This is a genomic window from Streptococcus sp. Marseille-Q4154 (assembly GCF_916700545.1).
Taxonomy (GTDB): domain Bacteria; phylum Bacillota; class Bacilli; order Lactobacillales; family Streptococcaceae; genus Streptococcus; species Streptococcus infantis_I.
Map to the genome: position 1 here is coordinate 922743 of NZ_CAKAKN010000001.1, position 112543 is coordinate 1035285.

The 112543-nt window shown below is 37.5% G+C and carries 108 protein-coding genes, 1 pseudogene and 1 other annotated feature (1 of these 110 running past the window's edge); of the genes and pseudogenes, 18 read left to right on the forward strand and 91 right to left on the reverse strand.

Going from position 1 to position 112543, the window contains the following annotated elements; translation table 11 throughout:
- The 14 genes from LG369_RS04650 to ybeY form a co-directional block, all read right to left on the reverse strand.
- Positions 1-412 carry the 5' portion of an O-methyltransferase gene (locus tag LG369_RS04650; RefSeq protein ID WP_004252662.1) on the reverse strand. It extends 302 nt beyond the left edge of the window, so the window shows 412 of its 714 coding nt (coding positions 1-412); the start codon lies at positions 410-412; the stop codon falls past the left edge of the window.
- Positions 413-417: 5 nt separating this feature from the next.
- Positions 418-2220 (reverse strand): oligoendopeptidase F, encoded by a 1803-nt coding sequence (gene pepF / locus LG369_RS04655; RefSeq protein ID WP_225750406.1) that lies wholly within the window; start codon positions 2218-2220, stop codon positions 418-420.
- Positions 2221-2238: 18 nt separating this feature from the next.
- Entirely contained in the window at positions 2239-3195 is a 957-nt protein-coding gene (locus LG369_RS04660; protein WP_225750407.1) for a competence protein CoiA, read from the reverse strand.
- Between the two features lie 81 nt (positions 3196-3276).
- On the reverse strand, positions 3277-4425 hold the full coding sequence (locus tag LG369_RS04665) for a hypothetical protein (RefSeq protein WP_225750408.1): 1149 nt from the start codon (positions 4423-4425) through the stop codon (positions 3277-3279).
- A 189-nt stretch (positions 4426-4614) separates the two neighbouring features.
- Positions 4615-5475 (reverse strand): SAM-dependent methyltransferase TehB, encoded by an 861-nt coding sequence (tehB, locus tag LG369_RS04670; protein WP_225750409.1) that lies wholly within the window; start codon positions 5473-5475, stop codon positions 4615-4617.
- A gap of 14 nt (positions 5476-5489) precedes the next feature.
- Positions 5490-5957, reverse strand: coding sequence for an SsrA-binding protein SmpB (smpB, locus tag LG369_RS04675; protein WP_001051741.1), 468 nt, complete (start codon positions 5955-5957; stop codon positions 5490-5492).
- Positions 5920-8262 carry a ribonuclease R gene (gene rnr / locus LG369_RS04680; RefSeq protein WP_225750410.1) on the reverse strand — a complete coding sequence of 781 codons (2343 nt, stop codon included), beginning with the start codon at positions 8260-8262 and terminating at the stop codon, positions 5920-5922. The genes smpB and rnr overlap by 38 nt, the downstream gene beginning before the upstream one ends.
- Before the next feature lie 214 nt (positions 8263-8476).
- The gene (gene secG / locus LG369_RS04685) at positions 8477-8710 is read right to left on the reverse strand and encodes a preprotein translocase subunit SecG (RefSeq protein WP_000282517.1); all 234 of its coding nucleotides are present in this window, start codon (positions 8708-8710) and stop codon (positions 8477-8479) included.
- A 39-nt stretch (positions 8711-8749) separates the two neighbouring features.
- Positions 8750-8899 (reverse strand): 50S ribosomal protein L33, encoded by a 150-nt coding sequence (rpmG, locus tag LG369_RS04690; protein WP_007519517.1) that lies wholly within the window; start codon positions 8897-8899, stop codon positions 8750-8752.
- A gap of 83 nt (positions 8900-8982) precedes the next feature.
- Complete coding sequence (gene coaE / locus LG369_RS04695) at positions 8983-9576, reverse strand: dephospho-CoA kinase (protein ID WP_225750411.1); 594 nt, start codon at positions 9574-9576, stop codon at positions 8983-8985.
- Complete coding sequence (gene mutM / locus LG369_RS04700) at positions 9576-10400, reverse strand: DNA-formamidopyrimidine glycosylase (protein WP_225750412.1); 825 nt, start codon at positions 10398-10400, stop codon at positions 9576-9578. Before mutM ends, coaE begins: the two co-directional genes overlap by 1 nt.
- Positions 10401-10448: 48 nt before the next feature.
- Positions 10449-11348, reverse strand: a complete 900-nt coding sequence (era, locus tag LG369_RS04705) for a GTPase Era (protein WP_225750413.1) — start codon at positions 11346-11348, stop codon at positions 10449-10451.
- A 17-nt stretch (positions 11349-11365) separates the two neighbouring features.
- Positions 11366-11761 (reverse strand): diacylglycerol kinase family protein, encoded by a 396-nt coding sequence (locus tag LG369_RS04710; protein WP_004252647.1) that lies wholly within the window; start codon positions 11759-11761, stop codon positions 11366-11368.
- Positions 11742-12239, reverse strand: coding sequence for an rRNA maturation RNase YbeY (gene ybeY, locus LG369_RS04715; protein WP_225750414.1), 498 nt, complete (start codon positions 12237-12239; stop codon positions 11742-11744). Before ybeY ends, LG369_RS04710 begins: the two co-directional genes overlap by 20 nt.
- 104 nt (positions 12240-12343) lie before the next feature.
- On the opposite strand from ybeY, the gene LG369_RS04720 reads away from it, so the two are divergent.
- A complete protein-coding gene (locus tag LG369_RS04720; protein WP_225750415.1) occupies positions 12344-13996 on the forward strand; it encodes an NFACT family protein in 1653 nt (550 codons plus the stop codon).
- Positions 13997-14058: 62 nt separating this feature from the next.
- On the forward strand, positions 14059-14919 hold the full coding sequence (locus tag LG369_RS04725) for a YitT family protein (protein ID WP_004252643.1): 861 nt from the start codon (positions 14059-14061) through the stop codon (positions 14917-14919).
- A gap of 58 nt (positions 14920-14977) precedes the next feature.
- Here the strand turns inward: LG369_RS04725 and nox are convergent, their stop codons facing one another.
- Positions 14978-16357 carry a H2O-forming NADH oxidase gene (gene nox, locus LG369_RS04730; RefSeq protein WP_225750416.1) on the reverse strand — a complete coding sequence of 460 codons (1380 nt, stop codon included), beginning with the start codon at positions 16355-16357 and terminating at the stop codon, positions 14978-14980.
- A gap of 318 nt (positions 16358-16675) precedes the next feature.
- Here nox and LG369_RS04735 point away from each other — a divergent pair, with 318 nt between their 5' ends.
- From LG369_RS04735 to LG369_RS04745, 3 genes are read left to right on the forward strand one after another with little or no spacing between them, the layout of a single operon-like run.
- Positions 16676-17596, forward strand: a complete 921-nt coding sequence (locus LG369_RS04735; protein ID WP_225750417.1) for an FAD:protein FMN transferase — start codon at positions 16676-16678, stop codon at positions 17594-17596.
- A 34-nt stretch (positions 17597-17630) separates the two neighbouring features.
- A complete protein-coding gene (locus LG369_RS04740) occupies positions 17631-18236 on the forward strand; it encodes an NADPH-dependent FMN reductase (protein WP_004252640.1) in 606 nt (201 codons plus the stop codon).
- Positions 18237-18253: 17 nt separating this feature from the next.
- Positions 18254-19501: an NAD(P)H-dependent oxidoreductase gene (locus LG369_RS04745; RefSeq protein ID WP_004252639.1), complete on the forward strand. Its 1248-nt coding sequence runs from the start codon at positions 18254-18256 to the stop codon at positions 19499-19501.
- Between the two features lie 80 nt (positions 19502-19581).
- Here the strand turns inward: LG369_RS04745 and LG369_RS04750 are convergent, their stop codons facing one another.
- The 14 genes from LG369_RS04750 to rplJ form a co-directional block, all read right to left on the reverse strand.
- Positions 19582-19839: a DUF896 family protein gene (locus LG369_RS04750; protein ID WP_225750418.1), complete on the reverse strand. Its 258-nt coding sequence runs from the start codon at positions 19837-19839 to the stop codon at positions 19582-19584.
- A 27-nt stretch (positions 19840-19866) separates the two neighbouring features.
- Positions 19867-21903 carry a glycine--tRNA ligase subunit beta gene (glyS, locus tag LG369_RS04755; protein WP_225750419.1) on the reverse strand — a complete coding sequence of 679 codons (2037 nt, stop codon included), beginning with the start codon at positions 21901-21903 and terminating at the stop codon, positions 19867-19869.
- A 212-nt stretch (positions 21904-22115) separates the two neighbouring features.
- Positions 22116-23033, reverse strand: a complete 918-nt coding sequence (gene glyQ, locus LG369_RS04760) for a glycine--tRNA ligase subunit alpha (RefSeq protein ID WP_000038760.1) — start codon at positions 23031-23033, stop codon at positions 22116-22118.
- A gap of 480 nt (positions 23034-23513) precedes the next feature.
- The gene (locus tag LG369_RS04765; protein ID WP_225750420.1) at positions 23514-24692 is read right to left on the reverse strand and encodes a tyrosine-type recombinase/integrase; all 1179 of its coding nucleotides are present in this window, start codon (positions 24690-24692) and stop codon (positions 23514-23516) included.
- An 18-nt stretch (positions 24693-24710) separates the two neighbouring features.
- On the reverse strand, positions 24711-24935 hold the full coding sequence (locus LG369_RS04770; RefSeq protein WP_225750421.1) for a DUF3173 family protein: 225 nt from the start codon (positions 24933-24935) through the stop codon (positions 24711-24713).
- Positions 24922-25605 carry a replicative protein gene (locus LG369_RS04775; RefSeq protein WP_225750422.1) on the reverse strand — a complete coding sequence of 228 codons (684 nt, stop codon included), beginning with the start codon at positions 25603-25605 and terminating at the stop codon, positions 24922-24924. The genes LG369_RS04770 and LG369_RS04775 overlap by 14 nt, the downstream gene beginning before the upstream one ends.
- Positions 25606-25931: 326 nt before the next feature.
- Positions 25932-27203: an FtsK/SpoIIIE domain-containing protein gene (locus LG369_RS04780; RefSeq protein ID WP_225750423.1), complete on the reverse strand. Its 1272-nt coding sequence runs from the start codon at positions 27201-27203 to the stop codon at positions 25932-25934.
- Positions 27190-27546, reverse strand: coding sequence for a hypothetical protein (locus tag LG369_RS04785; protein WP_225750424.1), 357 nt, complete (start codon positions 27544-27546; stop codon positions 27190-27192). The genes LG369_RS04780 and LG369_RS04785 overlap by 14 nt, the downstream gene beginning before the upstream one ends.
- A gap of 99 nt (positions 27547-27645) precedes the next feature.
- Positions 27646-28137, reverse strand: coding sequence for a hypothetical protein (locus tag LG369_RS04790; RefSeq protein WP_225750425.1), 492 nt, complete (start codon positions 28135-28137; stop codon positions 27646-27648).
- A gap of 259 nt (positions 28138-28396) precedes the next feature.
- Positions 28397-29698 carry a hypothetical protein gene (locus LG369_RS04795; RefSeq protein ID WP_225750426.1) on the reverse strand — a complete coding sequence of 434 codons (1302 nt, stop codon included), beginning with the start codon at positions 29696-29698 and terminating at the stop codon, positions 28397-28399.
- An 8-nt stretch (positions 29699-29706) separates the two neighbouring features.
- Positions 29707-30591 (reverse strand): exonuclease domain-containing protein, encoded by an 885-nt coding sequence (locus tag LG369_RS04800; protein ID WP_225750427.1) that lies wholly within the window; start codon positions 30589-30591, stop codon positions 29707-29709.
- 135 nt (positions 30592-30726) lie between these two features.
- A complete protein-coding gene (locus tag LG369_RS04805; protein WP_225750428.1) occupies positions 30727-32130 on the reverse strand; it encodes a HEPN domain-containing protein in 1404 nt (467 codons plus the stop codon).
- A gap of 234 nt (positions 32131-32364) precedes the next feature.
- Positions 32365-32733: a 50S ribosomal protein L7/L12 gene (gene rplL, locus LG369_RS04810; RefSeq protein WP_048716072.1), complete on the reverse strand. Its 369-nt coding sequence runs from the start codon at positions 32731-32733 to the stop codon at positions 32365-32367.
- Positions 32734-32808: 75 nt separating this feature from the next.
- Positions 32809-33309 carry a 50S ribosomal protein L10 gene (rplJ, locus tag LG369_RS04815; RefSeq protein ID WP_001287271.1) on the reverse strand — a complete coding sequence of 167 codons (501 nt, stop codon included), beginning with the start codon at positions 33307-33309 and terminating at the stop codon, positions 32809-32811.
- 38 nt (positions 33310-33347) lie between these two features.
- Positions 33348-33483 (reverse strand) — a sequence feature (ribosomal protein L10 leader region).
- A gap of 641 nt (positions 33484-34124) precedes the next feature.
- Between rplJ and LG369_RS04820 the strand changes: the two genes are divergently transcribed.
- Both LG369_RS04820 and LG369_RS04825 read left to right on the forward strand, forming a co-directional pair.
- Positions 34125-34652, forward strand: coding sequence for an ECF transporter S component (locus LG369_RS04820; protein WP_225750429.1), 528 nt, complete (start codon positions 34125-34127; stop codon positions 34650-34652).
- Positions 34653-34663: 11 nt separating this feature from the next.
- Positions 34664-35179: a transcription repressor NadR gene (locus tag LG369_RS04825; RefSeq protein ID WP_225750430.1), complete on the forward strand. Its 516-nt coding sequence runs from the start codon at positions 34664-34666 to the stop codon at positions 35177-35179.
- Here LG369_RS04825 and LG369_RS04830 read toward each other — a convergent pair.
- The 9 genes from LG369_RS04830 to LG369_RS04870 form a co-directional block, all read right to left on the reverse strand.
- Positions 35176-35643, reverse strand: coding sequence for an 8-oxo-dGTP diphosphatase (locus tag LG369_RS04830; RefSeq protein ID WP_225750431.1), 468 nt, complete (start codon positions 35641-35643; stop codon positions 35176-35178). The genes LG369_RS04825 and LG369_RS04830 overlap by 4 nt on opposite strands.
- Positions 35644-35662: 19 nt before the next feature.
- Complete coding sequence (locus tag LG369_RS04835; RefSeq protein WP_225750432.1) at positions 35663-36097, reverse strand: hypothetical protein; 435 nt, start codon at positions 36095-36097, stop codon at positions 35663-35665.
- A gap of 2 nt (positions 36098-36099) precedes the next feature.
- Entirely contained in the window at positions 36100-36600 is a 501-nt protein-coding gene (locus tag LG369_RS04840; protein ID WP_225750433.1) for a hypothetical protein, read from the reverse strand.
- A complete protein-coding gene (locus LG369_RS04845) occupies positions 36597-37139 on the reverse strand; it encodes a hypothetical protein (protein WP_225750434.1) in 543 nt (180 codons plus the stop codon). The genes LG369_RS04840 and LG369_RS04845 overlap by 4 nt, the downstream gene beginning before the upstream one ends.
- Positions 37136-37762, reverse strand: a complete 627-nt coding sequence (locus LG369_RS04850) for an NAD(P)H-dependent oxidoreductase (RefSeq protein ID WP_225750435.1) — start codon at positions 37760-37762, stop codon at positions 37136-37138. The genes LG369_RS04845 and LG369_RS04850 overlap by 4 nt, the downstream gene beginning before the upstream one ends.
- A 14-nt stretch (positions 37763-37776) precedes the next feature.
- Positions 37777-39765 (reverse strand): excinuclease ABC subunit UvrB, encoded by a 1989-nt coding sequence (uvrB, locus tag LG369_RS04855; RefSeq protein ID WP_225750436.1) that lies wholly within the window; start codon positions 39763-39765, stop codon positions 37777-37779.
- 298 nt (positions 39766-40063) lie between these two features.
- The gene (locus LG369_RS04860; RefSeq protein WP_225750437.1) at positions 40064-40753 is read right to left on the reverse strand and encodes a hypothetical protein; all 690 of its coding nucleotides are present in this window, start codon (positions 40751-40753) and stop codon (positions 40064-40066) included.
- A complete protein-coding gene (locus LG369_RS04865) occupies positions 40713-41546 on the reverse strand; it encodes a hypothetical protein (protein WP_225750438.1) in 834 nt (277 codons plus the stop codon). The genes LG369_RS04860 and LG369_RS04865 overlap by 41 nt, the downstream gene beginning before the upstream one ends.
- 1 nt (position 41547) lies before the next feature.
- The gene (locus LG369_RS04870; protein WP_070459527.1) at positions 41548-42258 is read right to left on the reverse strand and encodes an ABC transporter ATP-binding protein; all 711 of its coding nucleotides are present in this window, start codon (positions 42256-42258) and stop codon (positions 41548-41550) included.
- A gap of 168 nt (positions 42259-42426) precedes the next feature.
- On the opposite strand from LG369_RS04870, the gene LG369_RS04875 reads away from it, so the two are divergent.
- The 5 genes from LG369_RS04875 to zwf all read left to right on the forward strand — a co-directional run bounded on the left by LG369_RS04875 (position 42427) and on the right by zwf (position 48145).
- On the forward strand, positions 42427-43098 hold the full coding sequence (locus LG369_RS04875; protein WP_225750439.1) for a response regulator transcription factor: 672 nt from the start codon (positions 42427-42429) through the stop codon (positions 43096-43098).
- Entirely contained in the window at positions 43083-44156 is a 1074-nt protein-coding gene (locus LG369_RS04880; RefSeq protein WP_225750440.1) for a sensor histidine kinase, read from the forward strand. The genes LG369_RS04875 and LG369_RS04880 overlap by 16 nt, the downstream gene beginning before the upstream one ends.
- Before the next feature lie 167 nt (positions 44157-44323).
- The gene (locus LG369_RS04885) at positions 44324-45769 is read left to right on the forward strand and encodes an amino acid ABC transporter substrate-binding protein/permease (RefSeq protein ID WP_225750441.1); all 1446 of its coding nucleotides are present in this window, start codon (positions 44324-44326) and stop codon (positions 45767-45769) included.
- Positions 45769-46509, forward strand: coding sequence for an amino acid ABC transporter ATP-binding protein (locus tag LG369_RS04890; protein ID WP_225750442.1), 741 nt, complete (start codon positions 45769-45771; stop codon positions 46507-46509). Before LG369_RS04885 ends, LG369_RS04890 begins: the two co-directional genes overlap by 1 nt.
- A gap of 148 nt (positions 46510-46657) precedes the next feature.
- Positions 46658-48145, forward strand: a complete 1488-nt coding sequence (gene zwf / locus LG369_RS04895; RefSeq protein ID WP_225750443.1) for a glucose-6-phosphate dehydrogenase — start codon at positions 46658-46660, stop codon at positions 48143-48145.
- 39 nt (positions 48146-48184) lie between these two features.
- Here the strand turns inward: zwf and ftsY are convergent, their stop codons facing one another.
- From ftsY to rnc, 7 genes are all read right to left on the reverse strand, one after another.
- Entirely contained in the window at positions 48185-49543 is a 1359-nt protein-coding gene (gene ftsY, locus LG369_RS04900) for a signal recognition particle-docking protein FtsY (RefSeq protein ID WP_225750444.1), read from the reverse strand.
- 3 nt (positions 49544-49546) lie between these two features.
- Complete coding sequence (locus LG369_RS04905; RefSeq protein WP_225750445.1) at positions 49547-50365, reverse strand: Cof-type HAD-IIB family hydrolase; 819 nt, start codon at positions 50363-50365, stop codon at positions 49547-49549.
- Complete coding sequence (locus LG369_RS04910) at positions 50365-51156, reverse strand: Cof-type HAD-IIB family hydrolase (RefSeq protein WP_225750446.1); 792 nt, start codon at positions 51154-51156, stop codon at positions 50365-50367. Before LG369_RS04910 ends, LG369_RS04905 begins: the two co-directional genes overlap by 1 nt.
- Before the next feature lie 121 nt (positions 51157-51277).
- Positions 51278-51856, reverse strand: coding sequence for an HD domain-containing protein (locus tag LG369_RS04915; protein ID WP_225750499.1), 579 nt, complete (start codon positions 51854-51856; stop codon positions 51278-51280).
- A 179-nt stretch (positions 51857-52035) separates the two neighbouring features.
- Positions 52036-52695, reverse strand: a complete 660-nt coding sequence (locus LG369_RS04920) for a trimeric intracellular cation channel family protein (protein ID WP_225750447.1) — start codon at positions 52693-52695, stop codon at positions 52036-52038.
- A gap of 89 nt (positions 52696-52784) precedes the next feature.
- Complete coding sequence (gene smc / locus LG369_RS04925) at positions 52785-56324, reverse strand: chromosome segregation protein SMC (protein WP_225750448.1); 3540 nt, start codon at positions 56322-56324, stop codon at positions 52785-52787.
- On the reverse strand, positions 56315-57013 hold the full coding sequence (rnc, locus tag LG369_RS04930; RefSeq protein ID WP_225750449.1) for a ribonuclease III: 699 nt from the start codon (positions 57011-57013) through the stop codon (positions 56315-56317). The genes smc and rnc overlap by 10 nt, the downstream gene beginning before the upstream one ends.
- Before the next feature lie 153 nt (positions 57014-57166).
- Here rnc and LG369_RS04935 point away from each other — a divergent pair, with 153 nt between their 5' ends.
- Together LG369_RS04935 and ffh are read left to right on the forward strand one after the other, a co-directional pair.
- On the forward strand, positions 57167-57499 hold the full coding sequence (locus LG369_RS04935) for a putative DNA-binding protein (RefSeq protein ID WP_225750450.1): 333 nt from the start codon (positions 57167-57169) through the stop codon (positions 57497-57499).
- Between the two features lie 11 nt (positions 57500-57510).
- A complete protein-coding gene (gene ffh / locus LG369_RS04940) occupies positions 57511-59076 on the forward strand; it encodes a signal recognition particle protein (protein WP_225750451.1) in 1566 nt (521 codons plus the stop codon).
- 24 nt (positions 59077-59100) lie between these two features.
- On the opposite strand, the gene LG369_RS04945 is transcribed toward ffh, so the two are convergent.
- From LG369_RS04945 to LG369_RS04970, 6 genes are all read right to left on the reverse strand, one after another.
- Positions 59101-59994 (reverse strand): RluA family pseudouridine synthase, encoded by an 894-nt coding sequence (locus LG369_RS04945; protein ID WP_225750452.1) that lies wholly within the window; start codon positions 59992-59994, stop codon positions 59101-59103.
- The gene (lspA, locus tag LG369_RS04950; RefSeq protein WP_070459565.1) at positions 59984-60445 is read right to left on the reverse strand and encodes a signal peptidase II; all 462 of its coding nucleotides are present in this window, start codon (positions 60443-60445) and stop codon (positions 59984-59986) included. Before lspA ends, LG369_RS04945 begins: the two co-directional genes overlap by 11 nt.
- Complete coding sequence (locus LG369_RS04955) at positions 60442-61350, reverse strand: LysR family transcriptional regulator (protein ID WP_225750453.1); 909 nt, start codon at positions 61348-61350, stop codon at positions 60442-60444. The genes lspA and LG369_RS04955 overlap by 4 nt, the downstream gene beginning before the upstream one ends.
- A 156-nt stretch (positions 61351-61506) precedes the next feature.
- Positions 61507-62112 carry a superoxide dismutase gene (gene sodA / locus LG369_RS04960; RefSeq protein ID WP_225750454.1) on the reverse strand — a complete coding sequence of 202 codons (606 nt, stop codon included), beginning with the start codon at positions 62110-62112 and terminating at the stop codon, positions 61507-61509.
- A gap of 69 nt (positions 62113-62181) precedes the next feature.
- Positions 62182-63219, reverse strand: a complete 1038-nt coding sequence (holA, locus tag LG369_RS04965) for a DNA polymerase III subunit delta (RefSeq protein ID WP_225750455.1) — start codon at positions 63217-63219, stop codon at positions 62182-62184.
- A 32-nt stretch (positions 63220-63251) separates the two neighbouring features.
- Positions 63252-64187 carry a dihydroorotate oxidase gene (locus LG369_RS04970; protein WP_004252587.1) on the reverse strand — a complete coding sequence of 312 codons (936 nt, stop codon included), beginning with the start codon at positions 64185-64187 and terminating at the stop codon, positions 63252-63254.
- 228 nt (positions 64188-64415) lie between these two features.
- On the opposite strand from LG369_RS04970, the gene gdhA reads away from it, so the two are divergent.
- A complete protein-coding gene (gene gdhA, locus LG369_RS04975) occupies positions 64416-65762 on the forward strand; it encodes an NADP-specific glutamate dehydrogenase (protein WP_225750456.1) in 1347 nt (448 codons plus the stop codon).
- Positions 65763-65845: 83 nt separating this feature from the next.
- Here the strand turns inward: gdhA and LG369_RS04980 are convergent, their stop codons facing one another.
- The 14 genes from LG369_RS04980 to budA form a co-directional block, all read right to left on the reverse strand.
- Complete coding sequence (locus LG369_RS04980) at positions 65846-66301, reverse strand: hypothetical protein (protein WP_025170560.1); 456 nt, start codon at positions 66299-66301, stop codon at positions 65846-65848.
- On the reverse strand, positions 66302-66943 hold the full coding sequence (locus tag LG369_RS04985; RefSeq protein WP_225750457.1) for a hypothetical protein: 642 nt from the start codon (positions 66941-66943) through the stop codon (positions 66302-66304).
- Entirely contained in the window at positions 66940-67227 is a 288-nt protein-coding gene (locus LG369_RS04990; protein WP_004252581.1) for a hypothetical protein, read from the reverse strand. The genes LG369_RS04985 and LG369_RS04990 overlap by 4 nt, the downstream gene beginning before the upstream one ends.
- Before the next feature lie 265 nt (positions 67228-67492).
- Entirely contained in the window at positions 67493-68536 is a 1044-nt protein-coding gene (locus LG369_RS04995) for an SPFH domain-containing protein (protein WP_225750458.1), read from the reverse strand.
- Between the two features lie 192 nt (positions 68537-68728).
- The gene (gene alaS, locus LG369_RS05000; protein ID WP_225750459.1) at positions 68729-71347 is read right to left on the reverse strand and encodes an alanine--tRNA ligase; all 2619 of its coding nucleotides are present in this window, start codon (positions 71345-71347) and stop codon (positions 68729-68731) included.
- A gap of 14 nt (positions 71348-71361) precedes the next feature.
- Positions 71362-71847: an LURP-one-related/scramblase family protein gene (locus tag LG369_RS05005; RefSeq protein WP_004252577.1), complete on the reverse strand. Its 486-nt coding sequence runs from the start codon at positions 71845-71847 to the stop codon at positions 71362-71364.
- 261 nt (positions 71848-72108) lie between these two features.
- Positions 72109-72372 carry a hypothetical protein gene (locus LG369_RS05010; protein ID WP_025170558.1) on the reverse strand — a complete coding sequence of 88 codons (264 nt, stop codon included), beginning with the start codon at positions 72370-72372 and terminating at the stop codon, positions 72109-72111.
- A 150-nt stretch (positions 72373-72522) separates the two neighbouring features.
- On the reverse strand, positions 72523-73593 hold the full coding sequence (locus LG369_RS05015) for an ABC transporter substrate-binding protein (RefSeq protein ID WP_225750460.1): 1071 nt from the start codon (positions 73591-73593) through the stop codon (positions 72523-72525).
- Positions 73590-74363, reverse strand: coding sequence for an ABC transporter permease (locus tag LG369_RS05020; protein WP_045763347.1), 774 nt, complete (start codon positions 74361-74363; stop codon positions 73590-73592). The genes LG369_RS05015 and LG369_RS05020 overlap by 4 nt, the downstream gene beginning before the upstream one ends.
- Positions 74360-75166, reverse strand: coding sequence for an ABC transporter permease (locus tag LG369_RS05025; protein WP_225750461.1), 807 nt, complete (start codon positions 75164-75166; stop codon positions 74360-74362). Before LG369_RS05025 ends, LG369_RS05020 begins: the two co-directional genes overlap by 4 nt.
- Positions 75147-76304 carry an ABC transporter ATP-binding protein gene (locus LG369_RS05030; protein ID WP_225750462.1) on the reverse strand — a complete coding sequence of 386 codons (1158 nt, stop codon included), beginning with the start codon at positions 76302-76304 and terminating at the stop codon, positions 75147-75149. The genes LG369_RS05025 and LG369_RS05030 overlap by 20 nt, the downstream gene beginning before the upstream one ends.
- 134 nt (positions 76305-76438) lie before the next feature.
- Positions 76439-77344, reverse strand: a complete 906-nt coding sequence (gene murB, locus LG369_RS05035; protein WP_225750463.1) for a UDP-N-acetylmuramate dehydrogenase — start codon at positions 77342-77344, stop codon at positions 76439-76441.
- 114 nt (positions 77345-77458) lie between these two features.
- Positions 77459-78211: a YhfC family intramembrane metalloprotease gene (locus tag LG369_RS05040; protein WP_225750464.1), complete on the reverse strand. Its 753-nt coding sequence runs from the start codon at positions 78209-78211 to the stop codon at positions 77459-77461.
- 12 nt (positions 78212-78223) lie between these two features.
- The gene (budA, locus tag LG369_RS05045) at positions 78224-78952 is read right to left on the reverse strand and encodes an acetolactate decarboxylase (protein WP_070678061.1); all 729 of its coding nucleotides are present in this window, start codon (positions 78950-78952) and stop codon (positions 78224-78226) included.
- Between the two features lie 132 nt (positions 78953-79084).
- Between budA and LG369_RS05050 the strand changes: the two genes are divergently transcribed.
- On the forward strand, positions 79085-80413 hold the full coding sequence (locus tag LG369_RS05050) for a PLP-dependent aminotransferase family protein (protein WP_225750465.1): 1329 nt from the start codon (positions 79085-79087) through the stop codon (positions 80411-80413).
- Between the two features lie 118 nt (positions 80414-80531).
- On the opposite strand, the gene LG369_RS05055 is transcribed toward LG369_RS05050, so the two are convergent.
- The 25 genes from LG369_RS05055 to LG369_RS05185 form a co-directional block, all read right to left on the reverse strand.
- Positions 80532-81347 carry an ABC transporter substrate-binding protein gene (locus LG369_RS05055; protein ID WP_225750466.1) on the reverse strand — a complete coding sequence of 272 codons (816 nt, stop codon included), beginning with the start codon at positions 81345-81347 and terminating at the stop codon, positions 80532-80534.
- 157 nt (positions 81348-81504) lie between these two features.
- Positions 81505-82158 (reverse strand): phosphate signaling complex protein PhoU, encoded by a 654-nt coding sequence (phoU, locus tag LG369_RS05060; RefSeq protein ID WP_004252561.1) that lies wholly within the window; start codon positions 82156-82158, stop codon positions 81505-81507.
- Between the two features lie 10 nt (positions 82159-82168).
- The gene (pstB, locus tag LG369_RS05065) at positions 82169-82927 is read right to left on the reverse strand and encodes a phosphate ABC transporter ATP-binding protein PstB (RefSeq protein ID WP_004252559.1); all 759 of its coding nucleotides are present in this window, start codon (positions 82925-82927) and stop codon (positions 82169-82171) included.
- Between the two features lie 12 nt (positions 82928-82939).
- Positions 82940-83743: a phosphate ABC transporter ATP-binding protein PstB gene (pstB, locus tag LG369_RS05070; RefSeq protein ID WP_004252558.1), complete on the reverse strand. Its 804-nt coding sequence runs from the start codon at positions 83741-83743 to the stop codon at positions 82940-82942.
- A 10-nt stretch (positions 83744-83753) separates the two neighbouring features.
- Positions 83754-84638: a phosphate ABC transporter permease PstA gene (pstA, locus tag LG369_RS05075; protein WP_225750467.1), complete on the reverse strand. Its 885-nt coding sequence runs from the start codon at positions 84636-84638 to the stop codon at positions 83754-83756.
- Positions 84628-85545 (reverse strand): phosphate ABC transporter permease subunit PstC, encoded by a 918-nt coding sequence (gene pstC / locus LG369_RS05080; protein ID WP_006148223.1) that lies wholly within the window; start codon positions 85543-85545, stop codon positions 84628-84630. Before pstC ends, pstA begins: the two co-directional genes overlap by 11 nt.
- A complete protein-coding gene (locus LG369_RS05085) occupies positions 85545-86423 on the reverse strand; it encodes a phosphate ABC transporter substrate-binding protein PstS (protein WP_225750468.1) in 879 nt (292 codons plus the stop codon). The genes pstC and LG369_RS05085 overlap by 1 nt, the downstream gene beginning before the upstream one ends.
- Positions 86424-86532: 109 nt before the next feature.
- A complete protein-coding gene (locus LG369_RS05090) occupies positions 86533-87846 on the reverse strand; it encodes an RsmF rRNA methyltransferase first C-terminal domain-containing protein (RefSeq protein ID WP_225750469.1) in 1314 nt (437 codons plus the stop codon).
- Between the two features lie 6 nt (positions 87847-87852).
- On the reverse strand, positions 87853-88620 hold the full coding sequence (locus LG369_RS05095) for an inositol monophosphatase family protein (protein WP_004252551.1): 768 nt from the start codon (positions 88618-88620) through the stop codon (positions 87853-87855).
- Positions 88610-88888: a UPF0223 family protein gene (locus tag LG369_RS05100; RefSeq protein ID WP_004252549.1), complete on the reverse strand. Its 279-nt coding sequence runs from the start codon at positions 88886-88888 to the stop codon at positions 88610-88612. Before LG369_RS05100 ends, LG369_RS05095 begins: the two co-directional genes overlap by 11 nt.
- On the reverse strand, positions 88889-89290 hold the full coding sequence (locus tag LG369_RS05105; protein WP_006148218.1) for a Spx/MgsR family RNA polymerase-binding regulatory protein: 402 nt from the start codon (positions 89288-89290) through the stop codon (positions 88889-88891).
- A 137-nt stretch (positions 89291-89427) separates the two neighbouring features.
- Positions 89428-90060 carry a TIGR01906 family membrane protein gene (locus tag LG369_RS05110; RefSeq protein WP_004252546.1) on the reverse strand — a complete coding sequence of 211 codons (633 nt, stop codon included), beginning with the start codon at positions 90058-90060 and terminating at the stop codon, positions 89428-89430.
- A complete protein-coding gene (locus LG369_RS05115) occupies positions 90050-90823 on the reverse strand; it encodes a TIGR01457 family HAD-type hydrolase (protein ID WP_070678045.1) in 774 nt (257 codons plus the stop codon). The genes LG369_RS05110 and LG369_RS05115 overlap by 11 nt, the downstream gene beginning before the upstream one ends.
- Positions 90824-90833: 10 nt before the next feature.
- Entirely contained in the window at positions 90834-91571 is a 738-nt protein-coding gene (locus LG369_RS05120) for an acyl-[acyl-carrier-protein] thioesterase (protein ID WP_004252538.1), read from the reverse strand.
- A gap of 4 nt (positions 91572-91575) precedes the next feature.
- On the reverse strand, positions 91576-92706 hold the full coding sequence (hemW, locus tag LG369_RS05125) for a radical SAM family heme chaperone HemW (RefSeq protein ID WP_225750470.1): 1131 nt from the start codon (positions 92704-92706) through the stop codon (positions 91576-91578).
- 85 nt (positions 92707-92791) lie between these two features.
- Positions 92792-93187: a YtxH domain-containing protein gene (locus LG369_RS05130; RefSeq protein WP_225750471.1), complete on the reverse strand. Its 396-nt coding sequence runs from the start codon at positions 93185-93187 to the stop codon at positions 92792-92794.
- Positions 93188-93201: 14 nt separating this feature from the next.
- Positions 93202-93585: a DUF948 domain-containing protein gene (locus tag LG369_RS05135; protein WP_225750472.1), complete on the reverse strand. Its 384-nt coding sequence runs from the start codon at positions 93583-93585 to the stop codon at positions 93202-93204.
- A 1-nt stretch (position 93586) separates the two neighbouring features.
- A complete protein-coding gene (lgt, locus tag LG369_RS05140; protein WP_074324898.1) occupies positions 93587-94375 on the reverse strand; it encodes a prolipoprotein diacylglyceryl transferase in 789 nt (262 codons plus the stop codon).
- Positions 94368-95303, reverse strand: coding sequence for an HPr(Ser) kinase/phosphatase (hprK, locus tag LG369_RS05145; protein WP_004252528.1), 936 nt, complete (start codon positions 95301-95303; stop codon positions 94368-94370). The genes lgt and hprK overlap by 8 nt, the downstream gene beginning before the upstream one ends.
- A 179-nt stretch (positions 95304-95482) precedes the next feature.
- Entirely contained in the window at positions 95483-97312 is a 1830-nt protein-coding gene (locus tag LG369_RS05150; RefSeq protein ID WP_225750473.1) for an LPXTG cell wall anchor domain-containing protein, read from the reverse strand.
- A gap of 225 nt (positions 97313-97537) precedes the next feature.
- Complete coding sequence (gene rpsU, locus LG369_RS05155; RefSeq protein ID WP_000048054.1) at positions 97538-97714, reverse strand: 30S ribosomal protein S21; 177 nt, start codon at positions 97712-97714, stop codon at positions 97538-97540.
- A 229-nt stretch (positions 97715-97943) separates the two neighbouring features.
- The gene (locus tag LG369_RS08490; RefSeq protein ID WP_263973919.1) at positions 97944-99944 is read right to left on the reverse strand and encodes an Ig-like domain-containing protein; all 2001 of its coding nucleotides are present in this window, start codon (positions 99942-99944) and stop codon (positions 97944-97946) included.
- Positions 99945-100214: 270 nt separating this feature from the next.
- On the reverse strand, positions 100215-103922 hold the full coding sequence (locus LG369_RS08495; protein ID WP_263973920.1) for a Spy0128 family protein: 3708 nt from the start codon (positions 103920-103922) through the stop codon (positions 100215-100217).
- Positions 103923-104211: 289 nt separating this feature from the next.
- Positions 104212-104919: a glucosamine-6-phosphate deaminase gene (locus LG369_RS05180; RefSeq protein WP_225750474.1), complete on the reverse strand. Its 708-nt coding sequence runs from the start codon at positions 104917-104919 to the stop codon at positions 104212-104214.
- Between the two features lie 151 nt (positions 104920-105070).
- Entirely contained in the window at positions 105071-107812 is a 2742-nt protein-coding gene (locus LG369_RS05185) for a GbpC/Spa domain-containing protein (protein WP_225750475.1), read from the reverse strand.
- 250 nt (positions 107813-108062) lie between these two features.
- Here LG369_RS05185 and LG369_RS05190 point away from each other — a divergent pair, with 250 nt between their 5' ends.
- Positions 108063-112031, forward strand: a complete 3969-nt coding sequence (locus LG369_RS05190; RefSeq protein ID WP_225750476.1) for a glycoside hydrolase family 66 protein — start codon at positions 108063-108065, stop codon at positions 112029-112031.
- Positions 112032-112179: 148 nt separating this feature from the next.
- Here LG369_RS05190 and LG369_RS05195 read toward each other — a convergent pair.
- Positions 112180-112299 (reverse strand): annotated as a pseudogene (locus LG369_RS05195) (LPXTG cell wall anchor domain-containing protein); the annotation flags it as partial.
- A 20-nt stretch (positions 112300-112319) separates the two neighbouring features.
- Here LG369_RS05195 and LG369_RS05200 point away from each other — a divergent pair.
- On the forward strand, positions 112320-112543 hold a 224-nt coding region (locus LG369_RS05200), incomplete at its 3' end, for a hypothetical protein (RefSeq protein WP_225750478.1).

Genomic DNA, 112543 nt, shown 5'->3' on the forward strand with positions numbered 1-112543 from the left:
TCTCTGTCAATGTTGACAAAACGTCTACCGCATCGCCTTCCAAAAGAGTGATTTGATGGCGATTATCAAACTTGGCGAAATTTTCCTTGGCAAAACCAATCATTTCAGGATTCCTATCAATGGTTGTTATTTTTGCGTTTGGAGCATGATTCGCCATTAAAAGAGCTGAAAATCCGATTGCCGTTCCAATTTCTAAAATATTTTTTGGTTGAATTGTTTCCATTAGGAAACGGAAATAAGCGACTGTTTCATGAGGAATGATAGGAATATTCTCCTTGCGAGCAAAGTTTTCTAATTCTTTTAAAGAACCAGTCACCTGCTCTTGTCTGTGGCGCATAAATTCCACAATCTCATCCTTAACAACAGGTCTACGCATGTTGTGATTGGCATTTTTACTGTAAGATTCTACCATGGATCTTATGCCAATCCTAATTTTTCTACAAGTGCTTCAAACTCATTTAAGCGACGTTCAAAGACTGCAAAAGCATCATTGAGGTAGTCTTCTTTCTCCATATCAACGCCAGCTTTTCTCATAACATTGAGTGGATAATCAGACTTACCAGCCTTGAGGTAATCAATATAGCGGTCACGATCTTCTTGACTACCATGAACAATCTTTTCAGCTAGGGCTGAAGCAGCAGCAAAACCTGTTGAATATTGATAAACATAATAGTTATAGTAGAAATGAGGAATACGAGCCCATTCATATTGAATTTCAGGGTTGTCTTCTTTTTTCAAACCATAATATGTTTCATTCAAGTCAGCATAAAGTTCATTTAGGAACTCGCTTGTCAAGACTTCACCATTTTGATCGGCTTGGTGAATAGCATGTTCAAATTCAGCAAATTGAGTTTGGCGGAAGACTGTTCCACGGAAACCATCCAAGAAGTTGTTTAGAATAGCGAAGCGTGTTGCGTCATCTTGAACTTCTTGCAATAATTTTTCAGTTAAGATATTTTCATTGGTTGTTGAAGCAATTTCGGCCAAGAAGATTGAATAATCTCCGTATACATAAGGTTGTGTTTCACGCGTGTAGCTAGAATGCATACTATGACCTGTCTCATGTACGAGAGTAAAGAGATTATCGAGATTATCCTGCCAGTTAAGAAGCATGAAGGCGTTAGTATCGTAGGAACCACCAGAGTATGCACCTGAACGCTTGCCTTGGTTTTCATACACATCAATCCAACGTTCGCTAAAGGCGCGTTTAACACGACTCAAGTAATCCTCACCAAGAACAGCTAAAGCTTCCTCTGCCTTCTTCAAGGCTTCCTCATAAGTAAAGCTGTATTCTACTGAAGACAATGGTGTATAGACATCGTACATTTTAAGGTCTGGAATACCCAAGATTTTTGAACGAAGTGAGAGATAACGATGCAATAATGGCAAATGCTTACGAACAGCAGATACTAAGTTGTCATAGACACTTTCTGGAACAAAGTTGGCCGCAAGAGCAGCTTCACGCGCACTCTTGTAGTTCCGAACTTTTGCACGGTAGTTTTGTACTTTTACATTTGTCTGCAAGGTTTTAGCGTAAGTGTGCTGGTATTGCTCATAGGTAGAGTATAGTGCTTCATATGCACCACGACGAACGTCACGGTTCTTAGATTCTACTAAGCGCATATAGACACCATGTGACAACTGCACTTCATTTCCATCTTCATCTTTAACAAATGGAAAGACGATATCTGCATTATCTAAGATAGCAAAGGTTTCACTAGCAGCACCAAAGATTTCACCAGCACCTGCTAACAACTCTTCTTCACGTTGTGAAAGAACATGTTCCTTATTTTGTAAGAGTTTATCAAAGAAGTGTTTATAAGGTTGAAGTTTTGGTTCTTCTGCTAAAAAGTTTTGATACTGCTCTTCTGTTATAGCCATAAATTCTGGCTCATAGAAAGAGAACACCTGGTCGAGTTGACTGTATAGAGTCATTGCCTTTGCATAGTATTCTTGATATTTAGCAACACGTGTATCCTGGTCGTTTTTCATATGAGCGTAGACATAGAGTTTTTCAAGACGACGACTCAAATCCAAATAACGCTCTGTAATATTAAGAAGGCTTTTTGCGCTATCCAAAAGATGTCCCTCAAGACTAGCTGCTTCTTTTGTATCCTCAGTTAATAGGGCTAATTCTTCTTCCCATTTTTGGTCTGTTTCAAAGATCGTTGATAGATCCCATGTATCTTTTTCATTGATTTCATTTCGTTGTAATACCATAAATTTCCTCCATCCTTTCTATTTTACCATATTTTTCGAGAAATAATGCTGATAAAAAGCAGGTGGATAGAGCTTTTGTTGCTGATTTTGTGGATTCAGTTCATAATAAGCCTGAAAGTTGCGGTAATAATCATATAGATTTTGACTTATCTGACAAAAATGACCACGTTCTATCGGCCTTACTTGGGGATACCAGTCCTGTTTTTTTAGATTTAAAAGATTTTCTCCTCTTAAGTAAGCTTGGGCTTGTTGTTTCATCCAATAGGGGTTTTGATAGTAGAGCTGTTTTTGAATGTAATGACAAATATCTCTATCTTGCTCAACTGAAAAAGTACTAAGAGTTTGTTGCTGATAAGGACTACGTAAAATTTCTAGAAGATTTCCTTTGCCATAAGAAAATTCCTTGACCTGATAATGGAGTTTTCCTTTCAAATCTTGGTGAAGAAGGTACTTGAGTCTCAAAACTTGTCTTTTATGGTCTAACTCCCAAAGATGAAATCCCATATTATGACTAAAATAAAGAAAATCTCTTTGAAGTTTAGTTAGTCTCTCTTTTAGCCAGAGCTTTTCTCCCAGTAGCCAAAGAACTTGAATTCCCAAACTTCGATAACCATTGCTTCTCTCCCGTAAAAGTTCGCAAGAAATAGGACTACACTGAACTTCCAGTGCTAATTGCTTGTTGATGAGGATATCTGCGATTTGCTTCAGTTCAGGTATGGAATATTCCATCTCTACTTCAGCATCTTTCTTAGCCCAATTTAAAAGTGCCACCTTATTCTCCAAATGTTCTGGTCCTTCATTCTCATGATAAAAATCACAACTTTTTAAACTTTCATGCGCAAAATGAGTTCTTACATTTTTTCCTTTTTTCAAGCGAACACTCGTTCCGCAAGCTGGACAATAATAAGCTTGTTTCTTTACCTCATTCTCTAACGCGTTGATTAAATGACCTTTTTTATCTCTAGCTAAAAACATATATCCCCCTTTTCTACATTATTCGAAAAGGATAAGAAAAAGGCCAATAAAATCAGCCTTTCTTCACTATAACATCTAGTATCATTTACGTTTGTTCTTCATATATTTCCGCAACATGGGAATAAGATTCTGTATTTGATCCTGCTTTATCACCATTACACCATATTCCTGACAACGATGACTATAAACAGGATTGATTTTTCCAGAGCAAACAATCATTTTCAAACAATTATCACCTGCAAAATGATTGGCATAAACTTCAAGTTCGTTAATAGCTTCAACTGCTAGATCCGTCATTTTACAAGAAATGAAAACTACAGAGTGACCTTTACGAAGAATAACATCAATCTCATTTTGAACATTGTCAGCCTCAGGGAAAATCCCATTCCAGTCAATCTCAATACCAATCATACATTCATCAAAATACTCCGATTCGAGGGCTAGTAAATAGATATACAATTCTAAAATATGCCCTTTTGTCCGACATAACAGATGTGCTTCTGGTGTTGGGAATATATAAGTAACAGTATCTGTTGTTTCCTCTTCTACTTTCAATAAATTAGCTTTTGTGAACAAAGGGATCAAGCTACTGGGGTAAGAATAAATTTTTCCATTACTCTCCAAAACTTTTGCTGTTTCAGCGTGAAAATCATTTGTTTTTGCCAGTGCAAAGAATTGGGTAATCTGATACCATTTTTCAGGATTTTCGATTGCATATTTGGCCAATTTTTTTATAGCTAGCACTTGCTTATTAGAATGCTGAGGTCTTCTTGATTTAAGGACTTTTCCACCACGTAAAGCTATCAATTGTTCAATGGATAAACTTGGGATAGCTAAATCTTTATCCTTTATGTTACCCCTATCCCAGGAATACTGCCTTCCTTGTTCAACATCCATAGCAATAATGGGAATACCTTTCTCCAAACCATACTGATATAGAACTATTGCTAATAGATTATCTCCACCAAAAACATCGATGGTCACTGACTCAAAATCATTGATAAATACGTCTAATTCCTGGCAGATATTTTCTAGGTGGAATTGTCGAAAATGTACTTGTTTTAAGTGTGGAACTTGTTCCATTAGAAAATGCTTCAAGGATAGCTTATCTTCCTCAGTAATTTTTCTAGTAGAAAGGTATAAAATCTCATCACAATCACTGACAAAAGCTTGGTAGACATTTTTTTCAATGGTATGACGGTCGTATAGTTCAATTAAAAGACTAGTCATCTTAAGACCTCCTAGACAAAAAAGTCTGAAAGAATAGTGGGCGATCAGAATCGTTTTAAAACTATCACAATTCTGATTAATTTCATCGACTTCTCCTACTTCTAGTATAGCATAAATTGAGATTTCCCTTTCTTATTAGGGTAACAAATAAGGAATAGAAAACGACTGCTCTCTATCCCTTTTATTCATTTATTTTACTTTTTTAGCCAACATGGTCGCAAAACGTAGTTGGATACGATTGCCATTCTCATCACGACGGTGCAAATGACCTGGATTTTCATTGTACTTGATCAATTCCCAGTCCTTGTAGTAATTTGCCAACTCACCCTCTTTGAAGGTAAATGGGAAGTTGACTGAGCAAGGATAATCCTCTGTATCCATAGCACACACAATCAAATTGTAACCTCCAATTGAGGTTTGTTCTTGCATGTTTTGAATAATAGCTGGAATGCGATCTGCTTGTAAAAACATGAGAACAACAGTCGATACGATAAAATCGTAAGTTTGTCCAATGCTAGCTGAATTGATATCGTAGAGACCTACAGGCATTTCTAAGTCTTCTTGTTCCACAATGCTTTGCAAGATTTCAAGAGATAGCTCATTTTGATCTACAGCTGTGACATCAAAGCCATGTTGAGCTAGAAAGAGTGCATTTCTTCCTTGACCACATCCTAGGTCTAGTGCCTTACATGGTTTTACTGTATCCATAGCTTCTAAAACTTCCGAATGAACTGGATTAGTATTGTATTTCTTGGGGAAATAATCCTCTGCTTTACAATAAAATTCCAAGTACCATTCCACATCGTCTGTTGCGGCCTCTACTCGGTGCCAGGCTTGCGGTTGAGCCATAGGATTATCAGCACCTGCTTCAAAGAGATGCTCAGCTATAACTTCCCCGTCTTCAGTCAACTCAATAAAATTAAGAGTCCCTTTTAATACGGTAATCTTGCCCCAGGTTCCGACCTTAGTATTGTGTTTTCTTTGAACAGCTTCTGGCATGGTGTCTTTATTCCAGACAGGCATGCGTTTGTAGGCAACTAGTTTTTCCATATTCTTCACTCTTTCTATCGGTGGTTAACAGCTTTCATGACACGCGCAATATCACGATCTTGCTCGCGGCGTTTGATAGACTCACGTTTATCGTAATCATGTTTCCCTTTTGCAAGTCCTAAAAGTAACTTGGCATAGCCATCTTTGATATAAACTTTAAGAGGAACTAAGGTCATCCCTGTCCCTTTGGTTTCTTGTTCTAATTTCTGGATTTGTTTTTTATGAAGGAGAAGTTTACGACGACGTTCGGGTTCCTGATTCCAGATATTGCCCTCTTCATACGGAGCGATATGGACATTACTCAGCCATACTTCCCCATTCTTAACCTGGGCAAACCCATCTTTCAGATTGATGCGGGCTGCTCGAACACTCTTAATCTCAGTTCCTGTCAGGACCATTCCTGCTTCTAGCGTATCTACGATTGTATAGTCGTGGTGCGCTTTTTTATTTTGCGCGACGACCTTTCCCTCGCCCTTTGCCATGCTTGGCTCCTTTCTTTGCTACTTCCTTATAAAAAGGGTTCTTGCTTTTTTTCTTCTTGTCTTTTGGAGAATGCTTGCGCTTATCACCTAAGCGACCAGCTTTTCTCTTATCTTCTTTCTTATCTGAACGACGCCCTCTATCCTTACGACCAGAGCCTTTCAGACCTTTCTCGATGACATCAAATTCACTTGGAATAAAGGAGAAATCAATCTCGCCAGTCATCTTATCTGCTCTTTCGACACGAATACGGATCTGTTGTCCCACTCGGAAAGTAATTCCTGATTTCTCCCCACGGAGGGTCAGATCGCGTTCATTAAAGTGGTAAAATTCAGGTAGATTGGTAATGTGAATCAATCCCTCAACTGTATTTGGCAATTCAACAAAAAGACCAAATTTAACGATACTTGAAACAACTGCATCATACTCTTCACCAACGTACTCTTCCATGTATTCAGCTTTTTTCATGGCTTCTACTTCACGCTCTGCCTCGATGGCACGGCGCTCACGATTGGAAGACTGGGTAGCAATCTCTGGAATGACTTGTTCAAAATGATCTGCTACATCCTTAGAACGTCCATAGTCACGAATCACCCGATGAACAAGAAGGTCAGGATAACGACGGATTGGGCTGGTAAAGTGAGTGTAGTAGTCTGCAGCTAATCCATAGTGACCGTGATTATGCTCAGAATAACGAGCCTGCTGCATCGAACGCAGAAGCATCATAGACAATACATCCGCATATGGCTCGCCTTCAACAGCACTCATGATGTCTTGAAGGACTTCCTGACTTATCTCACTAGCAGTCCCATAGATACGCAATCCAAAACTTGAAGCGTAATCAATAAACTTCTGAACTTTCACAGCTTTAGGTTCCTCATGGATACGATAGATAAAAGGTAGGTCCAGCTTGCTAAAGTGCTCGGCAACTGTTTCGTTAGCAATCAACATAAAGGACTCAATCATACGTTCAGCAACACCACGATGACGAAGGACAATATCAACTGGCTTGCCTTTTTTATCGACTAAAATCTTAGCTTCATTGGTATCAAAATTTAAAGCACCACGCTTGATTCGCATACTTTCCAAAGTCTCATGGAGTTTGGCCATAAGTTCGATACTAGGAACAATTTTCTTATAGTCTTGTCTCTTCTCCTCGTCACCTGCTAGGATGTCATTGACATCGCTATAGGTCATACGGAAACTTGTCTTGATAACAGTCTGTGTAATCGTATAATTACGAACACGACCATTTTTATCAATCTCCATAATAGCAGATTGAGTCAAGCGGTCCACTTGAGGGTTAAGAGAACAGATTCCGTTTGAAAGGCGTTCTGGAAGCATTGGAACTACACGGTCTGTCACATAGACAGAGGTCGCACGATTAAGGGCTTCCTTGTCAAGAGCAGAACCCTCTGTCACATAGTAGGAGACATCAGCAATGTGAACACCTAGTTCAATATTTCCATTTTTCAATGGTTTGATATGAACAGCATCGTCCAAATCTTTTGCGTCAGCTCCATCAATGGTAAAGGTAATTTCATCTCTTAAGTCCAGACGACCTTCCAGATCCTTCTCTGATGGTGCATCCGGAACACTCTCCGCTTCTTTAAGAACAGCCTCTGGAAACTCAGATACAATGTCCATTGACTCCAAGACCTCGAGGACATCAATCCCTGCATCTGTAGAATGTCCAACCACATCTAGGACACTAGCGACAAAGAAATCGTGTTTCTTACTTGGGTATTTATCGATAAAGACCTTGAGAACTTCTGTACCGTCTAATTGAATAGCTGGCTTCTTAACGTAGATTGGTTGACTAATCTTTTGATTTTTTGAACGGATGTAACCTGCATACTTGGGTTTTTCCTCATCAAGAACGATTTGACCAACAACTGTCGTCAAACTGTGTTCTAAAATATCGATAATCTTTGCTTCAGCTGCAGTTCCTTTTTGACGATCCGCAACCTTCTTGATTACAATTTCAACAGTATCGCCATCAATGGCATAGTTAACATCATTTTTTCCTACAAAAAGATCGTCTTCCTCGCCTTCAAGACTAACAAAGCCGAAGCCATTTTTATGAGCGTGAAAAATTCCTTTAAGGGTAATCTCGTGTTTCTTCTTTTGGTCCAAGGTGAGACTACCATCTTCTTCAAAGCGAATTTGGTGCTTTCTCTCCATCAGGGACAAGGTTTTAATGAGCTCTCGAAAGTCCTTAGAACCATCCTTTCCAAGAGCTTGAGCCAAGTCATTTACAGTGACTCGTCCCTTTTCTTTTAAATATTCTTTTATTCTATCTTTCATGTTTTCTTTCTAGATTGTTAAATTTTTTTGGTGTAAAACCTTCTCAAACATCATTTAATACTCAATAAAAATCAAAGAGCAAACTAGAAAGCTAGACGCAGGTTGCTCAAAACACTGTTTTGAGGTTGCAGATGGAAGCTGACGTGGTTTGAAGAGATTTTTGAAGAGTATAAAAATAAAAATAGGCAAAGACCTAGTCTCGCCCATTATTTTCTTATCTACTTGATAATACCGTCAATGCTAAGGCAATGGCTAGCCAGAAAAAGACTAAGATTCCTGTCAAACGTTGCATTACGGCTTCAAAACCACGCGCTTTGCTACGTTCAAACAAATCACCTGAGCTGGCATCAAATACATTGCTAGATTGATTTTTAGTTGGTTGCATAAAAATTGCAATCACAATCACAACAGATAATACTAATAAAATGGTTAATAATAGGTTATACATATCAAACTCCTTAAAATCCCTATTATTCTACCATAATTTCTACTTAGATTCAAGATGTAGAGTCACTTTTCTTTCTTTGGGACAATACTTTAAGACTTCAATCTTATCTGGATGTGTTTTGGAATTCTTACTGGTTAGATAATTCATGCTGCCACAAGAGGAGCATTTTAGATTTATTTTTACACGCACTAGATTTTCTGTATTTGATACTATTTCAATCTAAGATGATTTGAACAAACAATACCAAAATTCTCCTTCCTAACAATGTTAATTTATAGACACATTTCTTCAAACAACTGAACTACTTGAGCTATCAACTGTTCCTGATTTCCATTATTGTCTAGACTGTGACTAGCCAGACTAATTTTTCTTTCTAAAGGCCATTGAGAATTTAAACGGGATTCAGCTGCTTCTTTTGAAATTTGGTCCCGTTTCATTAATCGCTCCAATTGAACATCACGATTTACATAGACTAGCCAAGTTTCGTCAAACCATGAAGCATAGTCCTGCTCGAAAAGCAGTGGAATATCCATGAAAAAGATAGCTTCTGTCTGAGCAAACTGATTTCGTAATGCAGCTAACTCCTCACGAATAATCTCACCTTGGGTTCTCTTAGACCATTCTTGCTCTTCAGGATTTGAAAAAATAATGCTAGCAAGTAAGGGGCGATTCAGTTCACCATTTTCAAGAAGGATTTTCTCCCCAAAATGCTCCACTAAAACCTGATAGAGTCGTCCACTAGGTTTTTGTAGTTGGTGGACGACTGCATCCGCATCTACAACTTGAAACCCTTTTTGTCTTAAAAATTCTGTGACAGTGGACTTACCTGACGCTATACCCCCAGTGATACCAATTATTTTTCCCATCACTTCCTCCTTTGACATTTTGGACAAAAGTGAGTTCCACGACCACCAAGCTGAATCTTTTCGATGATGGTTCCACAACGCGAACAAGATTGACCTGCCTTGTCATATACTTGATGCGATTCCTGCATGGTCCCATCTTCTCCAAATGCATTGGTATAAGTGCGAATGGTTGAACCACCCTTTTCAACAGCCTGCCCTAAAACATTGATTGTTTCATCATGGACTTTTCTGACCTCTTGCGGTGTTAAACTATTAGAGGTTCTAGAAGGATGAACTTTTGCTCTCCAAAGAACTTCATCAACATAGATATTTCCCAATCCTGCAACGAGAGTCTGGTCCAGTAAATGAGATTTAATGGGCTTTTTAGATTTTTTCAAAGCTAGTTTAAAACTTCCTAAATCAAAATCCTTCTCAGTGGGTTCCGGACCAAGTTTCTTGGACAAAAAGTAAGTTTCTAAAAGTTCAGGAGCTAGCAACTCCATAGTCCCAAATTTACGGACATCCTCATAGACTAAAGTCCCACCATCTTCAAAATGAATCAAAACATGGGCATGCTTACGTTCGGGAACTTCATCAGGATAATAAAAATATTTCCCTTCCATTCTCAGATGTGAAATCAAGACCTTGTCTGTCAGATAAAAAAGCAAATATTTCCCACGGCGCCCCATGGCCTGAATGACTTGACCAGGCAATTCCTTCCGAAATTGATCCAAATCTGTCTTAATCATCTTGGGATAACGAATATCAATAGTTGAAATCTTCTTGCCAAGAATCAATTTTTCCAATCCTCGTCGGACAGTTTCAACTTCTGGTAATTCAGGCATAGCTCCTCCTTCTCTAAAAACAAGAAGCAGGCTACAGCCCACCTCTTCTTAATATTCTTTTTCGTTGTAACCAAAATCGGCAAGATCTAATTTCTTATCGCGCCAATTTTTCTTAACCTTGACCCATGTTTCTAGGAAGACCTTGTCTCCTAACATGAGTTCGATATCTTTACGAGCCATGGTTCCAATTTTCTTGAGCATGGCACCGCCTTTACCGATGATGATTCCCTTTTGGCTGTCACGCTCAACCATGATGGTTGCTCGGATATGAACCTTGTCTGTCTCCTTATCACGTTTCATAGAGTCTACCACTACCGCAACTGAGTGTGGAATTTCTTCACGAGTTAAGTGTAAAACTTTCTCACGAATCATCTCTGATACTAGGAAGCGCTCTGGGTGGTCTGTGATTTGATCGGCTGGGAAATATTGGAAACCTTCTTCTAAGTTTTCGCTCAAAATATCAATCAAACGCGAAACATTATTTCCTTGCAGGGCTGAAATCGGTACAATTTCTTTAAAGTCCATTTGACTACGGAAGTCATCGATTTGCGCCAAGAGTTGGTCTGGGTGCACCTTATCAATCTTATTTACGACGAGAATGACTGGTACTTTAGCTGCCTTGAGGCGTTCGATAATCATATCATCACCCTTCCCACGTGGTTCATCTGCTGGCACCATAAAGAGAACCGTATCGACTTCTCGAAGGGTACTGTAGGCAGACTCTACCATGAAGTCTCCAAGGGCTGTCTTTGGCTTGTGAATCCCTGGTGTATCGATAAAGACGATTTGTTCCTTATCGGTCGTGTAGATTCCCATAATCTTGTTGCGCGTTGTTTGCGCCTTATCACTCATGATGGCAATCTTTTGCCCCATGACATGATTCAAAAAAGTTGATTTCCCGACGTTAGGACGTCCTAAAATGGCTACGAAGCCTGATTTAAATGTCATAGTTACCTCTATAATGTTTAAAATAGCAAATCCCAAATCCTAGGGATGAAAATGATAAGTCCAGTCACTGCAGCAAATAAAGACACTACAAGAACTGCACCTGCAGCCATGTCTTTAGCTTTCTTTGCAAGCATATCGAAGTGATAATGGCTAGCCAAATCCACTACATTTTCAATAGCAGAATTCAAAATCTCAAAAGCAATTACTAAAAAAATGCTTAATAAGAGAAAGAGCCATTCAATTCTGGAAACTTGAAAAACAATGCCTGCAAGTAGAACTAAGAGAGAAGTCACTGCATGCTTTCTCATATTACGCTCTTCTTTTATGGCAGTAAAAATACCTGTCAGGGCAAAATCTAAACTTGAGAGCAAATCGCGATTCTTCCATTTTCGTTTATTGTCTTGTGAGTCCATAGGCTGTTAAAATTTCTTCTTGTAAACCGAACATCTCCGCTTCTTCTTCCGGAGTGTAGTGATCATAACCGTTTATGTGTAAAAAACCGTGCACAGCTAAAAAGCCCATTTCACGTTCGAAACTATGACCGTACTCTTCAGCTTGCTCAAGCGCTTTATCAATTGAAATGAATAACTCGCCGATATAAGAATCAAATTCTGACATCATTTCTGCTAAGTCAGGATCTTCTGCCAAATCCTCTTCATCAAAGGTAATCTCTAATTCAGGTTTGTATTCAAGGCTAATAACATCTGTTGGACGGTCAGTAGCACGAAACTCTAAATTGAGTTCATGACTGCGTTCATTGGTCACAAAAGTGACTGCCATCTCCTTGTCTTCTTTTCCAATCTTTTTAGCAGCAAATTCCAAAATTTCTTGAGTTTGCTTTAAAATTTCTTTAGAAACCTGACCAGTTTCATCTACCATTTCAATATACATGCGTTTCTCGATTCTCTTTACTTGGCTTTATTATACCATATTTCTATGATTTTATTCTACCTTTTTGATATAATACTATGGAATACATTCATAAGGAGAGAACCATGTCATTTGATGGATTTTTTTTACACCACATGGTTGAGGAATTGCGAGCTGAACTACTAAACGGTCGCATTCAAAAAATTAATCAACCCTTTGATCAAGAATTGGTCTTACAAATCCGTAGCAATCGCCAAAGTCATCGTCTGCTCCTTTCTGCTCATCCTGTTTTTGGGCGCATCCAGTTGACAGAAACGACCTTTGAAAACCCTGCTCAACCTTCTACCTTTATCATGGTTTTAAGGAAATATTTACAGGGTGCTGTTATCGAGTCTATCGAGCAGATTGAAAACGATCGAATCGTTGAAATCACTGTTTCTAACAAGAATGAGATTGGAGACGATATTCAAGCCACCCTCATCATTGAGATTATGGGTAAACATAGTAATATCCTCCTCGTAGATAAGTCTAGCAACAAAGTTCTTGAGGTGATCAAGCACATTGGTTTCTCTCAAAATAGTTACCGTACACTCCTACCTGGTGCAACTTACATAGCCCCACCAAGTACAGAGGCCCTAAATCCTTTTACCATTAAGGATGAAAAACTTTTTGAAATCCTACAAACACAGGAATTGACAGCTAAAAACCTTCAAAGCCTCTTTCAAGGTTTAGGCCGTGATACGGCAATTGAATTAGAGAATTTATTAACTGATGATAGGCTTTCCAATTTTCGTGGCTTTTTTAAGCAAGAAACCAACCCATGCTTAACTGATAAGTCTTTTTCTTGTGTCCCTTTTTCAACTAAAATCGAAGGACATTTTTCAAGCTTATCTCAACTTCTTGATGTTTTTTACAAAGATAAGGCAGAACGTGATCGCGTCAAACAACAGGCTAGTGAACTCATTCGTCGTGTTGAAAATGAACTACAAAAAAATCGTCAAAAGCTTAAGAAGCAAGAAAAAGAACTTCAGGCTACTGAAAACGCTGAGGAATTTCGACAAAAAGGTGAATTACTAACGACTTTTCTTCATCAAGTTCCAAATGACCAAGACCAAGTCGTCTTAGATAACTACTACACCAATCAGCCAATTACAATCGCACTTGATAAGGCTTTAACACCAAATCAAAATGCTCAAAAATACTTCAAACGTTATCAGAAGTTAAAAGAGGCTGTCAAATACCTGACTGATCTAATTGAAGAAACCAAGGCTACCATTCTTTATCTGGAAAGTGTAGAAACCGTTCTTAGCCAAGCTGGTTTAGATGAAATTGCTGAAATTCGTGAAGAATTAATTCAAACAGGCTTTATTAGAAGACGCCAACGCGAAAAAATTCAAAAGCGTAAAAAGCCAGAGAAATATCTGGCTAGCGATGGGAAAACCATTATTCTCGTTGGACGAAACAATCTTCAAAACGAGGAATTAACCTTTAAGATTGCACGCAAAGAGGAACTTTGGTTTCATGCTAAGGATATCCCAGGAAGCCACGTGGTCATCTCAGGAAACCTCAATCCTTCTGACGAAGTCAAGACGGATGCTGCAGAACTCGCAGCCTACTATTCGAAAGGCCGTCTTTCTAATCTTGTTCAAGTGGATATGATTGAGGTTAAAAAACTCAATAAACCGACTGGTGGAAAACCTGGTTTTGTTACCTATACCGGTCAAAAAACTCTTCGTGTTACACCTGATTCCGAGAAAATTGAATCCATGAAGTTGTAATATCAGTCTTATTTTAAAAATATTTTTACTTCACTTTTACACAAAAATAGGAGGGGAGCTCAATGCTACGGCATATTAAATCAACTATAACTATTATATTCGGAGCTGCTATCTTCGCCTTCGGACTTACTTATTTTGTTGTTCCACATCACTTGTTCGAAGGTGGAGCAACAGGGATAACCTTGATTACCTACTATCTCTTTAATATCCCTATTTCGCTGATGAATATCTTAATTAATATCCCTCTCTTCCTACTAGCTTGGAAAATATTTGGACTAAGATCATTGTATTCCAGTCTACTTGGAACCATTGCCGTTTCCGTCTGGTTAGCTATCTTTGAAAAAATTCCTCTCCAGTTTAACCTTGAAGGAGATCTCGTTGTGGTTGCTTTAGTAGCTGGTGTCCTCCTAGGTGTTGGACTCGGTGTTATTTTCAACGCAGGTGGAACAACTGGTGGTACTGATATCGTCGCTCGTATCCTTAATAAATACACCAATATCTCTGTTGGAAAATTGCTTTTTGGACTTGATTTTCTGATTCTAATGTTGATTTTAATCATCTTCCAAGACCTACGTCTTGTAACCTATACTCTCTTATTTGACTTCATCGTTTCAAGAGTTATTGACTTAATCGGTGAGGGTGGATATGCTGGAAAAGGATTTATGATTATCACTCAAAAACCGATGGAATTAGCCGATAAAATTAACGAAGAACTCGGTCGTGGTGTTACCTTTATCTCAGGACAAGGCTACTATAGCCAAAAGGACTTAAAGATTATTTACTGTATTGTCGCAAGAAATGAAATCGTGAAGATGAAAGAAATGATTCATACAGTTGATCCGATGGCCTTTATCACTATCACGGAAGCTCACGAAATCCTTGGAGAAGGGTTTACTTTCCCAGCAAGAGACGAGGTTTCTTAACCTTAAAATAAAAAAGTAACTTCAATAGTTGAAGTTACTTTTTTTGTCATATCATCAATTATTTTTCTGCTGTAAGTGCAGCCATTGTGATGTAGTTGTATGGTTTATTGAAGTGTGGCAAGAAGAATAGGTCTGTCAATGCTAATTTATCAATTGTAACGTGTTCTTGAATTGCAAGTGAGAACATGTGAATTCCCATGCTAATTGCTGAATCACGAGATACCATTTGAGCACCAAGGATTTCACGGCTGTCTTTATCAAAGACGATTTTGATAGCTACTTCATAGTTGTCATGCTTCATAAATTCTGGTTTTTGAAGGTCGTTAAATCCAGTTTCAGTTGCGTTGTAACCAGCAGCTTTTGCTTTTTCAAGTGTCAAACCAGTTGAAACCATGTTAAGACCATAGATTGAGATACCGTTTGATCCTTGAACACCGATTCCTTCAAGCTCATGTCCACAAGCATTGTAAGCACCTACGATACCAGTACGAACAGCGTTTGATGCAAGAGCGATGTAGCTAGTGTCTTTACGAGCGTTGTCATAAACAGTCGCACAGTCACCAACAGCATATACACCTGGGATAGATGTTTCTTGTTTCTTGTCAACAAGGAAAGCACCGTTACGGAAGAGTTCGATCTTACCATCAGCAAGTGCAGTGTTTGGACGGAAACCAACTGCAAGAACAACCATATCCACGTCAAATGTTTCTTTGTCAGTGATCAAGCGTTCAACTTTTCCTTCACCTTCGATAGCTTTAACAGTTTGACCAAGTGCCAAACGGATGTTGTGGTCTTCCAAGTTTTTAGCCATCATTTGTGTGAAGTCTTTGTCATAGTATCCGTTCAATACAGTGTCAACGATATCAACAAGGACAACTTCTTTTCCAAGACGTTCGAAAGCTTCAGCAAGCTCAACACCGATGTAACCACCACCTACAACAGCGATACGCTCAAGGTGTTTGCTATTGTCAGCAAGTTTTTCGATAACTTCTTCTGCGTTTTGGTACAATTTAACGAATTGTACGTTTTCAAGAGTTGCTTTGAACTCACGGTTACCTTTAACGATTTCAACGCCTTCGATCGGTGGCAAGATTGGAGTTGAACCAGTCGCAAAGATCAATTTGTCATAAGACTCTTTGTGTTCTTGACCTTCAACTTCTGCTGTCACAACTTTATTGTCATAGTCGATTGAAAGAACAGGTGAGTTCATGTAAACTTTAGCACCTTTTGCTTCCAATTTTTCTTTATCAGAGTAGAACAATCCTTCAGCTCCGTCGATTTGTTCACCAATCCAAAGAGCCATTCCACATCCAAGGAATGAAATGTTTGAGTTTTGGTCAAATACAACGATTTCGTTTTCGTTTCCAAAGTTGTCCAACATAGTGTTGATACATGCAGTTCCAGCGTGGTTAGCACCCACGACTACGATTTTACTCATAAGATAAATCCTACCTTTATTTTTTTATTTACCTCTCAAGTATACCATTATCTGTTAACGTTTTCAAGACTTTTGACCCGTTTGATGTTATTTAAGAAAGTTTTTGAAAGATATATCAATTTGTTTTCAAAGAGTTCTTATTGATTTGGAGCTGTTTTTAATTTTTTAAGCATATTTCTTGACTTTTTGTAAAAAATGATTTGTGAAAACGCTGACTTTATGATATTCTATTTATATGGAAATAGATTATAAATTTTAAATTTCTTATTCATTCAAGATTTGTAGCTATTTCCCAGTGATTCGAAGGGAGTTGATTCTTTGTCTCTTAGTTCATCATCTGAGCGATTAATGGGAACTACGATTACTATTTCCTTAGTACATGAACAAGCCGATAATCTTCTCCGTCAAGCTTTTGATTTGCTCAAGGAACTTGAATTCCGCTTCAATGCTAACAGTACTGAATCTGAATTAATGGAAATTAACTATCAGGCAGGTATTGCCCCAGTTAAAGTCCACCCTGATTTGTTTGAGCTGATTTCATTAGGTCTAGAACACAGTCTAGCTCCTAAAAGTCATCTCAATATTAGTATAGGGCCTTTGGTTCAAACCTGGCGTATTGGTTTTTCCGATGCAAAGGTTGCAAGCCCTGAAGAAATTGCTTCAGCCTTAGCACTAATAGACCCTCATTTTATTAAACTCGATTCAGTCAATTCTACAGTTTTCCTAGAAAAAAAGGGAATGAAAATTGACTTAGGGTGTTTAGCAAAGGGGTACAGTGCAGATAAGGTTGCAGCTTTCTTAAAAGAAAACGGCGTCACTTCTGCTCTTATCAATCTTGGAGGAAACATCCTCACAATTGGGAACAACCAATCAAAAGATGGACGTCCGTGGCAAATTGGCATTCAAGATCCAAATAATCCACGCGGTAATCACCTGATGACCTTATCTATTACTGATAAATCAGTGGTTACATCTGGGATTTATGAACGGCATCTTGCAATCAATGGCAAGGATTATCATCACATTTTCGATAGTGAAACAGGCTATCCTATTGAAACGGATTTAGCTAGTTTAACCATTATATCTGAACGCTCTGTTGACGGCGAGATATGGACCACACGATTATTTGGCGAACGTAGCGCCTCTATTATGTGGCAAGTCGAAAATATTGATGGTATCGAAGCCATCCTCATTGACAAAGATGGACGCTTAGCTTGTTCATCTGGTATCCAACGATAAATCATTAATAATGCAAAAAGAGAAAGGAAAGCCCATGCTTAAACTTATTGCTATTGTAGGAACTAACTCAAAACGTTCCACAAACCGCCAACTGCTTCAATATATGCAGAAACACTTTGCTGATAAAGCAGAAATCGAATTGGTAGAAATTAAAGATCTACCTGTATTTAACAAACCAGCTGACAAACAAATCCCAGCTGAAGCTACGGAAATCGCTGCTAAAATCGAAGCTGCTGATGGAGTTATTATCGGTACTCCAGAATACGACCACTCAATCCCAGCTGTTCTTATGAGCGCTCTTGCTTGGATTTCATATGGTGTATTCCCGCTTTTGAACAAACCTGTCATGATTACAGGTGCTTCATATGGTACACTCGGTTCATCACGTGCTCAATTGCAACTTCGTCAAATTCTTAATGCTCCTGAAATCAAAGCAAATGTTCTCCCAGATGAATTCTTGCTTTCACATTCTCTTCAAGCATTTGATCAAAATGGAGACTTGGTAGATCTTGATGTCATCAAGAAATTGGATGCCATCTTTGATGACTTCCGTATCTTTGTTAAAGTTACCGAGAAATTGCGTAACGCACAAGAACTTCTTCGCAAAGATGCTGAAGATTTTGATTGGGAAAATTTGTAAGATAGGAGATCGAAAGAATGAAATTTGTTGGACTTGTTGGATCAAACTACGATCAATCATATAACCGCAAACTCTTGGAGTTCATCCGCCGTCAGTTTAAATTTAAATTTGAACTAGAAGTTTTGGAAATCGATGAAGTTCCAATGTTTAACCAAGACGAAAAATGGGACGAGAGCTTCCAGTTGCGCCTTCTTTACAACAAAATTACTCGAGCTGATGGTGTGATTATTGCTACTCCAGAGCACAACCACACTATTTCTGCTTCACTTAAGTCAGTCCTTGAATGGCTTTCATACGAAGTTCATCCATTTGAAAACAAACCAGTTATGATTGTGGGTGCTTCATACTACGATCAAGGAACTTCACGTGCTCAAGTTCACCTTCGTAAAATTCTTGATGCACCAGGAGTAAATGCTTACACATTACCAGGTAATGAGTTCCTTCTTGGAAAAGCCAAAGAAGCTTTTGATGCAAAAGGAAATATTATTAACGAAGGAACTGTTAAATTCCTTGAAACTTGCTTAGATAACTTTGTCAAATACGTAGGAGTCGTATCTAATTTGAAAAAACCAAAACCAATTGAACCAGAAGACTTGGATTGTGGAAAACCAATTGCCACAACTATTACAGAAGTTGACCCTGATGATCCAGAATGGGTAGAAAAAGTTGCAGAAATCACAGGAGCTGTATCTGGTGATACATACGTTAAACTTGACCATGGTATCCTTACAGTTAACCAAATCGATATGTTCTTGAAAGCTATGCCTTTTGAATTGACATATGCTGATGACAACAACCAATTCCTCTACTACAACAATGCTCACCAAGATCCAGAAACAATGTTTGCGAAACGTGTACCACCTCAATCTGGTAGCCGTATGTCAACAGTTCACGGATCACTTCCACCTGCACGTATGAAAAACGTTGAGTGGGTTATTGGTACGCTTCGCAATGGCAACCAAGAATACGTACGTACAATTGTTCCTGGTTCACCTGCAGGTGTTATTAATACTCACAACTACCAAGCTATGTACTATCCTGATGGATCATATGCTGGTATCAATGAAATTGTCTTTAACTTCCAACCATGGCTTGACTGGTACTTGAAAGAAACTGGTCAACGTTTGGTAGGCGGTAGCGGACCTTTTGCTCCTGCTGCTGGAGGTCACGGAGATGCCGATGCTACTTCTGGTGCATCTGACGCTGGAGGACATGGTGATGGTGGCCACGGAGCTGCTGATGCTACTTCTGGTGCAAGTAACTAAAAAATAACCTAAAGGAACCATTCGGTTCCTTTTTTCAATAAAAAAATCTCGGTTCACACACAAACCGAGAATTTTTTTATTTATGAATTCGGATCATCAAGACTACGGCCGTGTAAACCTTTTTCTCGTTGCACTTGACGAAGTTTTTCAGGAGTCACATCATTACCATCTTCATCGACGATTTTGATTCCTTCAATGTGGTGACGTACTGAACGACGATAGCCTTCGATATATTCCTCACGAAGTTTGGCTTGTTCTACTTTTTCTTCCGCAGTCAAGCCTTCTGTTTTTTTCTTTTTAGCAAGTTCATTAATACGAGCGATTTTTTCTGGTATCATATTGGACCTCCAATCTATTTTTTAATTTTATTTTGTATTAAGAAGATTAAAAGCAGCTACTGTTTTTGCTTTATTGACAAGTTCAGCTAGAATAGCCAAACGATTATTCTTAATATCAATATCGTCTGCCATAACCATGGTATTGTCAAAGAATGCATCAATAACTGGACTAAGAGCAAATAGTTGTGTTAATTTATCGCTTGCTGAACCTTTCAATTCTAGGTTTTCTACCGCTTGAGCTAGTTCTTTTTCCTGTTCATTTTCAAAGAGACTTGCATCAACTTTGACTGAACCTTCTGCCTTTTCTGCTAGATTAAATGCACGAGATAATGACTCAACTGATGATTTGTAATCTTCAGTTTTCGCAGCTTCTGAAAGAGCTTCTGCTGCTTCAATCATATCAGAGACAACAAAGTTTGAACTTGCGAGAACAGCCTCTTTAATATCTTTTGCAGTAGAACCCATCATCTTATCAACACGAGCTTTGATGAAGTTAAGCACTTCTTCTTGGTTATCGTAAGTTAAACTATCAAACGATAAAGCATAAAGACTGGCAATCAACTCGTCCATTGGAATATTCCATCCAAAGTCTTCTAAGACTCGAACAATCCCTTGTGTTGCACGACGAAGGGCATAAGGGTCGTTTGAACCAGATGGAATCAAACCAACAGAGAAGAAAGATAAGAGAGTATCTAATTTATCGGCTAGTGCAAGTATTGCTCCAACTTTAGATTCAGGAAGAGCTCCGTCTGCTGAGTCTGGAAGGTAGTGTTCACGGATTGCTTGTGCCACTGCAGCATTTTCACCTGCAAGAAGCGCATACTTCTCACCCATGATCCCTTGAAGCTCATCAAATTCACCAACCATACCGGTTAAGAGGTCAAATTTATAAATGGCTGCAGCACGAGCAAGATCAATAGATTCATCAACTGATAGACCAGCTTTTTCTGCTAGCAGGATAGCAATTTGCCCTGTACGAATCATGTGTTCACGAAGTGAACCAATCTTTTCATGGAAGGTAACGTGTGAAAGTTTAGCAATTAAATCTTCAATCTTGAGTTTTTGGTCTTCACGCCAGAAGAATTCTCCATCTTCCAAGCGGGCAACCAAAACTTTCTCATTTCCTCGAATGACATTTTCCAAGTGTTCAGCATTTCCGTTACGAACTGAAATGAAGTTTGGTCTTAGGTTTCCATCAAGATCACGGACAACAAAATAACGTTGATGAGTTTCCATTGAAGTAACCAAAACTTCTTCTGGAACTTCTAGGTATTTAGGATCAAAATTACCCATAAAAGCGGTTGGATATTCGACCAAGTTTAAGACTTCGTTTAAAAGTCCTTCATCAATCTGTACTTGAACGCCTTGTTCTGCTTCAATTTCCTTAATTTGTTCACGAATCATATTTTCACGTTCAATACTATCAGCAATGACATAGACTTTGCGTAAGTCTTCTTCGTAACTATCAGCATGACGGATTTCAACTTCATGTCCAAGGAAACGGTGTCCGCGGCTGACTCTGCCTGAATGAATATCTAAGAAATCTAGTTCAAGAGCTTCATCATCCAAAAGCACTGTCAAAGTGTGGACTGGACGGATGTATTCAAAGGTATTGTTTGCCCAACGCATGCTAACAGGGAAACTTAAGCTAGCCAAGACTTCTGGAATTCCAGTCAGAACTTCTTCCGCTGGTTTTCCAGCTTCATGCTTAGTTACATAGACGTATTCTTCACCTTTGATTTCACGAAATTCAATGTCATCTACAGTCAAGCCTTTTCCACGGACAAATCCTTGGGCAGCTTTAGAGAAATTTCCTTCTGCATCCAAAGCAATTTTCTTAGAAGGTCCTTTAAAATCTTCAGTCAAATCTGTTTGTTGGTCTGCTAAACCAAGTACACGAACAGCTAAACGACGGGGAGTTGAGAAGGTTTGAATCCCTTCATATGAAAGGCGGTTGTCATCCAAGAAGGCTGCCATTTTTTCCCCGAGTTGTTTTTCACTTGGTGTGACAACGTAGGCTGGTAACTCTTCAAGTCCTAGTTCTACTAATAAGTTTTTTGTCATGTTTTTTCCTTTACACAATTAATGTTCTTCAACAAGACCTTTAGTAGTGGGGGACGCAAGCAAACCTTCGGTTTCATTGCTAACTGCCAAGCCTTAAGTCTCGTCAGTTCCCCAATCGGATAAGAAACTTCTTATCCGACTTTCACTACAGCGGTCTTGTTTTATTTAGCGACCTACGGTCGACTTTCAGTCATTTATTCCTGTAATTCTGTCTATTCTTCCTCTTCTGCTAGGAGTTTCGCGCGTGTGGCTTCGTCTAGCAGTGGGTAACCGAGTTTCTTACGTTCTGCAACGAAAGTTTTAGCTACTACACGGGCCAAGTTACGGATGCGGGCAATGTAACCTGCACGTTCTGTAACGGATACCGCTCCACGAGCATCTAGCAAGTTAAAAGTATGTGAACATTTCAAAACGTAGTCATAAGCTGGGTGCACAAGACCTAATTCCAAAGCACGTCCAGCTTCTTTTTCAAATTTTTCGAAGTTTTCAAGAAGCATATCTTGATCAGAAACTTCAAAGCTGTATTTTGAATGCTCATATTCTGGTTGAAGGAAGATTTCTCCGTATTTAACACCTGGAGCCCACTCAATATCGTAAACTGAGTCTACTTCTTGGATGTAAGAAGCCAAACGTTCCAATCCATAAGTGACCTCGGCGGTAACGGGACCTGTTGCTAAACCACCGACTTGTTGGAAGTAAGTGAACTGAGTGATTTCCATACCATCAAGCCACACTTCCCATCCAAGACCAGCTGAACCAGTTGATGGGTTTTCCCAGTTATCTTCAACGAAACGGATATCGTGTTCCAAAGGATTGATACCTAATTTTTCCAAAGACTCAAGGTAGAGCTCTTGGATATTTGATGGAGATGGTTTCATGACCACTTGGAATTGATGGTGTTGGTAGAGACGGTTTGGGTTTTCTCCGTAACGACCGTCTGCAGGACGACGAGATGGTTCTACATAGGCTGCGTTCCATGGTTCAGGACCAATGGCACGAAGGAAAGTATAAGGACTCATGGTTCCCGCACCCTTTTCATTATCATAAGCCTGCATCAGCATACAACCCTGATCATTCCAGTATTGTTGTAAAGTAAGGATAATTTCCTGGAAAGTTAGTTTTTTAGACATATTTTACTCCTTTATATTTTTTATGCGCTCAACTCAGAAAACAAAAAAAAACCGTGCCTTTGCTCCTAAGTCAAGTGACCTAGGGGCGTCAAAAACGCGGTTCCACCCTAATTTATTACTTCATTATCTTTATTAAAATACCAAAAGCGCCACACTTATCTCTCAATCACCTGACTCTCACTATCTCAGGCTCGCTTAGGATTTACCGATAAGATATTCTTTCTTGCGTCTATTATAACAAAATGCAATTAAAAAGTAAAATTATTTTCATAAGGAATCTCCAATAATTCACCTAAAATAGAATTACTAATCTAAAGTCATTCCCTTACATGCCCCTTCTAGAACAAAAAGAAAAACCGCTACTCCTAAGAATAGCGGTTTAATCATGTTTTTAAGCTACAAATGTAGTCGCTCTATTATTTAAGAGTAATTTGAGCGTGATACTCAAAAGACTAAGTGTAAAGCTTGTTTTTTATTACTTTATTTTTGTAGGGGTGTATATGGGGGTGTCGCTCCAACTCCTTCTTGTTTAAGAAGTTGAGTTATTTCAGTTCCAAGAGTTGCATTGTTTGCATTATAGTAATGACTATAGGTGTTTAATGTTGTAGCTTTATCAATTCTTCCAGAACGCTGAGATACTTCTAAAACATCCTTTTTCAGAACATTAATCATAAATGAATCGTGTGAATGACGCAATCCCTTGCCAGTTATTTCTGGAACTCCAGCCAACTTTGCATGACGCTTTAACATTCTTGTCAAAGTACTTTTTACCATTGGTTCACCAAACTTAGATAGAATATAATCCTGATTAGAATTAGAAATCTGAATTGAGCGCCAACGTTCAAGTACTTTTATTGTTTCATCATCTAAGTCTATATATCTTATACCTGCTTCGGTTTTTGTCTGCTCTTTACGTTTATAGACTCCACCCTTTAAAGCTTCTAATGTTGAGTGAACAAAGATACGTTTATTCTCTTTATCAAAATCTGACCAAAGTAATGCAAAACCTTCACTAACACGTACACCAGTCATATAGTACAACCAAGTGGTTGTAAAACGGTGAAGATCTTCATAATCAGTTAAATCAAAAGTAGAGATAACTTTCTTAAACTCTTCAAAAGTCCAGAATTTTGTATCTGGTCTTTTACCTTTTGGATTATCTAGACTTTTACAAGGGAATGTTTTGATATATTCCATTCTCTCAGCATAGCCTAAACATTGTTTAAAACGAATCCAAACACATTTTGCATAATTCGCGGAATACTTATTTATAAGTTCTAAACGAAATTTTTCACAGTCACGAGGTTTAATGTCTCGTAATTTCATTTTTCCAAATCTCTCAATAAATGTATCAAATTGAGTGATCGCGGTTCTATATGTGCTATCTTGTACCGTTTGTTTGTAGTAAGGTAAAAAAACCTCCAACATATACTGTTCAAAATTTAGATTATAATCACTATAATCAAATTTATCGTAAAATTCAACTCTTGCTCGACATAACTCATCATATGCCTCTTTTTCAGTTGAAAAAGATTTTCCCCATATATTTCGATATCTTTTAAATCTTTGACGTTTACCTGTAGCTGATGCTTTGAATTCTGTCTGACAGTAAATTCTTCCTTTACTATCTCTAAATACTCCTTTATATTTCTTTGACATTGCTTTCAATTCCTTTCATTAAGAAAATTGAAAGCCGAGTAATTCTTCCACAATAAAACTAGGTGCAAGATCAAGTCTTTTGTTATCGAAAGGCGATTTACTTAATTTTACCATTTTATTTGAAGAATTCAAAGATTCATCAAATTGATTTATAGCAATCTTTTTAGCTTGCTTAATTATTTCTTTTGAAGCTGTTTTTGAAAAACCAAGCTTCATAATATCTCTATGATTAACTGTCTTCATTTTTATCTCCTATATTGTAGAACTCAGTAATATAACTAATTTCATCTCCTGTACTAATAATATGATTAGTTTTTTTTAAATAATTAGCTTCTAAATCAATATCTAGCCCATTTATAGTCATTACTTCTCCTTTAGTAGCTGTTATTTCAATTGGTTTTTTTATTCCTCTAGAACACCTATAAATCCTGACACCTTTTGGATATAAATATAGGCGTGCACCTTTAATGTATTTTTTTGAATTCTGATTATCATCTATCTCCAAATTAGTTAAATACGCAATAACGTAATTACCAACTTTATCACTATTTTTAAGTCTTTTAGTTTTGGTAAAGCCTTTTTTCCAGCATTCTTCAATAATTTTATTTGGGATATAAAGAAAACTCCTTTTAGGTGCTTTTATAAGCAGATGACAATGCCAACTCCCACTAGCTTGCGGTTCAATAACATTGATATACTCTAAACCTGAATATTGTTTTCTTAAATCTCTTATAAATAATTTAAAATCTCTATATACATTTTCTATTTCATTAGTGTACTTAGCGTAAGTCAATGTTATCCAAAGCTCATTCTTCTCTCCCCTAAAATTATGAGCAATAAGCCTCCTTAATTTTCTCATCGTTATACGAGTAGATTTGATATTATCACTTCGTGTAACACCGCTTGTATTCATATCAAATATTTCTCCAGTATCTAAAACGACATATTTTCTATTCGGAAGTACTTTTATAGTTTGTTTATGTAATCCATTCGAAGTTGTTAATTCAAGTGTATTACCATATCTATAAGATTTAACGATACTTTCTGAATTTACTTTTGGATTATTTATTTTTACTCCTCACTTTCATTATTGTTCTAATGTTTGACGTTTATCAAGTTAAAAGCAATAGAAGCAAGCTTCTATTGCTGGGCACATTTCTTAAAGTAAAGAAAGAGGGACGTTCCACTTGCTCTAGCTCTCTGAGCTGAGCACCCCTATTCTTTACTTTCGAAAGTGCTCTATGAATAATATTCCTCCAATTCTTTTAGAAAGTCAAAATTTTTATCAAAGAATGGGGTTTCAAAATATTTAGGTTTTTCCATTTGCCCAAAAATTTGAACATACCCTCCCCCGATAACTTGAATATTTTTGTAATCATTAAAATTACTGCCAAATATCATTTTATAACCATCTTTTGATAAATTTCCTAATGCAACACGGCATCCTAGCTGATCTCGGATACCTCCATCTAGTATAGATGTATCAGGCCTTTGTAATATAAACTCAATCGTTACACCGACCTGCCTTCCCATCATAATAATGTTAAATAAGTATGAGAATGCTTCTTCTACGATTTTTTTATCGGATACTTTTACAAATGCCGTGACTTCATCAAAAAATAAGACAATAGGTTGTAAGTCAAAATCTGAATAATTTTTTCCAAATGCCGAAGGTTCAGAGAAATATTTGTTGTATCTTTCAAGCATTTTTGAGTTTAATAATCTTAAGATTTTACAAATCTGATTTGAATTAACCGCAACATTTTCTTTTGGAAAACCTTCAACAAATTGTAAAAGACTTAAATCAGCATTTTTGGGATCACAAATTAAAATTTCGGCACCTAAATGTACAAATTCAAGAATCTTTGCATTAATAAACATTGTTTTTCCTGAACCTGTTGCCCCGACTGTTAATCCATGTGAGACTTTTCTAATATCATATGATATCTTTTGAGTTAATTTTATACTATATTTATTATTGGTATTGTTATCAACTAAGTTTGACATAACGAGCCTTTTATCAGGATATTTCTCAAATACATAGTCAGTAAATGTTATTTGATTATGTTGCGTCACTAATTCCTTCCCCAAGAAGGCCTGTAGTTTAGGACCTAAATCTTCAATTCTAGAACTTACTAATCCTCCTTCGTTATATACTCTTACAGTAAATGTATCCTCATTCTTTTTTTCTATCCATTCCATTTCTATTGTTTCAATTACTGTTTCCTCTCCGTTCTTATTAGATTTTGTTATATACAATTGATTTTTCTTAATAAACTTAAAAAGTTTCTGTCGTTTAAGATAGATATCTCTAACACTTAAACCGTAAATAAATAATAAGGATAGAAAGAACTGAATTACAAAAACTACTTCATACGTCTCAGTTCCTAATTTTAAAAACTTAATTGGAAGTACATAAAAATCAAATACTATGAAAAATACAATTGAAATTATACATATTGAAATACTTCCCCAAAATGGATAAAACCAATGTATATTAACCCTTTTCATGCTGTTTATTACCTTGTGGATCTATAATTACATCTGCCGTAATTGACAATTGATTTTGGAACTCACCGTAAACAACCGCTTTAGTAATATTCTCAATTCTACAAATTGTTTTCATTGGAATAAATTTTGAATATTCATCAATTCCTTTATTATTTACAGTAACGACTACTTGCTCTCCCAGATTGGTCTGGCCATTCTGATATTCTGTGGTATCTTTAACAATAAGCAAGCTCACTTTTAATTTATTATCTTGTGTAAGTTTAGAAGCCAAATAAACAAGTTCTTTATTATCAAAAAATAAATTATCAAACTTTAAAAAGTTTCTTAAATTTTTTAATGTCATTTTTATCCTTCTTTCATTATGTAGTCAGTTTAACTTTATTCTTATAAAAGAAAATCAAATTAGTTTTCCTTAAACATAGTTTATAAGTTATAAACTGCTTTATTTATTTTCAAACTCATAGATCGCTAAGTTAATTGCATCTGTAATATCAATATCACTTAACGTTTCTGTTGCCCTTTTTTTACAAAATAAAATTTCCTGGGCACTATTTAAGATTTTTAAAATATCTCTTAAATTATTTACTTTTCTGTCAATAAATAATAGTTTAGATTTTGAGAGTTTTCCATTTTTCCATTTTTCTCTTTTAGAACTATAGTCAAAATTATTATCATTTGTATCTGAACATACAAATTTAAGATAACCTTTATTAATTTTTTCAATAAAATTTTCAATTTTTTCTTCTTTATAGTATTTATCAGTGTAAGTTATCTCATAGATACTTAGACCATATTCCGCTTTGTCATCGAATTTTAACAGTACGAATTTTGTATTATTATTTTCATCAACTACCCAACAGTAATCGTTTGGTTTTATAATAATATTCGAATTTCTTAAGTTATAATCTGATGTAAGTAAAAAACCTTGTATCATTATTTCTCCTTCAGTTTTTCTCGTAAACTAAAATTGCAATTTATATTTTTACTAGCTAGTATCAAAGAAATCTCTATTTCTTTGATAAATTAATTCTAATATATTTTCAACAACTAAAATTATTGAGTGATTTATTAATTTATTTCAAAATAGGTAAATTACTCAATAATTCTAATCTCCTCTTCCTTATTTTTAACTTGACTTTAACTTTAATATTTTTTGTTTTACAAAAATAAAAAAAGTGGTTTTTCCCCACTTTTCATTTTAATAACATTTTAAATTCATCATATTCTAGAAGTGATAACAGATAATTTTGAAGTCTAACCAACGTATCAATACTATTCTGAACATCTTGATTCACTTTCTTTTGCAGTTCATTTAATATTTGTGAATTATTCGAAGTCATTCCAGGTATTTTGACAGAATCACCTAGAAGAATATCCAAATTATCATCCATTAATTGATCAATTTCTTCTAAAGATTTATTATCAGGACAACAAAATGTAGGTGATGCTAAAATTGTAATTGCATCGTTACTGTATAAATTTTGATTACTTAACAATAATGCATTATTTAAAATAGTATCAATTTTTCCCTCAATATATTTATCTTTTTTTTCTAATCTCAAAATAGTTGTATAATATTCATTTTCTAGTTTTTCTATCATTTCCTTAGGTACATTATCAAAACCTGTTGTCTTTACTATTTTCATAATTTCTTTTTCCAGACTACGTTTTTCAATTAAAAAATTCAAATTTACATCATCAGATGAATCTAGAGAAAAACTAAATTTAATTTCTTCATCTTTATACAATCTTAATGGAACTGTTTCTTGAAATGATAATGGTAAATCGGTATCAAGAAAGTTGTTAATTAAATCATTAACCATATATCCAATTTTGAACAATTTATTAGTACCTAATTTATTTTGAGCTCTAGTAAAAATATTATTTATAACTTCTAATTCAATCCATTTTCTTATAAATTGATTTAAATTTCTATACTCAAAGTTCTCAAAAAGTCTATCAATTTCAATAAAATTTTTAAATGAACTAATTAAACTATCTTTTAATATTAACCACAATTTATAAAAATTTTCTGTTTCAAAAAATTTGTTACTAAATTTTGGATCATTTGATTTAATAAACTCATATCTATCCTTATTGAATTGAGCGAAACATGAAGCTAATTCAATTATAGATTTTTGTAAAGTAATATAAAATTTTTCACCAAACTCAGAAGATAATTCATTCTCACTAGAAAAAATATCTTTAACAGTATAAGTATGGAACATCTTAACAAAAAGACAGTAAATAAGTTTTTCTATTTCTTTATCATTTCCAAAAATAATTTCAGTTTCCGATACATTTAGTGATATACAGTAACAATTTAATAATTCTCTAGAAATAAAATTTCCTGATTGCCATTTTTTCCCTTCAATATAGCTCGGTCCACTACTGGCAATATCGCTTTGCTTTAGCCCTTTTTCTTTTCGTAATCTCAAACATCGTTCTGAAATTGAATCTACGAGTACTTCTTCTAAATTAAATTTTAAATCCATTTTATCTCCTAACGAGCTTCATCTAATAAATCGTAGAAAGTATATTCATCAATAATGTCTATATCCTGACCACCAAGTTTCAATTTTTCAGCCTTTATTTGTTTCGATGATTTTTCACCTCTTAAAATTGTATTGTATTCCGTACTCCCTAGAATTAGTATATTTGTTGCTTTTACAACACTATTATCTAAAATAGCACCTAAATCGACTACCTTTTGTTTTGCAGATGATCTAGGCATTCTTTCTAACGTCCCTGTAAATACAACATGTTTTCCATAAAAAAATCCATCTTGATCTATATTATCATCGCTTGGTTTAAAATCTTTATTTGTAATCTTCTTTGACCATAAATTATCTATTTCAATATTTTCTATATTCATTTTTAGTTTTATCTGGTCATACAACTCTTTTGTTGTTATACAATCAGCCATTGCACGATGTTTATTTTTGCTAATTCTTAAATAATCACTTAAGTCTTTCAAACGATGATGCTTCAATTCTGGATAGAGTTTTCTTGAAAATTGTAGTGTATCCATATATTTATTATCTATTTCTTTTTTACAACCCGCCTTTAAAAAGTTGATATCAAAAGAAGTATTATGTCCTATAATGATATCATTTCCAATAAAACTTAAAACATCACCGCTAACCTCCTCTATGACTGGCATATTTTCTACCATCTCATTGCTAATTCCTGTTAACTCTGTTATAAAAGTATCAATTCTATTTTTGGGTTTAATTAGTTGAGAATATTCGTCAACAATTTTATCATTACGAACTTTAATCAAGGCAATTTCAATAATCTCATCAAAATAAATAGAAAGCCCTGTGGTTTCTACATCAATCACACAATAATCACTAACAATCTTTTTAGTATAATTTTTATTTTTCATTCTCTACTCCTTTTTGATATATTAACATCTATAAATATAGATATTATACCATAAAAGATAATTTTTATTAAATTTAAATACTCTTAAATCTTTAGAAAGTAATTTTTAACTATTATCAATTAGGGTGGATTTATTTTATTCATACTTTTCTTCAAAAGCTTTTTTAAAAACTAATTTAGTTCGAATGTCCCCCCATCTTTCAGCTAATTTATTCATTAAATCTTGATGGTTTAAAAATCCTAACTCCGAATAAATATAGTAGTCTAAAATTTTTAATAAGCAATTATTATAAATTGATAACTCTTCCTCTGTTAGAACTCTTCCATTATTCTTAATATTCTCATCATAATGAATATAGTAATTCCTAGTGTTTGCTAATACCTTTGGAAAATCGATCCTTTTAATATCCCCTGTAATAAAATAAACCTGATACTCAGCAATAAGTAAGTCTGAAAGTCTGCTTTCAAGCGTTATAAATTTTTTAGATTTTCCTAAAAGGAAACTTTCCATCCCATCTGTACGGTCATCTGTAAGGTACTTAACTCTGTTTTTAAATTCTTCGATTGAACCAGCTTTAAACCTTGAATGATATGTTTCTAGAGCTTGAACCACATTTAAAAATAGTCTAACTGGTGATATCCCTTTTGTATACAGTAATTCTATATAGAGATCTAAGACTGGTTTTAATTTAGAATAAGACTCGAAGTAATATTTAAAACTATTATTCTCTATCAAATCAACTAAAGAAAATGTTTTCAATATATATCTGCCATAATAACTTCCCTGAAATCTATCCTTTCTTATAATTGGACTAATAATATCTAATGTTCGAGGTATCTTGCAACCATTATCATATACATCGAATTCTAAGTCAGATAACCCTTGGATTTTATGAACTTTAACTTCTTCAACTAGTGTCAACTCAATTAATCTCTTAATTTTTTCAAATAAATCAAAATAGTCTTCTAAAGGGGCCTCTTCGATAAATTCAATTTCAATCAATGTTCTTTGATTAAGTTCTATTTTATCTTTAAATAAATGAGATTCATGAACAGGAAGCATAGACCCAAATACTTGATATTTAATTGTCGTATTTTCATCTTTATAAATTAAAGTACTACTGTCAGAATTATAATGTAAACTATAATTATCTTGGATCAAGTAAGCAGTTTTTCCTCCCCATTTCATTACACCACTAATTTCAAAAGAAACACTTTTAAATTTGTTGTTAAATTTTTCTAAAGATCCAAATCCACTTACAAGGTATTCAGCGCCGAAAGAAAAAACAGAGATACCCGCCGAAATATTACTTGAAACCCCTTTTGAACGAAATGCATCAAATAATATAAATTTTGCTCCATTTGATAATTTTACCTTTAATTCATGAATACGATCTGGAAGTTCCAATATACTCGCAAAACCATCATTAACATCTATCTCAAGTAATATTCCTCCTTCTTCTTTATTCAAATATAGGTGACACTGTCTTATTTTCCCTTGTAATTCAACTGAACCACTACCTTGGTAACTTAACTCCATATTGATTCCTCCAAATGATTTTTTTATTAGACAATATTCTTAAAAACAGTATAAAATCGTTTTCATATTACATTCTAACAATCATTATAGCACAAGAAAAAATAAACACCCCCACAAAAAATTGTGGGGGTGTTTGTGGGAAAGTTTCAAAAGAAACATCTCCTATTATATCACCTTTATTAATAACTAAAGGCTTTTAAACTCGGCTTTCAGCCTTAAACAATCGATAATTGATTATTTAAGAGTAACTGAAGCTCCAGCTTCTTCCAATTTAGCTTTAAGTTCTTCAGCTTCAGCAGCTGCAACGCCTTCTTTGATGACACCTGGTGCACCATCAACAAGTTCTTTAGCTTCTTTAAGACCAAGACCAGTGATTTCACGTACAACTTTGATAACGCCGACTTTCTTGTCGCCTGCAGATGTCAATTCAACGTCGAATGAATCTTTAGCAGCACCAGCGTCAGCAGCACCAGCTGCAGCAACAGCTACAGGAGCAGCTGCAGTTACACCAAATTCTTCTTCGATAGCTTTTACAAGGTCGTTCAATTCAAGGATTGAAGCTTCTTTAATTTCAGCAATAATGTTTTCAATGTTCAATGCCATTGTTATTTCCTCCAAATAAATTTAAATTTAATTTTGTTATTTTTTTGTAGCTAGGCTACGATGCGTAGCTTATAATTAAGCTGCGTCTTCTTTGTTGTCTGCAACCGCTTTGACTGCAAGAGCAACGTTGCGCACTGGTGCTTGAAGTACAGAAAGGAGCATAGAAAGAAGTCCTTCGCGGTTTGGAAGAGTTGCAAGAGCAATAATCTCTTCTTTAGATGCGACAGCGCCTTCGATTGCACCACCTTTGATTTCAAGTGCTTCAGCGTTTTTAGCAAAGTCGTTCAAGATTTTCGCTGGTGCGATAACATCTTCGTTAGAAAATGCTACTGCAGATGGTCCAACAAAAACAGATGCAAGATCTTCAAGACCAGCTTTTTCAGCTGCACGACGTAAGATTGAGTTTTTAATAACTTTATACTCAACTTCGCTTCCACGAAGCTCACGACGAAGAACTGTATCTTGTTCAACTGTCAAACCACGAGCGTCAACAACGACGATTGATGCAGCAGCTTTCATTTTTTCAGCTACTACGTCAACTAGTTCCGCTTTTTTAGCAATAATTGCTTCACTCATTAGTGTGTTCACCTCCGTAATTATTTTGCTTGGGGAATTTTTCCAAAAGAAAAACGCGCCCAAACCTAGACACGAAAGTACAATACGCTTCTTTTTACATGATACGTTTTGTCCTCGGTAGGATATTTATGAGTCTAGCTCCCCTACTGTCTTAGGCAGTTTTTTCAAACCGTTTATAAGTATATCACATTTGTTACTTCAAAGCAAGTCTTTTTGTAAAAAAAAATTGATTATTTTTTGTCCTGCTTCTACTGATGTTTATGGAAGAAAATAATTAGATTTTATCATTGAATGGAAAAGATTGGTAGCAAGGTAGTATAGATTAAGAGCGCATGAAATGCTAACATTAGGACATGAAATAAAAATGGTGTGGATTGCGTGATTTGAATATATTGGCCAGATTTTTGACTGTCTAAGAAAAATGACAATGACAAGAAAAGTAAAATGATTCCGTAAATGATGCTAATATGAAAAAGAATTTCACCTATAACTGCAAAATAGAGGAAACCGAATATGGGAATCGAGAAAAGGAATAGTCCTAAGGCTCCAAAGGCAATTCGAATTAAAGAAATTATCAAGAAGATATAAGCTGTAAATGTTGTATATTTCGATACTTTTAATCCTGTTTTTTTCTGCTTAGATATATAATGAATGATAAAAATTGGATAAATAATATCTATCATCTTGACTCTCTACCCTTTCTAAGATACTTTACTTTATTTTAACTATTTTTCCTTCAAAATTCAATTTCTCTCTTGACGAGAAAAAATATTTAGTGTACTATACAACTGTATATACAGATAAAAGGAGTTATTATGAATACACAAAAGAAAACCCAATTCATGACTTTAACTGCATTGCTAACCGCTATCGCTATTTTGATTCCTTTAGTGATGCCATTTAAAATCGTTATTCCTCCCGCTTCCTACACTCTTGGAAGCCACGTGGCCATCTTCATTGCTATGTTTCTCTCTCCATGGATGGCTATTTTTGTCATTGTTGCTTCTAGTATTGGATTCTTACTAGCCGGTTATCCGATTGTTATCGTACTTCGAGCTTTTTCTCATATCTTCTTTGGAACCCTGGGAGCTTTCTACCTTCAAAAACATCCTCAAACCTTGGACAACAAAAAATCTTCCTTGATTTTTAACTTTGTACTTGGTTTAGTACACGCTATCGCCGAAGTCTTTGCTTGTATCATCTTCTATGCTAGTACAGGAACAGATCTAAAAAATATGTTCTATGTTCTCTTTGTATTAGTTGGTTTTGGAACTATTGTTCATAGTATGATAGACTATTACTTAGCATTAGCTGTTTATAAAGCACTAAAAAAACGCCATTAAGAAAGTAAATCATGACTAAAGACCGAAAAGAAGCGCTTATTCAACTCTTAAAAGAAGCTCAAAAGCCAATGAATGGCCAAAGTTTAGCAGAACATTTTCACGTAACTCGGCAGATTATTGTTCAGGATATAGCTGTGCTTCGCGCAGATGGAGCTCCTATTCTATCTACTAATCGTGGCTATATTTATAAAGAAAATAAAGCCAATCCTTTTGTTCACAAACTCTTTAAGGTTAAACACAAAGAGGAAGATATGGAGCAAGAACTACTTGCTATCGTTGATAACGGCGGTCGGGTGCAAAACATTCTTATCGACCATCCTGTCTACGGTGAAATCGAAACCCTTCTTAAGTTGAGTTGTAGACGAGATGTAGAACACTTTTTAAACCAAGCTGAATCTTCAGATTTTCGTCCCCTATCAGAATTAACAGATGGAATACACTACCATTTGGTTGAGGCTGAAAGCAAACAAGACCTCCTCTATATCGAGAAGGCCTTGGATCAGCTAGGTTATTTAGTCAAAGATTAGAATATTTCCTTTTCCCATCCGTCTTCTGTACGGTGACGATAAAAAAATTCAGACTTGTCTGGAGATTCCATCATCTCCATCAAAGGTAACATATCATAGGCCAGTTCCAAATTTGGAATCTGGTCTTTTTGTACCCAGGAAACTTCTCCTTCTTCTGAAGAACGGAGAGTACCAGTAAACTCAGTCGCCTTATAACAAAAGACAATGTAACGCTCACCTGTATCTAGTGGCCAATTTTTTATGCCGACAAGTTGAGGATTTCGAATTGTCAGACCTGTTTCTTCATAGATTTCTCGGATAACTGACTCTGCAAAAGCCTCTCCATTTTCAACATGACCTCCTGGAAAAGCGTAGCCAGACCAGTGATTGGTTTCAGGTGATCGATACTGCATAACCACGCGCTTCTTTTCTCGATCTTCAATCATACAAATATTGGTTAGAATGGTTAACTGTGCTCGAGACATAGGACCCACTTTCTAATGTTTAATTTTCTATCTTATACTTAACTTTAGATTTCATAATCAAAGGATTAACTAAGTCATGATATTCATGAATTTCATGGAGCAAGGATCCTCTGATGATTCTAATTTCATTATTTTCTTTATTAACATAGTAGTCTATATTGATTGGCATAGATGAATCTGGAACCATGGAGAAAAAGAAAAATATCATAAACCAGATTATGAGAGCAAAGAATCCGCTAAGAGCTTGAAAAATCAAATGATGCCATTGAAAGATTCTTGTTTTATAAAAGATGGTCCATGGATGGATAAATAGGGTTAAGCAGAGACCAAAAAACCAGATATTCCACAAGACTGGCGTAAAAGCTAAACCAAATAAGCCTAGGACAAAATGAATTAGGGCAAATACCAAGAACAGTAGGTAAAGAATCCTAAATATAGTTAGATGTTTTCTCATAATTAACTCCTCTTATTTTCAATAAATTTCATAAACAAAATCGTTAAAGCAGCTACAGTAAAAAAGACCAGATAGGTTGCTATAGGAAACCAAATATAGCGGTGATCTAGGGATAAGAGAGAAGGTAAAATCCCTTTACTGTTTTTTCCGCTAATTCCAATAAAGAGATGGACTATTAAACCGATACTATTAAGATAAATAAATAAATCTGCAAATCTTTTTATTGTCATCCTTACCCCAGACAAGTCTAAGAACCAATAGTCAAATAATCGATATACCAGACAAAAAAGATTTATATATAGCGGAAAACTATAGTTGATATCTCTGTATGGCGAAGGAATAGGAAGGCTTTCAAAAATTAGATTCAAACTTAGTCCTATTGCTAGGATAAGACCGAGGGTCAAGAAGAATCCTAAAAATTTATGAGAATCTAGCCAAAGATGAAAACTTTCTTTCATTGAGAGATTCTTTTTTGTATTTGAATTTCTTTTATTCTTTTTCATTTGAGTGAATTTTCCCTATTTTCTTCTTTTCCCTTTTTCTTTTCAATATACTTGGAAATTAAAATGATTAAAGCAGGCACTAGGAAAAAGGTTAAATAGGTCACGATTGGAAACCAGATGTAACTGGAATCTAAGATTAGCAAGGGAGGAATAGACTTTCCATTTCGACCCATTATTCCGAAAAATGAGTGAAACAACAAACCTACTCCATTTAGGTACAAGAATGGATCTGCAAAATCTTGTATTGTCAGCATTCCATCGAAATTATCTCTAAAAACACCTTGATAAAGCATGTTCACAAAGAATATAAGATTCAGAAAGAGCGGAAAGACATAATTGAAGTTTTGATAGGGTTTTGGAATAAGAGTTGTTCCAAACAACAAATAGAATACCCCAAAAGCTGATAAAAAAAATATACTACTATCTAATAGAAAAGCTATTTTTGAATGTTGTAACAACCACAATTTTACTTTATCTAGCCAGCTCATTTTTCGATTTGGCATATAGTGTTTTTTTGATTTTTTATTATCTTGTTTCATGATAGTTTTTTAACTTCTTCTGCTACTTTTTGGAGATGCTGTTCCCGCATACTAGCGGTATTCACATCCCGGCCGACTTCTCCTAAGATGCAGACGCGCTTAGTTTTAATTCCACAGTGATTCAAGACCGCATTTTTCAAAACAGAGATGCCATAGCTATCTGGAATGTTGATAGGGCCCGAAAAGATTTTGTACCACCAAGTAGGCGCCATGGAGGTTGCGTAAATACTGGCTGTTTTCCCTTTTAATAACTTTTTAAACTGCTTGCCTCTAAGGTAATTCCAGATAAAACTCCCCTGATCATTAGCAGAGTATGCAATTCCCGGTGTAAAGACCCGGTCGATCCAGCCCTTCATAAGGCTCGGCATACTACTCCACCAGATGGGATAAACAAAGATCAGGTGATCCGCCCACTGGATTAATTCTTGAGAACGAAGGATAAAAGAATCTTCTTCCATACGTTTTCGATAGCCATAACGTAAAACCGGATCAAAGTCCTCTTCATTAAGGTTGATGACTTCAAGTTCATGGCGATCTGAGTCAAGATTTTCTACAATGGTTTGAAAAATAGCCTGACAGTAACTTTTCTTATCAGGGTGTCCATTGATGACTAGAATTTTCAAAAGTTCTCTCCTATCTAATCCAAGGCCTTGACTTCCAGCATCATATCACGAATCTGAGCTGCTAGTTCAAAGTCAAGCACTTCGACGGCTTCTTGCATTTGTTTTTCCAGTTTCTTAACAAGTTCCTTGCGTTCTTGTTTGTTAAGGCTATTGATATCGACTTCCTTCTCCTCTTCCTTGGCAACTACCTTGGTTACAGAGATTAAGTCACGGATTTCTTTCTTAATCGTTTGTGGCACGATACCGTGTTCTTCGTTATAGGCCATCTGGATTTTCCGACGACGAGCTGTTTCATCGATGGCTTTTTGCATAGATTGAGTCATAGTATCAGCATACATGATGACATGCCCCTCACTATTACGAGCTGCACGACCGATGGTCTGAATAAGTCCACGCTCATTACGAAGGAAACCTTCCTTGTCGGCATCGAGAATAGCAACTAGACTAACTTCTGGCACATCAATCCCTTCACGGAGCAGATTGATTCCGACCAAGACATCAAATACACCCAAACGCAGGTCACGGATAATCTCCGTTCGCTCCAAGGTTTTGATATCCGAGTGCATGTATTTAACCTTGATACCCATTTCTTTGAAGTAATCAGTCAAGTCTTCAGCCATTTTCTTGGTCAAGGTTGTAATAAAGGTACGTTCGTTCTTTTCAACACGGGCATTGATTTCACCCAAAAGATCATCAATTTGTCCCATAGTTGGGCGCACTTCTACTTCTGGATCCAAAAGACCAGTTGGACGAATGATTTGCTCAATAACGGTATCAGTCTGCTCGTGTTCATAATCACCAGGTGTCGCTGAAACATAGACGATCTGGTGAACATGACTTTCAAACTCTTCACGACGGAGAGGACGATTATCCAAGGCAGATGGCAAACGGAAACCATAATTCACCAACATTTCCTTACGAGAACGGTCACCATTGTACATTCCCTTGATTTGTCCCATGGTCATGTGGCTCTCATCAATCATAATCAAAAAATCATCTGGGAAGAAATCAAGAAGGGTGTACGGTGGCTCTCCTTCGCTTCGTCCATCCATGTGGCGTGAGTAGTTTTCAACCCCGTTTGTATAACCCATCTCACGAAGCATCTCCATATCGTATTCTGTTCGTTGTTTCAAGCGTTGCGCTTCGAGGAGCTTACCTTCCTTCTCAAAGATAGCTAACTGCTCTTCCAACTCAGCCTCAATCTTAGCAATAGCTACTTCCATGTGGTCGTCATTGGTCACAAAGTGAGTGGCTGGGAAAATCGCCAAATGATCCACTTCGCCCAGAACTTGACCAGTTAGAGCTTCGACTTCACGAATACGATCAATTTCATCTCCGAAGAACTCAACACGAAAGGCATGCTCGTCACGAGAGGCTGGGAAAATCTCCACCACATCCCCACGGACTCGGAATCTTCCACGTTGGAAGTCAATGTCATTGCGCTCAAACTGAATATCCACCAAATCATTGAGCAGTTTATCTCGAGAAATCTCAAGGCCTGGTCGCAGACTTACGACGCTATCAGCGTATTCTTTAGGGGAACCCAATCCATAGATACAAGAAACAGATGCAACTACAATGACGTCATTGCGCTCCAAGAGTGCTGATGTTGCTGAATGACGAAGTTTATCAATCTCATCGTTGACTGAACTGTCTTTTTCTATATAAGTATCGCTTGAAGGCACATAGGCTTCTGGCTGGTAATAATCATAGTAAGATACGAAATATTCGACCGCATTTTCTGGGAAAAATTCTTTGAACTCCCCATATAGTTGCCCTGCAAGAGTTTTATTGTGGGCGATGACCAGGGTTGGCTTATTAACTTGGGCGATGACCTGGCTCATGGTATAGGTCTTCCCCGTACCAGTCGCCCCCATCAAGATTTGCGCCTTCTCACCACCCTCGATGTTATCCACCAACTGTTCGATGGCCTGCGGTTGATCCCCAGACGGTTGGTATTTGGATACAAGTTTAAATTTGTTGTCTGTAATTCTATTAATCATCTCTTTATCCTCACATATATAGACCTTATTTTACCATAAATCACCAAAATTCTCTGAGATAGGGAATAAAAGGGAGATACAAGATGTAATAAAATAATCCATTAATTCAGTACATGTTTAATTTAAAATATAATAAATTGGACACGTATTATCATGAAAGCTAAATAAGACTCTCGAAATTACTTCGAAAGTCTTGTCTTTTATTCTAAAACAATGCAATATGCAATAAATTTCATTGTAAATGACTTACAAATTAACAAAGCTTACTCATCAGTTTGATTTTTGCGAAATCACTTTACTACTTAAGTTCTTGATTCTTTACCAAGAGGTAGAGAGTTGCTCCAAATGAAAATACAAACTCAATGACATAAACACATAGTTGCAAATTGGAAACTTCTCCTAGTATTGTATTCGCAATAATATTATAAAATAGAAAATTTGTCATTGGTTCCGCTACTCTCTCTATGAAAGGTTGTACTAAAATAGGAAATAGTAACAAAATAGCTAAACTTCCCATTGGACTTTTAAAAAAATAACTTAAAAAGTAAGAAATCAAAAAGTATTGGATGGAGCCAAACAAAAAGAAACAGAAAATTTCTATACTGACACCATTTTCACTCCTAAAAAAATGAAACCATGTAAGCAGTACAAGGTAATATAAGGTTGATTGTAGTAGTACATCAAATAACTCTATGAACAGGATCCTAATTGAACTTAAGATCCTTTTTCCACTTACTAAGTAAACTAGCTTTGTTTCGTGTGATTGTAACTCTACAAATGCATTAACACACCCAATAGCAGCAGAGAACATTGATGCAAAAACAAGAGCTTGCTTTAAAGATAATTCTACAATTCTACCATTGATTGCAACTGGTAACACACTTAGTAGGCACACAAATCCTACCAAAATTGACTGTATAGCTATCTGGTACTTTACGAGTTTTAAGCTATATTTTTTGACGATAAGACTGATAAATATTCTTGCCATTCTTCCTCCTCATTCGAATCATTTCTACAACAATTATCAATACCAAGAATACGACTCCTTCCACTACTAAAAGAGTAAATCCATACAATTGGCTCGTTTGAGTCCCTTCAATTCGACCAAAAGCAAATGACTTTGCTCCAATCAAAGGCAATAGATTTTCTATTTTAGAGGAAATTCCTCTTAGAATACCTGATAAGCTGATTACCAATAATAAAGCGTCTGCAATTAATGCAGTCATTGATCTTTTCGTTACGATTACGAACAGTAAAGCTAATACAGTAAGAACGATCGCAAATATCATAACTCTTACCGTAACATCTAAAAACAAAGTAAATTCTAAATAGTTCTTTAAAGTAGAATCTAGAAAAATGAGTAAAACAACAGCATTTACTATCGAAAATATTACAGTTGAAAGTAGTGATAAGACAATCGAACTAGCAATAAAAGCAGTAAGTCGAACTTTCCAGTTAGGAATTATTAACTGAGTAAAATAATCATCACCAAATTGATAATGGGTTGAATAAACAAGTGAAACCAGAATTGGCAAGAAAATAACACTTGCTTGGTAGGGTGAAGATAAGAGAGCATCCCTGACTGTATAGACTGGATTCGATGATAACATAGATGGGTCAAGGTTAACCGCCTGTCCATTTCCTTCTACTAAAGCGTTTATCACCTGAATATTTTGAAGTGTAAAAAATATGCTGACTCCCAAAATAAGAAAAAAAGTAAATTTAAAAGTAGGTAAACTACTATATTTATAAAGGTCACTAAAAAAGGAACGCTTCAACATATTATTCACCTTCTTTCCCTTCGAGTGCTTTAAAGTATGCTTCCTCAAAAGAGCCAAACTGTTTCAAAATGTCTTTGGTAGGAGCATCAATAACAATCTTCCCATTAGAAATCCCAACCAGATGATCTACAGTTAGTTCTAACTCACTCATATAATGACTTGTCATTAATACAGTTTTACCTTCACTGACAAAAGATTGTAAAAAATTGCGTATCCAGCGTATACCCTCTGGATCTAGTCCATTGATTGGTTCATCTAAAATTAAGATATCAGGACTTGCTAATAAGGCTGTTGCTAATCCAAGACGTTGTTTCATTCCTAATGAATAGTCTTTTACTTTTTTATTTTTAGCATCACTTAACCCCACCAAGTCTAAACATTCGTTGCACCTATTTCTGTCAACACCACAAGCCAAGCCAATCCAGCGAAGATGCTGAAATCCTGTTCTCGTTGGATAAGGTTGGCAACTGTCGAGGAATGATCCAACAACACAAAAAGGATTAACTCCCAATTGAGAGTATTTTTTGCCATTGATCAATGCTATTCCTTTTTGACTATTTTCTAAACCGAGTAAAATTCTGATTAAAGTCGATTTCCCAGAACCATTTGGTCCAATCAATCCAGTGACCTCACCTTTCTTAGCTTTGAAAGACACATTTTTCAGGACAATTTTATTATTATATTCCTTATGTAGTTTTTGAATTGTTATCATTCCTTCTTTTCCCTTCTAACTTTTTGTGAAATTTCACCTTCACTTGGAGCAAGTATATCAGGAGAATATCAGAAAAAAATCAGAATAAAAATTTTTATAATTATTTTTTCATTTCTAACAAATTACTTTCTATGTTTGCTATAATATACACAAGTAATTGGAGGAACTATGAAGTATAAAATTTTAGCAATTGACGACGATGAAAAAATCTTACGATTAATAAGAAATACATTAGAAGCAAACAACTTTAACGTAGAAACTCGGTCAAATATAGAAGAGATCGATATTTGTGACTTTACTGGATTCGATCTGATATTACTTGATGTCATGATGCCTTTTTCAGGTTTAGAGATCTGTCGCTCCATTCGTTCACAAATTACTACTCCAATCCTGTTTCTAACCGCTAAAGATATTGAAGAAGATTTACTAAAGGGGATACAAGCTGGAGCAGATGATTACATCACAAAACCATTTAGCATTAAGGAATTGATTGCAAGAATTCAAATGCATCTTCGTAGAGAGGAAAGATTGTTCCAAACCTCTAAAGAAGAATTGATTTCAGATATAACTTTTTATCGAGATAGTCAAGAAGTTTATTATCAATCAAAGAGCATTTCTCTAACTAAGCGAGAATTTGATCTACTTTATCTTTTAGCTAAAAATGAGAACCGAATATTTAGCGCAGAGGAACTTTACGATTACCTCTATCCTATAAGCTCTGATGTACAGCTACGTTCCATCACTGAATACATCTATCAAATCAGACAAAAATTCAAGGCTCATCAAATTGATCCTATCAAAACGGTTTGGGGAGGAGGATACAAATGGCAAAGGAAATGACAATCAAACAACTCATTCAGAATACCTACCTTAAAATCATTTGGCAATTTCTTTTTTGTCTTTTACTTTTTTACATAGTCCCAGCTCTTCTATCTTCTGTATCTGGAATCAATGAGAAAAATGCCAATCTCTTTGCTTTATTTTTTAGCGTCAGTTCTTGGATTTATCTTTGCATCATTTTAATTCTTATCATTGTAACAAATATTCGACAATTATTAACCAAGATTCAAAAAGAAATGAACATGGTTTATCATAGTGGTCTATATTTCAACAAAAATGAAAATCACCATTTGCAGATTAAGGAATTTATTGAAACAAATGATCTAATAGAAAAAATGCAATCCGATATAAAAAATAGGATTGAAAATGAAAAAGAACAAAAAAAAGAACTCATGTTTCAAGTATCTAGCGCTGCCCATGATCTTCGAACTCCTCTAACTGTCATAAGAGGAAATGCTGAATTCCTACAATCTACCAAACAAACACCCCAAGTAATGGAATGTCTAAAAGATCTGGAGCAAGCAAGTATTCAGTTAAACGATTATTTTAATCACTTCATCCAATACTCCAAAACTTTTTATGATCAAGATATTCAACTTGAAAAGATATCAATTCAACAATTAACTCGTCAATTAAAGGAACATATCACACCTTTAGTTCCTAAAAATACACACTTTATTTTTACTAACACAGTAACTCCATCGACACAAATTGCAATTCATTCCAATCTATTTTTCCGAGCAATCACAAATATTATTAACAATGCTATACAACATCAAAAAGAAGATGATGCACAAATCCACCTAACAATTTCACAAGTAAATAGTCAATTAGTTCTAACTATATGGAATAACCAATCTAGTTTTTCAAAAAATATATTACAAAATGCTGGAAATCTTTTCTATAAAGATGACCAAGCAAGAACCCCCTCTCAAGAAAGCCACTATGGACTTGGTTTATCTTTCGTCAAACGCGTCATGAAACTTCATCATGGAACTATGCACTTAGAAAATAGTAATCATGGTGCACAAGTCAAGCTAATCATTCCCATTATATAGAACAAGCCGAACTCATCAATATGTGTTCGGCTTCTTTTAATTTTTACATCAAAAAATCAGTATCACAATAAACTTTATGTTATATCTTCTAACATAAAAATATAAAATATTTGCCGGATTCAATTTTTTCTGCTATAATTTGAAAATACCCTGAAAGGAGACATAACATGAAGAAAAAAATACTAGCATGTCTGCTAATTTTATTTCCTATTTTTTCACTAGGATTAGCAAAAGCGGATACAGAAAAAACCAAGTATGTCATTGCCAGTGACTCATCTTTTGCGCCATTTGTTTTCCAGGACTCAAGCAACCAATACACTGGTATCGATATGGATCTAATCAAGGCTATCGCTGAAGACCAAGGTTTTGAAATCGAGATTACCAATCCAGGTTTTGATGCTGCTATTAACGCAGTCCAATCTGGACAAGCAGACGGTATCATTGCAGGTATGTCAGTGACTGATGCTCGTAAGGAAACTTTTGATTTCTCTGATTCTTACTATACTGCAAATACTATTCTTGGTGTTAAAGAATCAAGTACTATTTCTTCTTACGAAGATTTGAATGGTAAGACTGTAGGTGTGAAAAACGGTACTGCTTCACAAACCTTCTTAAACGAGAACCAAAGCAAATACAGTTACAAAATCAAAACTTTTTCCGATGCTGCATCTATGTATGATAGTTTAAATACTGGTTCAATAGATGCCGTTATGGATGACGAACCTGTTATTAAATATTCTATCAGTCAAGGAAAAAAATTAAAAACACCAATCGCAGGTACACCAATTGGTGAAACTGCCTTTGCAGTAAAAAAAGGAAGCAATCCAGAATTGCTAGAGAAGTTTAACAAGGGACTCGCAAACCTTAAGGCAAATGGAGAATTCCAAAAGATTCTTGATAAGTATCTAGCTAGTGATTCTACTACGACAACTTCAACTGCTGATGAAACAACTATTTGGGGCTTGTTGAAAAACAACTACAAACAACTTCTCAGCGGACTTGGAATTACTCTCTCATTAGCACTTATCTCATTTATAATTGCGATTTTTATCGGAATTATCTTTGGTATGTTTAGCGTTAGTCCATATAAATCACTCCGTTTGATTTCAGAGATTTTTGTTGACGTTATCCGTGGAATTCCTTTGATGATTCTTGCAGCCTTCATTTTCTGGGGCATTCCTAACTTTATCGAATCTCTTACAGGTCAACAAAGTCCAATCAATGACTTTGTCGCTGGTACAATTGCCCTCTCCCTAAACTCAGCAGCCTACATCGCTGAAATTGTTCGTGGTGGTATCAAGGCCGTTCCTGTTGGGCAAATGGAAGCTAGTCGAAGCCTTGGTATCTCATACAGTAAAACCATGCGTAAGATTGTCTTGCCTCAAGCAACCAAACTCATGCTTCCAAACTTCGTTAACCAATTTGTTATCGCATTGAAAGATACAACGATCGTATCTGCGATCGGTCTTGTAGAACTCTTCCAGACTGGTAAGATTATCATTGCTCGTAACTACCAAAGTTTCAAAATGTATGCAATTCTCGCAGTCTTCTATCTTGTGATTATCACTCTTCTTACTAGACTTGCAAAACGCTTAGAAAAGAGGATTCAATAATGGCTAAATTAAAAATCGATGTCGATAATTTACATAAACAATATGGAAAAAACAAGGTTCTAAAAGGAATCTCTGTAAAATTCTACGAAGGTGATGTTGTTTGTATCATCGGTCCTTCTGGGTCAGGTAAGTCAACTTTCTTGCGTAGCTTGAATCTCCTCGAAGAGGGGACAAAAGGTCATATCACAGTTAATGGTTATGATTTGACTGACAAAGCAACCAACGTGGACCATGTTCGTGAAAATGTCGGAATGGTGTTCCAGCACTTCAATCTCTTTCCACATAAGACAGTTTTGGAAAATATCACTTTCGCTCCTATTGAGCATAAGTTGTTGACAAAGGCTGAAGCCGAAAAATTAGGCATGGAACTTCTTGAAAAGGTTGGACTTGCTGACAAGGCCAATGCTAACCCTGATAGTTTGTCTGGTGGACAAAAACAACGTGTGGCTATCGCTCGCGGTCTAGCCATGAACCCTGATATCATGCTCTTTGACGAACCAACTTCTGCCCTCGACCCTGAGATGGTCGGAGACGTACTTAACGTTATGAAGGAATTGGCTGAACAAGGTATGACCATGATCATCGTAACTCACGAGATGGGATTTGCCCGTAAGGTTGCCAATCGTGTTATCTTTACTGCAGACGGTGAATTCCTAGAAGATGGTACTCCTGACCAAATCTTTGATAACCCACAACACCCTCGTCTAAAAGAATTTTTGGACAAGGTCCTCAACGCTTAAAAAACTGCAAGGTTTCCCTTGCAGTTTTTTTCTCACTTGTATTGGAATTTTGGATTTTTTAGAAAATTATGATAAAATAAAGGGTATGAAAATGGGGTTTTCCCATGCCTAGCTGGACTAGGAAACAAAATAGAAATTAGGTAGCTAGATGTCATCTAAAGTTATTGTAACAATTTTCGGTGCTAGTGGAGATTTGGCTAAACGCAAGCTCTACCCTTCACTTTTTAGACTTTACAAATCAGGTAATCTATCTGATCATTTTGCTGTTATTGGAACTGCTCGTAGACCATGGAGTAAAGAGTACTTCGAATCTGTTGTTGTCGAATCTATCTTAGACTTGGCAGATAGCGCAGAAGAGGCTCAAGCATTTGCTAGTCATTTTTACTACCAAAGTCACGATGTTAATGACACTGAGCACTATATCGAATTGCGCAAGCTTCAGGCTGAGTTAAATGAAAAGTATCAAACTGAACACAACAAGCTCTTCTTCCTCTCAATGGCACCTCAGTTCTTTGGAACTATTGCTAAACATCTCAAGTCAGAGCAAATCGTTGACGGTAAAGGCTTTGAACGTTTGATTGTTGAAAAACCTTTCGGTACAGATTATGAGACTGCAAGCAAACTAAACGAAGAACTCCTTGCTACTTTTAACGAAGATCAAATCTATCGTATCGACCACTATCTTGGTAAAGAAATGATTCAAAGCATTTTTGCCATTCGATTTGCCAATATGATTTTTGAAAATGTTTGGAATCGTGAGCACATTGATAACGTTCAGATAACCTTTGCAGAGCGTCTCGGTGTTGAGGAACGTGGTAGCTACTATGATGAGTCTGGTGCCCTTCGTGATATGGTTCAAAACCACACACTTCAGCTTCTGTCACTCCTTGCTATGGACAAACCTGCAAGCTTTACAAAGGATGACATTCGCGCAGAGAAAATCAAGGTCTTCAAGAACCTTTACCACCCTACAGACGAGGAACTTAAAGAGCACTTCATCCGTGGTCAATATCGTTCTGGTAAAGTAGATGGCATGAAATATATTTCTTATCGTAGCGAACCAAATGTCAACCCTGAATCTATGACAGAAACATTTGCTTCAGGTGCCTTTTTTGTCGATACTGATCGATTCCGTGATGTACCTTTCTTCTTCCGTACAGGTAAACGCCTAACTGAAAAAGGAACACACGTAAATATTGTCTTCAAACAAATGGATTCTATTTTTGGAGAACCCCTAGCACCGAATGTGCTTACCATCTATATCCAACCGACTGAAGGATTCTCTCTCAGCCTTAACGGTAAAAAGGTAGGGGAAGAGTTTAGCCTCGCACCAAATTCGCTTGACTATCGAACAGATGCGACTGCAACAGGTGCTTCACCAGACCCATATGAAAAACTGATCTATGATGTTTTGAACAATAACTCAACAAACTTTAGCCACTGGGATGAAGTGAGTGCATCATGGAAATTGATTGACCGTATCGAGAAGCTTTGGGCTGAAAACGGTGCTCCACTTCATGACTACAAGGCTGGTACAATGGGACCTCAGGCTAGTTTTGATCTCCTTGAAAAATATGGTGCCAAATGGACATGGCAACCAGATATCGCCTATCGTAAAGATGGTCGTTTAGAATAATCAAAAACAATCCTGCAAGAATTCTTGCAGGATTTTCTTTTATATCAAACCTTCTAGAAGGCCCTTCATAAAGTTTTCTGAGTTGAACTCACCGATATCATCGATTTTTTCACCAAAACCAATTAGCTTAACAGGGATATTGAGTTCCTCACGGATAGCAAGAACAACCCCACCTCGGGCAGTTCCATCAATCTTGGTTAAGACAATCCCTGTAACAGGAGTAATTTTTGAGAATTCTTTAGCTTGTACAAGAGCATTTTGACCAGTTGATGCGTCAAGAGCTAGGAAGGTTTCATGAGGTGCTTCTGGCACTACGCGTTTGATGATACGACCAATCTTTTCCAATTCTGCCATTAAGTTTTCTTTGTTTTGCAGACGACCAGCCGTATCAATCATGAGAATATCAATGCCTTCTGCTACTGCTCGTTCCATTCCATCAAAGACAACACTAGCTGGATCTGCCTTCTCAGGACCAGTAACGACAGGAACATCTACACGACGTCCCCATTCTGCTAACTGAGCAACCGCACCCGCACGGAAGGTATCAGCAGCAACAAGCATAACCTTTTTACCAGCTTGTTTGTATCGATTAGCTAATTTACCAATTGAAGTTGTTTTCCCGACCCCATTAACTCCAACAAAAAGCATAACCGTTAATCCATCTTGGAAGTTAATATTTTCATTATAAATGCCGTCCTTTTCATATAGCTCCACCAATTTTTCGATGATAACACGACGAAGGGCATCAGGTTTCTTAGCATTCTCAAGCTTGGCTTCATAACGCAATTCTTCCGTAAGATTTGAAGCCACCTGCACACCAACGTCACTCATGATAAGTAGCTCTTCTAGTTCCTCAAAGAAATCTTCATCGACTGAGCGGAAATTTGCAAAGAAAGCATTCAAACGGGCACCGAATCCAGTACGCGTTTTCTTAAGACTACGGTCATATTTATCTTGTTCAGTCTCTTGCACTTGAGGAGTTTCTTCGATTGCTTGGTTTGCTTCCTCTTCTTCAAAAAACTCTGTTTCTGCTTCGTCTGATTGAGGCTGAACAATTTCTTCGTCGTCACTATCATTTGAAGGAATCTCTTCAACATGAGTCGATTCCTCTTGAGGACTATCTGCCTCTTGGACTTGATTTAACTCTTCTTGAGAAACCTTCACTTCGTCAACTGATTCGACAATAGTTTCTTCGTCAACCTCTGCTTCAAATAAGCCTTCATCATTTTCTTCGACTACGACAGTCCCATCTTGCTCTTTGACTTCAATATTTTCGGATTCTAGCGTCTCAGTTTGCTCGCTATCATCCGATAAATCAATGTTTTCTAGAGCTTCTTTGACAACATCTTCGATTTTAGGTTCTTCTATTTTTCCAAATAAACGGTCAAATAATCCCATTCTTTAGTTCTCCTTCAGTACATATTTTTCAATTGCCCAGGCGACAGCTTCTTCGTCATTAGTCATTGGTGTTACCACATTTGCCACAGCTTTAACTGCCGGAACAGCATTTTGCATAGCGATACCGAGACCGGCCCACTCAATCATCGAAAGGTCATTAGCTTCATCTCCGCAAGCCATAACCTGACTTCGGTCAATTCCCAGGTGTTCAATCAGTTTAGATAATCCTGTCGCCTTATGAACATTCTTTGGTGACCATTCTAGCAAGAGTTCACGTGATTTAAAAATTTCATATTGATCGTATAATTCTGGTGAAATCTTCTGAATAGCTGCATCCAAAGGCTCCTGAGGAAAGGCAGTCACACATTTATTGTATGTTACCTGACTAGACAAATCTTCAAAAGTAGTTGGAACAAAAGTTAGAGCTGGGTTAAACTGAGCATATAAACTTTCTTGGTCAGACTGAATTTGGTAAACTGTTCCTTCTGAAATTGCATCTAAAGGAATGCCTAGTTTATCAGTTTCCTCGTAAATACGTGTCACATCATCAATTGAAAAGACTGTCTTATCAAGAATCTCACCTGTATTTTTCTGAACCAATCCACCGTTGAATGTGATAGTATACTCGTCATCATGGCCGTCTGTTCCAAGCTCTTTAAGGAAGAAATCCATAGCCTTGAGAGGACGTCCAGTTGTTAGGACTACTTTGACACCCTGTTCACGCGCAGCCTTTAAAGTCGCCTTGGTACGATCAGTTAATTTCTTGTCTGTCGTCAGCAAGGTTCCATCCAAGTCTAGGGCAATTAATTTAATATCTGCCATTATAACCCCTCCATATAAGCGATAACTGATTGATCTTTATGATGACCAATAACTGTTTCTGCAAGTTCTAGAATTTCTGGGCGAGCATTTTCAGGTGCGACTGGGTGCCCTACAACTTGCATCATGTGAAGATCATTGAGATTGTCACCGAAGGCCATCACTTGGTCCATATCCAGATTTAACTTCTTAGCCAATTCGACAATCGCAACTCCCTTGTCCACATAATCAAGGACAATGTCGATAGATTCAAATCCTGTCGTCATAGCCTTAACACCAGGAACATGTTCATTAACCCAAGCTTCCCCGGCTTCTACTGTCTCTTCAGTAAAGTTGGTTGTGAATTTGAAAATCTCATCGGTAATATCTTCGAGACTGGCTACTTTTTTGATATTTTCATTATAATGATGGCTAAACATAAGATAGGTTTCATCTACAATATCTAAAACATAGCAAGCTTTCTTACCAGTCAATAGCATCTTCTTCTCATCGAAAAAAGGTGAAGTCTTTAGCTTTTCAAAAGTTGATAGGTAAAAATCTCTAGGCATGGTCGCTTCATAAAGGTCTTGTCCATGAAAACGAACCAGACTCCCATTTTCAGCAATAAAAATAATTTCATCTTTAACATCCGCAAAATGTTTCTCTAAAGACAAAAGGCCTCGACCAGAAGCTACAGCAAAATAGATACCTCTCTCTTTGTATGATGAGAGGAGAGCTTTTAAACGCTCCATATCAAATTGGCCAGCTTCATCTAGAAAAGTCCCGTCCATATCAGTTGCGACTAGTTTAATCATAATTCCTTCTATTCTCCAGTTGTAAATCTATCTTCTATTATACCATAGAAAAAGTAAAAAAAGACGTGCTGAATTGACACGTCCTTGTATTCTATAAATCTATCCGTAGGGCCAATTGTTATTATAAATATAAACCCCTTTCCACACTTTTCTGAATCAAATCTTCCGTCAGTTTCCATAATTCTTCTGATTCACTTTTTATGAACTTTTTCTTTTCTAATACCATGTCTGCAGTGATATTATCAGGGTTATAATTTAATTCTGACACTTCTAAGTGATTTATCAGTGGTACCAATGCATCGATTACTCTTGCATATCTTGATTCAGCACTCTGTCCTTTTTCAAATTCCAACCACAAATTTTTCATATTCAAATATTTCTCTTCTGGAAGGAGGCTCATTGTTTTTTCTATAGATTCTAACTCTCTATCATGAGAATGAACCTTTTTTTTATCATCAAAAACCCAAGTATCTCCGGCATAAATCTCACCTAAATCATGAATCAATAACATAGAAATAACTTTTTCCATTTTTAACTTTTCAGGATAATAATCTTGAAGAACTATAGCAGCTATAGCACCTTGCCAAGAATGCTCGGCACTATTTTCAAATCTTCCATCAAGAGTTCTATTAAATCTTGTTACTGACTTTAACTTCTCTATTTCTTTAATAAAATCGACTGAATTCTTTAAATTACTCATTGTAGCTCCTATCTTATTTAAAATTTTAGATATAATACCAAAAAATATTAATTTCATCAAATATTTCCCGTATTTGCAAAAATAAAATAGCGCCTAATCCATATGAGATTAGACGCCTGATTAAACTTGTAATTTATCAAATATTTATCAATCGAGTGATTGAACATTCCTACCATCAATCAATTCCAAGTCTTTTTATCCATATTTGGCAAAGAGAGCTTAAACTTAATAATACAGAGTCGAATCACAAAACCGACAATTGAGAGAATGATAAAAGCAGTGATTCTTGGAAAGTGAAGGACAAAGGCCAACCAGTAATAAATAACGCCAATTACAAAAGATAGAAGGGCATAGATGTCCTCTTTTAGAACACTTGGGACTTCATTAATCAAGAGATCTCGGATGATACCTCCGCCAGCACCTGTTAAACAGGCCAAAATCCCTGCAGACATCAAGTTCATTTTACTATCAGCTAAGGCGGTAGCTCCAATCAAGGAAAAGATGATTAAACCAATCGAATCAAAGATAAGATAAGCTTCTCTCAGCCACTTATAGAATTTTTTTTCTTGACTAGCGTTGGCTTGTTTTGATGTCACAAAGGCATACATAATAACAGCTACAAGAATAGAGACATAAATCGGTCCAGGATCTGCGAGAGCGGATGGAAAACGACTGATAATAGAATCTCTTAAAATACCCCCGCCTACTGCCGTTACAATTGCCAATAAACTAATTCCAAAAATATCTAAACGTTTACCAAATCCTTTGATGGCTCCTGACGCCGCAAAGGCTATAGTCCCAATATAATTACAAATCATTAGGAATAGGTCAAAATCCATGTAAGCTCCTCAATTTATTTTTGTAACCTTTCCGACTTCTTGAAGGTCATTCTACATGCTCTAGCTTGAAATGTTATATTGAAAACAAACTAAGCATCCATATTTTCTAAATCTTTTAGTTTAACAGAGACAATCTTAGAAACACCAGATTCTTGCATAGTTACTCCATAAATAGAGTCTGCGGCTGCCATGGTTCCCTTACGGTGGGTAACAACGATAAACTGGCTATCCTTGTCAAATCGATTGAGATAATCTCCAAAGCGTTTAACGTTAGCTTCATCAAGTGCAGCCTCTACTTCATCCAAAATAACAAATGGAATGGTCTTGACACGAATAATTGAGAAAAGCAGAGCCAAAGCTGACAAGGCCTTCTCTCCACCACTCATGAGGTTGAGAGATTGGATTTTCTTGCCCGGTGGTTGCACAGAGATTTCAACACCTGCTGTCAATAAATCCCCCTCGGTAAGGATTAGGTCCGCTTGACCACCACCAAACATCTGCTTGAAGGTCACCTTGAAGGATTCACGAATAGCTTCAAAGGTTGATTTAAACCGTTCCTTCACTTCATCGTTCATCTCTGTAATAGTTTCAAGAAGAAGATTTTTGGCAGAAAGAATGTCATCACGCTGACTATTTAAGAATTCCAAGCGTTCGTGAACTTCGTCAAACTGTTCAATAGCATCCAAATTGACTGGACCAAGTGAGCGGATAGATTTTTCTAAATCCTTGACCTCTTGTTCAGCGACAGCCAAATCTTCTAACGGATTGGCTTGTTCTAAAGCTTCCGTATAACTAATCTGGTATTCTTCAGTCAGTTGACCTTGAAGATAGCGAAGGCGGTCCGTAATCTTCTCTTTGGTTGCTTCTGCACGTGTTTGCTTACGAATCCATTCTTCATTTTGCTGACGAGCTTGTTCTAAATGACTAGCAATATCATCCAATTGACCTTCAATATCATCCAGCTCAAACTGCTTACGAATAAGCCCTTGTTGAATTTCTTCCTTCTGACTCTTAGCTTCTGCTTCCTGCTTGGTCAAAAGTTCCGTATCAACCTTTTCAAGATTGTCTACCTTTTCTTGGAGAAGGCGTTCGATTTCATCTTGCTCCATATCAAGGTATTCAAGCTCTTTGTTAATCCGTTCAATATCTGCAACTTCGTAACGTTTTCGCCCTATCATTTCTGTTTTGAGAAGACGTTCTTGAGAAATTTTATCCTGCAAGCTTTGGTAACGTTCCTGGATAGCATTTTTATTGGACTTGATTTCTTCAATCTCAGACTCCAGCTTTTGCTTTTCAGTTGAAATAACTGCAAGACGTTCTTGGCATTTTTCTTTTTCAGTTTGCCAATCTCCACCTCTGAGATTGTTTAATTCTTTTTCCTGAAGTTCTAAAAGTGTTTCGAGTTCTTCGACTTGTTGGTAAGTTTGTTGATAAGCAAGGTACAAACCTTGTTCCTGAATACGAGCTTGCTCTCCCTGGAATTTAATAGTTTCCAAAGTTTGACTAAGTTCATTCAAGGCTACTTGAACAGATTTCAGATTTTCTTCTTCCTGACCAAGGAGCTTTTCTTCTTGAGCAATCTCTTTTTGCAATTGCTCCAATTCAGGCTTGATGAAAATACTGTTATTTTGACGATTGGCACCACCAGCATAAGAACCACCTGTTCGCAATTCTGTACCATCGAGGGTTACCATTCGAACCTGATAACGTACCTTGCGAGCTGCATCACGCGCATGCTCAACTGTATCAAAGATAGCTGTTGTAGCTAGCAAATTTTTAAAAATAGCTTCAAGCTTAGCATCAAAAGTAACCAATTCATCAGCCATGCCAAGAAAACCTGGACTTGCAGCAATCATCTCTTGGTTCTGACTAGAAATGCTACGAGCCTTAATAGTTGTTAAAGGCAGGAAGGTCGCGCGACCAGCTCGGTTTCGCTTAAGGAAGTCGATAGCCTTAGTCGCTGCCTGTTCGTCTTCAACGATGATATGTTGGCTACTTGCTCCGAGGGCAATTTCGAGGGCTGTCTGATAACGAACATCAAAAGTTAAATGTTCACTGACCGCTCCGACAATGCCACCCAGGCGATTTTTTTCTTGTAGAACACTCTTAACACCCGCATAGAAATTACTGTGGTTTTTAAGAATGTTTTCCAGACTTTGCGCCTTGGCCTGTTTGTTTTTCAGACTATCCAAACGGTCAAAGAGTTGATTTTGCTGACTTTGATAAGCCTGCTTTTGTTCTTCTTCCTGTTTAGCATGCGTCTGATAGTCTGCAAGTAAGGTCTGTACTTTTTCTTTTGCTGATTTAAGAGCAGTTTCTTGCTCACTAGCCTTAGACTTAGCAGAAGCTAATTGTTCCTTCAAGGACTCCAATTGTTCTTCTTGCTTTTGAGTCTGTTGGCGACTATTTTCAAGATCATTTTCAATCCGTGTCAACTGGTTAGAGACATCTGCTTCTTCCTGCAAGAAAGCAACAAAGCGCTCACGCAGTTGCTCAATCATCTGATCAGGATCATCAGAAAAAGCTAACAACTCAGCTTCTAAACGATTGAGCTCCTTGGTATTGACTGCTAGATTTGCTTCTAACTGACTGAGATTTGCTTCTTTTTCTTCCTTCTCTTGAATAAGAGCATTTCTCTTTTCATCCAAACTAGCTAAACGAGCTTGAGCCTCTTGTTGATTGAGAGCAACCTGCTCTGTCTCCAGTTTAGACAAGGCCAATTTCCGTTCTAAATCACTGATTAGAGCAGTCAAATCCATCAAACTAGTTTGATCTTTAGCCATCTCTGCTTGTAAATCTTGTCTCTGCTTCTTAAGAGATTGATTTTCAAGTTCTAGTGACTCGCGTTTTTGATAATAACTAGTCAACAGTTCTTGGACTTGGTTTAATTCTTCTTCTGTTAGATCCAATTCAGCCTTATTGGCTTGAATTTGTGCAACCAGAACATCCAAGTAAATACCTTTACGCTGACTGTCCAAGTCCATAAATTTACGAGCTGTTGCTGCTTGCTTTTCTAAGGGCTTGATTTGATTGTCTAACTCATAGATGATATCTTCCAAGCGGTCTAAATTGTCTTGAGTTTGTTGCAGTTTACTTTCCGTCTCTTTGCGACGAGTTTTATATTTTAAAACTCCCGCCGCTTCTTCAAAAATAGCGCGACGTTCCTCAGGTTTGGAGTTAAAGATTTCTTCGACCTTCCCTTGAGAAATAATAGAGAAGGAGTCGCGCCCAAGTCCGGTATCTAAGAAAAGATCATGAATATCACGAAGACGGACTTTTTTCCCATCAATCTTGTATTCACTATCCCCAGTACGATAGATATGACGCTCCACCTTGATTTCCTGTCCTGCATCCTTGATGAAACCGTCCTGATTATCTAGAGTAACGACTACAGAAGCATAGTTTAATGGTTTTCTACTTTCTGTCCCTGCAAAGATAACATCAGGCATCTTCCCACCACGAAGACTTTTGACACTGGATTCCCCAAGAGCCCAGCGTAAACTTTCTGTGATGTTAGATTTTCCAGAGCCATTGGGTCCTACAACCGCTGTTACTCCTTGGTCAAAAACAACCTTGGTCTTATCAGCAAAGGACTTAAATCCCTGAATCTCAATTTCTTTTAAATACATGAATCCAGTCCTTCCTCAACTGCATTTTTAGCGGCTTCTTGTTCGGCCAATTTTTTAGATCGTCCTTGACCCCTACCTAAACTTTGACCTTCGACAAGAACTTCAACCTCAAACATCTTATCGTGGGCAGGTCCGATCTCTGAAATGACCTGATAACGAATATCAACATCACCATTGACTTGGAGTAATTCTTGGAGATGAGTCTTGTAGTCTTTAATCATCTCAAAATCACCAGCCTCAACCTTCGGTATCATGACCTGGTAGATAAACTCTTTTACTGTAAGTAGATCCTTATCTAAAAGCAGGGCACCCAAAAAGGCTTCGAAAGCATCTCCCAAGATGGTATCTCGATTACGGCCTCCAGATTTTTCCTCTCCCTTTCCTAGCTTGATAAACTGGTCAAACTGGCAATCACGGGCAAAACCAGCCAAACTCTCTTCACGTACAATCATGGCACGGAGTTTAGACAGGTCACCTTCTGGTTTTTTAGGATATTTTTGGTACAGATATTCTGAAATCAATAATTGCAGAACAGCGTCTCCTAAAAATTCCAAGCGTTCATTGTGTGAAATTTTTAAGAGGCGGTGCTCATTGGCGTAACTAGTGTGAGTAAAAGCTGTTTCAAGTAATTGTTTATCTGAAAAAACAAGCCCAAAACGTTGCTCTAACACGGTTTCTAATTCTCTCATAAGAACCTCTTTCTAAAACATTATAATACACTCCATTATACCAAAAAATAGAATCATAGTCAGAAAATAACCGTTAAAAGTCCTTTTTCTGACTTGTGTTTAAAATCAATCCATTACTAGCAGTTCAGGCTATTTTTTGGTATAATAAATCATATGGAAATTGAAAAAACCAATCGAATGAATGCTCTGTTTGAATTTTATGCAGCCCTTTTGACTGATAAGCAGATGAACTATATCGAGCTCTACTATGCAGACGACTATAGTTTAGCTGAAATTGCAGAAGAGTTCGGTGTCAGTCGTCAGGCTGTTTATGATAATATCAAACGAACGGAAAAGATTCTGGAAGATTATGAGATGAAACTTCATATGTACTCTGACTACATTGTTCGCAGTCAGATTTTTGATCAGATCATTGAGCGCTATCCAGAAGATCCTTTTCTCCAAGAGCAAGTTGAGATTTTAACAAGTATTGATAATAGAGAATAAGAGGAATAAATATGGCATTTGAAAATTTAACAGAACGTTTGCAGAACGTCTTTAAAAATCTACGTAAAAAAGGAAAAATCACAGAGAGTGATATCCAAGAAGCAACCAAGGAAATTCGTCTGGCTCTTTTAGAAGCCGACGTTGCTTTGCCAGTGGTTAAGGACTTTATAAAGAAAGTTCGTGAACGTGCCATTGGGCATGAAGTCATTGACACCCTCAATCCAGCTCAACAAATCATCAAGATTGTTAATGAAGAGTTGACGGCAGTTCTTGGTTCTGATACAGCTGAGATTATCAAGTCTCCAAAAATCCCAACTATTATCATGATGGTTGGTTTGCAGGGTGCTGGTAAAACAACTTTTGCAGGTAAACTTGCCAACAAACTCAAAAAAGAAGAGGATGCTCGTCCTTTAATGATTGCGGCCGACATCTATCGTCCTGCTGCTATCGACCAATTGAAAACACTGGGACAACAAATTGATGTTCCTGTCTTTGCTCTTGGAACTCAAGTTCCTGCAGTGGAGATTGTTCGCCAAGGTTTGGAGCAAGCTAAAGCCAACCATAACGACTATGTCTTGATTGATACAGCCGGTCGTTTACAAATCGACGAACTTCTCATGAATGAGCTTCGTGATGTTAAAGCTCTTGCTCAACCAAATGAAATCCTTCTCGTCATCGATGCCATGATTGGTCAAGAAGCTGCTAACGTTGCGCGAGAATTTAACGCTCAATTAGAAGTTACCGGTGTCATCCTTACCAAGATTGACGGGGACACTCGTGGTGGTGCGGCCCTTTCTGTTCGTCATATCACAGGAAAACCAATCAAGTTCACTGGTACTGGTGAAAAGATTACCGACATTGAAACCTTCCACCCTGACCGTATGGCAAGCCGTATTCTTGGTATGGGAGATATGCTGACTCTGATTGAGAAAGCTTCCCAAGAATACGATGAGCAAAAAGCCCTTGAAATGGCTGAAAAGATGCGGGAAAACACCTTTGATTTCAATGATTTCATCGATCAGTTGGATCAGGTGCAAAACATGGGGCCAATGGAAGATTTGCTCAAGATGATTCCTGGTATGGCCAACAATCCTGCCCTTCAAAATATGAAGGTGGATGAAAAACAAATTGCTCGCAAACGTGCCATCGTCTCATCTATGACTCCTGAAGAACGTGAAAATCCAGATTTGCTCACTCCAAGCCGTCGTCGTCGTATTGCAGCTGGTTCTGGTAATACCTTTATCGATGTCAACAAGTTCATCAAAGACTTTAACCAAGCTAAACAACTCATGCAAGGTGTTATGTCTGGTGATATGAACAAGATGATGAAGCAAATGGGCATCAACCCTAACAACCTTCCTAAAAATATGCCTGGTGGCATGGATATGTCAGCTCTTGAAGGAATGATGGGACAAGGTGGTATGCCGGATATGTCTGCTCTTGGAGGAGCCGGAATGCCGGATATGAGCCAGATGCTTGGTGGAGGTCTCAAGGGTAAAATCGGTGAATTTGCTATGAAGCAATCCATGAAACGTATGGCCAACAAAATGAAAAAAGCTAAGAAAAAACGCAAATAAAAAAGGACTCAATTGAGTCCTTTTTTATTGTTCATTTCTAAGTTTCTCCAAGGTTTGCTTGAATATTTCTGGAATATCAGCAGTAAATTCCAGTGTTTCACCCGTTCTTGGATGGGTAAATCCTAGCGTTTTAGCATGGAGAAATTGCCCATGTCCCTTTAGTGTTTTACGAGGACCGTATACCTCATCACCAGCGACAGGATGACCGATATAAGCCATGTGCACACGGATTTGATGAGTTCGCCCTGTTTCCAGTTGCAACTCTAATAAAGAATAATCACCAAAGCGTTCCAAGACATGGAAACGTGTCACTGCTGGTTTCCCTTTGGCAGTCACAGCTTGTTTCTTACGGTCTTTTTCGCTACGACCAATCGGTGCCTCAATGACACCACGGTCATTTGGAAGATTCCCATGAACGATAGCCCAATATTTTCGGAGAGATTTCTTGTCTTTCAATTCTTGAGCCAGGGCCATGTGAGCTTCATCATTTTTAGCAATCATGAGAAGCCCAGATGTATCCTTATCAATACGGTGGACAATTCCTGGGCGCAGCACACCATTGATTCCTGATAAGTCTTTGATATGATACATAAGGGCATTCACCAAGGTACCACTGGTATGACCAGCACTTGGATGAACAACCATGCCTTGAGGTTTGTTGACTACTGCTACATCTTCATCTTGATAAATGATTTCTAAAGGAATATCTTCAGCAACATACTCCAAAACCTCTGGTTCGGGAATTTGATAAGTGATCATATCTCCTTCTTGGACTGTATATTTGGCTTTCTTGACCTGGCCGTTGACCAAGACTTTACCAGACTTGATTTGTTCATTGGCGAGACTACGAGACAATTCTGTCAAATCTGACAAAGCCTTATCTAGGCGTATCCCGCCTCTTTCAATTTTAATTTCCATTCATTTCCTCTTTTAGCATTGCAAGCAATAACACAACGACCCCTACTGTCAGATAACTATCAGCCACATTGAAAATCGCAAAATTGATAAAGTCTAAGTGAAACATATCCACGACAAATCCTTGGCTAATGCGATCAATGAAGTTTCCAAGACCACCTGCAATAATCAGAACCAATCCAAAGACTGTCCAGACGGAATCTTCTATATGCTTGTGCAAATACCAGATAGCGCCTGCCATAACTACTAGAGTAATCACCGCAAAAAACCACTGTTGATCTTGAAGCATAGAAAAAGCTGCTCCCCTATTTTGCAGATAGGTTAAACTAACTAGATTTGGGATCCATGATTTAACTTCACCTAGAGCAATATTCTGAACGACATAAGCTTTTACCAATTGATCTAACACGATTAAGGCTGCTATAATCCCTGCTACTATTCCTCTTTTTTTCATGCTTTCCTCTTCTGATCAAAATACTCTTGCATGACCTCTACAAATAAAGTCCCTGCTTGACTCAAGTCTACTTCTTCACGTTTAACATAAACCATGCGATTATTGAGATTATCATTTAGTGGAATAACGGTGATTCCGTTAACGCTATCGCTATCTAAGAATCCAGAACCAGTCGCATAAGCATTAGTTCTTTCAAGAATTCCATTTAAAGTAGCACGGTCTGTTACGTTAAACATCTGAGAGCTGGCACTTGTATCCACAAAGTTTTCTGAGTAATAGAGATATTCATCCTTTTCTTGCGTGAATCGAACTGTTGGTAAATCTGCCAAATCCTCCATAACCAACTCTTTTTTCCTAGCTAAGGGATGTCCTTCACGCAGATAGATATGCGTCTGGAAAGGAATCAACTCAATCACTTCAAGACCTAACTTTTCAACCCGTTGCATGATCCCCTTTTGGTTTTGATTGTTGAGGTAAATAATCCCAATCTCACTATGACCTTGGGCTACTTCATCCAAAATCTGAACAGTTGTAGATTCAAAAATACGGAAATTTTTATAGTCTGGGTACCGTTGAGAAAAAGTTGTGATAGTCGGTGGCAAGAAATCATAGTGCTGGCTGGCTATTGAAAACTCATCCTTTTCCTCTTCAGGATTGGCATACTGGTTCTGGAAAATATCAAATCCTTTAACCAACTCTTGTGCCTTTTCATAAAATTCCATTCCACGGCGAGTAAGAAATGTCCCTGAACTAGTTCTACGGAAAATCTTGAATCCTAGCTCTTTCTCCAGGTCTCTTACAGAAATAGATAGACTGGGTTGGCTAACGTACATTTTCTCAGCCGCTTCACGAAAAGTACCACTATTTGCAATAGCAACAACGTAGCGTAATTGTTGAATATTCATGATTTCTCCTTCGTTTTCTATCTTATCATTATACCATAAATAAAGCCTATCCAACAAAGGAAAATCATGAGACAGTTACTTCTAAAAAAGGAAACAAAAAAACACCTTTAAAGCTAGACCCAAAATCCAACTAAAAAGGGGTGTTATCAAATGCGATTATTTAGCTGCTGCGTAAAGCTCGTCTACTTTGTTCCAGTTAATCACTGAGAAGAAAGCTTTGATGTAGTCAGGACGAACATTGCGGTATTTCACGTAGTAGGCATGTTCCCAAACGTCCAAGCCCAAGATTGGTTTCTTACCTTCTGAGATTGGTGTGTCTTGGTTTGCTGTTGAAGTCACTTCAAGCTTACCTTCTTTGTTAACAACCAACCATGCCCATCCAGAACCGAAACGAGTTGTTGCTGCTGCAGTGAAAGCTGCTTGGAATTCTTCGAATGAACCAAAAGCTTCATCGATTGCTGCTGCAAGTTCTGCTGAAGGAGCTGTTTTTTCAGGGGTCATCAATTCCCAGAAAAGAGCATGGTTCAAGTGGCCACCACCATTATTGATAAGAGCTTGACGAATATCTGCAGGGATAGATTCAACATCTACAAGCAAAGCTTCAAGGTCTTCACCGATTTCAGGGTGTTTTTCAAGAGCTGCATTTGCGTTATTTACATATGCTTGGTGATGTTTGTCATGGTGTAAATGCATTGTTTCAGCATCAATATATGGTTCCAAGGCGTCGTAAGCGTATGGAAGATCTGGTAAGATAATAGCCATCTGTAATACCTCTTTTTCTTTCTATATAAAAATGATAACGCAAACAACCTTTTTTTTCAAGTTATTTGCTCAATTTGACTGGCTCGCAATCTGCAATAAAGCTTTCTCAAACAAGTACCCTTTTTCGTAAACACCAGTCTTAATTTGATAATCTGCCTGGATGAGATAACGAATAGAATCTTGTAGGAAATTCAGGGACAATCCTCGCGTGTCACGAAGGGCAAATTTGATTTGATAGGGATTCGGATTGCGACCAAGATAGTGCCCCAAACCGCTGACCATCTGTGATTCTGTCTGACCAGACTCTTGCAATATTTTTACCTGTGTATAGAGTCTAAACTGCCCCAGCATAATGGCAATCAGTTTAATCTCATCTTCACCCTGTAAGGTCAAATCTTTAACTAAATCTCGTGCCTGATCAATTTTCTTAGTTAATATTAATTGGGTCAAATCAAAAATATTATCCTGCAAAGTCTTTGGAATGGCTTCAACAATATCTTCTTCTGTTATCAAACCACTATCCTTATAAGACAGTAAGAAGAGCAGGTTTTTCTGAATTTCACTGAATTGAAAACTAGATTTGATAAGCAACTGTTCAAAGGAATTTCCATCAAAAGTAAGTCCTTGTTCCTGAGTCCACTTTTGAAAATAGGCTCGCAACTCTTGCTCTTTAGGTTCAAGAGCCTCAAACACAGTTGCATCTCTCTTGAGTAATTTGACCAAGCGTCTCTTGCTATCTAACTTGCCTTCCGCAAAGATTACTAATTTACTTGAGGGTACAGGATTTTCCAGATAGTCTTCAAAGGCCTTGAGCTCATCATCAGTTAGATAGCGTTTTTTAGCAGTTGTAATATCCACAAAGTGATCTAGGATCACAATTTTTTCATCCGCAAAGAAAGGAAGACTGACCAGCTCAAGTTCCAAGCTATTGTAGTCTACTTCTTTCATGTCAAAATAAGCAAAATTCAAATCTGCAGGGTCGTACCCGATTTGCTTAAGAACTTGTGCTTTCATGACGTCATACTGGCCTTGATCTGCCCCTGTAAACAGGGTCAAACTAGGAAGGTTTGCTAAGGATAGCTTTCGACTTTCTTCTATGGCTAGCATTTATTCTCCTTTCTTTTTAATTTAGCTTCTGTTTAATCCATATAATTCAATTTTCCACGGAAATCCTCTAGGCTTTGGTATCCTTTTTCCGTCATAATTTCTTTGAGTTCCTTTGTAATACGTTCAAAAGCACCTACACCTTCTTTATGAAGAGTAGTTCCTACTTGTACCATGCTGGCACCACATAGGATATGTTCAAAGGCATCACGCCCTGTGAGCACTCCACCAGTTCCGATGATTTGAATTTGAGGATTTAAGCGTTGATAAAAGGCATGGACATTGGCAAGTGCAGTTGGTTTAATGTATTCTCCACCAATTCCACCAAAGCCGTTCTTAGGACGAATCACGACAGACTCATCTTCTATATAAAGACCATTTCCAATAGAGTTGACACAGTTGACGAATTTGAGTGGATATTTGTTGAAAATTTCTGCTGCCTGGTCAAAGTGAACAATATCAAAATAAGGTGGAAGCTTAATTCCAAGAGGTTTTGTAAAGTAGGCAAAGACTTCTGACAAGATACGGTCTGTTGTTTCAAAATCATAGGCAATCTGAGGCTTACCTGGAACATTTGGGCATGAGAGATTGAGTTCGGTTAAACCACGAAAATCACTTTCTTGAACCTTCCTCAAGATGGTATGAGTTTCCTCTGGAGACATCCCAACTAAAGAGAGAAAGAAGGTACGATTTGGTTCCTTTTCTTGCAATTCCAAAAGGTAGTTCAAGTAATAGTCTAAACCATTATTTGGGAGCCCCATAGAGTTAATAGAACCAAGTGGAACATCTTGATAGCGTGGTTCAGGATTTCCCTGACGAAATTCCAAGGTTGCAGTCTTGGTGACAAAGGTTCCTGCTGCTGAATTTTTGACACCTTCCAATTCCTCAATTGTCATACAAGCAACACCTGCCGCATTCATCAAGCAATTATCAAACTCAAAACCAGCAATCTGTGTTTTCGTTGATACCATGATTCTATTCCTCCAAAATCCATTATTTCTTTATTATTATACCATACTTTGGCAGGAGCCTTTTAATAAAACTAACCCTATAAAAAGGTTTCTAATTCAACTAATAAAACTAGCTTATTCAAATTGAAAGAATTTTTAGAAAATTTATGTTTTTTTCTTTACACTGAAAATTTTTTCTGCTATAATGTCTCATGTAATAAAATATGACAACAAAAAAAGGAGAACGATATGACATCTGCTAAAGAATATATCCAAAGCGTGTTTGAAACTGTAAAAGCTCGTAACGGGCATGAGGCTGAATTTCTCCAGGCGGTTGAAGAATTCTTCAGCACTTTGGAACCTGTTTTTGAAAAACACCCTGAGTATATTGAAGAAAACATCTTGGCACGTATCACTGAACCTGAGCGCGTAATTTCTTTCCGTGTTCCTTGGGTTGACCGTGATGGAAAAGTTCAAGTTAACCGTGGTTACCGTGTTCAATTTAACTCTGCTGTTGGACCATATAAAGGCGGACTTCGTTTCCACCCAACTGTAAACCAAGGGATCTTGAAATTCCTCGGCTTCGAACAAATCTTTAAAAACGTTTTGACTGGACTTCCAATCGGTGGAGGTAAAGGTGGATCCGACTTCGATCCTAAAGGCAAAACTGATGCTGAAGTGATGCGCTTCTGCCAAAGCTTCATGACTGAATTGCAAAAATACATCGGACCTTCTCTTGACGTACCTGCTGGTGATATCGGTGTCGGCGGACGTGAAATTGGTTACCTTTACGGACAATACAAACGCCTCAATCAATTTGATGCTGGTGTCTTGACTGGTAAACCTCTTGGATTTGGTGGTAGCTTGATTCGTCCAGAAGCAACTGGTTACGGTTTGGTTTACTACACTGAAGAAATGCTCAAAGCAAACGGAAACAGTTTTGCAGGTAAGAAAGTGGTTATTTCTGGTTCTGGTAACGTTGCTCAATATGCAGTCCAAAAAGCAACTGAACTTGGTGCAACTGTGATCTCAGTATCTGACTCAAATGGTTATGTGATTGATGAAAACGGAATCGACTTTGACCTTCTTACAGATGTGAAAAACAACCGTCGTGCTCGTTTGACTGAATACGCTGCAGAAAAACCAACTGCTACTTACCATGAAGGTTCTGTATGGACCTACTCAGGCAACTACGACATCGCCCTCCCATGTGCGACTCAAAATGAAATTGACGGTGATGCTGCAAAACGTTTGGTAGCTCAAGGTGTGAAAGTTGTCTCTGAAGGAGCAAACATGCCAAGTAACTTGGAAGCTATCCATGTTTACAAAGAAAATGGTGTCCTTTACGGACCTGCAAAAGCTGCCAATGCTGGTGGTGTTGCTGTATCTGCCCTTGAAATGAGCCAAAACAGTCTCCGTCTTTCATGGACTCGCGAAGAAGTGGATACTCGTCTTCAAGGTATCATGACAAATATCTTCAATACTGCTAAAACAACTGCAGAAACTTACGATCTTGGTACTGATTACCTTGCAGGTGCAAATATTGCAGCCTTTGAAAACGTAGCAAATGCTATGATTGCCCAAGGTATTGTTTAAAAATAAAGATCATTATCAAAAAAGCAACAACTTATTAAGTTGTTGCTTTTTATCATATTCAAATAAAGTATATCAAACTCTTATTAAGAAACGATAAATGTTTCACCACAGTTTTCACAAGTTAAGTTAGTTCCAATTACTCCATCTGTTGATGTATGACAATTAGGACAGTAGGCCCGTTTTGCTGACAATCTATAAGATAATTGATCTTGTAATACTTTTCCCTTTGTTTCTATAACATCTTCTTCAAGTTCTTCAAATTCAAGAACTGTCATCAAACTTTTATTATATTGTTTCATCCTTGGTTGTATTAAAAATAAAATAAATGATATGACAATAAATAAGAAAAATAATATGAATAAAATTGTAACTATCAAAAGCCACATAAAGTAGAAATCGTGAAGTAATCCTTCTTTTTTTCCTAATAACCATCTTATTTCCTTATCTATGGACTGATAAAATTTCAATCCCGAGACAATACAAATGAAAGATACTAGCGGATAAACAAATTTTGATATCATTAAACGATAGCGTCTCATTTATACTTCCTTTCTAGATAACCATGCACCACAATAATCACATGATTTACCCTGACCTAAGTCAAGCAAATTCTCCCCACTGCATGATGGACAAATAACAGGATAGGTGTTTTTATGAATCTTATGCTTTTCAAATAAGGTGAATAATGCTTGTATCTGTTTTTGTGTCTTAATTTCCTCTTCTCTCTTTGATTCTCGGTAAGTTAGGATCAATATCACAATCAAATTAAGCAAATACCAAGGAATTAAAAGAAATAAAAATCGGATAGACCATTCCCTGGATTTTACTAGTTCAAAAAGTGATGAAAAAGTAATTAAAACAAGCATTTGAAGTAGATTCTTTTGTTTCAACTTTTTCAAGGAAAAGGAATCTTTAATTGTTTTTCGGAATAAGAATAAAATAATTAAGGCAATAACGACATAAGAAATATTTTGGAATGCTAAAAACACTAAACTTATAACAATAGGAATCCCGATAGCCTTCCCCAAGAGTATAAAATCAAGATTTTTTAAAATAACATTAGTTGGTTCATCTTCGAGAGCAAAGATAGCTAGTGATAGAACTACAAAACAGAGTATTACTATATTTGAAATTAACCAATGAAAGACTTCTTTCCAATTATTCTTAATATACTGTTTCACCTATCTTCTCCTCTAGTTGCTATATATTCTCTATAAAGAGCTTTCCCATTATATATCTCATCCAAAGCTTTGACTTTAATTTTTATATTTTCTAAAACACCAAAGCTATAAAATGCAAAGGAAGACAAAAAGAAACCTGATAAAGAAAAAATAATAGGTGTCACTATTGAGAAAATCGGCTTACCATATCCTAGAAATAGAGTTGCAATCAATAGTGAAATAAAAAATGTTGCACTTGTTAATCCCATAAAAAGTATACTTAATAAACGAAATACTTGATACATTCACAATATCCTCCTATAATAAATTTCCTAACTGTTTAACTGTCTAGTTTTTCTAATTTTCCTTCTACATTGATACAATTTCATAAATTTAATGTTCAAACAAAGAATACATATGTATCAGTATAAAAAATGGGAACTCTGAAAGAAACAGAACTCCCAAAATAAGCTAATGATTGGGATTAGAAACTTGATAGAATCAAAATATTATAAAGATTTTTAAGACATATGTATATTTCATCCCACATTTTATTTTAAAATTTAAACTTTATCTAGGTTGACCGCAATTAGAACAAAACTTAGCTTCTTCAGAAAATTCAGCCCCACACTGACTACAGAACTTAGCTAAAGCATCCTCTTTACTTGAATCGAATTGATTCTGTTCGGAACTATTATTAGCTTGGTTAAGTCCTTCGATATTTCCTACAAGGTTGTTAAGTTTGGCTCCTATTCCAAGACCCATAGCAACTTCCATACCTACACCCATTAGTTTTCCATCAGAATTTTCATTTTTCGCTGCTTCTTCTAGAATATCAAATTTTCGCTCCTCCTGATAGTTAAATCCTTCGATATCTCGACTTGTAGTCTTAATTTTAGCATCTACAATTTGTTTATGGAATTTGAAAATATCTTTATATCCCTGACATCCTTGATTAACTTTTAGAGATTCAATCTTAAATTCTTCAATACGAATACCATACTTATCGAACTGATTCTCTAAAATCTTAGATAGTTCAGAACCAATTTCATTGCTGTGCATTTCAATATCAATAACAGCAATCTGATTACTATAGACAACTTTTGAAATAGCTGAACTAATTAGTCCAATGGTAGCTTGCCTAAAGCGTTTTTGAAAAATATCTACTGTAATAAGATCAGGCTGACTTGGCATAAATTCCAATAAAAATGCTTCCAAGTTTACAATTCGAGGAACAAAATTTCCATGTAATTTCAATTCGACAGGAATATCAGTCTCTGGATCTCGTACTAAAATAGCTGAAGGAGTTCCCCAACCAATGGGTTGTAAATCATACAAATTTACGAACCATAGATTTGATGAATTCTGTAAAACACCACCACTGACAAAGGTTTTAAATTCATCCAATAACTGTGTATCAGAGATTTCAATCTTATGCTTTCCTGCATTAAATCTAGCTAATTCTTTCCCATTTGAAAATAATATTGCACATTGTCCAGGGTTAACAATTAATGTTGAACCAGATTTAATATCCGTTTTAGGATGTCTCCAAGCAAGTATATTTCTGGTATTTTCTCCTTCGTACCGAATAACATCAAACATTTTTAAAGCCATGGTTTCTCCTTTTATAGTTTCCAAAAATTATAATCAATCAAATCATATTTTCTTACTTATACTTATATTTATATTATATAATCTCGTTATTAAAAAGGCAACTCAAATTATTAAAGGTTATATCAAGCAAATTGAGACTTAATATGAGCTTTATATGTAAAAATACCTATCCAAATGGATAGGTATTTTTGATTACAATTTACCTGCTACTGCATCCAACAATTCTTGGATTTTCGCTTGGTTGCTTCCTCCTGCCATGGCCATATCTGGTTTACCACCACCACGTCCATCGACGATTGGAGCTAATTCTTTAATCACATTACCAGCATGCACCTCTTTTGTCTTGCTAGCTACAAGGACATTGACCTTGTCACCGATAGCTGCGACAAGAACAAGGACATCAGAGTAGTCTTTTTGTTTCCAGTTATCCGCAAAGGTACGAAGGGCACCTGCATCTGATACAGATACTTGGCTGGCAATGTAACGGTGGCCGTTTGCTTCTTGAACATTCTTGAAGACATCACCTGCCGCTGCTGCTGCCGCTTTTTCCTTCAATTCTGCATTTTCTTTTTGCAATTGACGGAGTTGTTCTTGAAGTCCTTCGACTTTGTGAGGTACTTCTTTGAGTTGAGGAGCTTTCAAGGTTGCTGCGACTGCTTTCAGTGCATCTTCTTGTTCACGATAGGCTTCAAAGGCTTCCTTACCAGTCACTGCCAAGATACGACGAGTTCCTGATCCGATCCCTTCTTCCTTGACAATCTTGAAGAGACCGATTTCAGAAGTATTGCCAACGTGAGTACCACCACAGAGTTCCACTGAGTAGTCACCAATGGTCACAACGCGGACTTCTTTACCGTATTTCTCACCAAAGAGGGCCATAGCACCCATTTCTTTGGCTGTGTCAATGTCTGTCTCAACAGTCTTGACTGCGATGGCTTCCCAGATCTTCTCATTGACTTGTTGCTCAATAGCACGCAATTCTTCTGGAGTCACAGCTTGGAAGTGGGTGAAGTCAAAGCGGAGAAATTCTACTTCGTTGAGTGAGCCTGCTTGAGTTGCATGGTGGCCAAGGATATTGTGAAGGGCCGCATGGAGCAAGTGAGTTGCTGTGTGGTTCTTCATGACACGGTGACGACGATTGCTATCGATGGCCAAAGTGTATTCTTGGTTCAAAGCAAGCGGTGCAAGGACTTCAACAGTATGAAGAGCTTGTCCATTCGGTGCCTTTTGAACATCCGTTACGGTCGCTACAAGGTTTCCTGCAGCATCCAAGATTTGACCATGGTCCGCAACCTGTCCACCCATTTCAGCGTAGAATGGAGTTTCTGCAAAGATCAGAGATGCAGTTCCTTCTGAAACAGCTTCTACTTCAGCGTTATCTGCAACGATAGCTACTAATTTTGAAGGCAATTGGCTAGCATTGTAGTTGAAGACACTCTCAACAGTGATATTTTGAAGGGTTTCGTTTTGCATACCCATGGAGCCGCCTTTGACAGCTGACGCACGCGCACGTTCTTGCTGCTCTTTCATGGCTGCTTCAAAACCTTCACGGTCTACTGTCATTCCAGCTTCTTCAGCGATTTCTTCTGTCAATTCAACTGGGAATCCATAAGTGTCATAAAGCTTGAAGACATCTGAACCAGCAATGACAGATTGACCTTTTTCTTTCAAGTCTGCAACGATGCTTTGGGCAAAGTGTTGACCTGAGTGAAGAGTGCGGGCAAATGACTCTTCCTCGCTCTTGACAATTTTTTCGATAAAGTCACGTTTTTCGAGCACTTCTGGGTAGTAGCTTTCCATGATCTTACCAACAGTTGGAACGAGTTTGTAAAGGAAAGGCTCATTGATACCCAATTTTTGACCATGCATAGAGGCACGACGGAGCAAACGACGAAGGACATAACCACGGCCTTCATTTCCAGGGAGAGCACCATCGCCAATAGCAAATGAAAGAGAACGGATGTGGTCAGCGATGACCTTGAAGCTCATGTTGTCGCCATCTTGGTCATAAACCTTACCAGATAACTTCTCAACTTCGCGGATAATAGGCATAAATAGGTCTGTTTCAAAGTTGGTCTTAGCGCCTTGGATAACGGCTACCAAACGCTCCAAACCAGCGCCCGTATCAATGTTCTTGTGTGGCAATTCCTTGTATTCGCTACGAGGTACAGCTGGATCTGCATTAAATTGTGACAAAACGATGTTCCAGATCTCGATATAACGATCGTTTTCGATATCTTCTGCGAGAAGTCGAATACCGATATTTTCTGGGTCAAATGCTTCACCACGGTCGAAGAAGATTTCTGTATCTGGTCCAGAAGGTCCGGCACCGATTTCCCAGAAGTTGTCTTCGATTGGGATCAAATGACTTGGATCTACTCCCACTTCAATCCAGCGGTTGTAAGAATCCGTATCAGCTGGGTAGTAAGTCATGTAAAGTTTTTCAGCTGGGAAGTCAAACCATTCAGGGCTTGTCAAAAGCTCATAAGCCCAAGTAATGGCTTCGTCACGGAAGTAATCACCGATAGAGAAGTTCCCCAACATTTCAAACATGGTATGGTGACGCGCAGTTTTCCCTACGTTTTCGATATCGTTGGTACGGATGGCTTTTTGCGCATTGGTAATCCGTGGGTTTTCAGGAATAATGGTTCCATCAAAGTATTTCTTAAGGGTAGCAACCCCTGAGTTGATCCACAAAAGTGTTGGGTCGTTGACGGGAACCAAGCTAACTGATGGTTCTACAGAGTGGCCTTTACTGGCCCAGAAATCAAGCCACATTTGGCGGACTTGTGCACTAGATAATTGTTTCATTTGTATCTCCTTTTTTAATCTGATTGGCTTTCTAGCATCTCTACATAGTCGATAGCGACACAGAGGGAAATGACTAGGTCTGCATAAGATTCGTCGTAGACGGTCACGGTATAAGTCGAGGTTAAATGGAACAGTTCCTTAGCAATCTCCGCAATTACTTGGTCACGATCGTCCAGCAATTTAAAATTCAAATCCCAGACATTTCCTTCGATACGAAGACCGAGATTGTCAAATTCATACTTATCTCTAAAGAACGTCAACTTCTTCCGGATATAAAAACTATCGCCGTTACTCAGTTGAATTTCAAAACGAGGTAGGAAAGTTAAGACTTCCTTACTAATCTCACTGACCTGTTCACCAGCAACATCATAGATGGTAAAAGTTTTAGGAATCTTAAAAAATGAACCTTCAACCTGATAGGCGACATTGCCCAACTCATCCTTGATATCAAAACGTTCACCACCTAGGCGAAATTTCTGTTTGACAAGAAATGTTCTCATAAACACCTCCAAAAATAAAAGACAAATCCATATCACGAAGGGCGAAAAACCGCGGTACCACCTTCATTCAATGAACTTGTCATTCTTTCGTTCTTATGCAATTGTTAGATTGAGTAGCATGATTTTCTATCTTAGATGGCTCGCAGCACCGCCATTTCTCTGGTCTAAGATGGAGAGAAAATCAATTCTCAACTCTCTTATTATAACGTTTTTTTAAGCTTGCGTCAACTGGAAATAATCCTCATTTAAATAACCAACTCCCTATATCCCTGATGACTTTTTCAGGATATATTTTTTCTTACTGCTATCACTCTTTTTATCCCAACTTTTATCCCACATTTTCGAATTGCTAAAGATAGCTACGAAAATATTTGCAAATATAAAGAACCCTATCACCAAATGTATGGAATCAGTTGTTAGATATTGCCGATCCAAGCCATCCTTTAAATGGAATAGTATAATTGTTTGGTCAACAATCAAAAAGGTTGGCCAGTAACTTTTTTTGAAAAAAGTAGACATTTTCATGATTTGTTACCGCTTTCTATTATGATAAGATTAGTATACTACTAGGAAATAAAATAAGCAAATAGGATAGTAAAAATAAACAGTTATACAAATTACGATCTATTCAAAAAACGAACCAGATTTACTGATTCGTTTTTATTTTATATACTTCTACTTCCGATACATCTTAAACTGTAGAAAGAGGTCACTGTAGATTCCTGTCCATTTATGGTCAAACTTCTCATAAACTTCGAGGTGTTTCATAGTATCTGCATCTGGATAGAAGGACTTGTCCTCTTTTGTCTCCTCGGGGAGCATTTCCTTAGCAGCATTGTTTGGTGTTGAGTAGCCAACATACTCAGCATTTTTTAGAGCATTTTCAGGCTTCAACATAAAATTAATGAAGGTATAGGCTGCATCTTGGTTCTTGACAGTTTTAGGAATAACCATGTTGTCAAACCAGAGGTTACTTGCTTCTGTCGGCACAACATATTTGAGGTTAGGATTCTTTTCCAACATCTGGCTAGCTTCCCCTGAGAAGGTCACACCAATAGCAGCATTGTTCTGAATCATGTAACCCTTCATCTCATCGGCTACAATTGCCTTGATATTAGGAGTTAGCTCATACAGTTTATCAACCGTTTGTGACAGTTGTTGAGGATCTTTTGAGTTGAGGCTATAGCCTAGTGAGTTAAGACCTAAACCAAGCACTTCACGCGCCCCATCAAAGAGCATGATAGAATCCTTGTATTCTGGTTTCCAGAGGTCGTCCCAATGTTCAGGCGCTTCTTCCACCATGGTTTCATTGTAGACAATACCCAAAGTTCCCCAGAAGTATGGGATGGAGTACTGATTGTTTGGGTCAAAGGACTGGTTGAGAAATTCTGGACCAATATTCTCAATTCCCTCAATCTTACTATAATCTAATGGAACTAAGAGGTCTTCGTCCTTCATCTTGTTGATCATGTACTCACTTGGGATGGCAATATCATAGGTTGTCCCACCCTGCTTGATTTTCGTGTACATGGCTTCGTTAGAGTCAAAGGTTTCGTACTGGACTTGGATTCCTGTTTCTTCTGTAAATTTCTCTAGAAGTTCAGGGTCGATATAGTCTCCCCAGTTGTAGATAACCAGTTTTTGACTATCCCGACTATTGATTTTACTATCAAGATGATAGGAAATTCCCCACAAGACAAGGATAATTGCTAAAATTCCAGTTAAAAATGAATAGAGTCGTTTCATGCTTGCTCCTCCTTCTCACGTGAAATGAAGTAATATCCAACAACCAGGATAATACTAAAGAGAAAGACCAAGGCTGAAAGAGCATTGATTTCAAGCGAAATTCCCTTACGAGCCCGAGAATAAATCTCTACTGAGAGGGTTGAAAATCCATTCCCTGTTACAAAGAAGGTCACGGCAAAGTCATCCAACGAATAGGTGAAGGCCATAAAGTAGCCTGCAATGATAGACGGCGTTAAGTAAGGAAGCATAATTTCCTTAAACATCTGGAACTGGCTAGCTCCAAGGTCATAAGCCGCATGGATCATATCTCCATTCATCTCTTTCAACCGTGGCAAGACCATGAGCACTACGATTGGAATCGAGAAGGCTACATGACTGGAAAGTACCGTCAGAAAGCCAAGTGAAAACTTGAGTTGGGTAAAGAGAATCAAGAAACTGGCACCAATCATAACGTCTGGTGCAACCATCAAAATGTTATTGAGAGATAGAAAGGCTTCTTGGTACTTTTTACGTGATTGATAGATGTAGATAGCACCAAAGGTACCAATAACAGTCGCAATCAGGGCTGATAGGAAGGCTAGTAAAAAGGTCTGAACCAAGATGAGCATGAGTCTTCCATCTCCAAACATGGTTTCAAAGTGAGACAAACTAAAGCCTGTAAAGCTGTTCATATCATCCCCGGCATTGAAGGCATATCCGATCAGGTAAAAGATTGGTAAATAAAGGACGATAAAGACAAAGGCTAGATAAAGATTTGATAATTTTTTCATCGTTCTCTCCTTTCCTTAGTCACCCACATAGTGATAAACATAGTCAGGATAAGAACAACACCGATAGTTGAACCCATACCGTAGTTGTCATTGGTCAAGAAGTTCTGCTCGATGGCAGTCCCCAAGGTAATCACTCGGTTCCCCCCAATTAAACGGGTCAACATGAAAAGGCTCAAACTTGGGATAAAGACAGATTGAACTCCGCTTCGCACCCCGTTCATAGACAGAGGGAAGATGACATGGCGGAAGGTTTCCCACTTAGTTGCACCGAGGTCATAGCTGGCATTAACGAGATTGTTATCCATATCATCCAAAACATTGAAGATGGGCAAAATCATAAATGGAAGCTCGATATAGCTTGCGACAAAGATAAATGAGAAATCTGTAAAGAGCAACTGCTGAGAACCGATTCCGATAAATTCTAGAAACTGGTTAATAGAGCCATTTTGACCAAAAATCCCGATAAAGGCATAGGCCTTGAGCAGTAGGTTTATCCAGGTTGGCAGAATAATCAGCATGAGCCAGAGTTGACGGTGTTTGAGACGGGTCAAAAAGAGGGCTGTTGGATAGCTGATGAGAAGCGTCACTAGAGTTACAATTCCTGCATAGAGCACTGAGTTAAAACTCATTTTCAGATAGGTCAAATTTTGTGACGCAAAATAGGATTTATAGTTTTCTAAACTAAACTGGCCTTCAATGTTGAAAAAGGATTGTCCAAAAATCAAGACCAAGGGTGCCAATACAAAGAGTGCAATCCAAAGCATGTAGGGCACTACAAAGAGTTTAGAGGTTGTTTTCTTCATCTCTCTCCTCCTCGATAGCGTTAATTAAACCTGCTTCATGCTCTTCGATTTCTACGTACTCTTCGATACGAGCATCGAACTCTTCTTCTGTTTCATTGAGACGCATGATGTGGATATCTTCTGGCTCAAAGTCCAGACCGATTTCCTCACCAACGATGGCCTTACGAGTCGAGTGAATCATCCATTCGTTACCGAGTTCGTCATAGGCGATAATCTCATAGTGAACCCCACGGAAGAGCTGCGTATCGACCTTCACTTGAAGTTTTCCTTCTTCTGGCAGAGTAATGCGCAAGTCCTCTGGACGAATGACGACTTCGACCGGTTCATTTGGCTTCATCCCACCGTCAACCGCTTCAAATCGTTTGCCATTGAACTCGACCAAGTAGTCCTCAATCATGGTTCCTGGCAAGATATTTGATTCACCGATGAAGGTTGCAACAAAGTGGTTAATGGGCTCATCATAGATATCAACTGGTGTACCAGACTGAACGATTTCACCGTCATTCATAACAAAAATCCAGTCGCTCATGGCCAAGGCTTCTTCCTGATCATGGGTAACAAAAACAAAGGTGATGCCCAAGCGTTGTTGCAGTTCACGTAGTTCGTACTGCATGTCTGTTCGCAACTTTAAGTCCAAGGCTGATAAAGGTTCGTCTAATAGGACCAATCGAGGTTGGTTGATGATCGCACGCGCAATAGCTACACGCTGGCGTTGGCCTCCAGATAACCTACGGATAGAACGTTTTTCGTAGCCTTCAAGCTGTACCATCTTGAGAACTTCTAAGACACGTTGTTCGATTTCTTTTTTATCGACCTTTCGCAATCGCAATGGAAAGGCAACATTTTCAAAGACATTCATGTGCGGGAACAAGGCGTAAGATTGGAAGACCGTGTGAACATCGCGCTTATTGGTAGGGATATCATTGATTCTTACGCCATCCAGCAAAATATCACCCGTCGTTGCGTCTAGCAAACCTGCAATGATATTTAGGATGGTTGATTTTCCTGAACCAGAAGCTCCTAGCAGTGTATAAAATTTTCCTTCTTCCAACTCAAAGTTAATATCCTTGAGAACCTTAGTGTCACTATCTTCAAAAACTTTAGAAACGTTTCTGAATTCGATAATTGGTTTTTTCAATTCCTCTAAATTCCTTTTTCTTCGTAAATTAACAGATTGGGACCTTGTAAAATGCTAGCAATGACTGTAAGGAATTGACCCAAACCATATCTAGCGATAAAATCCCAATCTTTGTATAATGTTTAATAATAATGTTATTCGTGTTCACCCAAGATACGAACCTCTCGCTCAAGGGTAACACCAGAATGTTCTTTAACTTTTTCAATGACAGACTCAATTAAGTCTTCATAATCTCGAGCTGTCCCATCGGCTACATTAATCATAAAGCCTGCATGTTTTTCTGAGACTTTGACACCACCGATACGGTAGCCCTTCAAACCAGCTTCTGAAATCAATTGTCCTGCAAAATGCCCAACTGGACGTTTAAAGACAGAACCACAAGAAGGATATTCCAATGGTTGTTTGAGTTCTCGAAGGTGGGTCAAACGTTCCATTTCTTGATTAATAGTCTCATAATTACCTGGAGATAGTGCAAATTTAGCTGATAAGACTACTGCTCCAGAATCTTGAATAGCTGAATGACGGTAACCAAAGGCTAAGTCCTTGGCTGATAAAGTCTCGATTTCTCCATCCTTGGTCAATACTTTGCAAGACTGCAAAATATGAGCAATCTCACCTCCATAAGCACCAGCGTTCATAAAGACAGCTCCACCGACGCTTCCTGGAATTCCACAGGCAAACTCAAATCCTGTCAAACTATGACGAAGAGCGATTCGAGTGGTTTCAATCAAGTTAGCTCCCGCTTCTGCTTCAATGGTGTAACCATCGACTGAAACATTATTGAGCTTGTCACACATAATGACAAAGCCACGAATTCCGCCTTCTCGGACGATAATATTACTTGCATTTCCAAGAACCATCCATGGGATATTTTCTTGATTGGCAAATTTAACGACACGAGCCATCTCGTAGCGATTACGAGGAAAAACTAAGTAATCTGCCTTCCCTCCAACTTTTGTGTAGGTATAAGTTTTTAATGGCTCATCGAATCGAATGTCAATTCCTTCTAAGGTTTCTTTTAATTTATCTAATACAGTCATTTTTCTTATCCTTTTATAAAATCCATTCCATTATACCATTTTTAGCGATTTTTTTCGATGATTTTCTAAGCTTTTTCTCTGACAATATTAAAAAGAGGCTAGGCCTCTTTTCGTTTATTGTTTTTTATAAAAAATTGACTTTGTAAAGTATACAAATAAGACAACTTCCACGGCTAGTAATCCTTCCACTATTAGTGGATTAGAAATCCAACCAACCTGAGATAGACTTGGAGCCAGATCAAAGAGGGCATGTAGACCATAAGCAGTTACTAGATAAATCCAATTCTTTTGACGGACTGCTTGATAAACCCAGAAAGAGAGACCAATTTGCATAACAAGAGCAAGCACACGCTCAACTCCGAGTAAATAAACCTGCCATACAGATAGAGATTGTACTGTTTCAAGTGTATTTTTGGGAAGGAGAGTTGCCAAATCTGGATTTGAAGACTCTAATAACGAAAAGAGGATCAAAAGACTAATCAAGCTTCCCATTCCGAGGTAGAGCAATTCCAAGCCACCATGACCAAGTCCATAGGCGAGGGCATCCGAATCTTCCAAAGCTCTCTTCTTCTCTAACCATTTAAAGAAGACAAGTCGGGCCGTTTCTTCAAACAAAGCAGCCATACAGATCCCGTAAATCACATAGAGAAGGGGATTTTCCGTCATGAGTGGAACTGTCCCATCCTTTTGTGGATGAAGAACTATAAGGTGAACAATTTTCTCCAGTACTTGAGATGAGACAAAAAATGCAACTGCCCCAAGTCCTAAAACTGAAAGGTTAATCTTGTACTTCTTTTTTGAGAACCAAATGGCAGCTATGAGAAATACAAATAAAGCTATCATTGTGATTATTACATGAATTTTCATACTTTTCTCCTTTTATTCAGCTTGATCGATATCTTTTTTCATCTCATCAACATTAAACTTAGCAAAGAGATACTGACGATCCTGGACAGGGAAACGTTGATCCAACTGATCAACAGCTCCAACCTCTACGATTCCTTCCTTGATGACAAAGTCCATGACATGACCTCCAAAGGTTAGGTCATCTGAAATAAAGTGCAAATGATAGCCTGCGACACTGACACCATGGAAAATTTCAGGTGTCCAGAATCCAACGATAGTCCCAGATACATTTTCGCAACTATATTCAGGCTGATGAGTCGCAACCTCAGCAAATTTCGTTTCGCTTGTCGATTTTGGAATCATGCGAACATGCATGTGTTTAAAATCACCATGAATCTTAATCGAACGGAAAAGATTTTCTCCATCATAGTAGGACTCAATACGTTTTTCTAGTTCCTGATCAGTCATTTCAAAACGCTGGCGGAAAATAACTTCTGCCTGGTGAGGTACAACTGCCGCATAAGGAATCAGAGCATCTGGCGACACTTCAACGATTTCAGGTTTATCACCTGACCCCTTAGCTTGATAGGCTTTACCATCTAAGACAATTAACTCCCCATCAATAGAGTCCAAGGTTCCTAGCCCTAAATCTCCATGTTCGAGTAACTCACCAACTGTCATAGTCCCGCCGTAAAGTCCTGCCATCAAGGCTCCCAAAGTATTATATTGGAATAATTTAACTGGTTCTTGCACCTTTATCATCTCACTCTTCTTTGAAAATTTACTTACTAAGTATATCACATTTCTGATTAGAATTGAATGCTAGACTACCTTTTAACATTGCCAAACATCTAAAAAAAGGGTACAATGTAACAAAATCAAGAGAGGTCTGGAATGAAGCAAAAAAGTAAGTACGAACAAGTTGTTCACTATCTAAAAGAAGAAATTGAATCAGGAAAACTTCAAACAGGAAGTCGTCTGCCTTCTATCCGAAAACTCAGTCAAGACTTCCACTGCAGTAAAGATACTGTGCAGCGTGCACTTTTGGAACTCCGATACGAGAAATACATTTACTCCAAACCTCAAAGTGGCTATTATGTTTTAGAACAACAAGCTAGCCACGAAGACCTCGTTATCTCGGTCAATGACGAACATGCTGCTGCCTATGATGATTTTCGTCTTTGTGTCAATGAAAGCTTGATTGGTCGAGAAAATTATCTCTACAACTACTATGAACACCAAGAGGGTTTAGAAGAATTACGAAAGTCTGTTCAGAAACTACTGTTTGACCAAGCTATCTATAGTAAACCCGATCAATTAGTCATGACAACTGGAACCCAACAAGCACTGTTTATTCTTTCTCAAATTGACTTTCCGAGTAAGGGCCAAGAAATACTGGTCGAACAACCAACCTATCACCGAATGAACCAACTTCTGCTGGCTCAAAATATTCCCTATCAAACCATTGAACGTCGCGTGGATGGCATTGACCTTAAAGAACTTGAGAAACATTTTAAAAGTGGTAACATTAAATTTTTCTACACCATTCCTCGATTCCACTATCCGCTGGGGCATTCATATTCTGAAGAGGAGAAACGTGCTATCCTTGATCTAGCAGCCAAATATCAAATTTATATCGTTGAAGATGATTATCTGGGAGACCTAGATCCTAAAATGGGACAAACCTTTCATTATTTGGACCAAAATGATTTGGTCATCTACATCAAGTCTTTTTCAACAAGTATTTTCCCTGCACTTCGAATCACTGCTCTCATACTTCCAAATGTTATGAAAGAAGCTTTTGTCTCTTATAAAAACATTCTGGACTATGATAACAACCTCATTATGCAAAAGGCTCTATCACTCTATATTGATAGTCAACTCTTTGAAAAAAATAGAGTAGCAAGATTGGCACTGCAAGAGAAAAGTCAAGACTTCATTCATAAGCTATTAAAATCTTATCCCCTTTCCCTACCAAACTATCCTCTCCATGATGGACTTTTGCTTGATCTCAGGAACTATCCTAAGATTGCAAGCCTCAAACATAGCTCTTTAAATCTAGACTTTTTCGAATCGTCCTACATTGAGACTTGCCCTTATCAATTTGCTAAGGTTCCTTTAGAAAGTCTTGAAACAACATTAAATTACTTAAAAACAGAGAGTGGGACAGAAATCGGTAATTCGTTAGAATTCGATTTCGTCGTCCCACCTCCGCACAGTTGAGTAAGGCTGTAAAAGCTGATGAAATCAGCGTAGTAGAGCCCACTCAACCACTGCGTCTTGCTTGATAATCCAATGACAATTGAGAGGCTAGGACTTTTGTCCCAGCCTCTGTTATTTTTTATTGCTCTACTTCTGTTAGCTTAGCAGCTTTTTCAAGATATGTTTGATAAGTACCGTCATCTTTTAGTTTTTGAATAACCTTATCAACTACTTCCTTCAAATCTGAGTTGCCTTTCTTGATAGCTACTGCATTTTCTTCGCCTTCTTTCATAGTCAAGCTTACTGTTGCAACAGCCAAGTCAGCATTTTTTGTTGCATAGCTGAGGGCTACTGGCTCATCCATATGAACAGCATCAACCTTACCTGATTGAAGTTCATTAACAGCTTCACCCATATTTGTCAATGAAGTCAACTGCGCTTTAGGAAGTTGCTCTTTTACCATAGATTCAGGGACAGTTCCTTTTTGAGCTGCAATATTTGCACTTGCTAGAGAATCTAAATCTTTGTATTTTTCAAGATCAGTTTTTCTGATTAGGAAGCTAATCTTGTTTTCATAGTAAGGAATTGAGAAATCAAAGACTTCTTTTCTTTCTTCAGTTGCACTGATTCCCGCAATGGCCAGATCTGCTTTCCCTGTTTGAAGGCTGGTCAAGACATTATCAAAACTCATGCTTGAAACTTCCAATTTCACTCCAAGTTCGTCAGCGATAGCTTGTGCCATATCAATATCAGCACCGACGACTTGGTTCTTGCCATCCACAAGTGCTTGAAACTCAAATGGTGCATAGTCTGGGCTAGTTGCGACCACTAATTTACCTTTTTGTTTGATTGCCTCTACTGCAGACTGTGAGCTTGAGCTAGATGATTGGCAAGCAACTAAAAAGAAACTTGCAAGAAAACTACATAAGACAAATATCCATTTTTTAAATTTCATAAATAAACAACCTCTCTGTCAATTTTGTATAATTATAACTCGGCAAACCTCGTTTGTCAAGTGTGAATTTAATATTTATTTATTTTTTCATTTTCTTAAACAAAAAAAGAAGCTTTTATTCATTATTCAGCTCCTTTTTCTGTATATTTAATCAATTTTACAATTCTACAATTTTACCTGTTTCAAAATAAACAACCCATTCACAGATATTCTTTGCATAGTCACCGATGCGCTCCAAGTATGAAATCACTTGGAAGTAATCACGACCTGTGACAATAGCATCTGGATTCTTTCTGATTTCTTCAGTTGCCAAATCACGAATATTTTCAAAATAATGGTTGATTTTTTCATCCATGGTTGCAACTTCATAGGCCTTATCAACAGATCCGTTCAGGTAAAGTTCGAGGGTTGTTTCCACGAAATCTTTCACATCGCGTCCCATCTTTTTGATTTCTTCTTCGACTGCTGGGATGCGTTGCTCCCCCTTCATACGAATGGTTGCCTCAGCAATGGATACAGCATGGTCTCCCATACGTTCCAAGTCTGAAACAGCCTTTAGAACTGTTAGAACTGTACGTAAGTCTTGTGATACTGGTTGTTGGAGGGCAATGATTTCAAATGATTTCTTTTCAAGTTTCAATTCGTATTCATTGACTTCTGCGTCTTGCTCGATGACTTCTTTAGCCAAGTCACGGTCATGGGTAACAAAAGCACGTACAGTACGATTGATTTGGGAAAGAACTTCTTGTCCCATGGCGTAGAATTGGTTATGCAATTTCTCTAAATCTTCTTCAAATTGAGATCGTAACATCTTTTTCTCCTTATCCAAATTTACCTGAAATGTAATCTTCTGTTTCCTTATGTTGTGGATAGAGGAACATTTCCTTGGTATCGTTAAATTCAATCAAATCTCCATTGAGGAAAAAGCCTGTTTTATCAGAGATTCGAGATGCTTGCTGCATGGAACGAGTAACCAATAGCATGGTGTACTTGTCCTTGAGACTATATAGGGTTTCTTCGATTTTTCCAGCCGAGATAGGGTCTAAGGCTGAGGTTGGCTCATCCAAAAGGATGATCTTTGGACTAGTTGCCAAAACACGGGCTACACAAACACGTTGTTGTTGTCCACCTGATAGACCAATTGCTGAATCATGCAAGCGATCCTTGACCTCATCCCAGATTGAAGCACGCTGTAGAGCTTTCTCCACAGCTTCATCCAAGACTTGCTTGTCTTTCTCTCCATTAATTCTTAGTCCATAAACAACATTTTCGTAGATAGACATTGGGAATGGATTGGGTTGTTGGAAAACCATCCCGATTTCCTTACGTAATTCAACCGTGTCGGTACGCGGACTATAGATATTGTGCCCATTATAAACCACTGATCCAGTTGTCGTCACTTCAGGATTAAGGTCACCCATTCGGTTAATAGCCTTAAGAAGTGTTGATTTCCCAGACCCTGACGGTCCTATAAGTGCTGTAATTTCCTTGGGTAGGAATGATAAGGAAACACTATTCAAGGCCTTCTTTTTGTTGTAATAAACAGACAGGTCTTTAACCTGTAAAATCGGTTCTGTCATACTGTTTCCTTTCTAACCAAAGTGTCCAGTTACATAGTCATTGGTAGATTGTAGCTTGGCATTTTGGAAAATGTTTGACGTTTTATCGTACTCAATTAAATCACCCAAGTAGAAAAATCCAGTGTAATCACTTGCACGCGCAGCCTGCTGCATACTGTGGGTCACGATGATAATGGTGAAGTCCTTCTTCAACTCCAACATAGTTTCCTCGAGCTGAGCTGTCGCAATCGGATCCAAGGCTGATGCCGGCTCATCCATTAAGAGAATGTCTGGTTTTACAGAAATAGCACGAGCGATACAGAGACGTTGCTGTTGACCACCTGAAAGCATCAAGGCTGACTTGTGAAGATCATCTTTGACCTGGTCCCAGAGGGCAGCCTGGCGAAGTGAGGTTTCTACAATTTCATCAAGAACTTTCTTGTCCTTAACTCCTGCACGTTCATGTGCAAAGGTAATGTTGCGGTAGATTGATTTAGCAAATGGGTTTGGACGTTGGAAAACCATTCCGATGTGTTTACGCATTTCATAAACATTGATTTCAGGACGGTTAACGTCAATTCCTTGATAGAGAATTTGTCCTGTAACCTTAGCAATATCAATGGTATCATTCATACGGTTGAGACTGCGTAGGTAGGTTGATTTCCCAGAACCTGACGGTCCAATCAAGGCCGTAATTTTATTTTTTTCGAATTGCATATCCACGCCCTTGATGGATTCATTTTTACCGTAGTAAACATGTAAATCCTTCGTAGAGAGTGCCACTTTTTCTTCTGGAAAAGTAATGATATGCCTTTCATCCCAATTATATTTTGACATGGCTTCTCCTTTAGGCTGCGGTTAATTTCTTATGTAGATAGCTTCCGAGTTTACGTGCTCCAAAGTTAAAGATCAAGATAAAGATGAGGAGCACCGCTGCAGAACCTGCTGAAACAAGTGTTCCATCAGGAATAGTTCCTTCACTGTTGACTTTCCAGATATGGACAGCCAAGGTTTCTGCTTGACGGAAGATTGAGATTGGACTACTTACGCTGAGAACATTCCAGTTAGACCAGTCAAGAGCTGGCGCAGATTGACCCGCTGTGTAGATAAGGGCTGCAGCCTCACCAAAGATACGACCTGAAGCAAGCACGATTCCCGTTACAATACCAGGTAGGGCTTCAGGAATAACGACATGAAGGACAGTTTCCCAACGAGAGATTCCAAGTGCTAAACCAGCTTCACGTTGCGTATGGTGAACGTGTTTCAAACTATCTTCAACATTACGAGTCATCTGTGGAAGATTAAAGACTGTTAAAGCCAAGGCACCTGAAATAATAGAAAATCCATACTCAAACTGAACTACAAAGATGAGATAACCAAAGAGACCTACAACAACGGATGGTAGAGAAGACAAGATTTCAATACAGGTACGAACGAAATTGGTAATACGACCTTTTTTAGCATATTCAGCCAAGTAAATCCCAGCTCCCATGGATAAAGGGACTGAGATAAATAAGGTAATCACCAAAAGGAAAAAGGAATTATAGAGCTGAATCCCAATACCACCACCTGCTTGGTAAGAAGATGATTTTCCAGTCAAGAAAGACCAAGAAACATGAGGCAAGCCTCGAACCAAGATATAAAGAATCAAGGAAGTTAGAATGGTCACAATGATTCCTGCGATGGTGTAGAGGACAGCTGTTGCAAGTTTATCTAATTTCTTAGCGTGCATAGTTTTTCTTTCCTCTTTCTTTCGTAATCAATTTAATCACACTGTTAAAGGCCAAGCTCATCAAGAGCAATACTAAGGCCAGTGACCAAAGAACATTGTTATCAACAGTTCCCATAACGGTATTACCGATTCCCATGGTCAAAACAGATGTCAGAGTCGCTGCTGGTGTCGTCAATGAAGTTGGAACAACTGCTGAGTTACCAACAACCATCTGAATAGCCAGGGCTTCACCAAAGGCACGCGCCATTCCGAAGACTACTGCCGTAAAAATACCTGAACGAGCAGCCTTCAAGGTTACACGCCAGATGGTTTGCCAACGAGTCGCCCCCATGGCTAAACTTGCTTCACGGTAGTGACGAGGAACCGCACGTAGGCTATCTGTTGTCATGAAGGTTACAGTCGGCAAAATCATAACAAAGAGAACGAAAATTCCTGATAAAATACCGAAACCTGTTCCACCAAAGACAGTACGTACAAATGGTACCACGACCTGCAAACCGATAAATCCATAAACTACTGAAGGAATCCCAACTAAGAGTTCAATAGCAGGTTGCAAAATCTTAGCTCCTTTTGGAGACACCTCTGTCATAAATACTGCTGCACCAATGGCAAATGGTGTTGCAATAAGAGCTGACAGGATGGTAACAATAAAGGAACCTAAAATCATTGGAAGGGCACCAAATTGTTTACCTGACGGATTCCAAGTTGCACCAAAAAGAAAATCAAAGATATTCACACCATTAACAAAGAAGGTTGACAAGCCTTTTTGGGCTACAAAGATCAAAATCATAGCAACAATGATAACAATCAAAGATAGGCAGGCAAAGGTTAGCCCTTTTCCTAATTTCTCAAGACGAGAGTTTTTTGAAGGAGAGAGCAATTTTTTTGATAATTCTTCTTGATTCATTATTGGCTCCCTTCTAGCGCTGTCACAGTACCTGCAGCATCTTTTTCAACCTTCATTTCCTTAACAGAAATATAGCCCATTCCTTTAACGATTCCATTCTGAGCTTCGTCTGAAAGGACAAAGTTTAGGAATTCGGCAACCAATTCATTTGGCTCACCAAGTGTATACATATGTTCATAAGACCACAAAGGCCAGTTATTCGTTGTAACGTTTTCTGAAATTGGCTCATAACCATTGAGCTTGATGGTCCCAACCGAATCATCAACATAAGCAAAGGCAAGGTAGGAAATAGCTCCAGGGGTTTGGGAAACGATGGACTTCACCATACCGTTTGAATCTTGCTCCTGACTTTGTATTGCAGATTTTCCATCCATAATCACACTGTCAAAGGTAGCACGAGAACCTGAGCTAGCAGCTCGGTTAATAATAGAGATAGCTAAATCCTTACCGCCGACTTCCTTCCAGTTGGTAATTTCTCCTGTAAAGATTTGTCGGAGCTGGTCTGTCGTCAGATTATCGACATCTACTTCTTTATTAATAATGACAGCTAATCCAGCAACAGCAACCTTATGGTCAACTAGCGCGGATTCATCGATTCCGTCTTTTTCTTCAGCGAACACATCAGAGTTTCCAACATCAACTGCACCAGACTGAACTTGAGATAGTCCAGTACCAGATCCACCACCTTGAACATTGACTGTTTTACCGATGTGAGCTGACGCAAACTCATCTGCTGCCGCCTCGACTAAAGGTTGAAGGGCAGTTGAACCGACAGCCGTCATAGACTCCCCACGATCAATCCAACTTGCACATCCTGCTAGCGAACCAGCAAGTAAAAGAGTTGCAAGAGAGATGGTGAGTTTTTTTAATTTTTTCACTATTTGTCTCCTTGAAAATAATGATGAATAGCTTGAATTTTCGCCCTTATTTTCTATTGTTTTCAGGGAAAATCCATATTTCAACTATAACATAGAATACAGTTTTTGACTAGTTTTTCACCTGAAACCTCAATCCCTTGGGAAAATAATTCTTCAAGGTATTTCCGGTTACTTTTGCAAAACCTAGACCATTTCCACCAACCAAAACTTGGTACCAACCATTTGGAAGAGTTTCAGCTAATTGGACCGTTTCACCAGCCACATATTTGACAAAGTCTTCTTGACGAATTTCGATTCCTTGCTTGACTTGACTTGGTTTTAGGGCTAGGCCAAGAGCAAAGCTTGGTTCAAAACGTTTTTTCTTAAAAGTTCCAAGATGAAGACCATTACGAGCTATCTTGAGTTTTCCTATATCAGGTAGGACTTCTGGCAAGAGATAAAGCTGGTCTCCAAAAACTTGTAGGACACCGGTCAGTTTTTCTTTAAGGTGTTTTTTCTCAAAATCCTGCCATAAGGAAATCTGTTCACGAGATAGGTTGGATTTAGAAGGTTTGAACTTCCCAGTCTTGTTTTGACCTTTAAACTGAAGATGAGCCACGAACTGACCTTCTCCCTTAAAGTGATGAGGGTACATTCTAGCTGTTTCAGGTAAATCAATCCCAGGTACCATTCCATTGATATGTTGGATTGGAACTAATTCAAAATGATAGCTATCCAGTAACCATTGGACGATTTCTTCGTTTTCTTCTGGCGCCCAGGTACAGGTTGAATAGACTAGTCGACCACCATCAGCCAACATGGTAACAGCATCTGCTAAAATTTCACGTTGTAAACTAGCGCACTGGCTAGGATAATCGACACTCCAATAATCCATAGCGTCAGGTTGTTTACGAAACATCCCTTCACCTGAGCAAGGTGCATCTAAAACGATCAGGTCAAAATAGCCTTTAAAAACCTTGGCTAAACGGTCTGCAGATTCATTGGTCACAACGACATTAGTCGCACCGAAGCGTTCCATATTTTCAACTAAAATCTTTGACCGTTTGCTTGAAATCTCATTTGAAACAAGAAGACCGTCTCCTGCAAGATAGGAGGCCAGTTGAGTGGATTTCCCACCGGGAGCCGCTGCCAAGTCTAAGACCTTCATACCTGGCTTTGGCTGGGCTACTTGAGCGACCATTTGTGCGGCAGGTTCTTGTGAATAGACCAAGCCAGTTACATGTTCTGGTGATTTCCCTGAAACCTTCCCATAGTAGCCCCAGGGTGTATTGGGAATAGCATCTGAAAAAGAAAGCTGTCTTTCTTTTAAAGGGTTGATACGAAAAGCAGAAACAGCCTCATCATCAAAAGAGGCAAGAAAAGCTCTTGCCTCATCTCCCAATATTGTTTCGTATTTTTTTACAAATCCATCCGGAAATTGCATGTAGGTTTATTTCCTTTCATAGATATAGGATTGAATCTCATCTTTCATCTCGACTGGCACCATCATAACGGCCTGTCGTGTTTGAAAATCGACTTCCTCGCCAGCAATCGTAAAAACCTTATAACCCAAACTCTCACCTAGAATACTTGCAGCCGCATAATCCCAAGGTTGTAAATAAGTGATATAAGTTAAAAGTCGACCTGACAGCACCTTAGCAAAACTAATAGCGGCGCTGCCATAAACTCGTGTCCCAAGTGCAGCATTTCCCAAATCCGCTAAGCCCCATTCGTTAGTCGCTAACATTCCAGAATTACCAGCTACCAAAAATTCTCTCAAGGGTTTCTTTTTAAAGAGTGGTAAAAGTTCGTCATTGCGACAGGGCGGGAAGTCTCCTCCACCATGGTAACAATCACCCTTCATAACATCATAAATAATACCAAACTTACCAACACCATCCTCAAAATAGGCCAGCATAACAGCAAAATCTTCACCTTGTGCTACGAAGTTGTTGGTTCCATCAATAGGATCAATAATCCATACAGAACCTTGTCCTACTGCTGCACGCACGCAGCCTTCTTCTGCACAAAATAGATCATCTGGATAGCGAGAACGGATTCTTTTAATAAGTAAGTCTTGAACTTCTTTATCTAACTTAGTTACCAAATCTGTAGGGGAAGACTTTTTCTCAACATGGAGATCTTCTTTCATATGCTGGAGAATGTATTCCCCAGCTTCCCTGACAATTTCTTTGGCAAATGTAAATTTATTTTCCAAGTGAAATCTTCCCTTCTCCTTTTTCTTTGGCCAACTGGACTGCACGGTAGAAAGAGTATCCACTAACTGATTCAAACTCACGTCCCAAACGTTTTTCTTCGCTCTTGCTAGGCACAACTGACTTGAATACCTTGTAGGAATCTAATAGTTTCTTAGCATCTACCTGTGTCTCATAGGCAGCTTCAACATCATTAAAAAAAGAAAGCACTGAAGCAAGTTCTTCAGTGCTCCACGACAAATCTAGTGGGTAACTATACTGTTTATTCATCTAATTAATACCAGCTCTTAATGTAGCTTCTTTCAATTCTTGCTTACGATAACTACGAGGAAGAAATGCACGAATCTCATCTTCATTAAAGCCAATCTGCATACGTTTATCATCAATGATGATTGGACGACGCAAAAGACTAGGATATTGCTCAATTAAATTAAGCAACTCTGTCACCGAGATACTTTCCACATCGATATTTAACTTTTGGAAAATTTTTGAACGAGTTGAAATGATGTCATCGGTACCGTTTTCGGTCAAGGAAAGAATGTGTTGCAATTCTTTTCTTGATAAAGGACTGGTCATAATGTTGTGCTCTTGGAAAGGCACTTTATGATTATCAAGCCAGGCCTTTGCCTTACGACATGATGTACAACTCGGTGATAAAAATAGTGTAATCATGCTATTCTCTACTTTGCATACTTTTCTAACTCTATTATACAAAAAAATAAAGCGCTTGACTAGTTATTTCCGTAAAAAAACCTACTTTTTAAAGAAAAATAAGTTTTTCGTAAAATTTTTAAAACATTTTTATGCATTTATTCTCTTTTCGGTAATTTTTTCCAACTTAGTAGATAAACGAATCCAAAAATTAACTCATACAAGCAGAAAAATAGGAGAAAGGCATGCAGGAAAAAATCCTCTGGTAAAATAAGAATGACCGAATCTTTAGCGGGATCAAAAAGCCAGGTATCATCACCTACAAATAGAATCTGATGAAACAAGGTAAAGAATTGTTCAAAACCAATGAAGACGCCAACTAAACCAAGAACCAAAGGTAAAGACAGCATAATCAAGAGACCCCTGCGATATAGAGACAGAAAACCTTTCTGAATGACTTGCTTCCAAAAAAGGTAGAAAATCGGTAGAGTTACGATTGCTACTCCTTGCGCTAGGTGAAAGAGTCCCTTTACAACCACAAAGTGGTGAATTCCAGAAGCAGACGAAGGAAAATCTGGCATTGCTAATACTTGACTCAATGGATTGGTCAAATAATCCATCAAAACATTAAAGTTATGTTGGATGGTCTGAGGTTGGACATGAACACGACTAGTCAAGTTTAACCAAGAAATCTCCAGAGGGTATACCAACCAAGACAGGTAGATGGTCAATAAAATAGCAAGCGAGAGGAGAAAGAGAATACTTCCTACAAAAGTAAATTTAGTTTTCATCGAAATTCCACTCCGATAGACTTGAGAGGACATGGGTTGGGGCGATTGGTAAATCCGCTACTTCTTCAGGTTTTGTAAATCCTGTCGTCACCAAAAGGCTAGGGATCCCATTGTCAATACCAGCGCGAATATCAGTAAGATAATTATCCCCCACCATGACAATTTCTTGGCGTTCAAGTCCTAGGTGTTCAACAGCCTTATCCATAATAATCGCGTTTGGTTTTCCAATATAAACTGGTTTTACGCGAGTTGCTGCTTCAAGAAGAGTAATCAGTGAACCAGCACCAGGTAAAAGTCCACGTTCTGTTGGAATATTTAAATCTGGATTGGTGCCGATAAAATGAGCACCTTTATGGATAGCTAGGGTTGCAGTAGCAAATTTTTCATAGTCAACTTGCCAGTCCAAACCTACAACCACATAGGCTGGATTTTCTTTATCTTCAACATAACCAGCTGCTTGAATAGCTTCCTTGAGCCCTGCTTCTCCAATCACATAAACGGTCTTTTCAACCCCCAGGTCATTCATGTAATCAATGGTCGCTAAGGTTGCAGTATAGATTGTCGATACAGGCGTATCAATATTAAACTGATTTGCCAACATCTCTTGGACACTTTCAGGTGTACGAGTAGTGTTGTTTGTTACAAAAAGATAGGGAATCTCTCTCTTTTGTAACTCGTGAACAAATGCTTCACCAGCTGGGATCCTATCTTTTCCTTTATAAATTGTACCGTCTAAATCAATTAAATAGCCTTTATAAGTCATATATTACTTTCTAATCTGTGTTAATTTCTTGCCAAATTATCTTTGCCTGAGCATTAATATCGCCATCACTTGTGACTTGGTGATTGCTTTCTAGTTGATTCAATTCGTAACTAGAAGTAATCATACCACCTGGTCTAACTTCCTTGACATACTTGAGGTTGATTTTTTTAGGAATATGATTGGTTAGGAAATCTGCCCCCATAACCTCAAAAATCCAGTCCAGATATTTGCTGTTATTGACGTGACCATTCATATCCAAGTCATAAAAACGAACATGGTAGTCCTTGTTAATCGCGTTTTCTAACTCTGTGTATTTTGGTCCACGGACTAGTTTCTTAGAAAACTCAGACTGATAAGGGGCGACAATTTCTGGAACTACAGGATGAACCTTCCGACTATCACGATCCATAAGAACAAAGGTAGCTACCATGCGAATGATTTCTTGACCATCTTCATCATAAATAGTAAATCGGCGGTAGCAAAATAGACGATTGTAAGTCAAGGCTTCCGTTTCAATTGTGATTTCCTCATCAAATTGAGGTAAACGTACAACATCGATATCATAATCAGTGATAATCCAGACTAGATTATACTGTTCTAAAACATCCTTGTCACTCACTCCTAGATTAATTGATTGCATTCCTGATACTTGCAGGGACAACAAAATAACATCTGGCAACTTGATATGGCCATTCATATCAGCCATATCAAAAGGAATTTTCATCTTCATTTGATAAGTTAAGCCCATAATTCTACTCCAATATAAATCGTTCTGCTACTGTATCTCCTAAAAAGAGACCTTTTTTTGTCATTCGTATTTGTTGACCTTCTACTTGTAAAAGACCTTGATGACATAAATCTCTTACAACTTGACCATATAAATTTTCAAAAGATGTGCCAAATTTTTCTTCGAATCTTGCTTTTGAAACTCCTGTCTTCTTGCGAAGTCCAAGAAACATCTCTTCTTCCATTTGTTCCCTTAGACTCAGGTGTTCCTCATTGATGCGAGCATTGCCTTCTTCTACTGCCTTTAGATAATGGCGGATAGGGCCATGGTTTTTATAGCGAACACCGTTTACATAGCCAGACGCACCTGCACCTATACCATAATACTCAGCATTATCCCAGTACATAAGATTGTGACGACTTTCAAAGCCAGGTTTTGAAAAATTTGAAATTTCGTAATGCTCAAAACCAGCACGCTCTAATTCAGCAATGATATATTCGAACATTTCAGCTTCTACTTCTTCTTTAGGAAGTGGTAATTTCCCACGACGCATACGATTCATAAAGACCGTATGGTTTTCTAGAATCAAACTATAAAGGCTCATATGAGGTATATCAAGAGCGATGGCCTTGGCAACATTGTCCTTGACCTGGTCCATAGTCTGACCAGGAAGAGCGTAGATCAAGTCAATGGAAATATTATCAAACCCTGCTAACTTGAGACGATCTATATTTTCATAGATATCTTTCTCTAAATGACTACGACCAATTTTTTTCAGCATTTTATCATCAAAGGTTTGGACGCCCAATGAAACACGGTTGACTGCTGAATTTTTCAAAACTGCAATCTTATCCTCATCCAAATCACCAGGATTAGCCTCAATGGTTAATTCTTCTAAGACTGACAAATCTAAGTTTTTAGTCAATCCATCCAGAAGCACCTCTAACTGTGGCGCAGACAAGGCTGTCGGTGTACCTCCCCCAATATAGAGAGTACGCAACTTCTGAATGTCATAAGAATGAAATTCTTGCAGTAGATGTTCTAGATAGCTGTCTACTGGTTGATTTTTAATAAAGACCTTAGAAAAGTCACAATAATAACAGATTTGTGTGCAAAATGGAATGTGCACATAAGCTGATGTTGGTTTCTTCTGCATAGTATTTATTATACCACAAAGACTTCCCTCAATAAAAAAATCACCATCTCCGACTCTAAGGGAATCAAAAATGGTGATTTCTATTTTAATCTTCTTCGATTTCGATGATGATTTCTTGACCGTCTTCTGGGTCTTCAACAACTACTTTTTCTTCCAATTGTTCCTTGAGATTGTTCAAGGTCTCTTTTGAAGCTTCAGTCGCTTGTTGAGCTAAAGATTTAGATTTTTCAAGAACTGAATCCAAAGTAATTTTGCCTGATTCTACTTGTTCTTTTGTCTTTAGAACAAAATCTCTGGTTTGTTCTTTGACTTCTGTCAATTTTTCAAGAGCTTGTTCCTTAGCATATTCTGGATCTTCTCTCAGATCTTCAATAAAGTCTTGTGCTTGACTAGTAACACGTTTCCCTTTTTCACTTGTTAGAAACAAAGCAACAGCTACACCTGAAACAGTTCCTAAAAGGATTGATGATAATTTACCCATGAGTTATCTCCTTTTTATTTTTTGAAAAACTTACTTGCGACACGAATAGCTGATAAGCCTGCGCTAGTCTTTAATGTTTTTGAACCTGCAGATGATGCTTTTTTACTCAAGACACGAGCCTGCTCATTTAAATCAGAAACAGAAACAGAAAGGTCTGCAACTGCTGTAAAGAGTGGATCAATGGTTGCAACTTTGATATTGATATCATCCGCAAGAACATTGACCTTGGCAAGAAGTTCGTTTGTGTGATGTAGAGTAACATTTACATCTGAAGTTAGCGTTTTAACAGTATTTTCTGTTTCATCAATTACACGTCCAACTTTTTGAAGGGTAATAATCAAATAAACAATAAATACAGTCAAGGCAATAGCCACAATAATATAAGCAACTTCTAACATTTTAATTCTCCTTTTTTACATTATAAAATGGTGCTTTTTTCCGATTTTGATAAACGATAATATAAATACCAAGTCCAATTAATAGAACAGACAACCACTGAGATACTCGAAGTCCAAAGAACATGAGACTATCTGTACGCATGCCCTCAATAATCATACGTCCAAAACCATACCAAATTAAGTAAAAGGCTGTGATATGACCACGACGAATGCCATTTAATCGGCGTCTAAAAATAACAATTAAAGCAAACCCAATCAGATTCCAGATAGATTCGTATAAGAAGGTTGGTTGACGATAAGAACCATCAATATACATCTGATTCTTAATAAAACCAGGTAAATAATCAAGGTTTTCTACAACTGCTCCGTAAGCTTCTTGGTTAAAGAAGTTCCCCCAACGTCCTAGACTCTGAGCAATCATTACACTCGGAGCTGCAATATCCAAGAAATCCCAGGTATTGATTAATTTACGGTCTGCGAAAATATAAAGTACAATCGCTCCGGTAATTAGACCGCCGTAAATCGCAAGACCACCATTCCAGACAGCAAATATCTCCCCTAAATGTTGGCTATAATAGTCAAATTTAAAAATAACATAGTAAAGTCTCGCGCCGATGATTGACAAAGGAAATGCCACTAAGATAAAGTCCAGAATATCTTCTGATAAGATTTTCTTTTTAGGAGCTTCTTTACTTGCCAAATATACCGCTAAGATAAGGCCTGAAACGATACAAAGTGCATACCATCTAATGGCAAATGGACCTATTTGAAAAGCAACTGGATCAATCATTTTGCACCTCGTTCTTTTCAATTAATTTCGTCAATCTTTCTTCAAAGAGACGTGTCGCATCAAAGCCCATTTCCTTAGCACGATAGTTCATGGCAGCAGCTTCAATGACCACAGAAATATTGCGACCTGTTTTTACAGGAATCCGAATACGCGGAATAGAAACACCTGAAATTTCCAACTCTTCAGCATTATTTCCTAAGCGGTCAAAGGTCTTATGTGTATCGTAATTTTCCAAATAAACAGCTAGCTGAACTTGTGAAGAATCCTTAACTGCACTAGCACCGTATAGACTCATGACATCAATGATCCCTACTCCACGAATTTCTAACAAATGTTTCAAAATTTCAGCAGGTTCACCCCAGAGAGTCATTTCATCCTTAGAATAGATATCTACTCGATCGTCTGCCACCAAGCGGTGACCACGTTTAACTAGTTCTAAACCTGTCTCACTCTTACCAATTCCACTATCACCTTGAATCAAAACACCCATACCATAGATATCCATTAGGACACCGTGTACACTAGTACGTTCTGCTAGACGAGAATCAAGATAGCTAGAAAGTTCTCCAGACAAACGACTGGTTGCTGTACGACTAGTTAAAATCGCAATTTTACATTCTCTGGCTGCCTTCAACATTTCCTCTGGAACTACCAAACCACGCGCAACAATAACTGCTGGTGTTTCTGGTAGGAACATTTTTTTCAAAACAGTGTAACGATTTTGAGAAGGCATAGAGACTAGATAAGACCATTCCTTCATCCCCAACAATTGAATACGCTCTGGAGTATAGTAATCAAAATAGCCTGTCATTTCAAGACCAGGTCGCGTTATATCTGCAGTATTAATTTCCTTTTCAAGTAATTCAGGCTCCCCATAGACAATGTCTAATCTAAGCTTCTCAATTACTTCTTTTACTGAAACCGACATATATTCCTCCTTCAATTGAGTTCTCTTACTATTATATCAGATTGTAGGAAGAAGTTTGTGTTTTTTACCGTGTTTACACTATTAATTTATCTGATAATATTTGAACGATACAAAAAAGGATTAAACAACAAATTGTTGTCTAATCCTTCTGACTATTATTTCATAATAGATAGTGTACTTTAGTTATCTTGTTTCTTTAAGCCCAAGACTCCAAGACCAGCTACCAAGAGTGCTACTCCTGTTGCAAACAATGATTCCTTAGAACCAGTATTTGGCAATTCCTTTTTAGATTCAGATGTTGTAGACGTAGTTTCAGGTCTTGTTTCTTCAGTTGTTTTACCTGAAGGAGTTTCTTCACTTGATTTACCTGGAGTTGTCTCAACTGTTGTAGTAGTGGTAGTTGATTTTTCTGTTGTTGTAGTTGTTGAAGTAGTCGTTGGCTCTTCTGTCATTGTCGTTGTTGAAGTAGTCGTTGGCTCTTCTGTTGTTGTCGTTGTTGAAGTAGTCGTTGGCTCTTCTGTTGTTGTGGTTGTTGAAGTAGTCGTTGGCTCTTCTGTGGTCGTTGTTGAAGTAGTCGTAGTACTAGTTGTTGTTGTCGTAGTTTGTTCTACTTTTTTATACCAGTGGATACGATTTCCTTCACGGTCTTTTTCTGTTTTTACAAACTCATATCCATCAATAGTAGCTGGATCTTTCCAACCCTTATCCTGTGGTTTAAGACTTTCTTTTGTATCGATATCTTTGTAGTCTGTGACAAGCGTATCAAGAACTAATTGTGCACCTGCAGAGTCATTAATGATACGGTAAATATAGATACCCTTTGAATTTTTCCCATCAATAGTTGCCGTAGCTACTTTCGAAACATCATATTGCATTTTTTCAAGATCAATCTTAGATTTATCGATGATATTAATACGGTTTTGACCAACACCGAAGAATACACCTAATTCTTTTGGAACATCTCCTGAAATCATTTCAAACGTGATTTTCTTATCTGTAATAGAAGTGACTTTGAATGTTGGCTCAACACCTGTCGGGAATACATATGCGCCATATTCATTGACTTCATATGTACTATATACAGGCAAGATAAATCTTGAAGTAAATGTATCTCCTACTTTGAGTGCAGTATCACCACTTGTTTTCCACTCGATACCTGAAGCATCATTGAGTTCTAACTCAACAGTTGAACCAACTTTCATACCTTCACTTCCACGAACTTGGAATTCTGTATATGTTTCATATGAACCATCTGCATTGAACTTAATTGTATTTCCAGAAGGTGTAAAGTTAATTGAATTTGTCTCAGTAGCAAATTGTTCTACTTTCGGAATATCTACTGTACTTGTCACAGAAGAAGATCCCACTTTAATCACTTGGTTTAAAGTGTAGTCTTTATTTGCGATTACAGCTCCATTATAAGCGTTATCTGATGTAATTTGGAACTTGACTTGTTTCAATACATCTGGTTTTTCAGCTTCAATAGCTTTCGTAAATGTAACTTTTAGTGTAGCACGTGTTGATTCTAATTGAGCTTGTTCCATTTGAGCTTTGTCGTTAGAACCTTGACGTGCTTTATTGACGTTTTCAAACGAAACAATTGAAATTTTACCAATTGTCTTACCTTCGTAAGTGACATCCTTACCATTTAATTGATTTAAGATAGCGACGTTTTCTAATGTAACTGTAACATAGTCGCCTTCTTTCACATCATCTTCTGTAATTGAAAAAGAAAGGTCTACATCTGTATAGTATTCATAATATTTAATGTCATGATTTTTAATAGTACCAGTCACTTCTGCAGCTACTTCTCTAGCTTCACGTGCAGGAGTTTCTGTAGTTGTTACAGCTTCAGCACTTGTTGTTGCTTCAGCACTTGTTGTAGAAATTTGCTCAGCTGTCGTTGCTTCTTCAGCAGTAATAATTTCTTGACTTTGAAGTGCAGCCAAAAGCACTCCAGTAGACAACAAAGTGATCAATAATTTTCCAAACCTTTTCTGGTTTTTCATCCCCATTTACCTCCGTGTAAAATTACACCATTTTAATATGATTTTACTATATTTGTCTATTTAATTCAACTAAAATACATAATTTGTTTTATAACTAAAATAAAAAGATTTTTTACTATTAAGTTTGAACTTTTTCCAATTCATAAATAATCATTGAAACATGTAAAATTATTCGGGTCTTAAGAATACAAAAAAGACTAGACAAGTCTAGCCTTTCATTTTAAATTAGAATTTTTTACGTTTACGAGCTGCTTCTGATTTACGTTTACGTTTTACAGAAGGTTTTTCATAGAATTCACGTTTGCGTGTTTCTTGAAGAGTACCAGCTTTAGTAACCGCACGTTTGAAACGACGAAGTGCATCGTCAAGAGATTCATTCTTACGTACTACTGTTTTAGACATTTTTTTCACTCCCTTCAAGTTCAAGATCTATTCTATTTTACATGGATAAGAGCTATTTGTCAAGACTAAAATGCTTTATTCCATGAATTTCCACTATTAATTTCAAACTTGATATTATCACTTTTTTATAAAAAATAATTTATTAAGTAGGAAGATTTATATACACTCATTAAATTGAAAAGAGAGCCTTTCGGCTCTCTTTAAGATAGTGTAGATTTTCTAAAAATTATTATTTAGTAAATTTACGTTTCATAACAACTGTTCCTGACATGATTACTACACCAGCCAATACAAGTACTAGGCTTGTAGCTTCACCGGTAAATGGAAGACCTGGTTTGTCTTCGGTTGTTGTAGAACGAGCTGGTTCTGGAGTCGTAGTTGAACGACCTGGCTCTAGTGTTGTAGCAGGATGACCTGGTTCTTCTGTTGTCGTTGTTGTAGTTGTTGGGTCAGGAACAGGAGTACCGTTTCCGCCACCGTTTCCTGGGTAATATGGGATTGTTGTAGTTGTTGTAGTTGGTGTTGGGGCTTCAGTTGTTGTTGGAGCCTCTGTTGTTGGAGCTTCAGTTGTTGTTGGAGCTTCAGTCGTTGTTGGAGCTTCAGTTGTTGTTGGAGCTTCAGTTGTTGTTGGAGCCTCTGTTGTTGTTGGAGCTTCAGTTGTCGTTGGAGCTTCAGTCGTTGTTGGAGCTTCAGTTGTCGTTGGAGCTTCAGTTGTTGTTGGAGCTTCAGTTGTTGTTGGAGCCTCAGTTGTTGTTGGAGCCTCTGTTGTTGTTGGAGCTTCAGTTGTTGTTGGAGCTTCAGTTGTTGTTGGAGCTTCAGTTGTTGTTGGAGCTTCAGTTGTTGTTGGAGCTTCAGTTGTTGTTGGAGCCTCTGTTGTTGTTGGAGCCTCTGTTGTTGTTGGAGCCTCTGTTGTTGTTGGAGCTTCAGTTGTTGTTGTGGTTTGTTCTTTTGGATTGACAATTGTTTTGGTAACTGACTTATCTGCTCCAAAATCTGTTGCATTTACTTCTGTATCTGCAGCATTCATAACATAACCTTTTGGAGCTTCAACCTCTGTGAGAATATACTTATCTTTTAAAAGACCAGTTACTGTAATTTTTCCTTCAGCATCTGTAACGTATTCTCCAATAACTTGATTATTAGCTTGTCGTACGACTTTAAACTTAACACCAGCTACTGGTTGATTTTCATCATCAACTTTATGAATATTAATTGTAAATACGTAACCAACCCCTGAACCACCTGCTACTTGAACGACAGTGGATTGCTCAACATATTTAACAGCCTTCCCTTTACCTTTTAACACAGCATCATTATTTAATTTTTCTCCGTCTGCTGGTGAATAATTGGCTTGAACTTTATATTCAATTCGATATTGATCTGACTCTGTGATGTCACCAAGTTGTACAACAAATGATTGGCCATCTTCACTTACTGTAACAGTATGTTGGTCTGTCACATCTGTTCTATCAGTAAATTCCCAAAGACCATTGACATAGTCAAACTTACCTTTGATAATACGAATACTATCTTTAATATAAGATGCATTCGAAAACTTCAATGTGTCTTCTACTGTAGCATCTTGAAGACTTTCCTTAGTACGGTTGATTGAAATGGTATAAGAGAGTGTCTTTTGATCTTCACTACTTACCCATCCTGTTTTAGAAAACAACACAGGGTTTCCATCTCCAACACCGGTGAAGTTAACTTTTCCAACTACTTGTGCTTTCCCATTAATCGTTACCTCGACAGGGATTTCTCCTTCTTCAGGGTGTTTTTGGAAATCTACTCGAGTATAAACATAGAAAGAACCTTTGGTATCAGAGTGTTTTTCAACATAATCAGTATAGGTTAAGACGATATGTTTTTTTGTTTCATCAATCTGAGCATTTGCGATAATTTCATTTGTTTTCTCATCACGAATTTCAAAGTTTTGGGATTCTATATATAGAAAATCTGATAAATCAACTGTAGTTGTATCGCCAGCTTTAACATTTTTATCTGTTAAGTCATAATTTGCATTTAGCTTAAATGTAACCCACTGCTGCAAATCTTTATCAAGATTACCACCTTTTTCATTCGTAATATTGAGTGAAGTAATTGTGTCAACAGTCTTACTATTAGACGTAGTAGCCGATGTTTCAGCAGCAGCTTTTGTTAAGCTTAGTGAAACAAATACAGTTAATATACAAACAATGAAAAAGATAAACGATAGTTTTTTCTTATTCATTTTCATGTCTCCTTTAAATTATTAGTTTATTAAAACTAGTACAGTATACCAATATTTACATTCTATGTCTACTTTTATAACTAAAATAAACCAAAAAAAATTATCAAGATTACTTTTAGATATTAAATATGTCTTTTAAATCTAATAATAATATAAATCTATTATTGAGAATCGTTTCTTACAACCTTTTCATTTAAAATAGATAATCATTGTTTGTAAATAAAAAGGAGAGAGCAATGCTCTCTCCTCTCTAAAGAAACTTATCTAATATTATTTAGAAAATTTACGTTTCATAACTACAGTTCCTGACATGATTACCACACCAGCCAATACAAGTACTAGGCTTGTAGCTTCACCAGTAAATGGAAGACCTGGTTTGTCTTCTGTTGTTGTAGAACGAGCTGGTTCTGGAGTCGTAGTTGAACGACTTGGTTCTGGTGTTGTAGTAGGACGACCTGGTTCTTCATTAGTCGTTGTTGTTGTAGTTGTTGTAGTGCCGCCGTTACCACCACCGTTTCCTGGGTAATATGGGATTGTCGTAGTTGTTGTAGTTGGTGTTGGGGCTTCAGTTGTTGTTGGAGCCTCAGTTGTTGTTGGAGCTTCAGTTATTGTTGGAGCCTCAGTTGTTGGAGCTTCAGTTGTTGTTGGAGCTTCAGTCGTTGTTGGAGCTTCAGTCGTTGTTGGAGCTTCAGTCGTTGTTGGAGCTTCAGTCGTTGTTGGAGCTTCAGTCGTTGTTGGAGCTTCAGTCGTTGTTGGAGCTTCAGTTGTTGTTGGAGCTTCAGTTGTTGTAGTGTAAGTGTTTGTGAACTTACGAGTTGAATCTGCTTCTTTAACAGTTGCAACTAGTTTACCTTCGCCATTATCTACTACTAAGACATGGATTGTATAACTTTCAGTTGAGTATGTAACTCCTTCTTCTGAACCAGCTTTTTCTGTCAACACGTATTCGTGCTCGCCTGCTTCAGTGTATGAAAGTTTGAAGGCTACTTCGTTTGTTGCAACTTCAACACCCTCAACTTCTTTACCGTTTGATGATGTTGCGATGACATTTCCGCCTTCGCTCAATTCAAACTCAAATTGTTCTTTAGCAAGTTCTTTACCAACTAATTCTTTAGTTGCTTTGATAACTGCTTCTGTTGGTGATACTTTATATTTGTTTGTAAACTTACGAGTTGAATCTTCTTCTGTTACAGTAGCAACTAGTTTACCTTCTCCATTATCTACTACTGAGACATGGATTGTGTAGCTTTCTTTAGAGTATGTGACTCCTGCTACTGATCCGGCTTTTTCTGTCAACACGTATTCGTGCTCGCCTGCTTCAGTGTATGAAAGTTTGAAGGCTACTTCGTTTGTTGCAACTTCAACACCCTCAACTTGTTTACCATTTGATGATGTTGCGATGACGTTTCCGCCTTCACTCAATTCAAACTCAAATTGTTCTTTAGCAAGTTCTTTACCAACTAATTCTTTAGTTGCTTTGATAACTGCTTCTGTTGGTGATACTTTATAAGTATTTGTAAACTTACGAGTTGAATCTTCTTCTGTTACAGTAGCAACTAGTTTACCTTCTCCATTATCTACTACTGAGACATGGATTGTGTAGCTTTCTTTAGAGTATGTGACTCCTGCTGCTGAACCAGCTTTTTCTGTCAACACGTACTCGTGCTCGCCTGCTTCAGTGTATGAAAGTTTGAAGGCTACTTCGTTTGTTGCAACTTCAACACCCTCAACTTCTTTACCATTTGATGATGTTGCGATGACATTTCCGCCTTCGCTCAATTCAAACTCAAATTGTTCTTTAGCAAGTTCTTTACCAACTAATTCTTTAGTTGCTTTGATTACAGCTTCTGCTGGAGTTGCTTTATATGTGTTTGTAAACTTACGAGCTTCGTCTGCTTCTGTAACAGTAGCTACGAGTTTACCTTCACCGTTATCTACAACTTTAACATGAACTGTATAGCTTTCTTTAGAGTATGTAACTCCTTCTGCTTCACCAGCTTTTTCTGTAATTGTATATTCATGATCTCCAGCTTCAGTATAGAGAACTGAGAAGACTACTTCATCTGTTGCTGCTTCAACACCATTAACTGTCTTACCGTTTGATGATGTTGCAATGACTTTTCCACCTTCGCTCAATTCAAACTCAAATTGTTCTTTAGCAAGTTCTTTACCAACTAATTCTTTAGTTGCTTTGAATGTAGCACGAGCAGGTGATGGCTCATATGTATTTGTTAAAGTAGGTGTTTGAGTTGTAACCTCAGCTTTAAGTGTTCCACCTTCAGCTTTGACAACAACTGTTACTTCGTATGAGTTTTCATCAAATGTGATACCAGGAACTTTTGTTTCAGTATTTTCTTTGATGACATAGTTGTAGGTACCAGGACCTTTAGCTTTCAAACCTTCAAATGTGATGCTTCCATCTGCTTTGTTTGTTGTTGAAGCAATTGGAGTAGTCAAGTTGTTTGCATTGTACAAATCAAACTTGAACTCACCATCTTTCAAGGCTACTGGACGATTTCCAGCAATTACTTTCTTAGCAGTAATTGAGAAATCTGCTGCGATTGGTTCGTCTTGAAGGTTAATCTTAGAACCTTCGGCTCCAAGAACTACCTTATATTCTTTTTCATCAAGAGTATATCCAGTAGGAGCTGTTTTCTCTTTGATGATGAATGTCTTACCGACATATTTCTGATCAAACTCATCAGAGATTGCCACACCTTTTTCATTTGTAGTCAATTCTGTAGAGATAGTCCCATCTTCTGACTTAACTGTGTAAACCGCACCTGCAACTGGAACCAATGTGAAGGCATTTGTCTTGTTGATCTTAATCTTGAAAGCTGTAGAAGCTTCGATTTGTCCTTTTACAAGAGATACACGTTCAGCTTTGAAATCCAAATTTGTACGATTACTACGTTGAGTAATTGCAGTACCATCTGCTGTAGTCAACTGGATAACGTTTTGAACTTTGCTACCGTCACCAGGTGTAGTTGTATGATATTCAACCCAGTATGATTTAGAACCATCTGCAAAGATAAGCTTGAACTGAGTATAGTTCTCATTCCAAGCTACAGTATAGTCAGTATCTTCTACCATCTTCTTAGCATCAGATGGAACTTGAGAAGTACCATCGTTCAATGTAGCAGAAGAATAAACTACCAATGATTCTGGAATGTATTGGATAGCCGAAAACTCAGCTGTATTTGGAAGGAAGTCGTTTAATACTAAGTTCTTACCATAGTCTTGTCTTCCGGTGTTGACACGAATTCTCCATGGAGAATAGATATCTCCTTTACCTACTGAACCAATTGCTGCTAACTTTGCTGAAGTCCATTCTTTACTTACTACATCGTTACCAACCTTAGCATAGTTTTCGAAACCTTCTTGCTTACTGTCAACTGTTTTAGATGTAAAGGTATGTGTAATTGTTTTACCAACACCCTTGTTTTCAAAAGTTAGTGGTGTTGCTGTTTGGTCACTCTTGAACAAGAAAGTAATTGCATAATTTCCTTTTACGCCTTTAACGATATCCCCGCCTGTTTTAGCTTGGAACTCATCAAGGTTCTTCAAAGTAACACGTGCCTTTCCACCTTGGTTATCACCATTAGCAGTAACAACTACTGTACCGATATTAACTTTTGTTCCCTTATCGAACAATTCAGTCGTTCCATTATAGACAGTTACCGGTGTAGGAATATCTACATCAAAGTAATCGCCATTGGCCAATTTACCATCATATTGCTTGAGGTCAAATTGAACAAAGAACTGATTTGATCGATTGGTAATAATCTGATAAGTACCGTCTGCATTCGGTTCCAATTTGGAATCCGACATGTTGAGGACACTTATATCAGTTACTACACTCGTTAATTCTTTCCCATCTGCATAAGCGACATTGGTTGATAAGAATAACGCGCTCAAGAAGGTCAGAACTGATACAAAAAATATTAAAGACGGCTTTTTCTTTAACTTTTTCACCATTATATGTTTCCTTCTTTCCTTATTTTTTAAATATATTGAATTATTAACTAACTCAACATTATAGTACTATAATTCAGTCTTAAAGTCAAAGAAATCGAGGGCGAACCCCCCTTAATTTAACATGCTTTTGCTAAAATCTTAAATTTTTGAAATTTTTAGAATTTTTCCTTTTATAGCATACATTTTTTTTGAAATTACGAAACATAAAAAGAGCGATAATTCAAATCTTTGATAGTGTAAATTTATAAACCATTCGAAAATTTTCGAATGGTTTTCATTTTTATGAGAACTATTTCTTTAATAAACTAAGTGCTCCAGCATCCGCAATAATAGTTACATCTGGATGGTTTTGCAAGCTACTTGCTGGAAGGTTTTCAGTTACTGGACCTTCAACAGTACCTGCGATAGCTTTTGCCTTAGATTCACCATAAGCAAAGAGCAAAATTGATTTAGCATCAAGAATATTTTTAATACCCATTGAGATAGCTTGTGTTGGTACATCTTCAATCTTATCAAAGAAGCGAGCATTTGCTTCAATAGTGGACTGATCAAGATCTACAAGATGCGTTTGACTATCAAATGGAGTTCCCGGTTCATTAAAGCCAATGTGACCGTTTCGACCAATTCCAAGAATTTGCAAATCAACTGGATGGTCAGCAAGAATTTGATTATAGCGTTCTACTTCTTCCTCTGCATTATCTTTGACACCACGAGGTAAAAAGCTTTCTTTAAATGGCTTTTTATTGAATAGATTTTCTTGCATAAAGTAACGATAAGATTGAGGGTTCTCTCCATTAAGTCCTACATATTCGTCCAAGTTAACACTAGTAAGATTTGAAAAATCAAGATCACTCTTAACGATTTCTCCATAAAATTCAAGCGGACTGCTACCTGTCGCAAGTCCTAATGTTTGAGCACCGTTTGCTAGCTTTTCTTTTAAAATTTCAAAAGCTACTTTTCCACCTTCTTCAGGATTTTTTACTTGAATAACTTTCATAATTGTTCCTCCATATTTCTTTATTTCATTATATGGTATAGACCAATTTTTGTCAAGTGTAAACGGTTTAATATTTTAAATTTTATAGGATAAAGTTAAGTAAAAAAAAGAAGACTAAACTAGTCTTCTCTTTTTAAACTGTCAGAATGAATTAGTCTTCTTTTTTCTTTCTTGACAAAGCATAACCGGCAGTAGCTAAACCAATAAGTGCTGAATAAGTCATGAATGATTGTTCAACTGAACCAGTATTTGGCAATGATTTCTTAGATGATTCTGGTTTTGATTCTGGCTTAGGCTCTGGTTTTGATTCTGGTTTAGGCTCTGGTTTTGGTTCTGGCTTAGGCTCTGGCTTAGGCTCTGGTTTTGGTTCTGGCTTAGGCTCTGGTTTTGGTTCTGGCTTAGGCTCTGGTTTTGGTTCTGGCTTAGGCTCTGGTTTTGGTTCTGGCTTAGGCTCTGGTTTTGGTTCTGGCTTAGGCTCTGGTTTTGGTTCTGGCTTAGGCTCTGGTTTTGGTTCTGGCTTAGGTTGTGGTTTTTCATTTTCCTTGATAAGCACAACATTTTTATTCCATTCAACAACTGGTTTTTCTGTTTCTTTCTTAACAGGATCCTTCACCAACTCAGGTGCTTCTGGTTTAACCGGTTCACTTGGTAAGACAGGTACAGTTTTATATTCTGGTTCTGTCGGTGGAACTGGTTTTTCTTTAACAGTTGGTACTTCTGTCAATTCTGGTTTTTCAGGTTTAACTGGAGGTGTTGGTTCTGTTGGTTTAACTGGCTCTTCACCTGGATCTTGAGGGAAGCCAACGTTTGAGTTGATAGAGAACCAATAGAGAGTTGCTTCGCCTGTTGCGTTAGCACCTTTTGCTGTAAATTCAAGATGACCATCTTTCAAAATAACAGCAGCACCACCATAGTAAAGGTAAGGGCTCTTAGGATCATCCCACCCCTTAGTTTCACTTGAAGAGTCTGCATTAAATGTAGCACCTTGATCCATGTATTGGTTTTGTTCTTTAGCAGATACTTCTTTTGTCGATGAATCTTGGTCTACACTTGAATTTGGAAGTTTAATAAACTCTTTGTCACCAATGTTTACAGACTCAACGTGAGGAGTATCTTGGTGTTTCATTTTTGGTGTGTATCTCAAAACACCTGATGTAGCGTCTACAGTGTAAGAACCGATAACGTCTGATTTATCACCGAATGTGTAATCTTCAGTACCAACTGAGTGACCATTTCCGCCACCAGATGCGTTCACTGTTGTAGCATCAACTGCTGTTTCTCCAGTTACTTTGAAGGCATCATCAACCCATGTTGCTTTTTGAGCAACAATTTTCAAAGGATTATCAGCATTGATATCAACTTCTGCACTACCGAAGTCAGCCTTACCGCTTTTCACAACAACGTCTGCACCATCAAGTTTTGGTTCACTTCCATCTGAATATGGATCCCAAGTTCCACGAACTGTATTGCCTTCGCTATCTTTAGCTTCAACAACTAGAGGACGAGGTTTGTCATTTTCAACATAAGATGCACCATTCCAGTGGTTAAGTGAGTTAAGGGCAAGGATTGCATTGTGTTGTGACAAATCAATCAATTGGTCATTTTCATCATAAAACTCAATGTCAACACCAACTGTAACTGGGTTTTCAGTATCAGTTGAGCTACCAATTGTCATTGTAACCGCTGGATCGTTATAAATTTGAACGATTCCTTTTCCATCTGATGATGGAAGGCTCTTCACATCGTATTTATAAACAACTTTTGCAATACGTTTTTCTTCGCTACCTTTTACAATTTTAGCTTGAGTAAGTCCTGTGTATGTCACATCAAATTTATCTCCGACTTTTACAACTCCCCACTCAATTTCATTATTAGCATATGGGTTTGTAGTTGTCAAATCAGAATCTTGTAGATTCTTTGTTTCATACATTTTAGTAGCTTTACCATCACCGTACATACGAGATTGACCTTCTTTTGTCAAGTAAGTTGTTAATCCAGTTGTTTGGTGTGTGATTTTAGTTGTTTCGCCATCAGCAAGTTCTTCAGAGAGGAATGTCAAATCTTGTTTGTATTTCTCAGGATTTCCACCACGCTCTGCAACCATCTTATTGAAGGCATCTTTAGCATCATCGTATTGTGCTTTTTTCTTGTTGTAAATTTCGAGCTCAATCAAGTAAGCAGCTTGTGCTTCATCATAAGCAGCTTTTTTAGTCTTGTAGTCAGCTAATTTAGCTTCATATCCTGCTTGAGCTAATTTATTACTTTCAGTAGCTTCTTGATTTGCTGTTACAGATGCATTGTATGCTGCAAGTGCTGTGTTATATTCTTCAAGAGCTTTTTCATAAGCAACACGTGCTTCTTCATTACTCTGTTCTACTGCTGTTTTTTCTGCTGTTTTTTCAGTCAATTCTTTTTCGTAAGCAGTAAGTTTTGCGTTGTAAGCCGCAAGCTCTTTATCGTAGTTTGCTTGTGCAGCAGCATTTTTAGCATCAACTTCAGCTTTTTCTTTTTCGAAAGCTTCTTGATTTGCTGTTACTTCAGCTTTATAATCAGCTACAGTTTTATTAATATCAGTAACTTGTTTTTCGTAATCTTTAGCAGCGGCCTCCTCTGAATCTTGCTTTTTAGTCTCAGTTTCTTTAACTTCAAGACCTTCATTTGTGGCAGCAGTTTTAGCTTCTTCCAACTTCTCTGGAACTGCAACTTCTTTTGTTTCTTCTCCAGCTACTGTTGTAATTGAAGTAACCGGTGTAGTTGCTGATGAAGTTTCATCGGCAGATACAGTCGCAATACCTGCAGCAGCAATCACTGTTGCGACCGCAACAGAACCAAAAGCAACTGAGGTTTTTCTCAAGGCATACTTAATCGTTTTATTATTCTTTAACGATGACATGACAAACTCCTTTTTAAATGTTTTTTATTTATGCTTCTCAAGCAAAAAGAATTTTTGTTCTTCGAAGTCAGAAAAATCGTAACAAAAATAATTTAAAAAGTCAAGTATTTTTATATGTTTTTTCAAACTTTTTTCACTTTGTTTTCAGGAGTTTTTCATTTTGATTTCAAAAAATTTACGCTTTTGTTGACATTTTCCTATGATATGTCGTATAATTTCAACTAACAAAATTTAATGATTGGGGGATATAATGAAATCTTCAAATAACTTTTCTCAAGAAAAAGGTCACGGCTATTTCCGTAAGCGGAATAAAGTACTTGTATCTATGATTACGGTCTTTGGTTCTTTAATGTTAAGTTCTGTTGCTATGGCAGATGAAGTTGCTTCAACTACAACTTTATCTACAAATGTTACTACATCAAGTCAACCAGCCACTAGTACTGAGACCACTAGTGAGCAACCTACTACAACAACTAGTGAACAACCTACTACAACAACTAGTGAGGAAACCCCAAAGACTTCTTCAAGCGAAGAGACATCAACTTTGCCTCAAACTTCAAGTATAACTGAACCCACAACGGCTAGTACTTCATCTACAACAAGTACTTATAACACTCCAAAAATCCAAAACGATGTAACATTTAACAAGGCTACATATAAAAGTGGTGAGGATGTTAGCATCTCAATCAATAATCCAAACGTAACTTCATCTGATTTGACAGTATCTCATTTAGACAAAGTCATTTATGAGTTGAAGAATGCTCCAGGAAATTCACTTGTCATTCCAAACTCTGTTTTCTCTCCAAATTCTGGTTATCTCATTGACATCATCGGAAAGAATGCTGATGGAAAACAAGAACTTCACAAAGTAGCTGGTCTATCAGTCGAAGATGATTGGACTGTATATCCACGTTATGGTGTTGTAGCAGGTTCAAAAGACAATCACAATTCAATCACAAAAGATCAAGTGGAAGGATATAAAAATAGTATTGACCAATTGGCCAACATGCACGTCAATAACTACTTCTTCTACGACGTTTACAATACTCCTGGTAATCCATTCCCAGCTAATGTTGAACGATTCACTCAAGATTGGGCTACTTTCTTGATTCCGAAAGATGAAACAGATCCCGAAAAACGTAAAACATACTTACCGGTTATTGACACAGAAGCTGTAAAAGAATTGGTTTCTCATGTTCATTCAACTGGTGCTAAAGCTATGCTTTATAATATGATTTACGCTGTATCTCTTGATGAAAAAATCCCAGACCAAGTAAAAAGTGCGATCGTACGCAACTTGCAAGATCACTTCAACTTTGGAAAGACTGGTGATGTTACAGCGACTGACATCCAACAATTTCTAGATCCAGGAGATCCAAACTGGCAAAACTTTATCATCAATGTGATGTTAAAAGCCATGAAAGAAGGCGGCTTCGATGGTTGGCAAGGGGACACTATGGGGACCAACTTGGTTGAAAAAGTAAACGAACCTGGAAAAGCTTTCTCCTTAAGCGATAACTATCCAAAACTAGCTGCAGCTGCAACAGAGGCCCTCAAAAAAGAAGGCTATGATTTCATGATCAACGATATCTCTACTGGAGATGCTGATCGATTAGGAAAAACAAATGTCTCTGCACCATACGCGGAAGTTTGGGGAGATAGCATCGCCTATGATTCTACCTACCAAGCCTTAACACGCTTGACTGAGCGTATGCGAGATTTATACAACGGAAAATCTCCAATTATCGCTGCTTATACACACCGTGAAAAAAATGCAACAAAACTCAGTAAAGATAATGAATTGCTAACAGATGCAATTATTGCAGCAAGTGGTGGTTATCATATAACAACAGCTGCTCTCAATACATCTCAAGATGAAAAAGGTTTTGGTGTTATTCAGGCTGAATGGTACCTCAATCAAAACTTACCAGTCAATGCTGATTTTGCAAATGCAGAATTTAACTACCAAGAATTTATCGTTGCCTACCAAGAACTCCTTCGTGGACGCGAAACCTTAGCACATGATACTCGCCGTATTGGAGACAATACAAATGTTCTTGTAGATGGTAACTTTATCGGCTCTAATCTTGATAATTCAGACGGTGTTCAACCAGGTACCGTTTATACCATCACAAAAGAAACTAATACTGGTGACCGAATTGCTCATTTGATTAATTTAGTTGGAATTACTGAAAACAAATGGAATAGTGCTGTTAATTCCACTACGAAACTGAGTAACATCCAAGCTTTTGTACCACTCGGTAGAATTTCTAAAGATCAGGCTGAACATGCTAATATCTATTGGGCTACACCAGATGCTGTAGAAGGAAAATATAATATTCAACTTCGTGAAACTTCTGCCAATGTATATTATGACAGCGGGGCCGGTCAATGGATGGCTGCAATTGATGTTCCTAGCCTGGATGTATGGGATATGCTCTATGTCAAACTTAATGAAGTTGCCCGTGTTCTTTATCAAGATGAAAATGGCAAGGAACTGGAACGTTCAAGCGACTTTGTTGGACATACTGGTGAAAAGATTGACTACTCAACAAAAGATACGATTGCTAAATACCTAAAACAAGGTTATAAACTAGTTGAGAACGAATTCGATAAAAATGGACTAGCAAAATTCGACCGAGATGCTTCAAACATTAATGGTGATGGCGTACAGGAATTCATTGTTCGCTTTACACCAAAAATTGTAGATTTTTCTGAAACACAACCAATTCAAGTTGGCCAAGTTGTTCCAGGAGATATCGATGGTAGCATCTATCCAACTCCTAAAGCTCCAAATGGAAAATCTATTAGTGATCTCAATCATTTATCAGAAAAAGTAACTCGTACTATCACCTATGTTACTGAAGATAAGAATGGTAACAATCGTCAAGAAGCTGACATCGTTTCAAAAACAGATAGTTTAAACTTTAGCCGAAAAGGAACTATCAATTTGGTAACTGGAGAAACAACACTTGAAGATTGGGTGTCTAAAGACGGTACTACTTTCGCAGATTATGAAAATCCAGTCAAAAATGGATATGTTGTCGTATCTAAAGAATCAAATGCAACAATCTCTCCTGATCTTAATAAATCTGGAGGTCATACTGGAATCCTAGCTGAATCTGATGACATTTCTGATATTGTTGTCTACCGACCAGTCGGTGTTTATACAATTAGTTATGCATCAGGAAAAGAACCATCAAATGCTATTAAAGAGATTCCATATTTAAATAATTCTTCTAATCCAACTGCTATTTCAGCGCCAACTGCAACTTTACCATATATTGAAGGGTTAGAACCAAAAGATGCAACTGGAAAAATCTTAACCTTTGTAGATCCACTTGATGAAACAAAGGGATACCTTCTTCCAACTGCAACTTCTGCTACTAATGATACATCAATTACTTATACAATTTCTCAAGGATCAGTGACGGTACAATTCCTCATTATAGGCAGTGATACCGAATTACAAGACTCTCAAACAGTTTCTGAAAACGCAGACTTTGGTACGAACTATACTACAGATGCACCAAAAGTAATTACAAAAGACGGTCTAGTCTATAATTTAGTTGGTCATCGTGAGGGTTCTGCTGATGTTTCAGGAACAGTATCTAAGGGAAATAAAACAGTAATTTATGACTACAAACTTGCTTTAGGAAATGTAATAGCACGATTTGTCCTTCAAAACACCACAACTGAATTGCAACCAGCTATCGTTATTGCTTCAAATGCAGATAACGGTTCTGCCTACATTGCTGTTGCACCGGACGAAATTTCTTATAATGGTCAAACATACGAACGTATTAGCAGTGCACAACAATCAGGCCAAGTCGGAGTAGGAACTACAGATCTGATTTTTGAATACAAAGTCAAAGAATTACCAACTCCTCAACCTCAACCTCAACCTCAACCTCAACCTCAACCTCAACCTCAACCTCAACCTCAGCCTAAACCTCAACCTCAACCTCAGCCTAAACCTAAACCTAAACCTCAACCTCAACCTCAACCTCAGCCTCAAACTCAAACTCAAGTTCAACCTCAAACTCAAGTTCAAGGTTCTGAACGCCAAAAAGAGTCAATACAATCAGAAAAAACTTTGATTAAACCTGGTAGTCAGCTACCTGCAACAGGAGAGCAAAATTCCCAATTAGCATATCTTGGATTTGCTTTTCTCACTGGATTTGCAGGTCTTGTCGGTTATAAAAAGAAACAAGATTAAACTACTATAATTTTAAAAACCCAAGGAATAATTCCTCGGGTTTTTTTATAAGAAAATAACAAAGAGGCCTTGCTCGTAAGAGCAAGGCCTCTTCATTTTAGAGCTAAAATTGTTATTTCAACACCAAAATATTGATATCATCACAATCTTAGTCTTCACGTCTTTTTGGTTTTGCAATTAAACCAAGTCCTACTAGACCAAGGGCTGCACCTAGAGCAACTACTCCAACTGTAGATTGCTCACCAGTATTTGGCAACTCACGACCTTTAGGTTTTTCTGGTGTTAGTGGTGTTACTGGTGTTGGTGGTGTTGGCGGTGTTGGTGGTGTTGGCGGTGTTGGCGGTGTTGGTGGTGTTGGTGGTGTTGGTGGTGTTGGTGGTGTTGGCGGTGTTGGTGGTGTGCTGGCGTGTTCTGTGTGTTTGGTGGCTTCTGTGTCTTTTGCCTTTTTCTACTCTGTTACTTTACCAGTGCCTCTCTCCTCATGTACATTCTCAGCTGCTGTCTATTCTTTT

What these genes read in the sequence shown, in the direction of transcription:
- gdhA (WP_225750456.1), top strand. Translation starts at nt 64,416, where the DNA reads ATGACATCTGCTAAAGAATATATCCAAAGCGTGTTTGAAACTGTAAAA.
- LG369_RS04935 (WP_225750450.1), top strand. Translation starts at nt 57,167, where the DNA reads ATGGAAATTGAAAAAACCAATCGAATGAATGCTCTGTTTGAATTTTAT.
- LG369_RS05150 (WP_225750473.1), bottom strand. Translation starts at nt 97,312, where the DNA reads ATGAAAAACCAGAAAAGGTTTGGAAAATTATTGATCACTTTGTTGTCT.
- rnr (WP_225750410.1), bottom strand. Translation starts at nt 8,262, where the DNA reads ATGAAAGATAGAATAAAAGAATATTTAAAAGAAAAGGGACGAGTCACT.
- LG369_RS05100 (WP_004252549.1), bottom strand. Translation starts at nt 88,888, where the DNA reads ATGAATAAACAGTATAGTTACCCACTAGATTTGTCGTGGAGCACTGAA.
- holA (WP_225750455.1), bottom strand. Translation starts at nt 63,219, where the DNA reads ATGCTAGCCATAGAAGAAAGTCGAAAGCTATCCTTAGCAAACCTTCCT.
- pstC (WP_006148223.1), bottom strand. Translation starts at nt 85,545, where the DNA reads ATGAATCAAGAAGAATTATCAAAAAAATTGCTCTCTCCTTCAAAAAAC.
- ftsY (WP_225750444.1), bottom strand. Translation starts at nt 49,543, where the DNA reads ATGGGATTATTTGACCGTTTATTTGGAAAAATAGAAGAACCTAAAATC.
- LG369_RS04905 (WP_225750445.1), bottom strand. Translation starts at nt 50,365, where the DNA reads ATGGCAGATATTAAATTAATTGCCCTAGACTTGGATGGAACCTTGCTG.
- ybeY (WP_225750414.1), bottom strand. Translation starts at nt 12,239, where the DNA reads ATGTATATTGAAATGGTAGATGAAACTGGTCAGGTTTCTAAAGAAATT.
- lspA (WP_070459565.1), bottom strand. Translation starts at nt 60,445, where the DNA reads ATGAAAAAAAGAGGAATAGTAGCAGGGATTATAGCAGCCTTAATCGTG.
- LG369_RS05015 (WP_225750460.1), bottom strand. Translation starts at nt 73,593, where the DNA reads ATGAAACGACTCTATTCATTTTTAACTGGAATTTTAGCAATTATCCTT.
- pstB (WP_004252559.1), bottom strand. Translation starts at nt 82,927, where the DNA reads ATGACAGAACCGATTTTACAGGTTAAAGACCTGTCTGTTTATTACAAC.
- LG369_RS04920 (WP_225750447.1), bottom strand. Translation starts at nt 52,695, where the DNA reads ATGGATTTTGACCTATTCCTAATGATTTGTAATTATATTGGGACTATA.
- LG369_RS04745 (WP_004252639.1), top strand. Translation starts at nt 18,254, where the DNA reads ATGAAATTTGTTGGACTTGTTGGATCAAACTACGATCAATCATATAAC.
- LG369_RS04830 (WP_225750431.1), bottom strand. Translation starts at nt 35,643, where the DNA reads ATGTCTCGAGCACAGTTAACCATTCTAACCAATATTTGTATGATTGAA.
- LG369_RS05130 (WP_225750471.1), bottom strand. Translation starts at nt 93,187, where the DNA reads ATGGGTAAATTATCATCAATCCTTTTAGGAACTGTTTCAGGTGTAGCT.
- LG369_RS05180 (WP_225750474.1), bottom strand. Translation starts at nt 104,919, where the DNA reads ATGAAAGTTATTCAAGTAAAAAATCCTGAAGAAGGTGGAAAAGTAGCT.
- LG369_RS04945 (WP_225750452.1), bottom strand. Translation starts at nt 59,994, where the DNA reads ATGGAAATTAAAATTGAAAGAGGCGGGATACGCCTAGATAAGGCTTTG.
- LG369_RS04790 (WP_225750425.1), bottom strand. Translation starts at nt 28,137, where the DNA reads ATGATACAAGGTTTTTTACTTACATCAGATTATAACTTAAGAAATTCG.
- LG369_RS05055 (WP_225750466.1), bottom strand. Translation starts at nt 81,347, where the DNA reads ATGAAATTTAAAAAATGGATATTTGTCTTATGTAGTTTTCTTGCAAGT.
- LG369_RS04725 (WP_004252643.1), top strand. Translation starts at nt 14,059, where the DNA reads ATGCTACGGCATATTAAATCAACTATAACTATTATATTCGGAGCTGCT.
- LG369_RS04875 (WP_225750439.1), top strand. Translation starts at nt 42,427, where the DNA reads ATGAAGTATAAAATTTTAGCAATTGACGACGATGAAAAAATCTTACGA.
- LG369_RS04835 (WP_225750432.1), bottom strand. Translation starts at nt 36,097, where the DNA reads ATGAGAAAACATCTAACTATATTTAGGATTCTTTACCTACTGTTCTTG.
- LG369_RS05025 (WP_225750461.1), bottom strand. Translation starts at nt 75,166, where the DNA reads ATGAAGAAAACAACCTCTAAACTCTTTGTAGTGCCCTACATGCTTTGG.
- LG369_RS04820 (WP_225750429.1), top strand. Translation starts at nt 34,125, where the DNA reads ATGAATACACAAAAGAAAACCCAATTCATGACTTTAACTGCATTGCTA.
- sodA (WP_225750454.1), bottom strand. Translation starts at nt 62,112, where the DNA reads ATGGCTATTATCTTACCAGATCTTCCATACGCTTACGACGCCTTGGAA.
- LG369_RS04785 (WP_225750424.1), bottom strand. Translation starts at nt 27,546, where the DNA reads ATGACATTAAAAAATTTAAGAAACTTTTTAAAGTTTGATAATTTATTT.
- LG369_RS05120 (WP_004252538.1), bottom strand. Translation starts at nt 91,571, where the DNA reads ATGGGCTTAACTTATCAAATGAAGATGAAAATTCCTTTTGATATGGCT.
- era (WP_225750413.1), bottom strand. Translation starts at nt 11,348, where the DNA reads ATGACATTTAAATCAGGCTTCGTAGCCATTTTAGGACGTCCTAACGTC.
- LG369_RS04995 (WP_225750458.1), bottom strand. Translation starts at nt 68,536, where the DNA reads ATGGCTTTAAAAATGTTTGATGTTATTCGGTACGAAGGAGAAAATACC.
- smpB (WP_001051741.1), bottom strand. Translation starts at nt 5,957, where the DNA reads ATGGCAAAGGGCGAGGGAAAGGTCGTCGCGCAAAATAAAAAAGCGCAC.
- budA (WP_070678061.1), bottom strand. Translation starts at nt 78,952, where the DNA reads ATGATAAAGGTGCAAGAACCAGTTAAATTATTCCAATATAATACTTTG.
- alaS (WP_225750459.1), bottom strand. Translation starts at nt 71,347, where the DNA reads ATGAAACAATTATCTAGTGCACAAGTCCGCCAAATGTGGCTTGATTTC.
- LG369_RS05110 (WP_004252546.1), bottom strand. Translation starts at nt 90,060, where the DNA reads ATGAAAACTAAATTTACTTTTGTAGGAAGTATTCTCTTTCTCCTCTCG.
- LG369_RS04825 (WP_225750430.1), top strand. Translation starts at nt 34,664, where the DNA reads ATGACTAAAGACCGAAAAGAAGCGCTTATTCAACTCTTAAAAGAAGCT.
- LG369_RS05185 (WP_225750475.1), bottom strand. Translation starts at nt 107,812, where the DNA reads ATGTCATCGTTAAAGAATAATAAAACGATTAAGTATGCCTTGAGAAAA.
- LG369_RS04885 (WP_225750441.1), top strand. Translation starts at nt 44,324, where the DNA reads ATGAAGAAAAAAATACTAGCATGTCTGCTAATTTTATTTCCTATTTTT.
- LG369_RS05005 (WP_004252577.1), bottom strand. Translation starts at nt 71,847, where the DNA reads ATGAGAACATTTCTTGTCAAACAGAAATTTCGCCTAGGTGGTGAACGT.
- LG369_RS05135 (WP_225750472.1), bottom strand. Translation starts at nt 93,585, where the DNA reads ATGTTAGAAGTTGCTTATATTATTGTGGCTATTGCCTTGACTGTATTT.
- LG369_RS04955 (WP_225750453.1), bottom strand. Translation starts at nt 61,350, where the DNA reads ATGAATATTCAACAATTACGCTACGTTGTTGCTATTGCAAATAGTGGT.
- pstB (WP_004252558.1), bottom strand. Translation starts at nt 83,743, where the DNA reads ATGTCAAAATATAATTGGGATGAAAGGCATATCATTACTTTTCCAGAA.
- LG369_RS04865 (WP_225750438.1), bottom strand. Translation starts at nt 41,546, where the DNA reads ATGTTGAAGCGTTCCTTTTTTAGTGACCTTTATAAATATAGTAGTTTA.
- LG369_RS05105 (WP_006148218.1), bottom strand. Translation starts at nt 89,290, where the DNA reads ATGATTACACTATTTTTATCACCGAGTTGTACATCATGTCGTAAGGCA.
- LG369_RS05050 (WP_225750465.1), top strand. Translation starts at nt 79,085, where the DNA reads ATGAAGCAAAAAAGTAAGTACGAACAAGTTGTTCACTATCTAAAAGAA.
- tehB (WP_225750409.1), bottom strand. Translation starts at nt 5,475, where the DNA reads ATGGAAAAACTAGTTGCCTACAAACGCATGCCTGTCTGGAATAAAGAC.
- hemW (WP_225750470.1), bottom strand. Translation starts at nt 92,706, where the DNA reads ATGCAGAAGAAACCAACATCAGCTTATGTGCACATTCCATTTTGCACA.
- LG369_RS04800 (WP_225750427.1), bottom strand. Translation starts at nt 30,591, where the DNA reads ATGAAAAATAAAAATTATACTAAAAAGATTGTTAGTGATTATTGTGTG.
- LG369_RS05190 (WP_225750476.1), top strand. Translation starts at nt 108,063, where the DNA reads ATGAAATCTTCAAATAACTTTTCTCAAGAAAAAGGTCACGGCTATTTC.
- LG369_RS08490 (WP_263973919.1), bottom strand. Translation starts at nt 99,944, where the DNA reads ATGAATAAGAAAAAACTATCGTTTATCTTTTTCATTGTTTGTATATTA.
- LG369_RS04660 (WP_225750407.1), bottom strand. Translation starts at nt 3,195, where the DNA reads ATGTTTTTAGCTAGAGATAAAAAAGGTCATTTAATCAACGCGTTAGAG.
- LG369_RS04880 (WP_225750440.1), top strand. Translation starts at nt 43,083, where the DNA reads ATGGCAAAGGAAATGACAATCAAACAACTCATTCAGAATACCTACCTT.
- LG369_RS04840 (WP_225750433.1), bottom strand. Translation starts at nt 36,600, where the DNA reads ATGAAAAAGAATAAAAGAAATTCAAATACAAAAAAGAATCTCTCAATG.
- secG (WP_000282517.1), bottom strand. Translation starts at nt 8,710, where the DNA reads ATGTATAACCTATTATTAACCATTTTATTAGTATTATCTGTTGTGATT.
- LG369_RS04845 (WP_225750434.1), bottom strand. Translation starts at nt 37,139, where the DNA reads ATGAAACAAGATAATAAAAAATCAAAAAAACACTATATGCCAAATCGA.
- hprK (WP_004252528.1), bottom strand. Translation starts at nt 95,303, where the DNA reads ATGTCGGTTTCAGTAAAAGAAGTAATTGAGAAGCTTAGATTAGACATT.
- LG369_RS05115 (WP_070678045.1), bottom strand. Translation starts at nt 90,823, where the DNA reads ATGACTTATAAAGGCTATTTAATTGATTTAGACGGTACAATTTATAAA.
- rnc (WP_225750449.1), bottom strand. Translation starts at nt 57,013, where the DNA reads ATGAGAGAATTAGAAACCGTGTTAGAGCAACGTTTTGGGCTTGTTTTT.
- LG369_RS05040 (WP_225750464.1), bottom strand. Translation starts at nt 78,211, where the DNA reads ATGAAAATTCATGTAATAATCACAATGATAGCTTTATTTGTATTTCTC.
- phoU (WP_004252561.1), bottom strand. Translation starts at nt 82,158, where the DNA reads ATGTTACGATCTCAATTTGAAGAAGATTTAGAGAAATTGCATAACCAA.
- LG369_RS04910 (WP_225750446.1), bottom strand. Translation starts at nt 51,156, where the DNA reads ATGATTAAACTAGTCGCAACTGATATGGACGGGACTTTTCTAGATGAA.
- murB (WP_225750463.1), bottom strand. Translation starts at nt 77,344, where the DNA reads ATGACTGTATTAGATAAATTAAAAGAAACCTTAGAAGGAATTGACATT.
- lgt (WP_074324898.1), bottom strand. Translation starts at nt 94,375, where the DNA reads ATGATTGATCCAGTTGCTTTTCAAATAGGTCCATTTGCCATTAGATGG.
- LG369_RS04720 (WP_225750415.1), top strand. Translation starts at nt 12,344, where the DNA reads ATGTCATTTGATGGATTTTTTTTACACCACATGGTTGAGGAATTGCGA.
- smc (WP_225750448.1), bottom strand. Translation starts at nt 56,324, where the DNA reads ATGTATTTAAAAGAAATTGAGATTCAGGGATTTAAGTCCTTTGCTGAT.
- rplL (WP_048716072.1), bottom strand. Translation starts at nt 32,733, where the DNA reads ATGGCATTGAACATTGAAAACATTATTGCTGAAATTAAAGAAGCTTCA.
- ffh (WP_225750451.1), top strand. Translation starts at nt 57,511, where the DNA reads ATGGCATTTGAAAATTTAACAGAACGTTTGCAGAACGTCTTTAAAAAT.
- LG369_RS05090 (WP_225750469.1), bottom strand. Translation starts at nt 87,846, where the DNA reads ATGCAATTTCCGGATGGATTTGTAAAAAAATACGAAACAATATTGGGA.
- LG369_RS05010 (WP_025170558.1), bottom strand. Translation starts at nt 72,372, where the DNA reads ATGAAAATGTCTACTTTTTTCAAAAAAAGTTACTGGCCAACCTTTTTG.
- LG369_RS04870 (WP_070459527.1), bottom strand. Translation starts at nt 42,258, where the DNA reads ATGATAACAATTCAAAAACTACATAAGGAATATAATAATAAAATTGTC.
- LG369_RS04915 (WP_225750499.1), bottom strand. Translation starts at nt 51,856, where the DNA reads ATGAGTAATTTAAAGAATTCAGTCGATTTTATTAAAGAAATAGAGAAG.
- LG369_RS04970 (WP_004252587.1), bottom strand. Translation starts at nt 64,187, where the DNA reads ATGGTATCAACGAAAACACAGATTGCTGGTTTTGAGTTTGATAATTGC.
- glyQ (WP_000038760.1), bottom strand. Translation starts at nt 23,033, where the DNA reads ATGTCTAAAAAACTAACTTTCCAGGAAATTATCCTTACTTTACAACAA.
- coaE (WP_225750411.1), bottom strand. Translation starts at nt 9,576, where the DNA reads ATGGGAAAAATAATTGGTATCACTGGGGGTATAGCGTCAGGTAAGTCC.
- uvrB (WP_225750436.1), bottom strand. Translation starts at nt 39,765, where the DNA reads ATGATTAATAGAATTACAGACAACAAATTTAAACTTGTATCCAAATAC.
- zwf (WP_225750443.1), top strand. Translation starts at nt 46,658, where the DNA reads ATGTCATCTAAAGTTATTGTAACAATTTTCGGTGCTAGTGGAGATTTG.
- LG369_RS04990 (WP_004252581.1), bottom strand. Translation starts at nt 67,227, where the DNA reads ATGTATCAAGTATTTCGTTTATTAAGTATACTTTTTATGGGATTAACA.
- LG369_RS04775 (WP_225750422.1), bottom strand. Translation starts at nt 25,605, where the DNA reads ATGAATACAAGCGGTGTTACACGAAGTGATAATATCAAATCTACTCGT.
- LG369_RS04805 (WP_225750428.1), bottom strand. Translation starts at nt 32,130, where the DNA reads ATGGAGTTAAGTTACCAAGGTAGTGGTTCAGTTGAATTACAAGGGAAA.
- rpsU (WP_000048054.1), bottom strand. Translation starts at nt 97,714, where the DNA reads ATGTCTAAAACAGTAGTACGTAAGAATGAATCTCTTGACGATGCACTT.
- LG369_RS04740 (WP_004252640.1), top strand. Translation starts at nt 17,631, where the DNA reads ATGCTTAAACTTATTGCTATTGTAGGAACTAACTCAAAACGTTCCACA.
- pepF (WP_225750406.1), bottom strand. Translation starts at nt 2,220, where the DNA reads ATGGTATTACAACGAAATGAAATCAATGAAAAAGATACATGGGATCTA.
- LG369_RS04980 (WP_025170560.1), bottom strand. Translation starts at nt 66,301, where the DNA reads ATGAGACGCTATCGTTTAATGATATCAAAATTTGTTTATCCGCTAGTA.
- LG369_RS04890 (WP_225750442.1), top strand. Translation starts at nt 45,769, where the DNA reads ATGGCTAAATTAAAAATCGATGTCGATAATTTACATAAACAATATGGA.
- mutM (WP_225750412.1), bottom strand. Translation starts at nt 10,400, where the DNA reads ATGCCTGAATTACCAGAAGTTGAAACTGTCCGACGAGGATTGGAAAAA.
- LG369_RS04860 (WP_225750437.1), bottom strand. Translation starts at nt 40,753, where the DNA reads ATGGCAAGAATATTTATCAGTCTTATCGTCAAAAAATATAGCTTAAAA.
- LG369_RS04770 (WP_225750421.1), bottom strand. Translation starts at nt 24,935, where the DNA reads ATGAAGACAGTTAATCATAGAGATATTATGAAGCTTGGTTTTTCAAAA.
- LG369_RS04665 (WP_225750408.1), bottom strand. Translation starts at nt 4,425, where the DNA reads ATGACTAGTCTTTTAATTGAACTATACGACCGTCATACCATTGAAAAA.
- LG369_RS08495 (WP_263973920.1), bottom strand. Translation starts at nt 103,922, where the DNA reads ATGGTGAAAAAGTTAAAGAAAAAGCCGTCTTTAATATTTTTTGTATCA.
- nox (WP_225750416.1), bottom strand. Translation starts at nt 16,357, where the DNA reads ATGAGTAAAATCGTAGTCGTGGGTGCTAACCACGCTGGAACTGCATGT.
- LG369_RS04780 (WP_225750423.1), bottom strand. Translation starts at nt 27,203, where the DNA reads ATGAAAAGGGTTAATATACATTGGTTTTATCCATTTTGGGGAAGTATT.
- LG369_RS04765 (WP_225750420.1), bottom strand. Translation starts at nt 24,692, where the DNA reads ATGTCAAAGAAATATAAAGGAGTATTTAGAGATAGTAAAGGAAGAATT.
- LG369_RS05020 (WP_045763347.1), bottom strand. Translation starts at nt 74,363, where the DNA reads ATGAAAAAATTATCAAATCTTTATCTAGCCTTTGTCTTTATCGTCCTT.
- LG369_RS04795 (WP_225750426.1), bottom strand. Translation starts at nt 29,698, where the DNA reads ATGGATTTAAAATTTAATTTAGAAGAAGTACTCGTAGATTCAATTTCA.
- rplJ (WP_001287271.1), bottom strand. Translation starts at nt 33,309, where the DNA reads ATGAGTGAAGCAATTATTGCTAAAAAAGCGGAACTAGTTGACGTAGTA.
- glyS (WP_225750419.1), bottom strand. Translation starts at nt 21,903, where the DNA reads ATGACAAAAAACTTATTAGTAGAACTAGGACTTGAAGAGTTACCAGCC.
- pstA (WP_225750467.1), bottom strand. Translation starts at nt 84,638, where the DNA reads ATGCACGCTAAGAAATTAGATAAACTTGCAACAGCTGTCCTCTACACC.
- LG369_RS04750 (WP_225750418.1), bottom strand. Translation starts at nt 19,839, where the DNA reads ATGATACCAGAAAAAATCGCTCGTATTAATGAACTTGCTAAAAAGAAA.
- LG369_RS04710 (WP_004252647.1), bottom strand. Translation starts at nt 11,761, where the DNA reads ATGGACTCACAAGACAATAAACGAAAATGGAAGAATCGCGATTTGCTC.